This is a genomic window from Marinospirillum celere, assembly GCF_900112235.1.
Taxonomy (GTDB): domain Bacteria; phylum Pseudomonadota; class Gammaproteobacteria; order Pseudomonadales; family Halomonadaceae; genus Marinospirillum; species Marinospirillum celere.
This window is the reverse complement of record NZ_FOLH01000001.1, coordinates 173015-282933: the sequence shown is the minus strand read 5'-3', so window position 1 is coordinate 282933 and position 109919 is coordinate 173015. Positions and strand designations below refer to the sequence as shown.

Here is a 109919-nt window from a genome sequence, read left to right as displayed (position 1 = left end):
GTTGACATAGCGATGAATGGATTGAGCCATCCAGGCAATTTCGTCATCCCCCTCAACAGGCACATCTTGAGCTCTGGGCCGATCAAGGCTAAGTGCTCTTTGTAGATTGATAATGCGCTGTACCACTGAGCGGTTGATATAAAAAGCGGTTAGAAATACAACCAAGAGTGCCAGAATACCCGAGTAGAGCAGCCAGGTTTGCCTGAGTGTCATTCCCTGATTAATAGTTTCCACGCTGCTCAAAATAGAGGAGCGTATCAGGCTGACTTGGTGCCCCACAGTAACGGTTAAATCCTGCGACAGTTCACGATTAGCTCTGATCATCTCGCCGATTTCAGCATCTATCAGCTCCAGGCGTTCAAGGTCCTGTTGGCTGGTCCGATCACGAAAATAGACATCAGCCCGCAAGTTGATCCTTTCTTCTACCAGAGTATTCATTCTGGCAAGATTACCAACCAATTCATCTTTGGTTTGATGAATGGCTTGAAAGTCGATCTGATCACCTGGATAGGTAGATAAATCGGTGACCAGACGTCCTATCCACTCCTGACGGTCTTCTACTTCAAAAACAGCTTGACGGCGGCTGAAATGGTTTTCTGCCAAAAGCAGCATGGCACTGGCGTTTACTAGGCTTTCTGCTTGTTGAACAAGACGGGTCGCGGTCATTAATGCTTGAAGCTCCCGGTCTGCCACTTCATTGAGTGTCGTGCGGTACTGCTTGAAAGAAAAGAGTGCCAAGGCTATTGCAGCCATAAGCACCAGAGCGACGGCTAACGTCAGCAGAGCAATTTTTGTTGTTAATCCATATTTAAGAACCGACATAGCCAACACTCTGCATGAAAAAGCTAGATACCACATCCATCTTATATGCTTATTACTAATAAACCCAGCCTAAAGAGCCTGCTTTAAGTAACTATTGATTGCGTTTTATTTCAGTACAGTAAGCCAAAAAACAAACATTAAATAGCGCAAAAAAAACCCCGGATCTCGAAAGATCCGGGGTTCTTAGCTAAATCTATTAAAACTTTAGCTCGCTTGTTTTTCTTCATCTCGAAGCTGGCGGCGCAAAACCTTACCAACATTGGTTTTAGGTAGCTCATCCCTAAATTCAATGATTTTTGGGAGCTTATAGCCAGTCAGGCGTTCCTTGCACCAGTCTCTAATTTCTTTTGCTGACAAATCAGGGTTACGTGAAACAATAAAGACCTTAACAGCCTCACCGCTTTTTTCATCACCAACACCCACGGCTGCCACTTCCAGAACATCTGGGTGAGAAGCAATTTCATCCTCAACTTCATTGGGATAAACGTTAAAGCCAGAAACATTGATCATATCCTTCTTACGATCCACAATCCTGGCATAACCATCTTCCTGAATCACAGCGACATCACCAGTACGGAACCAGCCATCGACATCAATCACCTTTGCCGTTTCATCAGGACGCTGCCAATAGCCTTTCATGACCTGAGGACCACGAATACAAAGCTCACCGGCTTCACCTAGGGGTAAGTCTTGGCCCTCTTCATCAATTACTTTGATTTCCGTGCTGGGAACTGGCTTACCAATACTACCCAGCTGAATTTCTTTAGGTGAGTTGAAAGTCGCCACAGGCGAGGTTTCAGTTAAACCATAGCCTTCTGCAATATCACAACCGGTTACTTCCTTCCAGCGTTCAGCAGCCGCTTTGGTTAAGGCCATACCACCGGAAATAGTCAATTTCAGATTACTGAAATCCAGCGCCTTGAAGTCATCACGGTTGCACAAAGCAGTAAACAAGGTATTCAAGCCAACAAAGCCAGTAAACTTATGCTTTTGAAGCTCCTTAACAAAGTTAGGCAGATCACGTGGATTGGTAATCAGCAAAGAGTGATTACCCAACTCCATCATTACCATGCAGTTCACGGTAAAGGTATAGATGTGATACATGGGCAAAGGAGCGACAACACTTTCACTTCCTTCATCCAGAACCTGTTTGATGACTTCCCGCGCCTGAAGCATGTTAGCGACCAGATTGCGATGGGTCAGCATCGCGCCCTTGGCAACACCGGTAGTGCCCCCCGTGTATTGAAGTACAGCAATATCATCAAGGGTAGGTTCAACAGGCACCCAGTGACCCTTGCGCCCCTGGTGCAAAGCTTTACGGAAAGGAATGGCGTGAGGCAGGTTAAAGGCCGGAACCATTTTTTTGACATACCTCACAACTGAATTGATCAGCACCCGTTTGAAGCCTGAGTGCATATCACCCAGCTCAGTCACAAAAACATGCTTCAGATGCGTGTGCGGCAAGACTCTTTCTACGCTATGAGCCATATTTGCTAGCACAACCAAAGCCCGAGCACCTGAGTCATTAAACTGGTGCTCCATTTCCCGCTCAGAATACAAGGGATTAGTATTAACAACGATCAAACCCGCACGCAAAGCTCCAAAAACAGCAATTGGAAACATCAGGGTATTGGGGAGCTGAATCGCGATGCGATCACCAGCTTTAAGATCGGTATTATTTTGCAGATAGGCAGCAAAATGACGACTTTTTTCTTCCAGCTCACCGTAGGTGATCATTTTACCCATACAGGTAAATGCCGGTTTGTCTCCAAAACGCTCACAGGATTCATCAAAAACCTGCAAAATCGATTGAAACCGCCCTAAATCTATATCAGTCATATCAGCCCTCGCCAATTGTTGTTATTGGTAGCAAGCGTGTCCTTGCAGAGTATAGTTACTTTCTTAACACGAACACCAATTCAAACGTTTGTATTACTATAAACTTTTGCACAAAAAAAAACCAGCCTTTCCCAGGCTGGCTTAGTAACGGCAAGTGTTCAAGTAGTCCTAGAGACTCTTGACCTGATCACGTAACACAAACTTCTGAATCTTGCCCGTAGACGTCTTGGGCAACTCCCCAAAGACCACAGTTTTAGGGACTTTGAATCTTGCCATGTTGTTTCGGCAAAAGTCGATAATCTCTTCTTCAGTCACCTCAGCACCTGCCTTCAGGTTCACAAAAGCACAGGGAGTCTCACCCCATTTTTCATCAGGGCGTGCCACAACGGCAGCTTCAGAAACGGCTGGATGACGATAGAGAATATCTTCAACCTCAATGGAAGAGATGTTCTCACCGCCTGAAATGATGACATCTTTTGAGCGATCTTTAATTTCTACATAGCCATCCGGATGCCAAACTGCCAGGTCACCAGAATGGAACCAGCCTCCGGCAAAAGACTCTTCCGTTGCCTTGGGGTTTTTCAAATACCCCTTCATAACCAGGTTGCCGCGCATGAAGATTTCACCCAGGGTTTTTCCGTCCTGAGGAACGGGTTCCAGAGTTTCTGGATCAGCAATCATTAAACCTTCCTGCATGGGTGACTTAACGCCCTGGCGAGCTTTTAAGCGAGCCCGCTCGGAAATATCCTTGTCATCCCACTCGTCATGCCAAGCACAAACGACACAGGGGCCATAGGTTTCAGTCAAACCATAAACATGGGTGACGCTAAAGCCCATGTTTTCCATACCTTCAATAACTGCAGCAGGCGGCGCGGCACCGGCTGTCATCACTTTAACCTGATGTTCTATACCTGCCTTCAAACTGGCTTCAGCATTGTTCAGCATATTCAGGACAATAGGCGCACCACAGAAGTGATTAACCTGATGCTCTTTAATCGCACCATAGATGGCATCAGCACGCACATGGCGCAGGCTGACACTGGTCCCCACGGTGGCAGCAAGCGTCCAGGGGAAACACCAGCCGTTACAGTGGAACATAGGCAGCGTCCACAAATACACAGGGTGCTCCCCCATGTTCCAGGACAGGGCATTGGATACTGCATTCAAATAGGCACCACGATGATGATAAACCACGCCTTTCGGGTTACCTGTTGTACCCGAGGTATAGTTCAAAGCAATGGCATTCCACTCATCAGCTGGCAGGGAGTAGGCAAAGTCTTCATCACCAGTTGCCAGAAAAGCCTCATAGTCCATTTCACCGATCAGTTCTCCCCCTTCAAAATAGGGATCATCAATATCGATCAATCGGGGGCGCTCGGAACCCAGCATCTTAACGGCACGTGAAGCCACTTCAGAGAATTCACGATCAACAAAAAGAACCTTAGTTTCGGCATGCTGCAAAATAAAAGAAATGGTTTCCGCATCCAAACGAGTGTTGATGGCATTCAATACCGCACCAGACATGGGTACACCAAAATGGGCTTCAAACAGCGCATAGATATTGGGTGAGATGAAAGAAACAGTATCACCTTCGCCTATCCCAGCCTTGTTCAAAGCTGAAGCCAGACGCACACAACGCCGGTAGGTTTCGGACCAGGTTTTTGTTTTATCATGGTGAATCTGAGCAATACGGTTCGGATAGACGCTGGCTGCTCTTTGCAGATAGGAAATGGGCGTCAGGGCTGCAAAATTGGCAGTATTTGGGTCCAAACCCAGATTATAAATGTTGGTGTGCTGCATAGAAGTGGCCTCTTTAGTGTCCGGGTAAATTAACTGAGTTGTAATTAGTTTAAGTACTGCTCATTTAGCCTTATGCTGCAGTGCAAAAAAAATACGACCCTTGTCGTATTGCCAGCTAACCTAGCAAGCGCTCGACTGGCTTTCAATCATGCCAAGAGTTACCATCCTCTGCCAAGAGGTTTACATCAAAAAACAGAAGGAAAAGACGATGAGCAAATTGGTCAACCGGCCCTATGACACCCTTAAGGAAGGTGATACAGCAACTTTCGAGAAAACTCTAACCGAAAAAGAACTAGTGCTTTTTGCTGCTGTTTCCGGTGATGTTAATCCCGTTCACCTGAATGCAGAATTTGCCAAAACCAGCATGTTTGGTGAGCGCATTGCTCATGGCATGTGGTCCGGCTCTCTGATTTCTGCCGCCCTGGCCACAACCCTGCCCGGCCCTGGCACCATCTATCTTGGTCAGGAACTGAGCTTCCGCCGCCCAGTAAAACTGAACGACACTCTGACGGTGCAGTTGACCGTTAAAGAAAAGCAGGATGCCAAAAAAATTGTGATTCTGGATTGCCTGGTGACCAATCAAAAAGGCGAAAAGGTAGTAACAGGCACCGCTAAGGTAATCGCACCAACTGATAAGGCTGAGTTAGACGCCCCCGAGCTGCCTGAAATTAAGATAGGCTAAAGAGTCACTGAGAACCCACAACCCCTGGTCCTGTTTCAGGGGTTTTTGTTTTTTTCTGGCGCAAGATTGTATGATCTCCTCAACTGGCTCTGGCTACCTGACTCTTATTCGCCAACATTTTGGCTTTCTAGCTTTGGCTTTCCTAGCGGTTTTCACCGGCAACCTCGGTCAGAGTTTCTTTATTGGCTTGTTCCAAGCACCCCTGAGCGAGCAGCTTAATCTGTCCGCAGGGCAGTTTGGCAGTATTTATGCTGCGGTCACTCTGGTCAGCGGCTTTTTAGTACTACGCCTAGGCCCAAGTATCGACTGGGTCGCTCCTAGACGCTATGCCCTACTAGTGTTATTAGGGCTGACTCTAGGGGTGCTCTTGCTGACCTCAGCTCCCTGGTGGTGGGCTGCTCTAATTGGGCTGGGTCTGGTTCGTCTTTGCGGTCAAGGTCTGATGACTCATCTAGGCAGCACCCTGACAGGTCGTGAGTTCACCTACAACCGTGGTCGCGCTCTGGGGCTGGTAAGTCTGGGAATGCCGCTGGGTGAAATCCTACTACCTCCGGCTGTTGCCCTGCTCCTGATATGGCTGGGCTGGCAACAGCTCTGGTGGCTGCTACTCGCGATTTTTCTAATCTTTTGGTGCTGGGCCTGGTTTCAGGCTCCCTGGCCGCAGGCACCCCAGCAAGCGCCCATCAAAGGAGAAAAGCCGCGCGGCCCCAACCCACTGAAAGAACTACGCTTCTGGTTGCTGTTGCCTTTGTTACTTGCCTTGCCGATTATCATGACGGGGATTTTTATTTATCAGGCTCAACTAACCCATGACTTGAATGCCTCTCTAACCACCTATGCCCTGGCCCTGACGGGTATGGGGGTCGCGCGCTTGCCAGGCGCTCTCTTGGGTGGTCGCTGGGTTGATCAGTGGGGCGTGGAACACCTGGCGCGTGTTTACCTGATCCCTTTTATTCTCGGGCTACTAGCTGCCTCTATGCTACAAGGCAACTGGGGGATTTGGCTGTTAATGCTGGGCGCAGGTTTTGCTATGGGCATGCAAGGCCCAATTCTTGACAGCTTGCTGGTAAGCCTTTGGGGAAGTGAACATCTGGGTAGAGTACGTTCGGTGAAATCAGCCTGCATGGTCTTTTCCACTGCCATAGCACCAGCCTTGCTGGGTTTTTTACTGGACTGGCAAGTGAGCTTTGTCACTCTATTAATGGGGATGCTAGCTTTTGTGGTTTTTGCCATTCTGTTGGCTCTGCAACCAATCAGGGAAGCAGCAAATCACGCGCCTCAATAAGTGTCAGATAGCCACCTAGCTGAGAGGCACAAATTCCTGTTTCCAGGTAGTGCACATTACCCAAGGTTAGGGGTTGCTCAACCAAGGAATGCCCACAAAAAACCTGGTCTATATTACTCACTGGGTTTTGTAACCCGACCCGCAGGCGTGTGCGTCGGCAGGTCGTAAACTCCAAGAGGCTGGCATCAGGTGGCCCTTGCCAGGATCTTAAGATATTCCAATCATCTTCGGGTACTTCTGCATGCACGATGCCCAAACGCTGGGCCTTGAAACCCAACTCAAACGCCAAAGGCATTTTATCTTCTATCAACTCAGCGGCTTCCAGCAACCTAGCTTCCGAGTAGTGCTTGCTCCAGCGCCCGCCATTAAGCAGCCAGATTAATTGAGCATCCGTGTCACCGGCCATACTGGCAACTAAAAAGCGCTCATGATTACCCTGAACGGAAAAAAACCAGGGCTCCTTGAGCAATTCCAAACAACCCAAAGAATCGGGTCCACGATCAATCAAGTCGCCCACAGCAAGCAAACGATCGCACGAAGGGTCAAATCCACTGATGTTAAGTTTCTCTAGCAGTTCATCAAGGTAGCCATGAAGGTCGCCTACCAGGAAGTCTTTGCCCTGAGGGTTTTCTGGCAAGATATCAAGAACCCGAGTCACTTAACCAGCTCACGCATGGCAGCATCCAGCCCTTCCAAAGTTAGTGGATACATACGGTCGCCCATCAGCTGGCGCAACATACCGATGGATTGTGTATATTCCCAATATTTACGAGGTACAGGGTTCAGCCAGACAACCTTATCCCAAGTATCCGTGACCCGTTTGATCCAAGCCTGTCCCGGCTCTTCATTAAAATGCTCAACGCTGCCACCTGGCATAGCCACTTCATAGGGTGACATGGAGGCATCACCCACAAAGATAACTTTGTAATCCGGCCCATACTTGTGCAGTAAATCCACGGTGGGTGTGCGCTCATTGAAACGGCGGTTATTATCCTTCCATACGGATTCATAAAGGCAATTATGAAAATAGTAATGTTCCAGGTGCTTAAACTCTGTTCGGCAGGCAGTGAACAGCTCTTCCAGCATTTCAATATGATCATCCATAGAGCCACCAACATCCAGCAAAAGAAGTACTTTCACTGAATTATGCTTTTCACGCACCATTTTAAGGTCCAGGTGGCCTGCATTACGTGCCGTTGCCTTGATGGTTCCGTCCAAATCCAGTTCTTCATTGGCACCGGTTCGCGCAAACTGGCGCAGGCGCTTGAGGGCGACTTGGATATTGCGATTTCCCAGGCTTTGCGAATCGTCCAGATTACGAAACTCGCGTTTTTCCCATACCTTCACTGCCCGGCGGTTTTTCGACTCACCACCAACGCGTATACCTTCAGGATGGTAGCCACTGTGGCCAAAGGGTGAAGTGCCACCTGTGCCCACCCATTTATTACCGCCAGCATGGCGCTTTTCCTGCTCTTCAAGGCGCTTTTTAAACTCATCCATCAGTTTTTCCAAGCTACCCAGACTTTTGATTTTTTCTTTTTCTTCGTCGCTTAAATACTTCTCGAAAGTTTTACGTAGCCAGTCATCCGGGATCACTTTTTCCAGAAGCTCATCAAGGCTGCCTATGCCTTGAAAATAGCTGGAGAAAGCCAGATCAAAACGATCATAATACTTTTCATCCTTGACCAGGCAGGTACGCGCCAACAAGTAAAAGTCTTCTTCATCAGCAAAAACCAAGTCTGCTTCAAGCGCACGCACTAGATCCAGCAATTCACGAGGCGTTGCTGGAACCCCTGCTGCTCGGACTTCCTGGAAAAAATCAATCAACATAATAGCAAACCAAATAGGGAGTTATTGCTGGCACTTACTTTGGCAAGGCAGCCTGTTTTATCGGTCAGTCAGGCCATCCAAGCCTGAATTCCCGCGCTGCGCCTTCATGGCTTTGCTTGCACAGGCAACCTTGCCGTAAGCGCCTAAAGTGTACGGCCGAGAAACCTCAAAGCAGAATCAGCGATTTTGACGCCGCATCATAAATGCCAACCGCTCCAACAGGCTGGCATCCTGTTCATTCTTTACCAGGGCACCGCACAAAGGAGGCACAGCGCTGGCTGAGTCCTTCTCAAGCAGGACTTCACGAGCCAGGTCATCAGCCATTAACAATTTAATCCAATCCACCAATTCAGAGGTACTGGGTTTTTTCTTGATACCAGGCACATCACGCAGGTCATAAAAAACTTCCAACGCCTTTTGTACCAGTTTTTGCTGAACCTGAGGAAAATGAACTTCCACGATCTGCTTCATGGTTTCTTTATCTGGGAAGCGAATGTAGTGGAAGAAGCAACGCCGTAAAAAAGCATCTGGAAGTTCTTTTTCGTTGTTGGAAGTAATGATAACCAAGGGACGCTGATGCGCTTTCACCGTCTGCTGGGTTTCATAAACATAGAATTCCATACGATCCAGTTCCAGCAAAAGATCGTTGGGAAATTCAATATCGGCTTTGTCAATCTCATCGATCAGAAGCACTGCTGGCTTTTCGCTGGTAAAAGCTTCCCACAGCTTGCCAGGTACAATGTAGTTACTGATGTCATGTACCTTATCAGTACCTAATTGGGAATCTCTCAGGCGAGAGACTGCATCATACTCGTAGAGGCCTTGCTGCGCCTTGGTGGTCGACTTGATATGCCAGGTGATCAGTGGCATATCAAGAGCCGCAGCCACTTCTTCAGCCAGCAGGGTTTTACCCGTTCCTGGCTCACCTTTGATCAGCAGAGGGCGCTGCAGGGTTTTGGCTGCATTAACAGCCACTTGAAGCTCTTCTGTCGCTACGTAGTTATCAGTACCGGTAAATTGCATAATTTCGTCTAAGTCCTAGAGTAAACGGATGGAAATTCGTGGAGAGTCTACCCCGCTGCAAGGGGAGCACTCAAACTCTGATTGAAGGCGAAGAATGACTAAAGCGTTCTGTTATCACTTCGCCATCTTTGAATACAACCATTTCTCCTGGCTGCATGATATGCCAGGTTTCATTGGTGGTTAGCGGCTCAGTAGCCAGAACACTGACAACATCTCTAGGCGTGGTGCAAGCAGAAAAATCCACTTCCAACTCAGTATCCTTGAGCAGCGCCGGCCCAAAGGGAGCCCGCCGGGTAATATGGGCCAGTTTGGTTGAGCAGTAGGCATAGAGGTGTTGGCTGTCTGAAAACAGCAGGTTGAAAACACCCAGACTCCTTAACTTTTCACAAGACTGGTGAATCAATTCCTGAAGCGCCGAAGGGTCTTCAGGGGGCTCTGGGTACTGGCGACGAATTTCACCCAGCAACCAGCAAAAAGCCCATTCACTGTCAGTCGTTCCTACCGGCAGATAAAAGCTTAATGGCAATTCCTGACGAAACCCAGTGAGCTGACCATTATGAGCATAACACCAGTTACGCCCCCAAAGCTCACGTGAAAAAGGATGGGTGTTACTCAGGTTCACTTCGCCGACATTGGCTTGGCGGATATGGCTGATGACAATCCTGCTTTTAATCGGATAATCCAGCATTAACCGGGCCACAGGTGACTCTATAGATGGATGAGGATCACGGAATTCCCGATAGCCTTCATTTTCATAGAAGGCAACGCCCCAGCCATCACGGTGAGGGCCTGTTGCCCCCCCGCGACGTAAAAAGCCAGCCATGCTAAAGGTAATGTCCGTCGGCACATTTGCACTCATTCCCAGGAGTTCACACATTCAGCGGCAGCCTCCTGAAAGCTTAGCGTTGCAGATCGGTTTCCAGCTCATCATCAAGATCAAATTCAAGATCGTCTATCTCCGGCCCCTCTTCATCATCATGTTCACGAGCATCATGACGACGCTGGCGGCGTTTTACAAAACCTCGATACATGATGAACGCAAAAGCAAACAAGAGGATATTGGCAATCCCCAGGGCCACATAAACCCAAAGCATCCGTGGATCATCCCAGCTACGTATGGGTGAGAAATCCAACTCAAACAAGCTGCGTTCGCTTGCCTCCGCTTCTGGCTGAGGTTCAGGTTCAGCCTGGGGTTCTGGTTCAGGCATCGGCTCTAAAGGCTCAGGCGTTGGTGCTTCAGTAGGCCGGACTTCAGTCACTGGCTGTTCTGGAAGCGGTAGAACCGGTGGCAGCAAACGGGGTTCTATCGGCTGGACAAAGGCTGGCAACTCTTCTGTCAGCTCTTCAACCTGACGGTCAAGAGTACGAAGGCTTCCTGCTTCCAGGAACAAGGGTGGCAGTTCAACACTCAGTCTTTCGCCTCTGAGCTCACCTTCTACCTCTACCTCGATTTCGTAGTCCTGATCAGGTTCCAGGTTTCTCAAGTCCACAACCCATTCACCATCACCGCGATAGCGAACCGGCTGGGCGGCAGCATTAGCCGAGACTGTGAAGCCAACTTCAGCCGGATCTAGCTCTGGATGCTGAGCACGCAAAATAACCCGAGGAATGCCACCATCTTCCGGAAGTTGCAGATAAGCAGCTACGACATCCTGAACGTTAAAACTATGCCTGACCTGGCGCTGGAAGGTATTGCCATCCACAAGGATGGTAACCTGCTGCTCACCTAGCTCGGTGAATTCAGTCAAGCTGCCACGGAAATCATAGCTGCCTTCATTAAAGCTCATGCTTTGCTCAGTCAACAAAAGGTCGCCCTGATGGTGCCGAATTTCCGCATTCAAGAGGCGTAAAAATTCTCTCCGATCGACCCTTTGACCCTCTTCAGTAAACCAGGCCTGTAGGTTTTGTTGCTTGTCAGGGAAGCCGCGATAAACCGTTGCTGGAAAGCCATTGGTACGCAGTTTCAAATCTGAAACCACCGTCACCCTGTTATCCGGATGAGCCGGGGTTTCTATTTGCCAAGTACCCGCTGCAGGTTCGTCAACCGTAATTTGCGTATAGCGTGAATTACTATGCCAGCGAACCTGGTCAGAGGAGGAGGATGCAGTATAGGCTTCTCCATCTGGACTTCTTAGTACTACCTCGGCGTCTTCCTGGTGAAAAACGAGTACGGTAAACTCACTGATCAAGGAATCGATACTGAAACGATCCCCATCTAAAGGAACCTGATCTCGATCCACCATACGGTTCAAGATCTGCAACAGTAACGGCATCAAATCTTCAGCTTCATAGGCAATCGCGTGCAAACCACCACTGCGTTGTGCCAGGGTAGCCATCAGGTCGTGATCAGCTTCATCAGATAGCGCCAGGGTATGCAAGGTATACCCAGCCTCAACCAGACGAGGTAGACGCTCACGCAAGAGGTAATCACGGGATTCCTGGTTTTCTCGGCTGCGCTCCCGCTCAGTTTCCGCTTGAGAAATATCGACCAACCCATCTGAGAGCAGAATAATGTGTCGTTCACGGTCGACATCCCAGCCGGCATCCCAGGTTACCGTTTCGATAGCTCTATCAATATGGGTATAGAGACCAACTGAGTTGATTTTTTCAGCTTCAATCCTGGCCCCTTCACGCCAAGCCTCATCCACCTGCGCGTGGGTGACCAGCATGTTAACCTGGCGGGCAAAAGTCCAGATGCCTGCTTGAGTTCCTTCCGAAAGCAGGTCTATCAACATGTGAGTTGCGGGAATGCGAAGGTTGTTCGGGTCCGTCCAGTTCATGCTGCCTGATATGTCGACCACCAAACGCACGTCGGTTTGTTCAGCTGCCTGCAGCTTGCCAACAATCAGCAGGTTGAGACAGATCAGCAGCAAGAAGATTTTTTTCATTATTTTCCATCCAGGCATCGCTTTCCCCCAGAGTGAAGCAGATACTTCACTTTAGTCTTATACGCTGGCTTCTGCCAGGCGACGTCCACGTTCACTCAGGTGCCAGCGCAGGCCCCATTCAGAATTGACCTTACCTGCCAAGCCTTTACCAGCAAGAATCTGCAAGGATTTCATGACATCCTGTTCAGGCATATCCAATTCATTGAGTAGGCTTTCCTGAGTACGGAAAATATAACGGCCAGTACCCAGGGCTTTCAGCACCTGAGTTGCTGCCACGTCAAGGCTATCCATAATCTCGGATTCCTCTTCACGTGTGGTTTCCATTTCCGTTTCAGTTTCTATCAATGGCTGTAGGCTGTTCTGAAGTTGGCGCAGCTGTACTTGCAGATTTTCAACATCTGCCTTGGCTGCTTCAGCGGCCATACGAACACGATCCTGGCTATTGGTCACAACAACGCGCGAAGCGATGGCTGCGATCAAGCAAAGGCCCGTATAGATAAGTAGTTGGCCTGGATCAGACTGACTTTGGCTAATAATACTGCTGCCAATCAAATCCAAAACAACGGGAACCAGAAAGGCAGCACCGACACCCACTACAACGCACCGCAGCATCCCGGTGGTGTCTTTGTTATTCTGATTCAAAAGATAGAAGTTAATCAGGCCGCCAAAGACGCCGGCAATCAACATGACCAGGGTTAAGATAATTACAAATCCGACCATTACTCAGTTCCTGTGTTTACTGGTTATATTCATTCAGTTGGTTTGGGAAGCATCTTCTTCATCAGCTTCAGATTTTTGTTCTACTTGGCTCGTTTCACGTTTCGCTTTTATCCAACCCCAGGCAAGCCCCAAAGGCCAGGCGGCAACCAATGCCAAAATCAAGGGTAACGCTTTTTCAACCCAAATACTGGCAGGGACACCTGAAAGCAGATCCAAGACAACAACAATAAACGCTGGAGCTAAAGCCTCGTTAACAACAGGCGCAGGGATAACCAGGATCGCGACCTGTGACAAAAATATACTGCTTTTCACGCCAAAGGGAAGCCAGTAAAGCAACTTCCAACTGGCAAGCAGCAGCAGGAGGCCACAGAGTAAGTAGGCAAGCCAGCTAAGGAGTACAAGACTTTCCATGAGTTAATTTTTTCGCATTTAGATCAAGTAAGTGTAAGTTGTTCATACTAGAGACATCAGCCGAATAATAAAAGAAACAGGCTGTAATCTTTTTTACTAGGCATTTCAAGCTACAACCCAGTGAATAATCCTTTCTTCAAGATCAGCATCTGCATCCAGGCTCGTTTCACAAACCACGCGCTGCTGAACGCTGATTCCAGCCAAACGCATAGCTTGGTCATTTTTGCTAACCAACGGATGCCAAAAAGGCAGGGGCTCTCCTTCATATCGGAGACGATACGCACAACTTGATGGTAAAAACTGAAAAACTTCCTCACCTTCATCGCGTATCGACATGCAGTCCGGCACCTGCTTCAACCTTAAAGCATAATTACTGCATTGGCAGCTGGCTGGATCAAAAAGCCTGCAGGCAACATCCGTATAATAAACCCGATCATCCTCTTCGTCCTGCAACTTGTGCAAGCAGCAGCGTCCACAGCCATCACAAAGAGCTTCCCATTCTGCTGATGTCAGCTCTTGCAAAGGCAGCGTCCAGAACTTCTCGCGCATCAGTAACGGGCTTCCGTTGGTGCGCGGTACAGATCCAGCAAATACTCTTCTTTTGCGGGAGGCATTTGCAGATAATAGCCCTTGCTGACAAGCGCCTTGCATACTTCCTTAGCTTCGACGCGGGCCAGCTTACGCTCTGGAGTCAATAACAAAGTCATCACCGCTTCAGGCTTGCCAAAATGTTCCATCAGGGTTTCGGGCAAATCCTTTAGGCCCCGCTTTTTATCGACATAAAGATACATTTCGTCCTGGCGGGGACTACGGAATATTTCTGTCAGCACTCTCATGATTCATCAACCTTAAGGGAGTTTAAAGCTTCCTGAAGCACACCCTGCTTCCAGGCTGGATAACCAGCCGGCAACTCAGGTTTGCGCTCTTTCAAAAGCTCGTGCAACCAAGCATCTTGTTGCTTGCGTCTGGCTAACAATTCCTGGGGCACATCGAGTTTTTCGGCTTGCTCAGCAAGCGCTTGACGCAGCTGTTTTCGAGTCTGTTTATATTCCCTGCTAAGCGGTGAAATGCGGGTTTCCGGCCAAGCAGCCTCTTCGATCTTACCCGCTTCAGCAATAATGGGCAGCACTTCTTGTGCATAGCGCTTGATCCAGCCAGGTGAAGCTTCGGGCAAGCCAGTCATGGCTGCCGGATGACTGGGTTCCTTGCTGGCCAAGGCTTGTAGAAGCACATCACTGGCAACCCTGTTGCGTGGGCGGTCACGGGTACGCGCAGTTTCTTCGCGCCAGTCGGCAAGAGCTTGCAGAATAGCCAGTTGACGCGCATCCAGTTGCCAGGCTTGTTTAAGGCGCAACCAGGATTGGCCACTTTCCTGAGTAGCCACTTCACTAACCTGCCATTGGCTTTCTTCCAAAACTGCATCCAGCCAGCCCTGATCTTGCAGGCGTTTTTTCAATTCCTGCCAGAGGGGTAAAAGATACTCAACATCCTGAGCAGCATATTTTTCCTGAGCGGGAGTTAAAGGCCTTTGCAACCAGTCGGAACGTGTTTCACCCTTCTCCAGATGAATACCTAACAAGTCCTCAACCAGTCGCTGGTAGCCTTTACCGGCATCTTTAAGTGCAAAACCTGCTGCCAGCTGGGTATCCACCATCGGTTGAGGCAAAACACCCAGCCAATGATTCAGCATTTCCAGGTCTTCGGAACAACTGTGAAAAACCTTTAAAGGCCCAACTGACAAGAGCTTTTTAAGGGGCTCCAGGTTAGTGAGTGCCAGCACATCTAAAAGATAGCAGGCGGCACCATCCCCAATTTGAAAAAGAGCTGGGCGCGGGAAGAAGGTATCAGTACGTATGAACTCCGTGTCCATCGCCAGCTCATCCGCTGTCTGCCAGTGCTCACAGAGTTCTGCCAACTGCGTGTCCTGATCAACCCAGATATGGGGCAGGCCGGGTGTTGAGGTCATGAAGAAGCCTCCTGATCAAAGCCCCGACGTCCCGCAAAAGCACGCGACAGGGTTCCACCATCCAGGTATTCCAGCTCACCACCCAGAGGAATGCCCTGGGCCAAGTGAGTCACTTTGACATCCAAAGGAGCCAGCAACTCAACCAGATACTGAGCCGTCGTCTCCCCTTCCAGGGTCGGGTTGGTTGCGAGAATCACTTCTTCCACAGGTTCGTCCTTGAGTTTTTGCAGGAGTTCATCAAATCCCAAATCATCCGGGCCTATGCCTTCCAAAGGTGAGAGGTGTCCAAGCAGGACGAAATAGCGGCCATCATAGGCACCGGTTTGCTCAAGAGCCAGCATATCGGCTGGTGTTTCCACCACACAAACAACTGAATGATTGCGCTTACCACTGGCACAAACACGGCAGAGTTTTTCTTCAGTGAGAGTACGGCAACTTTCACAGTGCCCCACTTCAGCCATGGCACGACTCAGGGTATTGGCAAGCGTTTCCCCACCCTTGCGATCTCTTTCCAAGAGGTACATGGCCATGCGTTGAGCACTTTTTGGCCCTACGCCGGGAAGGCAGCGTAGAGCCTGGATCATTTCTTCTATCAGGGGGCTGAATTGCATGAGTCAGTCTTAAAACGGCATTTTGAAGCCAGGCGGCAAGGGAATACCTGCCGTCAGCTCTTTCATTTTTTCCTGGCTGGCTTGCTCGACTTTGCGCACAGCATCATTGACCGCAGCAGCAAGCAGATCTTCCAACATTTCCTTGTCTTCTTCCATCAAGGAAGGGTCCAACTCCACTTTACGAACATCATGGCGCCCAGTCATAGTGACCTTGACCATACCTGCTCCGGATTCGCCGGTTGCCGTAGCATTGGCTGCTTCTTCTTGCAGCTTTTGCATTTTTTCCTGCATTTCCTGGGCTTGCTTCATCATATTGCCCATATCACCCATACCTTTAAACATTTTCTGTCTCCTGTATCTGTTAAATTCAATGTTGTCTATTTTCCTGCAAAGCTGCTGCTGAGACAACGCTGCCCGGATCAAGTTGGGCGCCAAAATGACGTTTCAGTTCTTGCACCTGGGGATGCTGATCCAATTGCTGGAAAACCGCTTGCTGTTCTTCATAGCGTAGTCGTTCACGGCGCTGACCGATGTTATCCAAAGCAAGATTTTCTCTGGCCTCAAAAACCAACTGGGGCTCAAAGCCGAGCAACTGCATCAAGCGCTCTTGCAGCAACTGCTTAAAACCAGCATCCACCAGAGACATGGCCTGGGGACTGGCAACAAAGACCAAACGTTCACCCTCCCGCTTTTCCAAGCAAAGATTGCGGGCCTGAGAGCCGGAATAGCCACTTAGCTCCAAGGCTGGGAAAAGCGCTAGCCAATCCTCATTATTGCGCAAAGCTTCCGGTGAGGCCGAAGGCTCTGAAGCCTCGGTCAGCACTGGGGCTTCTGGATGCTCTTCCACCACTGGGTTGTCTTCCCAGGGAGCAGGTTCTTGTTCCTGCTGCTGAGTGGCTAGGACTGCTTCCTCCCCCTGAACACTGGGCTCAGCGGCCACAGCAGTTTCAGGGGGTGGCGACTTTGGGGGCGGTGCACTCAGGTCCTGTTCCGGTAACTCAGGAACACCCAAGGGTCTGAAAGCCAGCATCCGCAGCAAGGTCATCTCCAAACCTGTGCGTGGATCAGGTGCCAGGGAAAGATCTCGCCTGCCTTCAATCGCCACCTGGTAGAAGAGCTGGATTTCTTCCGCTGATGCTTGATTGGCCAGAGTCAGCAGCTGTTCACGCTGCAGAGTATCTGCAGGCAGGGCTTCAGGCACGACCTGAGCCAAAGTCAAACGATGCAATTGACTGGACAGCTCCTGAAGCACCGCCGCGAAATCTGGTGCCTGTTCAGCTAAGCCGGCAACCACCTGCATTAATCGCTGGGCATCCTGCGCAATCAGTGCTTCCAGTAAATCAAAGATATGCCGGTGATCCAGAACACCCAGCATTTCCGCAACCTGAGCGGCTTGCAATTGACCTTGGCCATAGGCTACTGCCTGGTCGGTCAAACTTAAAGCATCACGCATAGAACCATCCGCAGCCCGCCCCAGCAACCAGAGAGCAGCCTCTTCAAAGCTTACGCCTTCCTGCTGAAGAATATTCTGCAAGTGTTCAACCACTCGCTCAGGTGGCATATTTTTAAGCTGGAACTGCAAGCAACGCGATAAAACGGTAACCGGAAGTTTTTGCGGATCAGTCGTTGCCAGCAGAAACTTCACATGGGGCGGTGGCTCTTCCAAGGTTTTCAGTAGTGCATTGAAACTATGCGTAGACAGCATGTGCACTTCGTCAATCAGATAGACCTTAAAGCGGCCCCGACTGGGGGAGTATTGAACATTGTCCAAAAGCTCCCGGGTGTCTTCCACTTTGGTTCGGCTGGCTGCGTCCACTTCGATCAAATCAACAAAGCGACCTGCATCTATTTCCAGGCAGGAAGAGCAAACCCCACAAGGCTGACTGGTAATGCCTTCATCACAATTCAGACACTTGGCAAGAATCCGTGCCAGGGTTGTTTTACCCACACCCCGCGTGCCGGTAAACAAGTAGGCATGATGCAGGCGATCGGTATCCAGAGCATTAATCAGCGCTTTACTAACGTGATCCTGGCCGATTAATTCATGGAAATTCTTGGGACGCCATTTACGCGCCAGCACCTGATAGCTCATGGATAGGTTCCGGGACCGCTCAAAAAAGATGAATTAAAGGGCCTAGGATAACACGAAGCTAACCCAGAACTGAAAAACGAAATGCCTGATATTCACGCAAGGCTGCCCCTCGACCCTGAGCCTGGAAACGCACCTTTTGCCCTGGAAGGCATTGGGCCAAGCGCGAAGCAGCCAAAGGCGTCAGATTTCCCAAACGCGGATAGCCACCAATGGTTTGGCGATCATTGAGCAGAACCAGCGGCTGACCATCAGGAGGTACTTGCACAGTTCCCAAAGAAATTCCCTCAGAAACCATCGCGCCCAACCGGCAAGTCAGGCGAGGTCCCAGTAACCGGACTCCCATACGATCAGCCCTTTGATCCAGCGTCCACTCTTGGTTAAAAGCATCAAACAGGCTGCGACCATGAAACTCAGCAATTTGCGCTCCGGGCAATACTTGCAGTCGTTGTAATCCAGAATAATCAGGACGCTGACTGGCATCTACTTGGCGTTGCTCAAAGGGCTGTTTGGCTGATTGAATGGGCAAGCAGTCACCTGTTTCCAGGCGTTTACCCTGACCATCAAAACCACCCAAACCCTCTCTGACCACGGTCGCCACACTGCCCAAAACAGGCTTGGCAGCCCAGCCACCAGCAACGGCCAAGTAGGCACGCAAGCCTTGAACAGGCTGCTTGAAATGTAATTTTTGACCGGCTTCAAGCCTTAGCGTTTGCCAAAGAGGTAGAGGCTGATCATCCAGAGTAGCCGCTAAATCAGCCCCAGCAACAGCCACTGTCATCTGCGTCTCTGCTTGCAGGGATAAACCACCCAATGTTATTTCCAGGGCAGCCGTTCCCCAGGGATTGCCAACCAGCCAATTAGCCCAAGCCCAGGCATGCAGATCAGCCGGGCCACCCTGAGTCACTCCTTGTCGCCTGACACCAAAGCGCCCTGCATCCTGCAAGAGCGCCAAAGGGCCTGCCTGCAGAACCTTGAAGCCTTTTGAAATCATAAGGACTCCACCTCGGCAGGTGCAGGGTCGCCGCCTTCAGAAACAAAGGTCTGACGGTCTACGGCCAAAAAACGCACTCTATCGCCAACCTGTAGAAGGCTGAACTCTTCTCGCTGCGGATCGAATAAAGAAGCCGAGGTACGCCCAATCAAATTCCAACCTCCCGGAGTTACCGCCGGATAGGCCGCTGTCTGACGTCCGGTCAAGGCCACACTCCCAGCAGGCACCCGCTGCCTGGGTGTATCCAAACGCGGGCATTCAAGATCAGGAGCAACCAAGCCCATAAAAGCAAACCCTGGTGCAAAACCCAGGGCAAAAACCTGATATTCAGTGCCCGTATGGAGCGCAACCACTTCTTCCAGAGTTTTCCCGGTTTTATCAGCAACGCGCTTCAAATCAGGGCCTACGGATTCGTCATACCAGGTAGGTAATTCATGCAAGCGCCCCTGGATGGCAGCTGAATCTGGTTGCAAGTTTTCCAGGAGCTGATGAAGTTGCTGGTAGGCCTGATCAGGATCCATTTGCAAAGGATCAAAAACCACGAGCAAGGTGGTGTAGGAAGGCACCAGATCAACCAGAGCAGAGCCCAATTGCTGCTCACATTGGCGAGTCAGGGCCGTTAACCAGGCTAGATTGCTTTCATCAATTTGATCAAACAGACGCAGCATCCAGGCATCCAGACCTGAGGCCTCTATCCTTGGCAAAAACCCCTGGCTCATGCTTGCTCTTCCAAATCATCCAAAAGTTGGCGTATCGCTTTGACTGCTGCAATGGATTCATCATTGTCACCATGCACACAGAGGGTATCAGCGGCCAAAGTCAAGGAACTTCCATCCAAAGTGGTCAGGGGTTCACCCAAGGTCAGGCAGCGTGCTTGTGCAAGAATCTTATCGGCATCCTGGTGAACGGCTCCGGGCTCCCTGCGGGAAACCAAAAAGCCCTCAGCATCATAGGCCCGATCTGCAAAGGCCTCAAACCAAAGAGTCACCCCGGCCTCCTCTGCCAGGGCACTGGCTTGGGAAGTATCCCGAGTCGCCAAGGTCATTAATGGCAAATCCTGATCCCAGGCACGAACGGCCTTCAAAACGGCCATAAAAATCTGAGGATCACGAACCATGTCGTTATAAAGCGCGCCATGGGGTTTGATATAAGCCAAGGAAACACCCTCTGCCTGACAAAAAGCGTGAAGAGCACCCACCTGATAAAGCACCAGGTTTTCAATTTCTTCTGGACTACAAGCCAGGGAGCGACGCCCGAAACCCACCAAATCCGGATAGGAAGGATGAGCACCGACCTGCACCCCGTGTTGCTTGGCCAGGCGCACGGTTTTACGCATCACCTGAGGGTCAGAGGCATGGAAACCACAGGCGATATTAGCCAAGTCCACAAAGGGCATCACCTTGTCATCCTGCCCCATCACCCAGGCACCAAAGCTTTCCCCCATATCCGCATTGAGCTTTAAAAAAGCCATGCCTTCCTCCAAAACCCGATCATAAAAAAACAGCGGCACTCCTCGTGGAATGCCGCTGTCATTTAGCTTAACGACTTAGTGATTACCTGAATCAGGCCAGATCAAAACGATCCGCATTCATTACCTTGTTCCAAGCATCGACAAAGTCTTTAACGAACTTCCACTGAGCATCATCCTGAGCATAGGCCTCAGCCAGAGCACGCAATTGAGAATTGGAACCAAACACCAGGTCAACCCGCGTGCCTGTCCACTTCACCTTGCCAGTGCCACGTTCACAGCCTTCAAAGACATCTTCGTCTTGAGCAGAAGGCTGCCACTCAATACCCATATCGGTAAGGTTAACAAAGAAATCGTTACTCAGGGTACCGGGCTTATCAGTAAACACCCCATGCTTGGAGCCGCCCTGATTGGCACCCAGAGCACGCATACCCCCCACTAGAACGGTCATTTCGGGAGCACTTAAGCCCAGCAGCTGTGCCTTATCAACCAGCATTTCTTCATCGGAAACCGTAAACTTAGTACGACGATAGTTACGGAAGCCATCCGCTTCAGGCTTGAGTGGATCAAAGGACTCAGCGTCTGTCTGCTCATCTGTAGCATCGGTACGGCCTGGTTCGAAAGGCACTTCAACCGGGAAGCCGGCATCGGCTGCCGCTTTCTCGATGGCTGCAGCACCACCCAACACAATCAAATCAGCCAGAGAGACCTTCTTGTTACCGTACTGGGCAGCATTAAAGTCGCTCTGAATGCCTTCCAGAACCTTCAACACCTTGGTGAGCTGTCCAGGTTCATTGGCCTCCCAATCCTTCTGAGGCGCCAGGCGAATGCGGGCACCATTGGCACCACCACGCTTGTCTGAACCACGGAAAGTAGACGCTGAGCACCAAGCCGTGGCAACCAGCTCCTGAACGGAGAGCCCAGATGCAAGAACCTTCTGCTTGAGCGCTTTTTCATCCTGTTTATCAATCAGCACGTGATCAACTGCAGGAACAGGGTCTTGCCAAATCAGGTCTTCCTGGGGCACTTCTGGACCCAGATAAAGCGGTTTTGGCCCCATATCCCGGTGAGTCAGCTTAAACCAAGCGCGAGCAAAGGCCTCAGCAAACTCTTCTGGATTTTTGTGGAAGTGTTCAGAGATCTTGCGATATTCAGGATCTTCACGCATTGCCATATCAGCTGTGGTCATCATAATGCCCACCTTCTGCTTGGCATCCTCAGCGTCAGGTGCATGATCCTTATCCGCCAGGTTTTTAGGCACCCACTGATTGGCACCTGCAGGGCTCTTGGATAGTTCCCAGTCATAACCCAGAAGAACATCGAAGTAGCTCATGTCCCAGGTTGTGGGGGTTGGTGTCCAAGCCCCCTCAATACCACTGGTAATGGTGTCGCGTCCTTTACCGCTACCATGCTTGCTCTTCCAGCCAAAACCCATTTCTTCAATGGGAGCAGCTTCAGGCTCAGGACCAACCAGATCCGCATCACCAGCACCATGTGCTTTACCGAAAGTGTGACCACCCGCAGTCAAGGCGACGGTTTCATAGTCATTCATTGCCATGCGCGCGAAGGTTTCACGAATATCCTTGGCAGATGCCAGAGGATCAGGGTGCCCATCCGGGCCCTCAGGATTCACATAGATCAAACCCATCTGTACTGCAGCCAGTGGGTTTTCCAGTTCACGGTCACCTGAATAACGGCTATTGGGCTTATCACTGGTTGCCAGCCATTCTTTTTCAGCACCCCAGTAAACATCTTCCTCAGGTGCCCAAATATCTTTACGGCCACCACCGAAACCAAAGGTTTTAAAGCCCATGGATTCCAGAGCAACATTACCCGCCAGGATGTAAAGATCCGCCCAGGAAAGCTTGTTGCCATACTTTTTCTTCACCGGCCAAAGCAGGCGACGGGCTTTATCCAGGTTGCCGTTATCTGGCCAGGAGTTAATAGGTGCAAAACGCTGGTTACCGGTCGCCGCACCACCGCGGCCATCCGCTGTACGATAAGTACCCGCAGCGTGCCAAGCCATACGGATCATAAAGGGACCATAGTGACCATAGTCAGCCGGCCACCAGTCTTTGGAGTCCGTCATAGCCTCGGTCAGATCTTTCTTAACCGCTTTCAGGTCCAGTTTTTTGAATTCTTCAGAATAGTCAAAATCCCCACCCATGGGGTCAGATACGGGAGTGTGTTGATGCAGGATGCTGAGGTTCAACTGTTCCGGCCACCAATCCTGGGCACCACCACCACCGCCCGAACGCTTGGTACGGCTGCCATGCATAACGGGACACTTGCCTGCAGCTTGATTATTATTGCTCATGCTCTACTCCTTACGCCTCTAGTGTTGTCAAAGCAACGAAAAAAATTTCCAACTTCTTTCAAGTACTAGTCATAGTTATAGAAGACTTTGAGGAAACTACACAATTGAACTCTTGCATCGAAGCGATTGGGATTTTGCATTTGCTGATAGAAATCAATTTATAAACAAACTGACAGGCTGGAAAACAACAGGAAGTATTAAAGACAAGCGGGAAAATCGAAGGCCAGAAATGGAGATGGCCCCTGCCAGCCACATCCCGGCACACACATCCATCACTACCGTTGCTCCCTTCCGGGCCTGGCGGGGTTCATGATTTCGTGTTGCGGGAGGACCAACAGGGGCCACCACAAAACAGCAAGTAGAATCCTTAACTGCGGGACGCATACTACCAGCCACTTGGCTTCCAGGCAAGAGAAGCAGACAATTTTAAAGCCAATACAAGGGCTTGCTGGGGTATACTGCAAAATAACATGACATAAGTAGCCTCTGATCAACGTTATGAGCGCAGGTCAGGCAAGGCAAGATTGATCGAAAAAGCGGAGTTTACAAGGGGTAAATGAGCATTTTGAGAGCAATATTAACGCAGCATCACCAAGCGCAATAGTTAATCAGAGGTTACTTTATTTATGCAGCGCCTTGATCTCCTCCTGGTCACCCAACAACTGGCCTCCACTCGCACTCAAGCTCAGCAGATGCTGGAAAAGGGCCGGGTTCGTCTATTCAAAAACGGTGATTGGCAGTCGGTGAGCAAGCCAGGTTTAAAATTACCGGAAGACAGCCGCTTGGAGGTAACGCCTAGTGATGAAGATCGTTATGTTGCCCGGGGTGCTTTGAAATTGGAGGCCTTACTGCTAAAAACGGGTTTGGATATCAGCGGCTGGCAGGTATTAGATATTGGCCAGTCTACGGGTGGGTTTACCGACTGTGTGCTTCAGGCTGGAGCAAGCCAGGTTGTTGGCCTGGATGTCGGCCAACAGCAGCTGCACCCAAGCCTTAAGGATGACCAGCGTATTACTTGCCTGGAAAAAGTAAACGCCCGCTATCTGGAGCCAACCCATTTAAGTGACCAAGGGTTTCCTGCCCTTTATGACTTACTGGTGATGGATGTTTCTTTTATATCCCAAACCCTGATCCTCCCCCAGCTGCCCGTCTTACTCAAAGAAGGAGGCTGGCTGATGAGTTTGGTTAAACCTCAGTTTGAGGTAGGTAAAGAAAAGGTAGGCAAAAAAGGAATCGTGCGTGACCCTTCACTCTATAAAGAAGTCGAGCAAAAAATCTGTAGCCAGCTAGAAGAGTTGGGCCTGGAAGTAAAAACCTGGATTACCAGCCCTATCAAGGGTGGTGATGGCAACCAGGAATTTCTGGTGGCTGCCCAGAAAAGAAGCTAACACCCATTACAGCTTCTTTTCCCAGAAGAGCGCCTGGCCCATTTCAGGGTCCAACTGATAGCCCGCAAAGCCCAGGGCCTGATAGGCTTTTTTGGCTTGCTGGTTACCCTCCAAAACTTCCAGGGTCAGCTTACAGCAACCCCGCTCACGGGCAAGCTCTTCAACCTTGGCAAACAGCTGGCGGGTCAGCCCCTGTCCCCGATAAGCTGCGGTGATAATCACATCATGAATATTCACTAGTGGCTTACAGGCAAAAGTCGAGAAGCCTTCAAAACAATTCACCAGGCCAACGGGCCGCTGGCCATCAAAAGCCAAGACGTGAAAGCTATCTGTCCTAGCCTGCAAAGCCTGGGGTAGCTGCTGCTTGATTGCTGCATCCAGGGGCTTGCCCTGCCCCATGGGGTGACGCGCATATTCATCCATCAGGTCAACCAGGGCTTGCGCCTGATGAGCCTGGCTTAAGTCTGCTTGGAAGATATCAAACATCAGTGTTCCTTTAATTAAAACAGTTAACGAGCTGTGTCTTTGAGATGTTCATCCTGTACCTGAACATCAAGCTGTCTCGTTGATAAGTGGGTCGCATGCTGATGGGCATTAAACCAGTTTTCCAATAAACGAAAGAAACCGATAAAGACAGCAGCAATTAACAGATAAAGCACGCCTGCCAGTAGGAAAAACTCCAGGTTCATATAGGTGCGAGCAATGACATTACGAGTGGCCCCCATTAGATCCAATAGAGTAATCGTTGATGCCAGAGCGCTGCCTTTCAGCATCAGAATCACTTCATTGCCATAAGCTGGCAGAATCATGCCAAAGGCGCGGGGCAGAATCACTTTTTTATATTGCTGTCGGCGTGACAGCCCCAAAGCCATTGCCGCTTCGATCTCGCCTTTGGGAACTGATTGAATGGCTCCTCTAAAAAGCTCAGCAATATAGGCAGCGGTATGCAGGCTAAAGGTGATAATCGCGCACCAATAGGCCTGAGAAAGCACGCTATCCCAAATCCAGCCCATTTCGCGCAGGGCCTCGAATTGCGAAAGACCATAGTAGACCAGGAAGATCTGCACCAGCAGCGGCGTGCCGCGAAAAAAGAAGATATAGCAGTAGGGCAGCACCCAGATCCAAGGATTTTTGGAGACCCGCATAAGCGCCAAGGGAACCGCCAAAAGAATGCCAACCACACCAGAGAGCACCACCAATTGGAGGGTAACCCAAACACCCTGCAAGAGCTGAGGTAAATAACGGGCATAGGAGTTCCAGGGTTCAGCGCCTGCCGTCATTCCCTGCAACCAGGTGGATAAATCGTAAATCCAATCCATCAGCGGCCTCCCTCAAGGTAACCCCGGTTAGCACGCTGTTCCATCAAGCGCAGAAGCTGCATAAAGATAATGGTTAACACCAGGTAAATACCTGCAGCAGCCATGTAAAAGGTAAAGGGCAGTTTGGTGAAGCCTGCAGCCACATAAGCTTGGCGCATCAAATCATTAAGGCCAATCACTGAGACCAGGGCGGTATCTTTTAGCAGCACCAGGAACAAATTGCCCAGGCCGGGCAAGGCCAAACGCCAAAGCTGTGGCAACATCACCAACCAGAAGATCTTAAAAGGCTTCATTCCCAAAGCCTGAGCTGCTTCTATTTGGCCCTTGGGCAATTCTTGAAGCGCACCACGAAAGACTTCAGTTGCATAGGCCCCAAAGGCAATCGAGAGTGCAGCAACACCTGCTGCAAAGGCACTCACCTCAACGTAAATATCAAACAGGTGTAGCAAAAGCTCAGTGGTACCAAAATAGATGATCAGTACCAACAACAACTCTGGCAAACCCCGCATCAAGGTTGTATAAGTGGTTGCCAGCCAGCGTAGAGGAGCCAGAGAGGAGCGCTTGGCAAGCGCTCCTAACAGCCCCAGGACCAACCCAAAAAACAAGCTGACAAAAGCCAGTTTAAGGGTGACCCAGGTTCCCGCTAGCAGCAGGTGCCCAAAACCATGTAAATCCATAATCAGCTTCAGGCCAGACTAGTAGATGGAAAAAGGAAAGTACTTCTCGTTGATTTCGGCATAAACACCTGAATCAACAATGGCCTGGATAGCCTGATTGAAACGTTCTTTAAGTTCTTGGTCATTACGACGAACAGCAATAGCGATTTTGTCGTCAATATCGATATCTTCACCCTTGAACTCAAAGTTAGCGCCGGCATCAGTTTGCAGCCAGTCATAGGCAGGAAACTTGTCAGAAACCATGCCATCCAGACGGCCGGAAGCCAAGTCCAGGTAGGCATTGTCCTGAGTGTCATAAAGACGCACATTAACATGACGACCCAGTTCATCTTCCAAATATTGGCCAGCAATAGTGGCTCGCTGAGCACCCAGGGTTTTGCCCTTCAGGCTCTCGGCATCTGTTGCCATTTCCTGGCCTTTAGGACCAATGAAAGCCAGAACGTTTGAGTAGTAGGGTTCAGTAAAAGCAACCACTCGCGCGCGCTCAGGAGTGATCGACATAGAAGCAATAATGGCATCATAGCGACGCGCACGCAGGCCAGGAATAATGCCATCCCAATCCTGGGAAACCAGTTCACATTCGACGCCCATTTCTGCACAAAGCGCCTTGGCAATATCAACATCAAAGCCTTGTAAATTGCCACTGCTATCCACAAAGTTAAAAGGGGCATAGGCGCCTTCAGTAGCAATGCGCAGCTTCTCTGCCAACAAACTGCCGGAAACCAAGCTAGCAAACAAAGCCAGGGTTAGCCCAGCCAAGAAACGTTGAGGGGTTTTCATCGGATTTTTCCTCTTGGGGTTATTTTGCTTGAGAAACTGCCTGTCTTTTCAGCCGGCAAGGTGGCTGGATAAAAACTCACGGCAGCGGGTTGAACGCGGGTTGGTAAAAAATTCTTCTGGCGAGGCCATCTCTTCAATACGCCCTTGATGCAAAAACATGACCTGGGAAGAAACATCACGGGCAAAACGCATTTCATGGGTCACTATCAGCATAGTGCGCCCTTCTTTAGCCAGACCACGCATTACACCCAGAACTTCGTTAACCAATTCCGGGTCCAGAGCTGAGGTGGGCTCGTCAAACAAAAGTAGCTTGGGCTCCATAGCCAGCGTACGGGCAATAGCCACCCTTTGTTGTTGTCCACCTGACAGCTGCAAAGGATAGGTATCTTTCTTGCCGCCCAAGCCCACTTTTTCAAGTAGGGCAGCAGCCTCTTCACGCGCCTGCTTTTTGCTTTTACCTAAAACCTGGGCGGGTGCCAAGGCAACATTGTCCAAAAGACTTAAATGCGGCCAGAGATTAAAATTTTGGAAGACAAACCCCATGCGGGCCCTGAAGGCTTCTAACTGTTGGCGTTTAACGGCCTCCAAGTCACCTGAGCGCCCCGTTTTCAATTCCAGCTTTTCACCGGCCAGATGCAGCTGGCCTCGGCTGGGTTTTTCAAGCAGATTCAAGCAGCGCAGCAGGGTGGATTTTCCCGATCCACTGGAACCTAAAATTGAAATTACATCGCCTTGATGTGCAGTGAAACTAATACCCTTGAGGACCTCTTGGTCGCCAAAGTATTTGTGCAGATCTTCAACCTCAAGGGCCGGCGTTTTGTCAGAAGTGTCAGTTGTAGTGGATTCAGGTGCGGGGATCATCTCGCGGTCTTGGTTATGGCTGCCTTATGGGCAGAAGTTTGATGTTTGTATGACATCTTAGTTTAACTGACTGTATTTTCGCTGAACAGGGTTAATTTATGCTGAGAACCTTCAGAGTTTGCTAGAATCCCCTGCTCAGTTAAATGGAGTCTTCTTATGCAGCCACCGGGAACTCTTAGTTCTTTTAAACTTTCCCTACCCGTTTTTTTTGGTTATGTCCCCCTGGGCATGGCCTTTGGTGTCGTCTTCAGCACCCAGCTTGATTACGCCTGGTGGCTTGCTCCCCTGATGAGCCTTCTGGTCTATGCCGGAGCAGCACAGCTACTGGCAGTCAGCCTGCTATTAAGCCAAACCGGTTTGATCGAAGTCTTTATCGCCATGCTGGTTTTGAATGCCCGGCATGTTTTCTATGGACTTTCGCTGCTGGAAGCTTTTAAAGGAGCAGGCTGGCGCAAACCCTATTTGATTTTCGGCCTGACTGATGAAACCTATTCACTCCTGACCAGCCGTTCTCGCACACAGGACCGCCAGCATGAGCAACGAGTGGATTTCCAAATCACCCTGATGAATCAAAGCTACTGGATACTGGGCAGTGCTCTGGGTGCCTGGTTGGGGCAAGCCGTTGTTTTTGATGCCACAGGAATTGAGTTTGCTCTGGTCGCTCTCTTTATCGTGCTGTGCATTGAACAGTACAAAGCCTTGCAGTCTCCTTTTCCAATTTGGGCCGGTATCCTGTCAGCCTTGGTTGCGGTGTTTATTTTCCCCCAAAGCCAGCAGCTGCTGATTGCCATCTTCCTGGTCTGTCTTGCTCTTTTCTGGCAGTACCCGGCTCGCAAACACCTTTATATCAACAGCAGTCAGGATCTCTAGCATGGCCAGCGAAGACTTCTATTTAATCAGCTTTATTTTGGTGGCTGCAGCAGCAACTCTAACGACGCGGCTTTTACCCTTTGCTTTTCTGGGCAAACAGAGTCATCACCCTCTGGTCCAGCATCTGGGACGCTATCTTCCCGCTGGCATCATGGCGCTGCTAGTGGTGATTTTTCTTTTGCAATCAGGGCACTGGCAGCAGCCTATTCTAGGCCTGGATGCATTGATTCCGGCAGGCCTGGTTGTTGCCCTTCATCTGTGGAAACGCAACGCTCTCTTGTCAATGCTGGCCGGCACTGCTTGCTATATGTTGATCCAACAGAGCTTTCTCTGATCAGGGCTTCACAAACAAATATTCCTTGTTTATAATGCGCAGCCATTGAGATTGGGGTGTCGCCAAGCGGTAAGGCAGCTGGTTTTGGTCCAGCCATGCGGGGGTTCGAATCCTCCCACCCCAGCCATTCTCAAACCGCTTTTCCTCAGGGCAGTCACTTGACTGCCCTTTTCTTCACGAAACCTCTGCATTAGGGTGAATCCGTGTCTAACTTGATGGTCTTTTCGGGCAATGCCAACCCGGAACTGGCGCGTAAGGTTGTTGAATGTCTTGATATTCGAATGGGCGATGCAACAATCGGCCAATTCAGCGACGGCGAAATTGCTATAGAAATCAATGAAAACGTTCGCGGTAAAGATGTTTTTGTTATCCAGTCAACCTGTGCTCCAACCAATGACCACCTGATGGAACTGGTGCTCATGGTTGATGCTCTGCGTCGTGCTTCAGCCCATCGTATTACAGCCGTTATTCCTTATTTTGGTTATGCACGTCAAGACCGTCGCGTACGCTCTTCACGGGTTCCCATCTCGGCCAAACTGGTCGCTGATATGATGGTCGCTGCTGGCGTAAACCGAGTGATGACCATGGATCTGCATGCTGATCAGATTCAGGGCTTCTTCGATGTCCCGGTTGACAACATCTATGGCTCCCCTGTTCTTCTGGATGATATTGAACGCCAGAATTACGATGACATGGTCGTGGTATCACCTGATGTCGGCGGCGTAGTTCGTGCCCGCGCTATTGCCAAAGAGCTAAATGACACTGACCTGGCGATTATTGATAAACGTCGTCCTCAAGCCAACCAGTCACAGGTCATGCATATTATTGGTGACATCGAAAACCGTACCTGTATCCTGGTTGACGATATGGTTGATACTGCAGGCACCCTTTGCAAGGCCGCCGAAGCGCTTAAAAAGCGTGGTGCCAAACGGGTTGTTGCCTATTCAACTCACGCCGTTCTTTCTGGCGCTGCTTTGAATAATCTGGCCAACTCCATGCTAGATGAACTGGTTGTCACCGACACCATTCCTCTGACAGCAACAGCAATAGATTCAGGAAAAATTCGTCAGCTGACAGTTTCCGGCCTACTGGCTGAAGCAGTTCGCCGTGTAAGCAATGAAGAATCCATCAGCTCTATGTTTAGAAGCTGAGCAAAAGAATCCCTGCGGGGAATAACCTGAACACCAGACTGCCTGGTCGCGGGCACCTGGTGTTTGTATTTAAATGAACGTCCATGAGGACAAATAAAATGACACAATTTGATTTTAAAGCTACTGCACGCAACGAACTGGGTACGAGTGCGAGCCGCCGCCTTCGTCGCGCCAAGCAGTATATTCCTGCGATCGTTTACGGTGGTGAAGAAGCACCCCTGCCCATCGCCGTTGAGCAGCGTGAGTTCTACCGCGTTCTGGAAACTGAAGAAGCCATCTACACTTCTATCCTGAACCTGGAAATCGACGGCAAGAAGCAGCAGGTCATCATGAAGGACATGCAGCGTCACCCCTTCAAACCTCTGGTTCAGCACATCGACTTCCAGCGCGTTGACTCTGAGCACGAAGTCAGCGTTCTGGTCCCTCTGCACTTCCTAAACGAAGAAGTTTGCGTTGGCGTCAAGCAGCAGGGCGGCAAAATTCAGCACCTGCTGAATGAAGTTGAAGTTAGCGCTCTGCCTCAGAACCTGCCTCAGTCCATTGATATCGACCTGAGCAAGGTTGAACTGGGTCAAACCATTCACCTGTCCGACCTGGAACTGCCCGAAGGTGTTAAAATCACTGCCCTGGCCCATGGTGGCGACACAGGCGTGGTTAGCGTTCAAGCGAAGAAAGGCGCTAAAGACGACGCCGAAGAAGAGGAAGGTGGCGAAGAAGCTGCTGAGTAATTTCAGGGCTTTTGCTCCTTCAGCCCAGGGAGCCCTTCGGGGCTTCCTGGGTTTTTCGCATCTGATCCGCGACTTTTACCGACCGGAACACCTTAATGTCAGCTATTCAACTCATTGTCGGACTGGGTAACCCTGGCCCGGAGTATGCTGCAACCCGGCACAATGCAGGTGCCTGGCTGGTCGCTGCTCTGGCCGAGCGCTATCAGGCCCCGCTTAAAGCCAGCAAATTTTATGGCCTGCATGCCCAGGCTTTAATTAATGGCCACAAGGTTCACCTGTTGATTCCAACCACCTTTATGAACCGTAGCGGCCAGTCCATTTCCGCTTTAGCCAATTTTTATAAGCTGGACCCCGAACAAATTCTTGTTGCCCATGACGAACTGGATTTGCCTCCCGGAGTAGTACGCCTGAAAAAAGGCGGTGGCCACGGCGGCCATAATGGCTTACGTGATACCATCAGCGCCCTTGGCAATAGCAAAGATTTTTACCGCCTGAGAATTGGCATAGGCCATCCTGGCCAAGCCAGCAAGGTGACCGGTTATGTACTGGGTAAAGCCAGCTCTGACGAGCAGCTGCAAATCAATGCGGCCGTGGAAGAAACTGAGCGCCAACTAGGCCTAATCATCAGTGGCGAGCACACTCAGGCGATGAACCAACTTCACAGCTTTAAAGCAGAATAACTTTCGAAGGATACTATTATGGGTTTTAATTGCGGAATCGTCGGCCTACCCAATGTCGGCAAATCCACCCTTTTCAACGCTCTGACTCAATCAGGCATTGATGCAGAAAACTTCCCCTTCTGCACCATTGAACCCAATACTGGCATCGTGCCCATGCCCGATCCCCGCCTGGATGTATTGGCAGAAATTGTGAAGCCTGAAAAAGTACTGCCGACCACCATGGAGTTTGTGGACATTGCCGGACTGGTTGCTGGTGCCTCCAAGGGCGAAGGGCTGGGCAATAAATTCCTGGCCAATATTCGTGAAACCCAGGCCATTGCCCATGTTGTACGCTGCTTTGAAGATGACAATGTGATTCACGTAGCCAACCAGGTTGACCCGGCCAGTGATATTGAGATTATCAATATGGAGCTGGCCCTGGCTGACCTGGACTCGGTTGAAAAAGGCATTCAGAAGCTGGTTCGCCTAGCCAAGGGTGGCGACAAAGAAGCCATTGCCCAGAAGGCTATCCTGGAAAAGGTTCAGCCCCACCTGGAAGAAGGCAAACCCCTGCGCAGCTTTGGCCTGTCTGATGAAGAAAAACATCTGGTGAAAAGCTATGGCTTTTTGACCCTCAAGCCCACCATGTACATTGCCAATGTCAATGAAGAGGGTTTTGAAAATAACCCCCACCTGGATGTGGTGCGTAAAATTGCTGAAGAAGAAAATGCCCTGGTGGTTCCCGTCTGCAACAAAATAGAAGCTGAAATTGCAGAACTGGATGACCCGGAAGAAAAAGCCATGTTCCTGGAGAGCATGGGGCTGGATGAACCCGGTTTGAATCGGGTGATTCGTGCTGGCTATGAGCTTCTGGGCCTGCAAACCTACTTCACTGCAGGCGTTAAGGAAGTACGTGCCTGGACTGTAAAAAAAGGCGCTACCGCACCTGAAGGTGCCGGTGTCATTCACACCGATTTCCAAAAAGGTTTTATTCGCGCTGAAGTGGTTGCTTATGATGACTTTGTTGCCTGCAAGGGTGAACAGGGTGCCAAAGAAGCTGGCAAATGGCGTTTGGAAGGCAAGGAATACATCATCAAAGATGGTGATGTCATGCATTACCGTTTTAACGTTTAAACAGGCCCAGTAGCCATTCGGGGCTGAAATCTTGACAGCTTCCAGCCCCGGTCTTACTATTGCGCCGCTTAGTGGCTATGTAGCTCAGCTGGTTAGAGCACATCACTCATAATGATGGGGTCCCCTGTTCGAATCAGGGCATAGCCACCAGCCTTCCCTCCCAGGCTTAGCTAACCAGTAGCTTATTCAAAGTTCGATCAATGACTGGGGAACACCCGTCAATTTCACTGGTCACAAGTGCCTGACTTTTCTGAACTTGGATGCAGGTATGACATTTCGCGCTACAGCCTTACGGACGTTTTTGTTTCTGCTCAGCCTGACGCTTCTGAGCTTGTTATTAATTTCTTCCAGCCAGGCAGGCAGTCTTTTTGAAAAAGGCACGAGCCGTTTCAATTCCTGGTTCAGTGACTCCTCCCAACAATCTGAATTTTTGCGCCCCGAACAGGCTTTCAAACCCGAAGCCTGGATTGAAGGCAGCCAGCTCTTTGTACGCTGGGATATAGAACCTGGTTACTATCTTTATCATAAGCAGCTGGAAATCCTTCTCGATAACGAACAGGGACTCCAACTAACTGACCTGCTGTTTTCACCCACCATCACCAACGAAGATGAATTCTTCGGTATCACTGAAGTTTATTATGACCAGGCCCTAATTGCCGGAACCCTGAGCGGTGAAGCCGCAGGCGAAACTCTAAACCTCACTCTTCGTTACCAGGGCTGCGCTGATGCAGGCCTTTGCTATCCCCCAGAACGCGCTCAAGTCCAAGTCAAGCTAAGCGATCTCGACACTTCGGCTCCCGCTCAGGCTCTGGAAGCACCCAGTAGTGGAAGTAGCCAGGCCGCGCCACCCACAACCAGCAGCGGCCAACTCACCCAGGTACTGAGTTCCGGCCAGACCTGGCTGATTCTCGGCCTTTTCTTCGTTGCCGGGTTAGGGCTCACTTTTACGCCCTGTGTTCTGCCCATGCTGCCCATCTTAAGTGCCATTATTCTTGGCAAGGGCGACAACCCCCAGGTTGGCAGTCGCATGCGTGGCTTTTTATTATCCTCTGCCTACGTACTGGGCATGGCCGTCACCTATGCCCTACTTGGGGCCCTCATGGGTCTCTTTGGTGCTGGATTGAACCTGCAGGCAGCCTTGCAATCGCCCTGGCTGCTGATTCCTTTTGCCATTTTATTTGTAGGCCTGGCCTTGGCCATGTTTGGAGTCTGGGAGTTCCGGATGCCACTATGGCTTGAAAATCGCCTGCAAGCCTTGCAGCAACCCAAAGGTGGCACCCTGGTTGGTGTCGCTGGCATGGGTGCTCTTTCAACCCTGGTCGTTTCGCCCTGTATGACAGCCCCTCTTGCTGGAGCCCTTGTCTTTATTGCCGCCACTGAAGATGCACTAACCGGTGCCTGGGCACTCTTTGCTATGGCTTTGGGAATGGGTTTGCCATTAATGATTGCTGCTACCTTTGGTGCCAAATGGCTTCCCAGGGCTGGGGTTTGGATGAACCAGGTCAAAGCCTTCTTTGGACTCCTACTCCTGGTTGTAGCGGTTTGGCTGATAGAAAGACTGCTTCCAGCAGCGACAGTACTTGCGGTCTGGGGGCTGCTGGCACTGGGAACCGGGATTTTCATTGGTGGCTTAAATTTTCGGGTTGCCGGTAACTGGCAAAAATTACGCCTCACTTTGGGTTTGGCACTGATTATTTATGGTGGCAGCCTCTTGATCGGTGCTCTGGCAGGCAATACCAATCCCTTACAGCCTTTGGCCAATCTTGGCCAAACAGAAGCCTACCAGGAGCTAGAAGCGCCACCTAAGATTACCGAGCTTAAAGAACTGCAGGAGTTGATCGAAAATGCTGAACAACCGGTAATGGTTGATCTCTATGCTGACTGGTGTATTTCCTGCAAAGTAATGGAGAGTCGCATTTTCCCAAGAAGTGAAATTCAACAGGAGTTACAGGGCGTTACACGCATCAAGTTTGATTTGACGCGTATTTCCGACACCACACGCGAGTGGATGGATGCCAAGCAACTCTTTGGGCCACCCAGTTTTCTTTTCTACACTAATGGCCAGGAATGGCGTGACTGGCGCATTCAGGGTGAAGTCAACGCCAGAGAGCTGCAGGCTCATTTACAGGCTTTTAATCAAGCCCGTCGTTAACTTGTCTTTAAGCTCTAAGTGACGAGAAAATCTTCAAACGTGCGTTTAACTACAAAAAAAACAAAGTTAAACAGCGCAAAGCTGGACAAGAAGTTCGACTTTAGGCAAACTTCACCCCCATTGCAGGCTTATCAGCTAAAAAGCTCACTTTTATAGAGCTGAAGATAGATTTTCGCTGCAATTGATTGCATTTTCATTACACGTCTACTTTTTATACAAGGCGGTTATTTTTTAACCATGGCTAGAGTCTTATTACTCCAAGGTCCCAACCTGAATCTGCTCGGCAAACGTGAACCACAGATTTATGGCACCACGACCCTCGATGAGATTCATGCCCAACTGATTAAGCAAGCTGAAGAGCTTGGCCATCAGTTGGACTGCTTTCAGAGTAATGCTGAACATCTGTTGATAGAACGCATTCACCAAACTCTTGATGATGGCACTCGCTTCATTCTGATCAACCCGGCTGCCTACACGCATACCAGTGTTGCCTTACGCGATGCCCTGGCCGGGGTTGCTCTACCCTTTATTGAAATTCATCTATCCAATGTTCATGCCCGTGAAGCGTTTCGCGGACATTCGTTTTTTTCAGATTTGGCTCAGGGCGTTATTTGCGGCCTGGGCACTCAGGGCTATCAGCTGGCCCTGCTGGCTGCTCACCAACACCTGGAAGCAGCCGGTTCAGCTGGCTAAAAAAATCAACTCCTTACCACCTGACACAGAGAATTGACTATGGATATCCGTAAAGTAAAAAAATTGATTGAGCTGCTGGAAGAATCCAACATCAGCGAAATTGAAATTCAGGAAGGCGAAGAAGCCGTCCGTATTAGCCGCCATCCTTCAGGTGGTGGTTACGCTCAGCCTGTTTACCAGCAGCCTTACCCGGCCGCCGCACCTGCCCCAGCGCCTGCACCTGCTGCAACAACAGAGCCCGCTGCAGAGGCAAAACCTGTAAGCTCGGGCCACCAGGTCAAATCACCCATGGTCGGCACCTTCTACCGCTCACCAGCTCCAGGCGCCAAGCCGTTTATTGAAGTGGGTACAGCGGTTAAAAAAGGCGACACCATCTGCATTGTTGAAGCCATGAAAATGATGAACCAAATTGAAGCAGATAAAGATGGCGTTGTTGAAGCCATTCTGCTTGAAGACGGCCAGCCTGTAGAATTTGACCAGCCGTTGGTCGTTCTTGTCTAACCCCTCCTGGGTCATCCATTTAACGCTGCGGTGCCTGGGCACCGCCATGAGGGATAGCAATGCTTGAGAAAGTTGTCATCGCCAACCGGGGTGAAATAGCCCTGCGTATCTTACGGGCTTGCCGGGAGCTGGGCATCAAGACAGTCGCCGTTCATTCCAAGGCTGACCGTGATTTGATGCATGTGCGCCTGGCTGATGAAGCCGTTTGCATAGGTCCTGCACCTTCTGCACAGTCGTATCTGAACATTCCTGCACTTATCGCAGCTTGTGAAGTCACTGATGCCACAGCCATCCACCCAGGCTATGGGTTCCTGGCAGAAAATGCCGACTTCGCTGAACAGGTCGAGCGTTCAGGTTTTGTCTTTATCGGCCCCAAGGCTGAAACCATTCGCCTGATGGGCGATAAAGTATCCGCCATAGCAGCCATGAAAAAGGCTGGCGTACCGACTGTTCCAGGTTCAGACGGCCCCTTGCCTGAAGACCCTGATAAGGTATTGGCCATCGCTCGCCGCATCGGTCTGCCGGTCATCATTAAAGCTGCAGCAGGTGGTGGCGGTCGCGGTATGCGTGTGGTTCACTCTGAAGGTGCCTTGTTGAATGCTGTCCATGTGACCAAAACAGAAGCTGGCTCCGCTTTCGGCGACAGCACTGTCTACATGGAAAAGTTCCTTGAAAACCCACGTCACGTTGAAGTTCAGGTACTGGCCGATGGTCAGGGCAACGCTGTACACCTCTATGACCGTGACTGCTCTTTGCAACGTCGCCACCAAAAAGTCATTGAAGAAGCCCCTGCTCCTCACCTGGACGAAGAAGCCCGTCGTCTGGTACTCAAGGCCTGTGTCGATGCCTGTAACACCATCAACTATCGGGGAGCAGGTACTTTTGAGTTCTTGTATGAGGACGGCAACTTCTACTTCATCGAAATGAACACCCGTGTTCAGGTTGAGCACCCGGTTACCGAGCAGGTCACTGGTGTTGATATCGTCAAAGAACAGTTGATGATCGCTTCAGGCGAACCCTTGCGTCTGCGTCAGGAAAACATTCAGGTGATGGGCCACTCCTTTGAGTGCCGTATCAATGCTGAAGATCCTCGCACCTTCATGCCTTCGCCCGGTAAAATCACCATGTTCCACGCTCCCGGCGGCCTGGGTGTACGCATGGACTCACATATCTACAGTGGCTACTCGGTTCCTCCTCACTATGACTCGCTGATCGGCAAGCTGATTACCTGGGGTATTGACCGGGAAGCTGCTTTAACCCGTATGCGTGGTGCCCTGGACGAACTTTTGGTTGAAGGAATCAAAACCAATACCGACCTGCACAAGGATCTGGTTAGAGACACCCACTTTCAGAAAGGTGGTGTCAATATCCACTATCTGGAAAAGAAGCTTAGTCAATAAGTCTTCAGGTACTGGCCAGGGAAGGCCTTCCACTCATTTTCTGCTTATCAGGTAGCGCTGCTCATGTCCTGGCTACAAATCAAAACTCTGGTCAATCCTGAACAGTCCGCAATCCTGGAAGACTGGCTGCTCGAAGCCGGTGCCTGTGCAATCACCCTGACCGACGCCGAAGACAACCCTGTTTTTGAACCCATTCGGGGCACCACACCACTCTGGCAGGCGACCTGGATTACTGGGCTTTATGATGGCCAAAAGGATGCCCAAGCCATGAAAAAGGACATTCAGCAGCGCTGGCAAGCCACCTATCCTGACCAACCTGCGCCTGAACTTCATCTGGAAATCCTGGAAGATAAAGACTGGATTCGTGAGTGGATGGATAGTTTTTCACCCATCCAAATGGGCCAGCGATTGTGGGTGGTTCCCAGCTGGCACCAACCCCCTGAGCCCAAAGCCGTCAATCTCATGCTGGACCCGGGCTTGGCTTTCGGCACAGGAACCCACCCAACCACTGCGCTCTGCCTGGCTTGGTTAGATGCTCAGGACCTTGAAGGCAAAAATCTGCTGGACTTTGGTTGCGGCTCCGGCATTTTGGGCATTGCTGGCTTACTGCTAGGTGCAAGCCAAGCCTGGGGAGTAGATATCGACCCCCAAGCCCTGGAAGCCAGTCGACAGAATTCATCCAGAAATGGTCTGGCGAAAGATGCCTTTCCCGTTTATTATCCTGAACGGTGCCCAGAGCTACAAGTTGATGTCCTGATTGCCAATATCCTGGCTGGCCCACTGATTGATTTGGCGCCCACTCTGGCTGCCAAAGTCAAACCCAAGGGTCTCCTTGCTCTTTCAGGTATTCTGGCACACCAGGCTCATGAAGTTATTCAGGCCTATCAACCCTGGTTTGATCTTGACCCCATCCAAAGCAAGGATGAATGGGTAAGAATTACCGGTCAGCGCAAAAACGGCAACTCGACCCAATAAGGGATTGTCAGGAATGCACAACAAACACGGTGAACAACTGACTCGCTGCCCTCACTGCGATTCTGTCTATGAAGTCAGTGAAGAAGAGTTGGAACTGGCTTATGGTGCTGTGCGTTGTGGCGAGTGCATGAAAATTTTTAATGCTCGCTTTCATAAGGTCAATGCTCCCGAACGAACCGATCAGCCAGCGGAAGAACACAGCCAGACTCCTTTTGATCCCATCCCTACCTTACATGATCACTATCATGCCCAAGACACCGACAGCCTTGCCCAGCCTGCAGAAGAAGCGGATTCAACCTTAGAGGAAGACTTTGCGGCTGAAGAGCCTATGCCTGAAGATGAGCAGGATACTGAGCTGGACCTGGATCAACTGGCCTTTGCAGAAGATGCTGAACCCAGTGAACGAGAGATGGATGCAGAACTGCGTGCTTTTGAAGCTGAGCTGGAGACAGCCCTCTATGATCCCGACCTTGCCGCTGATGAAGAGTCTGCATCCGGCGATGAAGCTGTCGCAGAGACTGGCTTGGTAGCAACCCTGCCAGATGAAGATGAAAGTGAAGAGCTGGTAGATGAAAGTGAAGAGCTGGTAACCGACCAACGAGAAGTCCCGGCCAACAAGAAAAAAGGCCCCGCTTTGGCTTTCAAAGACAATCCTTTGTTTGCAAAAAAATACCTTGCCGCCCTGGCGGCTGTGCTCTTGGCCAGTATCGCCAGCCTGACCGCCTGGTTGGTCTTTACGCCTGAGGCCTCAGCCATTTTTATTGCTGAGGAAGTCAGAATTTCCCCATCGACCAGCCCTCAGAAAATGGATATTCATTTTCAACTAAAGAACACCAGTAGCACTTCCCAGCAGCTTCCCGACCTGCAAGTCGATCTACTTAACCTCAGCCGTCAAGTGATTGCCACGCAAGAAGTTTCTGCACAGCAAATACAAACAGACACCAGCGAGGTTCCTGCAGCCTCGCGCATTTCAGCAAAAGTAGAGGTTGATCGTCCTTCAACCTATGTGCAAAATGCGCGGATTCATCCTTTGACACCCTAGGTAACCCAGTTTTGCTGCAGATTGGTCCTTACAAAATAGCCACGCCCTTAGTCCTAGCTCCCATGGCGGGTATCACCGATGCTCCCTTTCGTGCGCTCTGCCGAAAAATGGGAGCAGGCTTGGCTGTTGCTGAAATGGTCACTGCCGACCAGTCTCTCTGGCATACCCAAAAGTCACGGTTGCGATTGCCTCATCAGGATGAACAAGAACCACGGATGATCCAAATTGCTGGCGGCGATCCTCAGATGCTGGCTGATGCCGCCCGGGCCAATGTTGAGCTGGGCGCACAAATCATTGATATCAATATGGGCTGCCCTGCAAAAAAAGTCTGTAAAAAAGCAGCTGGCTCTGCTTTGCTTAAAGATGAAAAGCTAGTCGCTGAAATTCTGGAAGCCGTCGTCCAGGCTGTAGAAGTGCCGGTTACATTAAAAATCCGCACAGGGTGGTCAGCAAAATACAAAAATGCTGTTACAATTGGCAAACTTGCTGAAGCATCTGGAATTCAGGCACTCACGCTTCACGGTCGAACTCGCGAAGACCGCTTCAAGGGCGAAGCTGAATATGAGACCTTGGCCGAAGTCAGTCAGGCTTTGAGTATTCCTGTCATTGCCAATGGTGATATCGATTCGCCACAAAAGGCCGAATGGATTTTCAACAACACCCAGGCAGCCGCAGTAATGATTGGACGAGCAGCTCAGGGTCGACCCTGGATTTTCAGCCAAATCAAAAGCTGGCTTGAAGAAGGTGTACGCCTTCCAGATCCTGACCCGATCAGCGTTCAGCAACTGATCGGCGAACACCTGCAGGGCCTTTATGCCACCTATGGTGACTTTATGGGAGTACGTATTGCCAGAAAGCATTTTGGCTGGTACTTACAGCAGGCCGGCCTTGCCCAATGGCGAAAGACTTTCAATTTGCTGGAAACGTCTGAAGAACAATTGGAGCTTTTGGCTGATATTTTTCAGCCAACAACAACATCTCTTGCCATTACGGCTTAAACACTCAATCAGAATTGAAACCAAGTGACTGATAAAACTAAAACCACCTTACCCGCTTTTGAGCAGGAGCGCCCTTTACGAGAAAGCGTGAACCGAGCACTGGACAACTATTTTGCCCAGCTCGACGGTCAGCCAGTCAATAACCTTTATGAACTGGTTTTGACAGAAGTCGAGGCACCCCTTCTCGAAGCCGTCATGCGCTATACCGACAACAACCAGACCCAGGCCTCCAGTCTGCTGGGTCTAAACCGTGGCACCCTGCGTAAAAAACTCAAGCAATACGATCTTATTTAAGCTGTCTTTAGGAGCTAAAACTGGCTTATGGCTAACCCACTTCCCATCCGCCGCGCTCTGCTGAGCGTTTCTGATAAATCCGGTATTGTTGAACTAGCTAAAGGCTTGGTTGAACGCGGTGTTGAACTCCTTTCCACCGGTGGCACCTACAAGCTACTCAAGGACCAGCAGCTACCCGTCAAAGAGGTATCTGAGCATACTGGCTTCCCTGAAATGATGGATGGCCGTGTTAAAACCCTACACCCAAAAATTCATGGTGGCATTCTAGGTCGTCGCGGCCAGGATGATGCAGTCATGGCTGAACAGGGTATAGAGCCCATCGATTTGGTTGTGGTCAACCTTTATCCTTTCCAGCAAACCATTGCCAAGGATGACTGCACACTGGAAATGGCCATTGAAAATATTGATATTGGTGGCCCTGCCATGGTTCGTTCTTGCGCCAAGAACCATGCCTTCACCAGCATCCTGGTCAATACCAGTGATTACTCTCAGCTCCTGGCTGAAATGGATACTCACCAAGGGGGTGTCAGCCAAGAAACCCGCTTTAATCTGGCTGTTAAAGCCTATGAGCATACTGCAGCCTATGACAGTGCCATTGCCAACTACCTGGGCCGCATGGTTGAGGGAGGTAATGAAGACTTTCCTCGCACCTTCAACAGCCAGTTCATTAAGCGCCAGGATATGCGCTATGGCGAGAATCCTCATCAAAAAGCAGCCTTCTATGTGGAAGCTAACCCTAGCGAGTCCAGCGTTGCTACCGCCCAGATACTGCAGGGCAAAGAGCTCTCCTATAACAATGTTGCTGATACAGACGCTGCCTTTGAGTGTGTCAAAGCCTTTAACGAGCCAGCCTGTGTCATCGTCAAGCATGCCAACCCCTGTGGTGTTGCTGTTGCCAAAGACTTGAAGAGTGCCTATGACCTGGCCTTCAAGACCGATCCGACCAGTGCTTTTGGTGGCATTCTGGCTTTCAACCGTTCTCTGGATGCACTAACTGCCCGAACCATCGTCGATCGTCAGTTTGCTGAAGTCATTATTGCTCCTGGAATTGATAAAGCAGCTCAGGAAATTCTAGCGACCAAGAAAAACCTTCGAGTCTTGGATGCCAGCGAACACTGGCCAGGTGAACACCAGCTGGCAATGGACTTTAAACGAGTCACTGGTGGCCTGCTGATTCAAGACAAGGATTTGGGCGTGGTTGGCCGTGATGATCTCAAGGTGGTTACTGAGCGCGCACCCACTGAGCAGGAACTGCAAGATCTTGCTTTCGCCTGGAAGGTTGCCAAATTTGTGAAATCCAATGCTATTGTTTATGCCAAAGAGGGCATGACGATAGGTGTCGGTGCAGGCCAAATGAGTCGGGTTTATTCCGCCAAAATTGCCGGTATCAAAGCGGCTGATGAAAACCTGGAAGTCAAAGGCTCAGTAATGGCTTCAGATGCCTTCTTCCCTTTCCGCGATGGTATAGATGCGGCCGCTGCAGCGGGCATTACTGCTGTTATTCAACCTGGTGGCTCAGTTAGAGACGAAGAGGTGATTCAGGCAGCCAATGAAGCTGGCATTGCCATGGTCTTTACTGGCATGCGGCACTTCCGCCACTAAGCTTTTCTGGATACAAAAAAAACCGCCTCTCTTAAGAGGCGGTTTTTTTATGGGACGAACACAGGAGTTAACCCAAGCCTGTTAGAAACCAGCGCGGATATAAGCCCCAAAGTGAGGTCCTTTGAAAGTCAGATCACCGTAGGTATCATCCAGATCATCCAACTCAAGACTGAAAGTCCGGTAGCCAGCGGTTACACCTGGAGTCACCAAAGGCAGTCCCCGATACTCATAGTTAACAAAAGCATCGACATCGCTCAGGCTATTACCACTGTAGCCAATGTAGTTCATACGCGCGCCAGCAGAAACACCCATTGGCAGACTAACAATACCGCCGACATAACCCATGGGTACAGGTGCACTTAGGCTAACCGATTCAGTTTCAGACTCAGTACTACCAGCGCCATCATCTACCTCACCGGTAACTTCAAAGCCACCGTCAAAGACTCGTACAGTCAAACCTGCTTCCAGTCGTAGCGAGACCAGAGGAACTAAGGAGGTCAAACCATCCAGAAAGCGGTAGTAGGCCGTAAAATCAGTATGGGATAGATCTATTTCACTGCTCGTATTGCCAGTAAATTCTTGATCACGGAAAGTAAAACTTTCATCCCTGGAACCAGAGAACTCCATATTGGTTTGAGTAATACGAAGATTGGGAACGACAGGAATAAAATGATCAAACTGAATGGACAGATTGCCAACACCTTCACTGGACAAGCCCAGTTCATCTTTGACATCGACCGGATCATCACCTGACACCCCTTGAATTTCGCCAGAAGGGCTGGCATTCCAATAATCAGCGGTTGCCGTCACATTCAAAGACAAGGCATAGGCCTGACTAGCCATTAAGGGCGTTAAGGCCAAACCTGTTGCGGCGAGTAGTTTACGCATTTTTATATTTCTCCTATTAACTAGACTTGCTACCTAGTTTATCTTAATTAGCCAGACTCAACGAGATAGAACCCGTAAAAAGTCTTTATCTTTTGTAGGTCTAGCTTGTGATATAAAGTAACAAGTGTAAGCCGCCGACAACCAAGCTCAGTAACCAGGCAGCCAGGACAAACAAAATGCCGCTATAGCGTTCAGGTTCACGCTTGATACCCTTATAGGCAAAGCCCCCAGCAATAACAGCAGGCACCAGAAGCCATGCAAAAGGAGAACCTGCCAGGAAGGCTCCCAAAAGCGCCAAGGTAATGGCCACTATCGATAAATTATGATTTTTACGAGTTATGGTTTCTTTAGGTTGCTCACTTTCACTATTCATTAAGCGGATTCACTCTCACGTTTGGCACTCAGAGTTATTGAAACTGAATCTGAGAATCTTAACGCATGAGGTTTGTCCACTTCCACTTCCGCAGCCAACACCTGATCGTATTCCATGATAATTTCCAGCAACTCTTTGGTTAAACGCTCCAGGAGTGCAAAGCGCCCTTCTTCGATATGGGCAATCAAACGTTTGGTGATTGTCCGATAGTTCAAGGCTTCTTCTATCTTGTTGAACTGCACTGCTCTGTTGGCTGAATAACGAATCACTGCATTAATAACCACATCTTGACGATTTTGAATTTCATCGTCTTTGATACCGATATAGGTTCTCAGGCGCAGATTTTTTATGCGAATGGTTGCCAGTGAATAAGGGTCATTGTGGGGCATCAGATTTTTTTCCTTATTCAGTCAAGCAGCTTGAGGAATTCTTGACGGGTATTCTGGGAAGCACGCAACTGCCCCAGCATCACCGAAGTACGCATTGAAGAGTTTTGCTTTTCAACGCCACGCATTTGCATACACAGGTGTCGGGCTTCGATAATAACCCCCACTCCTGCTGCACCGGTTACTTCCTGGACGGCTTCAGCAATTTGCTTGGTTAGCTGCTCCTGAATTTGCAGACGACGCGAGAACATATCCACGATGCGCGCAAATTTTGACAGGCCCAAGACCTTACCCTGCGGCAGATAGCCTATATGGCACTTTCCAATAAATGGCAGCAGATGATGCTCACAAAGAGAGTAGAGCTCAATATCTTTAACAATCACCAGCTCATCTGTCTCGGATGAAAAAACAGCACCATTGACCAGCTCTTCCAGGGTTTGGCGATAGCCCTTAGTTAAAAACTCCATGGCTTTGGCCGCTCGCTTGGGGGTATCGACCAAGCCTTCCCGGTCAGGGTCTTCTCCTAGGTCACTGAGGATTTCCCGATAAAGGGGGGTCAGCTTTTGATGGATCATGTCAGAGTCAGGGTTTTGATTCATTGTATTCGGTTGGGTTAGAGCGTTCATCGGGTTACCTCAGGTCTTGGTAAGGTATAAAGCCACTTTGTACAAGAACAGTATACCTTTTTGTCAAGAAAATCACTTTTTTTCCGACCTTTTTGCTAGGTTTTATTATCAAAGATGCTTATAGATTTCACAAGTGCAGACAAGAAACTATAATGCGACTTCTTGACTCCAATAACCCAGACACGGGTCTGATATACTTGGAAGCATCTACCGTCGAACTGGATTGTAAGTATTATGAAGAAACTGATTTTAGGTGTTGCTCTTACAGGCCTCTCTATGCCACTGATTGCTGATGATGCAATCAATCTTGCTTCCGGCAGCCAGCTGGATGTCCAAAGCGTAAGCCAAGTGCGTCTTCAGGACGGTGAAACTCAAGATAATGTCTGGTTCTCTCTCGATCCGACTCAGTTTAGCGATGCAGCTGATAAGCAGCTCAGTAACTGCGTTTTGACCGCACAGGTTGCTCTTGATAGTGGTGAGCTGTTTTTTACCAGTCGCAGCCTTCGCTGCCCTAGCAGAACTGGAGACGTTTACACTGCCGAAAATGTCAGTGCCAAACTGATCACTTCTACCAATCAGTTATGCACCGCATCAGGAAGCTACTGCACTGAAGTTACTCTGGACACCAGTGCAGCTTATCGTGTTGAGCTCGAGGCAGCGGCTAAAATGGAAGCGGCCTATAATGCGTCTCGTGAAGTCAACCGAATAAGAATTGACCAGCAGCGGGCTGATTAATTCAAACCACCAGGCTGACTCTTCATTTACTGGGCCGAGGCCAGGGCGCGATAGCGATCCAAAGCCTCGGTCACTTTTTTAATGTAGCCTCTGGCTTCTGAGCGTGGATGCTGGCGGTGCAGGCGATCATAAACCTGCTGCGGAGAAAGCTGGTTAATCACCGCTACTGCCTGACTTCTATCCCTGTGAAACGTCCTTAAAACATTCCCCGCCCCGCCATTGTAAGCTGAAATGATGGCCAACTCTTTGGACTTGGGATGACGAATATCCTTTAAATAGATATCTCTTAAAATGGTGATGTAGGCAGTGCCTATGTCAATATTTTCGGCTGGGTTGAACAGGGTGCTTTGGTTGGGTTGATCATTGCGCTGGCGTATGCGCTGGTAAACATCTCGCCCTGCGGTTGAGGGAACCACCTGCATCAGGCCATAAGCAGGAATATGGCTCATTGCATAGGGGTTAAAGTGACTTTCTGTTTCCATAATGGCGTAGATCAGGGCTTCGTCAACATCATAACGGCGACTGGCATCTCTGATCAGATTTTCATATTGGTGGCCACGAATCTCATTGTGATTTGCCACTAGAGGAATTTCGACACGATAAATGGTTTTTCCCCCACGCCTGATTTCCTGAATTTCATTTTCAATCAGATAGTCAGCATAGCGGTTAGCGCGCCATTCCCAGCGTACAGGCACTCCCTCATGATCACGAACCTGCCCTGCCAACAAGGCAGGACCTGAGTAGTCTATTTGCTTGTCTGTATAGAGCTCGGGGTTATCAGCATCATAGGGAGTTAACAAGGTGGTTACTATGGCTTCCTTGAGATGCTGGCGTGGATTGGACTGATCAACTGTCTCAACAACAATGGTGCCTTCCTCAAAATCCATGGCACCACGACTTTGATAAGCATCCGTGTATTTAACAAACTGGTGAGCCGTTGCAGCCAGGGTAGCTTCTTCACCCCAATGACGCTGAACCTGTTCACGCAAGCGACCCAACTGTTCACGATACTGACGGACTTCAGTTTCTAACCGTTCAATCACTTCCTGATAATTTTGCAGGTCTTGAGCCAGATTCGGATAGCGTTCCAACCAGGTTATTTCACTAATCGGGCCGGGCAAGGGCTCCTCAGCAGGCTCTTCTTTAACTTCGGCTTCAGGCTCATTCGGTCTTCTCTGGGTACTTCCCAAAGGTGCGGGCTGCAAAGAGTCAATTTCTACCTCGGTGTCATCGCCCAGAGGCACGCCCTGTTCCGGGTTGGCAGGTAAGATTTCAACACGTGTACGGCCTGGTTGGGCAGGTGGTGGAGCGGGCTCCTGCTGACGAACCTGCCGACTAGGAGTTTCTAAAGGCTGAGGCCGAGCTTGTGGGCGCTCTCGGCCATCAGGTCCAACCACACTACCAACGGATACATGGCTTGAAGTTTGGCCACTAGACTGACAACCAGCTATAAGGATAAGAGCTGCCAGTAAGGCTGGAAGGCGAAGATAATTAAAATCTACTGAAAAAGTCATCTTTATCCCTGAAAAACACCGGATAGTGGCCGATATCTCAGATTATACGCTAAAGCGCTCAGGGTAAAAGAGATCTTGGCTTAACTCACTAGGTTGAGTGAGAAAATAAGTCTATAATCTTAACAAAGCGCGTTTAAATTGACAGTCAGCAAGCAAGTAGACTGACCTTCATAAAGGTTTTGATATGGTTATTCCTTCCATAGATTCGGGCTCCTCAACTTCTTTGGCCAAAAACAGAGGCACAGCGCAAGCAAGTGGCCTCAAAAATGCTGCTGCCAACAGGGCACCTAAGCTCAATCAGGAAGTTTCCGAAACCAAAAACCATCTTCATATTGAAGAGAAGCCAACGAGCGACCAACAACCTAGTGGCTTACAGCTGCTTGATGACACTGCCTTTGAAGCTTCATCAACTGATGATCCTCAAGATCTTGCCGATGCTCGCAAAGAGGCTAACGCCCAGCCTGATTTCACCCTTGAACTATCCGGTCAGAATTCTGAACTCGCAGCGGCTACGCAAATTGATCAAACGGCCAAAGACTCCAGAGCCGATCAACAAGGCCAACAAAGGGCCAAGCTACCCTACACCTTCAACTTTGGTATTCGCCGTCCTATGGCTATCGCCGTTGCCATGAGTAAGCCCCAGCTTGGCAACCAGAATCCTGCGAGTGCCAATGAAGCCATCCAACAAACCTTGGATTTAGCAGCCACCAACCGTCTACCCTATGAAAGAGGCAGCCAAATTAGTCTGGTTGCCTAAGACGAGCCCAATAAAAAAATTCCATCGCGTTTCTTGACACCCATCAAACTATGGCTTAAGTTTCAAACATACGTTTGAACAACAAGTTCGCACACCAACAAAAAGCGGTACGGAGTAGAAGACTATGCCCACCTATAAAGCCCCCTTACGCGATATCCGTTTTGTCATGAACGAGCTGCTTGGCTATGAAGAGCACTACAAGGCTCTGCCCGGCGGTGAAGAAGCTGTTGAAGTGGTTGATGCCATTCTTGAGGAAGGCGCCAAGTTTGCAGAAAATGTACTGACTCCTCTGAATCAGCCTGGCGACCAGCAAGGCTGCAAGCTGGAAGATGGCAAGGTCACCGTACCCGAAGGCTTTACTGAAGCCTACCAGCAGTACGTAGAAGGCGGCTGGCCTTCAATGGCTCAAAACCCCGAATTTGGCGGCCAAGGCCTGCCCCACTCTTTGGGCATGGTACTGAATGAAATGATCTGCTCCTCCAACCTGGCTTGGGGCATGTATCCCGGTCTGTCCCATGGTGCTATGAGCGCTCTGGAGCACCACGGTACTGACGAACTCAAACAAACCTACCTGACCAAGCTGATTGAAGGCACCTGGACAGGCACCATGTGTTTGACTGAGCCTCATTGCGGCACTGATTTGGGCTTGATCAAAACCAAAGCGCTTCCAGAAGCTGATGGCAGCTTTAAAGTCAGCGGCACCAAAATCTTTATTTCCGCTGGTGAGCATGAAATGTCTGACAACATTGTTCACCTGGTGCTGGCCAAGCTACCTGATGCACCTGCTGGCAGCAAAGGCATTTCCCTATTTGTCGTACCCAAGTTCCTGCCCGATGCACAGGGTGAAGCCGGTGAGCGCAATGGCGTTAGCTGCGGCTCTTTGGAGCACAAAATGGGTATTCATGGTAACTCAACCTGCGTCATGAACTTTGACAGTGCAACAGGTTGGATGGTTGGTCAGCCCAACAAGGGCCTGGCAGCCATGTTTACCATGATGAACGCCGCCCGTATTGGCGTGGGTATTCAAGGCCAGGGCTTGATCGAAGCGTCTTACCAAAACTCTTTGGCTTATGCTCGTGATCGTCTGCAAATGCGTGCCCTTTCCGGCCCTAAAGCCCCTGAAAAAGCCGCTGACCCGATTATCGTCCACCCAGACGTACGCCGCATGCTGCTGACCCAAAAAGCCTTCAGTGAAGGTGGACGGGCACTGATTCTTTACACTGCCCAGCTGGTTGACAAGGTTGAGCATGGCAGCGATGAAGCCAGTAAAGAAGCTGATGAAATTCTTGGTCTGCTAACACCTGTGGTTAAAGCCTTCTTGACTGAAGTTGGCTTTGAAGCAACCAACGAAGGCCTGCAAATCTTTGGTGGTCATGGCTTTATTCAGGAATGGGGCATGGAGCAGTTTGTCCGTGATGCCCGTATTACTCGCCTCTATGAAGGCACCACAGGTATCCAGGCACTGGATCTGCTGGGACGTAAGGTGTTGATGAATCAAGGTGAGACCTTGAAGAAGTTCACCAAGCAGATTCACAAATACTGCCAGACAACCAGTCAGCAAGAAAACATGCATGAATTTGCCAAGCCTCTTTCTGAACTCAATAAAGAGTGGGGCGAGCTGACCATGAAAATTGGCATGAATGCTATGCAGAATCGTGATGAGGTTGGTGCTGCTGCCGTTGATTACACCATGTATTCCGGCTATGTGATTCTGGCCTACTTCTGGGCGCAAATGGCAGAAATTGCTCAGAAGAAACTGGCCGAAGGTACTGATGAGCAAGCTTACTATCAAGCCAAGCTGGACACAGCGCGTTTCTACTATGCACGTCTGCTGCCACGTACTCGCGCCCACGCAGCAGCCATGACTGCCGGTGCGGATAGCCTGCTGGCCATGGATGAAAGTGCATTTGGCTTGTGCTTTGAGGTGTAAAAGTTCTCTTTAGGGTAAGAGGAGTATTTGGGCGGCCTAGTGTCGCCCTTTTTTATAGTATTTTCACAAAAACCACATTTTCTTAACGTGATTGTGTTTAACTGCTAATCTGAGACCTGCAGGTCACAAAGATTCCTTGTGCTGTGCAACAAAGCAGGTAAGCTTTGCTGTATCAACGACTTAACTTGAACCCGGATAGAGGTAACCCCATGGCAAAATATAAGGCTCCCCTGCGTGATATGCAGTTTGTATTGAACGAGGTTTTTGAAGCCGACAAGCTTTGGGCTTCTATGGAAGCCACTCAGGAAGTGACTCCCGATTTGGCCGAGGCCATTCTTGAGGAAGGCGCCAAGCTCACCGAACATGAACTCTTCCCACTGAATCTGTCAGGTGATGCTGAAGGTTGTCGTTTCGAGAAAGGCCAGGTATTCACGCCCAAAGGCTTCAAAGAAGCCTACCAAGCCCTTTCTGAAGGCGGGTGGATGGGCCTGGGCGGCAATCCTGAATATGGCGGCCAGGGCATGCCCAAGATGCTGACCGTGCTGTTTGAAGAAATGCTCTATGCCTCCAATGCCGCCTTTACTCTTTATCCAGCACTTAATAATGGCGCCACCCTGTTACTGGATTCCCACGCCAGTGATGAGATTAAAGAAAAATACCTGCCACCCATGTATGAAGGCCGCTGGATCGGCACCATGTGTTTGACTGAGCCTCACTCAGGGACTGACCTGGGCTTGATTCGTACCAAAGCTGAACCCAAGGGTGATGGCACCTATACGATCAGTGGTAACAAAATCTGGATTACTGGTGGCGAGCACGACCTGGCGGAAAATATTATTCATCTGGTACTTGCCAAATTACCTGACGCACCTCCCGGCACCAAGGGTATTTCCCTCTTCTTGGTTCCCAAGCTTAAAATCAATGAAGACAACAGCCCAGGTGAAGCCAACCAGGTGAATTGCGGCGCTATTGAGCACAAAATGGGCATTAAGGGCTCGGCAACCTGCGTCATTAACTTTGATGGTGCTGAAGGCATCATGATTGGCGAACCCCATCGTGGCCTGGCTGCCATGTTCACCATGATGAACTATGAGCGCCTATCCATCGGCATTCAAGGCTTGGGCTTGGGTGAAGTGGCTTATCAAAGTGCCATGGATTTTGCCAAAGAGCGTCTGCAATCCCGCGCACCGACTGGCCCCAAAAACCCTGAAAAGCCAGCTGACCCCATTCTTGTCCACCCTGATGTGCGTCGCATGGCCTTGAATGTTCGTGCTTTCAATGAAGGCAGCCGCGCCTTTGCATCCTATGTAGGCATGCAACTGGATATCAGTAAATATCATGAAGATGACACCACCCGTAAGCATGCCGCCGATCTGGTTGCTCTGCTGACACCTGTGGCCAAAGCCTTCATCACTGATCGCGGTTTTGATGCCACCGTCGAGGCCCAGCAGATTTATGGCGGTAGCGGCTACTGCACCGAGTGGGGTGCCGAACAATATGTTCGTGATGCCCGTATTGCACAGATTTATGAAGGCACCAATGGTATTCAGGCGATGGACCTAATGGGCCGTAAGGTTTTCGCCAACAAAGGTGAGTTCCTGAATATCTTTACCAAAGATGTTCGTGAATTCTTGGCTGAATGCACCAGTGCCAATATGGCACCCTGGGCAGAAACTCTGGAAGCTGAACTCAAGCGTCTGGAAAATGTAACTGAGGCGGTGATAAAAGCGGGCTCAGAAAACCCTGAAGAAATCGGTGCAGCGGCAGTCGACTACCTCAACCTCTTTGGTTTGGTCGCCTATGCCTACATGTGGGCGCGGATGGTCAAGCTGGCACAGGAAAAGGCTGATGCCGACTCTTCGGGCTTCTATGCAGCAAAAATTCAGGTAGGTAACCACTATTTGAAGCGTATCCTGCCCCGTACGCTGGCCCTGGAGCAACAAATCCTGGCTGGCTCAGAAGTACTCATGACTTTGGAAGAAGAAGCCTTTTACGTTGAGTAAACCTTCCTGAGCTGTAAAACGAAAGCCCCTGAAATATCAGGGGCTTTTTTATTCAGAATTTCAGCTTTTCTCGAATACGCTCACAAGTTGCCAGCACCTTATCTCTGGGAAGCGGCGGGCTGAAATAATAACCCTGAACCAAATGACAGCCTGTCTCTTTGAGAAACATCAACTGTTCACGTTCTTCCACACCCTCAGCGACCACCTCCAGGTTCAGCTTGGCTGCCATGGCACTAACAGCTGATATTATTGCCATGTCATCCCGATCACCCGGTATATCCCGAACAAAAGAACGATCTATCTTTAATGAATGGACAGGCAATTGCTTCAAATAGCTGAGTGACGAATAGCCGGTGCCAAAGTCATCAATCGACAAACTAATGCCCAGTTGCTCAATAGCGTGCAAGATCGGCAAGGACAAATCCATCTGATCCATTAGGGTGCTTTCAGTAATCTCCAGCTCCAAATACTGGGGTGGTAAGTCATAGCGACTCAAGAGGTTATCCAAATAAGCGGGTAAATCAGGATCTTTAAGCTGCCGGGGCGAAAGGTTAACGGCAACATAGCAACGATAATCCAACCGCTGATTCAGCCAAACCAAGTCCTGGCAAGCCTGCTCCAGCACCTGACGGCCCAATTCAACAATCAACCCGGTTTCTTCAGCTATAGGAATAAATTCCGCTGGTGAAATCATGCCTCTTTCTGGATGTTTCCAGCGAACCAGGGCTTCAAAACCCACCACCTTAGCAATCGGTAAATTGACCTGGGGCTGGTAGTAGACTTCAAAGCTTTTCTCGACCAAGGCTGTTCTTAATTCTGTTTCAACTTCCAGCAAACGCGTTGCCTGCGCATTCATTTCCTGACTAAAAAATTGATAAGTATTGCGGCCCTGACTCTTGGCGCGATACATCGCTAAATCCGCATTTTTCATTAATTCTGTCGGGCTGGTGCTATCCGTTGGTGCCAAAGCAATACCAACGGAGGTAGTGACTATGACGCTTTTATTACCCAAATGCAGGGGCTGGCTGAGTTGTTGAATCACTTTGCGTGCCACCGCCGCTGCAGCATCAGGGTTTTGAAGATCATGGACCAGTAGCGTGAATTCATCGCCACCCAAGCGGGCAATACTATCTGACTCTCTAACACAAGTGCGCAAGCGCTCTGCGACTGTAATCAAAAGCTGATCACCAGAATCATGGCCCAGGGTGTCATTGATACGTTTAAAGTGATCCAAATCCAGATAAAGCAGGGCAGTCACAGTCGTTTGACGCTTGGACAGCTTGATTGCCTTATGCAGTCGCTGTTTGAAAAGACGACGGTTTTCAAGGCCGGTAAGAGTGTCGTAGAGTGCCAGCTGCTCCATTTTTTGGTGCGTCTGCTTAAGCGCCGTTATATCTTCAGCAACCAGCACATAAAACACTTCTGACTGATTTTTAAGTTCCAGAGGCGATAGCGAAACCATCATCCAATAGTGCCGCTGGGCACTGATTTTAAATTGCAGCTCACCCCGCCATTGATCCGTCTCACGTATCCCTTTGATGAGTTGATGGCGCTGATGACGACTGACACTACCCTTCAGCAATACATCCAGATCCATGTTGATGAGCTCTTGCTGTTGGCGTCCCAGCAGCTGACACAAGCGGGTATTGGAATAGCGGATCAGGCCTTGTGCATCACAAACCAGGATCGCACTACCACTATGCTCCAAGGCACTGGATAGCAACTGGAGCTGCTGTTGCTGCTCCCTTTGCGTACTGACATCCTGAGAAATACTCAAAATGACCGGCTTGCCGTCAAGGTCAGTAAATTGCAACTTACTGGTTTCCCAAATCCTGGGCGCTTCCTGCCCCATTCCAGGAATCAGCTCCTCTTTCATATAGATGCTTTCACCCGAGGATAAAAGCGCTCTTTCCTGACGCAACTGCTGTTCAAAAGCTTGATTATCACCGGTTAGTTCAGCCAGATTGCTTCCCTGCATATGTTGTGGTTTGGTATTAAAAAAGTCTGCTGCCGCTTTGTTAGTCAGTACAAAGCGGCCTTCCCGATCTCGGGCATAAATCATTTGTGGTGCCAGATCGATAACCTGGCGAAGACGTCGTTCACTGCGTTCGCGCCCACGAACAAGTTTGGAGAGTTGGTAGGTAGCAAAAAATCCCAGATTCAATATCAACAGCAGGATCAGCATTGCTGGAAAAAGACTTGAACTTACCAGCTGTTGCCCTGGACGAGGTAAGGGGTAGCGCAAATAACCCAAAGGTTGCCCTTCGGTTCCTTCCAGAACAAAGAGGTCATGACCACTGACAGTGATTCCCCGGAAGCTTAGATTAATTGCCGGTAGCTGATGACTCTCTTGCCAGTTTTCTAGCAGTTGCCGCGATAAAGGTTCCAGCAAAACCAGTTGCTCGCCAGCAGCTTCCATAAGTTGAAAAAAGTATAAGCGTTGCTCGGCCCGCACCAGCCCCTGTTCCACTGACTGCTGCAGTAGCTGCTCATAAAGAGCTGCAGGCAGGATCTGCTCTTCACCACAGAAGATTTCAGCCATTGAATTTGCCGGATCAAACAACAGGCACTTGTGTCCCAAGTGTTCTGACAAAAGTTCAACAAAGGCGCTCCTATTAAGGTGCCTGGCCAAGAGCGCCAGCTGTCCAGCATCTTTTTCAAGACGCCGCTGCTGGTCATTCAAAGCATATTGAAAATGCTGTTGCAGGCTCTCACGAGCCCGTTGATCACTAGTGTGCCCTACCAAGATCAAGCCAAAGACCAGTGCTAAAACTGATGCAATTGCTAAAAAAAGAAAAGGGGCAAAAACCCGTAAAGAGAACATGCACTTAGGCCACAGGCTGAAAATAGCAGACGCAAAAGAATACAGAAGACATCATTTGCACACAAGATTACTTACGTAACAGGATAGTTGATTTTCCTAGGTAAACTCTATGAAAATGCCAGTGACTGGCGAGCCACTGAAAACAATCTTCGCTGTAGAAGGTGATATGGGTTGGGTCCATCAAATAGTGCCAGCGACTAAACGCTTCCAAATTTCTTGGGCGCTGGGTCATGATACCCAGATAACCACCGGGGTTGAGGCAGGCGTTCAATTGCTCCATAACTTCTGCCGGTCGGGCCAGATGCTCAAAGACCTCGGTACTCACAATAAAGTCATATTGCTGCGCCAGGCGCTCAGGATACTTGGCAAAATAAGGGTCATAATTCAGGCAGGTAAAACCTGCTTCTTCCAGCATTAATGCCAAAGTCGGTCCAGGTCCCGAGCCAAAATCCAACCCGGTCAGGGAAGATCCACGTTCTTTTTCAAGTGCTTGAAGAAAGGGAAGAAGAGGCGTCAACAACTGATTCAGGAAGCCACGATAACCTGAGTCTTCGGGATTATTTTCATGCTGAAGATAAATTGCTTGCTCAGCAACAGGCGGCAGATGAAAAGCGGCGGGCACATAAACCAGATCACAGTGGCTACAAAGCCAATACTCACGACCCACCAGGGGATTGCGGGTTTCAGTGTGCCAAAGGCTGGATGAATCCTGCAGACAAAGAGGGCAGGAAGATGAATTCATGGGAATAATTGATAAAAAAGATGGTGCGGACGGAGAGACTCGAACTCTCACACCTTACGGCACCAGAACCTAAAACAGATGCACTGCAATAAAAAGACTTTACATTCAATGACTTGCGCCTCCTGCACTGTGATAATTGTCTATGCAAAGCCTTGATTTTACATTTTGTGCATCACCTAATATCACAATTCTAGCACACTACTACAGCTGCTATAGCTGACTAAAACCTTGCCATGCTCCCCAGCCCAAGAAAGCCAGAAATATTTAAGGTTATAATTTCTGGCCCTCCACCAAGAATACAGTAATCAAGCGCCCTGCGGGGCGCTTTTTTGTTTTACCCATCCACCAAGCCACCCAAAAAAGCGGTAGGTTTCTGAATTCCGGTTAAACACCAGAGCCCCAATCAGAAAAGCTGGCCAGTCACCAGGTCTTTATGCCTAGATCGTATTGCGTTTCGGTCGCGGTAATCAGGCTCAGAACGACTCCAGATTACCTCAACACTTTTATCAATTATGTGTACAGGCGTGGCTACAGGTATCCATCCATCATCTGTCTGCTGAACTGAAAAAGCCGACCACCTAGCATCACAGATTTCCATCAATTGTTCACTTGGCGGTGGCTCTGGATGAAACATGCTAGAGTACCAAAGATTTCGTGGTACAGACTCCCTGGCCCAATCGGGATTAGGAATGTTGCTGATTGACCCTTCTCTTTCGTAATAGTCGATCACAGGCGCGTTCACATAACTAATGTAACCACTGTAACTCAATGTAGGAAACACAAGAGTCATGATCCTATCTAGGGATAATCTGTAATATTGAGGACCAGACAAAGCCAGGGGAAATTGATTTATAAGTCTTGATGCAATTATTACTCCATATCCACTCAAATCGAATGTTTCGTTGTTAATTTGTATTAAATTTTTGGAAGCCGAAAAACTTGATGTAAATGATGGCTGCCAATCATAATCTAAGCTACTTCCACCTCTTGTCCCAATTAAAAATGGCGCCCTATTTGTGATTGCCATGTATCTTGTAATGCCTCTATCATAGTCATAATCAATCACACGACTTTCACTAACATCATACTCAGCTTGATATTGAAACTTTATAGTATTATTCTTATCTTCAATCTCTACTTCAAAATTTCTTGAAATAGTGCCGGAGCCACCCCAGCTTCCAATGAAAGAATGGTTTCTCGGGTCTGGATCCCATATGCGCTCAACCGTGTCGTGAGCACCAAAATTTATAGGACTGGATGCTATTTTGATGTGCTTTACAACCCCTCCTTGATCTGACAAAGCACCTGTTGCTGTTATAAAATCTGAGTTGATATTCCTAATTCCTGATCTGATTCCATTATTCATGACGTAAAAGCCAGCAGCCGCTGGCACGGCCATATCTTCATAAACCCTGCCCCTAGATATTGTGTAGCTAGTTGTTCGCTCCATGAATGGATAAGGGCTGTAATCTGCTTCATCTCTTCCACGTAAAGTATAAATAATGCGATCATACGAAGGCACTGATGCCGGGCTTGCCAAAGCGAATACTTCACACCACTTCGGTTTTTTCACGTCCCCTAAAACCCTGAACTTCGGAGTATAGCTGGCGGGGGGCAGATCACCACTAAAACAGCTTGTCGGCCTGTCAATATCCGGCTGAATCTGCATCATGTAAATTCCAGATAGCCCTGTTTCCTGTTGTGACGACCCGCCGCCAGTCGCCGCTGCGGCCTCCTGACCCCATGTCATCAGGCCAGTAGTGCCGTTTATTTTCTCAGGCGGATTATCCTTCAGCTTTTTCTTTTTGGTACGCTTGCCTGCAAGGCGCTGGATGCTTTTCTGAATCGTGGTCATGGCTTGCTCGGTTAACTGTAGGGGTTAGTCAAATAAATCCGGGTTTGATTGCCGTTTTGGTCTTCAGCTAGGATGCTTTGAATTGCAGACACCTCTACGCTGACAACCCCTTCCTCATCAAATATTTCAGTGGGTGGCCAGTAGGTGCGCTCGTTTATATCAACCTCAGTCAGCGGGCCTTCAAAAACCTCTGCCGGATCGCCAACAGCAGCGCCAGCGGTGGACCCTGATGCATTTTCCTGCGGCCAGGTCATTAATGCAGTGCTTCCACTGATCTGTTCTGGTTTCCGAGGTTCATCTAAGGTTTTTCCAGGGTTGCGGGCAAGCCGTTGGATGGATGTTCTTATTGTGGTCATCAGCTAACACTCATTCCGATTTCAATAGGATCTGTATCACTGTATTCCGGTGCAGGCATCGTAAAGCTGCTTTTGCTAACACTGGTAACCCTGGTGGCTAGTAGCCGCCATGCCTGTTGTGCGCTGTTCCATGAATAGGTAGACAAGGTGCCAACCGTCTTTATCAGCCCTGGTTGATTTTCGATAGTTCCAGCGCTTTCTTGATCAATAACACGAGTTGTCAGTAAGTGTGCAGGCCCTGGTGCTCGGTCCCTCTTTTCATCTAGCGTTACGCTCACACTGTCAAAATCTTCAGCGCCATAAGTGCTATAGGTCGTTTCAGTCACTGCGATTCCCGCGTCAGGGTCCAGCCTGTGAACCACTTTTATAACGCTACCATTCACGAAAGCTGAAGCTAAAGGTGATGTGACAGTGACTGAGTTTTGACGGTGGCTTTCTTGAATTTCTTTGTGTGCTGCTGCGGCATGTGCATTGATCCAGCTGTTTAGGTCGCCTACGAAATCAATCTCCGGAGGCTCGCCTAATTGGGTTTTCCATCCATCGGGTGCAGTACCGGGGTACTCTCTTGCTATTCGCACTCTTTTTATAGATCCTGAAGCATTGCCAACCGTCATCGTCCCTTTAATGATCAGCTGACTCTCAAAACGCTTGACCAGTGTTGCGTTAAAGCTAGTGGTGGGGTTGGTGTTGATCACAACAAAGTCATTACGGTTTTCATCATCTTGATCCCCGTAGTAAATGGCTTCTACGATATGATCTTGCATTCGCCACTGTGATATAGAATCACCATCAACAAATGCTGGTACCCAGCCGGTTGACCTTAATAACTGTTCAACTTCCCCCCTGGTCATCCTTGCCGAATCAAACTTGGCTTGATTTTGGGCGCGAATGAAATCAGTCATCTGCTCACCTTCAGCGACTGGCAGCTGATCGCTGTCGGTCCAAGAGTATTGAGCAGTCACTTGTTCGTAGGTTGGCACCCGGTATTCAATCTCGAAAATCACACCATCCAGTAATGTGGTATAGCTGGGGGTGTTGGTGCTGGTTTCGATTACTGGTGACCCACCACCGCCACCCGAACCCCAGCCAACCAGCTGCGGAACCCCTGAGCTGGCATTAACGCTGCCAAAGTAGGTTTTCATTCGATCCTGAAAATAGTCCCAACCCTGGGCTTCATCATCACTTAAATCAGGGTGCCAGGGTGCGCCAGAAAACATGCTGTCAATCTGATTGCGGGTTAGCCGATTAACGGCCCGCTGAAGACCAGAAGTGCATTCCAGGCGTACTAATCCCTGGTCAGTGTTCTCTGCACGGTCCACCAGGCCAGTGAATAGCGTTCCTGCACTGCTGCCAATACTGATACTATCGCCTGCATTCGCGCTTCCCTGAACTGTCAGCTCAGCAGTGGAGCTGCCATTTTCTTCATGCTCAACAATAACAGGTCCTACTACTTTTCCCACGCTACAAGACACACTCCAGTGGATTACACTCACTGCTCTTCTCCGCTAATACTCCAGGTTTGCTGAACCGAGTCCACATCAAAATCGGTCACGTAGATAGACACTCCTCCGAAGGCGGCAGTCGTCAAAGCACCAGGGCTGACTGGCGGGGTTCCAGTGCCACGCGCCTGCACTCGACGCTTGCCATAGGCCATCATTGGAATGGCTGATCCATCCGATGCACGAAGGATTGTCCAGCCGTTTTGTAGTAAGCCTATGCTGATGCTAGTGGTTTGATCTGGTATGGGGCTGTCGTCATCCCCATCAAATGCCGCTTGTTCGCTATTGATTGACCAGGTTACCTGCTGGCTTTCCAGGTCCGTGGAGATCTCAAAACGGAAGCGCCCGGTCACGGTAGCCAGATCGCCAGGAACAGGGCCGACTGGCTCAAGAGTCACTGGCTGCGACCAGTCCACATCACCAAAATCGGGCGGCACCCAGCCAGTACCTCGAATGCTCAGATTTATCCCCTGATCGCTGGTAGTGGCCTGTTGGCTCATCGTCAAGCGAGCCTCGGCAGGCAGGTCTGCTGGTTTGATAATCATGCCTGAAACTCCTGTTCGATCTGTGGTGCCCCTATAACCTGGCCAGTTAGTTGCTGCTTGTAGAACCCGGTTCGCTCCGGCAGCAGCTCCTGGCTTTGTGCTGGCAAGATAACGACATGAGCCGTGATATTGATTGCCTGAAGCTGACTGGTCGCCTGGTTTTCAAGCTGGGCGACCAGGCACAAGGGCCCACCGCCGACCAACGCCAGCTGCATAACCTGCTGGGTCAGGTCGCTGGTCCGCAAATCCAGTTGCCAGCCGGTCACCCGCCAGGCCCACTGCTCAGGTCTGCTGCCCAGGGTCAGACTGGCAACCGGGCGGGCCTCGACCTGGGCCTGCAGGGTCAGGGTGGCATTGACGGCTGAATGGCCGTCCAACGATACGCGCCCGACCCCTGACCAGCTGTGATCATCAACCAGGGTCAACAGGTCGTCAGGGGTGCAGGTTCCGCTCGGTACGTCGCTGACGGTGAAGTCACTGCCAATGGCAACCCGCCTGATCTCAGGCCCGGAGTTCAGAAGCAGCCGTTCCCCGCTCTCCGTTTCCAGCAGGCCGCCTTCCTCTTGCAGCCAGTAGTATTCATCTGCCATAGCGGCCTCAGCTGTTCAGGTAGGAAACCAGTTCGTCCAGCGTCAAAACCCGGCTGACATTGTTCTGGACGACCATGATTTTTTCAGACCCGGCCAACGGCTGGGCGGGGTCAAGCTGGCTGGTTTTTTTGCCCTGGGGCGGTTCTCGCAGCCACTGCAAAAAGTCCGACTCGCTCCCGGCATTCCCGGCGTCCAGCCAGATTTGGTAGGCTGATTTGCCGGGCTCTCCCGGCTCTCCCGGTTCGCCAGGCTGGCCCGGCTCCCCCGGAGCCCCTTCAATCGCCGCAAGAAAATCTGCCTCCGAACCGATGTTGCCCTGAGCAAGCCAGAGGTCGTAGGCTGATTTTCCATCCTTGCCGGGTTCCCCTGGTTCGCCTGGTTCCCCTGGTTCGCCATTTTGGCCAGGATCACCTTTCAGGCTGTCTATAAAATCCTGCTTGGTGCCGGTGTTGCCCAGTTCCAGCCAGATTTCGTAGGCGCTTTTTCCATCAGCCCCAGTTCCGTTTTCTTCTTCCGGGGGCTCAGAAACAGCAAGACCACCGTTGATGGTGGCCTCGTTTAATGCGCTGCCGTTAATCAGCATGGCTTACACCTCCATCACGTAGCCCCGGACAACCAGCTTGCCTTTGAGGGTGCCGGTAGCAGCAACGGCCACCGCAACACGTACACTGGTCACGCCGTTGGAGTGTGCAGGACTGAATGTCTGGCGGGCGTGTAAATCGGTGGCAGTGACTGGCGTAGCAGCCAGCAGGGTGTTGTCTTCGGTTTCGTCTGTGCCGATCTGGATTTCAGGCGCACCGTCTGGCGTGTCGCTGACCGTGGTGATCCAGTCCAGGGAGTCGATGAGCAGGATGGTGTTTTCTGGCAACTCCAGATCAGCAGTTGCTGTTTCGTTGGTCAGGTCGATTTCTGCAGTAGAAAAAACCGACTGCATGGCCGCTCCGCAAGCCAATTCGGGCAAGCTCTCAATTTCGCCTTGTGCGACTGGCTCAAAGTCTTTTCGGTATATTGGCCTTGAAACGTCAGAAGGCAGGTAGGAAATTGCCGTTGACCTCAAACCGCCGTTGATACTTGCTATTCCTTGGCCCAAGGATATAGCACCAGGGGCTTCAGTTTTTGCATTGTAGCCAAGGGCAATACTGTCTGGCGCATCCTTGCAAATCGCATACCCGCCAATAGAAACGCTTTTTGGCGAATCATCAATGTAGGCTTCAGCCCCTATAGCAGCAGATCCCATTCCAGTGCCGACCTGAGCCTTCCATCCAATAGCAACACCGTAATGCGCTGGGTGCCATACTGCAGATTCATCTCCTATAGCGACACTCTTGACTGACTGACATTGCGACCAATTGCCCACTGCGACACAATACGCTCTGTCGCCAAAACCTTCATAATACTCATCTTTATCAACTTCATCTGAAAGAAGCATGGCGTAGTGACCTATACAGATACCGCCCCATTCAGGTGACCGCTTAATTGCCTGCTCGCCAATAACTACTCCGCCGGTATAAAGTAGTTCATTCCAATTAAGCAGGTAGTTGATAACTCCTGAGGTTAGACGGCACTCGGCAACTGTATCTGCAGGCCATAAGCGGGGCTCAGTTCCTTCTCGACCACGCAAAACTGAAACTACCGTGTCATCATTAGGGTTAACTTTGTAAACATATACAATCTCGACATTCTGTCCATCAGTCAGGGTTAAAGGGTAGCCAAGATTCCAGTCTGGCTCTGTTGCCCATGATGGCCCCCAAGGTATTCCGGTATGTGGCGAGCTATCGCTTAATGTTACTTCTTCGCCTTCCTCGCTGAGTGTAGTTGCCAGCTTTGTTTTATAGTTGTTAATCGATTTACTCATATACGGTACGATATGCTCGATTAAGCGTTCTTCAGACATTTTTAACCTCTCTTTCTCAGTTCTTTGATGATTTCGCTTGCTACGCTGGCACCGATGCGCCTTGCAGCTTGCTGGATGGTTTGGGTGAGTTGGTTTAACTCGGATTGATCGACAACCAGCTTGACCGGCACTTCTGCGTTGAGCTGGTTAGCTAATTGGGCGATTTGTTGCTGAAGTTGCTGCGGGGTGGTTTCGATGTTGAGTGCTATATTGGTTTCAATGCGCTCTGGCAGTTGATTGATGTCGGTGGCTAAGCCCTGCACTTCCCGACGCTGTTCCTGCAGGCTGCGGGTTTCTCGGTCTACCGATTGCGCCGACTGGTTTTCAATCTCAGCCATGCGCTCCCTGGCTTGTCTGCGAAGATCCAGAGTTCTCACTTCCTCCATGCCGGTGCGCTGGCCGGTAGCAAATGCCCTGTTTTGCTCCCGCATGAGGTTTGTCACGGCCTGCTCGACGGCCTCCAGTTCTTCCCGCGTCTTGGCAGTCTGTATTGCTTCGCTGAGGTCGATGTTGGCTTGTTGGGCTTCGCTCAAAAACTGCCTTACCTGGCCGGATAAGCCGCTAACCTGTTCCGATGCTTTGCGGGCGCTTTCATCGGCGGCTTGTGCGGCTCTTTCTACTGCTTCAGCGCCGACCTCCCCCAGCTCTCTCAGGGCAGCGATTGAGGCCTCAGAGCGTAGACTTCTTGCGACTCTATCCCCCAGGGATTCCATCTGCTGCGCAGTCAGCTGGCCGGATTGCACAACCTTCTGGAAGTAGTCGAGGGTCTTCTGTTCGCTGGCAGTGATGCCGGTTTCCAGTTCGTCAAAGCTGGTGCCCAGTTCCGACAGCCAGACTTCGGCTTCTTCCTTTGCCCGGCGCTGGGATTCTGCGGCTTCATCAGTGGCATCAGCCAGATCGCGGGCAGCTTCGGCCTGGCCTCGGATGCCTTCGGTGATCTTCTGCTGTTCGCCTTCCAGCTGCCGGATACGTGCCAGCTGTTGATCTCGCAGGTCGTTTTCACGCTCCAGTTCGACACGCGCATTGGCTAACCGGCGCTGCTCCCTGATGCTGAGCTCTTCGCCTGCTTCCGCTGCGGCTGTTCTCTTGGCTTCCAGCCGGTCAATCTCTAGTTCCAGGTCAATAATAGAGTTAAAGGTTTCTTTTGCCGCCGCACTCATGTTAAGCAGGGCAGCATCTACTTCGGCATCGGATAGCTCGCTGACGCTTTTGTTTAGCAGCTCAGCGGCTTCAGCCAGGTCATTCAGTGATTCGCCCGCATCATTGGCACTGCCTTTGAATACGGCAAACCCAGCAGAGGCGGCGGCTATTGCAGTGGCGATTAAGCCAACTGGATTGGCTCGCACAACGGAATTGAAGGCGACCATTGTTCGGGTGGCAGCAGCGGTTGAGGCTGCTAGAGCGCCCTTGGCAGCGGTCAGGGCGGCGGCTCCGCGAGTTGCGGCTAGGTAGGCAGCAGTCATTACGCCCAGAGCGGTTGCGATACCCTGGATCGCTGCGATAGCGGTGTCGTATTCACCAGCACGTAGCGCATCGTTAAAAACAAAAACTTCCTCTGCGACACGGCTATAAAAGCCTTCCAGTCGCTCCCCCACCTGCAGATAATCTGCCGTGGCAATGCGGGCTTCCTGGATTGCCTGGGCCAGGGTGTCCTGGGCACCAGCCAGGCGTTCGGCTTGCGCTCTTGAAACACCACCTACCCTGTCTTCCAGCAGGCGTAGCATTTCTTCCTGTGCAGCGGCAACGCCGTTGGTCTCCTGCATGGCCCTGATCATTTCCCGCTGCTCAGCAGTGAAGACTCGGCTTAACGCGTCAATGCTGCCAGCTGGGTCATCAAAGGCTCTGGCAAGCTGTCGGGTGGCGCCCACAAGATTGGTCTGCATCACGGCGGCATAGTCGGCGGCTCGCTCTGTAATGCGGTCAAAAGTTTCGGTACCAATGTTCTGATAACCCAGCAGGATTTGCTGGGCTTCCATAACGCCTTCGGTGCTTTCCAGAGTTGCCAGGGCCAACTGTCGGGCCTGTTCATGCATCTGCTTTGCTGAAACTTCACCAGCACGGCCAGAAGCCTCTATCAGGGCCTGGGTGCGCAGCAGGTTACGTTGCAGAAGCTCCTGCTCATCAATGATTGAACCCATCTGTTGCTTGGCACCCAGGGCGGCAAGGGCACCAGCAGCCAGGCCAATGGCCTTTTGCATGTCGCTAAAACCGGCACCGGCTTGAGTGGCTTCCTGGCCGATTTCGCCTATCTCTGTTTTAGCTGCATTCAGCTCCCCCGCCATTTCTTCGGTGCGGCTGGCAAGCTGCTGCTGGGCATCCTGAAGGTTGCGGGTGTCTACCCCTGAACCGGTTAGCTCGGTACGCAGGCTATGCAGGGCTTGCTGCTTTTGCTCGTAAGCATCTTTGCTGTTGGCTGCTGACTTCTTGGCTCGCTCAAAGCTGCGTACCAGTGACCGGCTGGGTTCTTCCGTGGCGGCGATTTCCTGAGCCAGTTCGCGCACGTTGGCAGTGGCAGATTGCCAGGCCTGTTCAGCATCCACGGTTTCTGTCTTGAGTCGCCGGAAGTTATCGATGCTTTGTTGAATGCCCTGGGCGCTCGATAGCTCTTCATTTAGCCGGGAAACCGAATCGCGCAACTGGTCAAACTGCTCCCCTGCCGCACCCGCTTCTTCAAGCTGTCGAAACTCGCTATCAAGCTGCTGGGCTTCTTGTGCGAGCTGGTCAAGGCTGGAGGCGGCTTCTTCAGCCCCTTCGCTAACTTCATTTCGGGCACGCAGGACTAAATCAACGGCGCGTTGGTCGCTCATATTTGGATCTCGGAGTAGTGAATTTCAGGCATTAAAAAACCCGCTCGATGGCGGGTTCGGAGAACTCTTTACATAAACTCAGAAAAACTCAAAATCAATATTTGTATCCTGGCTGGGGCCAAAAACAAAATCACCTGAAGAGTCGCCAGCAGATAGGTTGCTTAACTTTTCTGCATCAAATGCTTGTTGAAAAGTAATTACTGAATTATTGGCTCGAAGTGTAATTTCGTCAGCAAAAATCTGGCCAGTAAACCTTGATCCTGCCGCACCAATATCCACCTCAGCATTGGCGGCATATATCATGCCGTACATATCATCTAAACGCCCCAGTGAGACCTTATCGCTAGTCGTTGTCATCAATGCAAAAGTCGGCAAACCAGTGTTGTTTACCGGGACTTGTGGCTCAGTACTGAAAAAATTACCGAAGTTAATTGCCCCTGATACGATTAAAACCAGACTGGAGTCATTAGCCATTCTAAATGTGGTTCTGTTACTTAGATCAAGATCACCATCAACAAACAAGAGCACATTACCTGTAGCAGTATTAGTACCACCTACATCGAGTTCGTTGAGTCGAACAGCATGGTACTCCTCACCTAAAAAGGTCTTGGTTTCAAACTGTCCTGAGCCAACCACTTCAACACCATTCTCATTTTTTAAGCTCCCCGGCTCCACATTAAAGCTATCTATACTGGGGTTTGAAAGCGGCAAGTCTTTCAAGTTCATATGATCAATAATAGCTTCCAGATTAAATGGATCTGATGCTCCGCCATAGGTGCCACTGCTACCCTGTACACCTACGCCAGGGCGACCACCTTCACTAAGTTGCCCGCCTAAAGCTACATCGCCAAAAATATTTGCATTCCCTGTAGTCGTAATGTCTCCAATCGCTCGGGCGGCATCTTCACCAAAGGTCTCATTTAACACTTCGCCAGCGGTTTTATTGCCATGCGGAGAATCATTGCCACCACCATTCTGGCCGTTCTCAGGTATTAAATCGAAGGTAATTGTTATTCCCATGCCTACTTGAGAAACCATGCTTTGCTGATCCTCTGATCCTTGCCAAGCTTGGACAGCCATGAAGATACTGTCACCTTGTTCAAGTTCACTGCATTCAATTTGAGTATCTGATTTAGTTTCATCAAGGTGCCACCAGATCTCCGGTTCATCCATAAAGTTCTGAGGGTCTGAATAATCCCCTTCAACCGCTTCAATAAAATACTCACAAGATGCTGAAAGATCAGCATTTGCATGCTCTGCATTACCCGCTTCGCTTCGTAATGTGAATATACCGGCCTCCGCAGCTGCCTGGATACTGGCTGCCATCACACGACTCTGGGCAATCCGGGTTTCCGTGCCTGTTCTATCAATACCTGAGATGATTGCAGTGCCAACAAATAGCATTAGCAGAAGAGCAAGTACAAGAATAAAGCCCTGCTGATTTTGAGGTTTCACTTGGGTAGGAATCCGTGTCTTCATCCGTAAATTCTCCATTTGGACTTATGAGTCTTATCGAACACTACCCCAAGAACAACCATTTGGCAAAGGCCTCAGTCAAAAACCAGACAACAAAAACAACAAAGCCCCGGCAGTTCAGCTGCTGGGGCTTTGTTTTTTTAAACGAATCAAATCAGTATCTAAAGAACCCCTGCCCTGTCAGGCTGGTGTTGCAGCGCTGTTGGATGCTGTAGAGGGCGTTGCGGGTGCTTTCCAGATGGTGCCTGAGTGCCAGAACTTCCAGTTGGCAGGCATGCAGGTCGTGGCCCTGATCGCTGAGTTCTTTCACCAGCGCCAGCGTGGGTGATTTTGCATCCATGCCGTAGACCATATCGGGTGTGACCTGAAAGCGGCCCTGGGGCATCAGGCTTTGCCGGTGACTGAACCAGGGGTTCATTTTGACCCAGCGTTTTACGGAGTAGTCCAGCTTCTGGCTGGGTTCCGGCAGTTGTTCCTTGGGTAGTAGCTCGCCTTCCAGCAGGGTTTGCACGTAGCTGAGGCCTTTTTGCACCTGTTCTTTGCTGGCGTCTTCAATGTGTTCAACGCCGAGATAGCCGTTCACGGTGCGCCAGACGCTGGCGTAATCCGCTGGCTTACCCTGGGCAGATCGCTGGTTGGCCAGGGAGCGCACGGCGATGTTCAGCGGGTGGCGGTCTTCAACGGTTGAGGGTTGTTGGTGGCCACGGCCATTGAGCAGGTCAGCCATGCGATTGAATTCGTTGATGTAGGCTTCTTTGATCTGCGCGGCTTTTTTGCCAGTGAAGCCCATGACCAGAAACATAAAACCGTCTTTGGTCATTTCGTAGACTTTGGAGAGGCGCTTAACTGGCCCTGCCTGAATCATTTCATCGTGAGCGTAAAAATGCGCTGACGCAAATTCGGCAGAGCAATCAAGGCTCTCGATCTTTCTGAGCACATCTTTGTGGAGCTTATTGAATGCTTCAGCCACCTTTAGTGAGGTGGTTTTGATCTGGTTATGATCTTGAAAGATAGCATTCTGAGGTAACGCGATTGCGTTGGTCATGGCTTCACCCTACGAGTAGTTATGTTTTTACTCCCCACTCTGTCAACAGTGGAGAGCGAACCGTGCGGGTTGACAGACCGGTCGTAGGCACCGGCAGGCGCAAGCGCCTCCCACACGGCCCGCCCATAACAGGCTTGCCATGCGGACACAAAAAAACCGCTCGGGTGGCGGTATCGTGTCCACCTACTGTAAAACGGGCTGTCAATCCCGACTGCTGAATTTGCAGCAGTGAGGGAAGACTAGACCGAGTCAGGAGGTGGTGTCAAGGGTTATTGATCTATTGTATCTGGTGGAAACTTAAAACAATTTCCGTACATGTCCTCATATTCTACAAAAACTCTGAGGCATCCATTTGAAAGCAGTGTTTTAGAAGAAAAGTCTTTAGCCGCTATTTTAAATATTTCTTCCTTAGAGCTTGCCTGCATCACATAACCTGCATTTAAAGAAACACAGTCCAAAATATTTACCTTGTAGTTTTTAAAAACAGTATCTAGCCATTCACGCAAATCAGAACCATTGTAAAAATCACGTTTACTGCCCAAAACCTGCAAGCTTGCACTCTTTATTAAAGCGGGACCAAGCCCCGTATTATGAATTCTGTAATAAAAAACATCACCATCCACACCCTCAGATGTGTTCAAAACTGGCCTTAAAGATGATTGAGTCAGTTTAATCTGCTCAGCCGTTTGCAGTGTCCGGTGAAAGCTACCCACCATCACTCCAAAGGGAATGCCCAGAGCCATCAGGCCAAGGGTCAGCTTGCTGTTGGTGACCCAGTGATTAAAACCATCAATAGAGAAGTCAAAGCCTGCACCCCAGAAAATCTTGACGTTGAGCAACAGGCCAATAGCCACTGGAGTCAAAGCGGCCAGCCAGAAGAGTTGGTGTTTATGGAGTGCCTGATTGGGGTGAAGCTGGAAATCTATCTTGAAGTTGGGGTCTTTTTCTCGGGTGCCCTGAGTCATCCAGCGGGTGATGGCATTGGCAAGGCCCCAGGCCAGAAGGCTGGCTGCGATACAAAACCCGATAAAAATTAGAAAATCCATTTGTGACCAAGCCCTTTAAATAATGACATAGAAAATTGACGCTATGCCAACAAATACAACAAGCTGACCCAAACAGCCTGAAAGCTGGTTAGTCCTTAGTTCTGCTTCTTGCTGTACTACCTCGTTAGCTTTTTTTTCAGCTTCTTGAACAGCCTGCTGAACTTCTTCTTTTGATTTCTTTGCCTCTTCCGCACTGGTGCAGACATACTCTTCGATAACCAAAGCAAGCTCACCAATATGCGAAAAGCTGCTGTATTTATAGTTACCATCTTCAAATGTCTGACGATCAGGCTTGAAGTTGATTACAGCGTTGCAGCCTGCCTCCTGTGCGCAGGCCTTGAAGTGGTCAAAGGCTTTATCTTTATCATCTTCAAAGCTGGTTTCAATTTTCTTCTTGAAGATGACCTTTCCATGCTTTGGCTCTCCTTTAGCCACAAAAAATGATACCAGCCGTTCACCAATATGAACCGGAAGCACTTCAACCTGGGTGGCACTAAGGCCCTTTGGGGTTGGTACAGGGTCAAAACTGACAGGAGTGCCTTTGATCAGCTGGCTTTCTTGCTTCTTGTCCTTCAGCTTGCTGACATGCAGGAAGTAGCTTTCACCATCTTCACCGTCAATAAAGCCAAACTTCTTCGACGCAACAAATGAAACTATCTTTCCTTTCACAGTGCCTCCATGTGTCTTCTTTTGCTGCAATGCTACGGCATGCCCTCGATCGCTGCAATAATCAGCTGGGCGGCCTTGTAACCGTAATGTGCGAAAACCATGAAGGTAATAGGTGCCATCAAGTCATCCCCGTACCGTGGTGACTACCTGCTTTTGTCAGGCTTCTCAAAGGCTTTTTTCAGCATCAGAAAGCAGGCTGAAAAACAGACAGCCACCACCCCAATGGCCACTGCATAAGCCAGAATTTCATGGAAAGGCATAGATACCTCCAGCAAAGTTGTTTTCAGCACAAAGTTTGAGCTATCATTGTTCATGAGTGTTCAATCTCCTTTCGTGATGGTTGGGAGTGTTGATCTGAACCCCAGCGAGGTGGCCGCCTTTCTGGGGTTTTTCTTTGCCTGATCTCAGGCATCACTTAACTGGCACCTCCACTATCTCTTCTTGGGCCCAGGCGGGTAAATCCTTTGCAGTTGTCGGAACCCTGGTTACAACTGAATGCAGGTCGTCTAACATTTTTTCCCGCATCAGTTTGGCTTCAGGGGTGCGTGCAAGCATGATCATCAGGTAAACCCCTTGTCGTGAGAAAACACGAGTCTGGCGGTTTTGGCTTGCTGAGTGTCCCTTGCATTCATCATCGTGAATTTTGGTCAGCTTCGTCATGTCTTCCGTAAATTCATCCTGATAACGCTTGTACAGGGCATTGATTTGCTTTCCAGGCTTGGTATAGCCCAGTGCCTCACCCAGTTGCACTGCACGCACCCAGGCATTCTCTTCCAATGAAATTGCTTCTAACATATTGTTATTTATACCAAGTTGGTTCATAACACCTCCACCTAAAGCACCTTGGTAACAAATTGTAACATAAAATTACTTTTATTTTGCAATTGACCTAAAAGACGACAGTTAATCCGCCATTTGCACTCGGAAGAAGCGGCTGGCTCCCTGGGCGTTGATGCTGGAATCCGAAAGCAGTCCGCCCTGAATGGTCATTTCGGCAAAGTCGTCTCCGATCCAGTTCAGGCCATCGGTGGGGCTGGGCTTGAAGCGGTGGGCTTTGACTTTGGCTGGTTTGCCGGACTGGGCTTCGTTGAGGCCATCAAACACCAGGCGGTATTCCTGCCCTGCTTCGGTCAGGGCTTCCAGGTTGTGCTGGGGCACCGGGGTGTAGTCGATCTTGATGGCTTTTTCTTCACTCAGCTGGCCGCCAAGAATACGCAGGCCTACCGGGGTGACTTCATACTCGGTGCCCTGCTGGTACACGGTTCCAGAAGCACTGAGGTAGCTGATCTTCAGGGTGTCGCTTTCGCTGATGTCACCACCGGGCAGAACCTGAATTTTGTTGTCCTGGGTGATTTCATAGTCCGTGCCTTCGGTGTAGGTGGTGTCACCGGCATTGTTCTTCACAACCAGACCACTGGTCAGTGGCTGAGCCGGTTCGATCAGGCCACCCACCGGCACAGTAACTTCTTCATCTTCCACTTCTGTGGTGCTGGAGTCTGTTGAGCGCACGACCAGAGTTTCTGGGTCGGGAATCCATTCCAGATCAACCAGCGCACTGGGGTAGGCCGTGTGAGCCTCCCCTACTACAGCAACAGGTTCTTGTAGCTTGGTGGTGCCTCGTGTGGCCATGGCCAGGTTGCGGGCGCTGAGGTCATGCGCGGTAATAGAAACATTGACGCTCTGAATCCGGCTGACTTCATTGCGGTTACCGCCCCCGGCATCCATGTGATTGGGTAGTTCTTTTTTGTCTTCGGTAATGCTGATGTTGAGTGCAGAGCAGTTGCCTACCGGTAGCAGTGGCCCTGAAGGGTAAAGCCCCATGTAGATGATGCCTTTACCGAGGTAGGAGCGGTCTTTGATTTGGGTATTTTCAGCCATGATTAAGCCTCGTAGTTTTCAATGATGGTCAGGGTGACGGGGATAAAAGACAGGGCGTAGCGGCTGTCTTCAGTTGTACTGGGGGCAGACCCCTGCTCTTCTACGCTGATTGCCTTGCCATTGAGGGCGCGGCTACCCAATGGCGTGAAGAGGCAGGTGCGAATATCGTGTTCCAGATTGGCAAGCTGGGTGTCCGATTCCTCGGATGGCCGAACAGCCAGGAAGATTTCTGGCATGTACTGAAGCTTGGCTTTGCTGGAGCCTCGCTGCCCTGGGTCTGTCGGGCCGTGGCTAACGATGACCAGGGGCGTTTTCGGGTTCACTGACAGTGTGTAGGCAGCAGGGCCACAGACCACGTTTTCATTCAGATCCGTGTAGTAGCCGTTGGCGGTGCTGATTTCCTTCAGTTTTTCCTGAATGGCTTTCAGGGCTTGTACGGCAGGTGCGTTCATGCGGCTTTTAACCTCATCAGTCGTTCGTATTCACCAATCACGCGAGCTGCTGCCAGGGTTTTCACATCAGGCATAACGGTGCTGAAGGCCTGGCTGGGTGACGGTGAGTAGAGGGTTTCCAGGCCTTTGCTGCGACCTTCGCCGTTTTTGGATTTCCCTGCTGCAGAGGCAACACGCACCATGATGCCGGTGCGGCCATTGGCAAAACGCATCAGGAAGGCGCCGGGCATCTTGACGCGCACACCCCGGATGTTGACGCTGACACCGCCGCTTTGTAGCTCTCGGTGCGGGTAGCGGGTCATGAGTACGCCACGCTTGCGGGTGGAGAGCACGGCCTCCAGGTCGTTGGAGTTGGCCTTTTTGGCAATCCGAAGTTGCTGGTTCAGGTAGCTGGATTTGAGCTTCAGGCCGTCTCGAATATCACGATTAGCTGCTGTGCGTGCCTGTTGAATGGCGCGGTTGAGTGCGCGGGATGCGGCCTGGTCGCTTCTTTTGTCCAAGACCCGCAGTTCACGGGCACTGTCTTTCAGTTGTTGGTTGGCATTAGTCATAAGGCAGGGCTACCCATCTGGATTCGTAACCGTCATTGCTGAGCAGTTGGTGAAGTCGCCAGTGCTTACCGTTCGAGATAATGCGCAGAACCAGGCCGCGCTTTGGCTCCAGCTCGACCGGCAGACCGATTTCGCAGCGGGTTTCCTTGATAAAGCCGTTGTCATCCCTGACGGCCATGTCTTCCGTGATTTCAACCCTGCAAGGCTGGGGGTCTGCGTCTTCAACGATAATTTCTGCTGTTTCGCCCAGGCGGTCAAAGACCTCCTGGTTCAGTTGGGCCTCAAACTGGCTGAAGTCCATTATTTACTACCTGCAGCGCCTGTTTTGCCGGGTTGTTTGCCAGTTGGTTTCTGGTCGTCCTGTTCAGGCGCGGCGGTTTTTGTAGTGGGTAGCTTGGCAGCGCCTTTGGCAATCAGGCTGTCAATTTCTTCCTGACTGGCTTCAAACTCTGCGCCAGCAGGGATTTTCTGTTCTGGTTTCTGGATGGCGGTAATGGCAATGGCTTTGGGCATGGTTGTGTTCCTCGGTGGAAGGTGGAGCAGGCAGCCGGATAGACCGGCTACCTGTGTGGCTCAGCGGATTAAAGCACCCGCGCTTTCAGCGAGCAGTTGGGGCGCATGGGCACCATTAGCGGGGCTGATTGGGTCATGATCCACAGGCCTGCGGGGTCTTCTTGTTCCCACATTTTCGGGAACATGCTGGCAGGCTGGTAACCGGCCTTGCGATCCATGATGGCACCGAAACAGCGCACCCCACGGATGCCAGGGCCAACCAGTACCACTTCTTCAGGGTGCAGGATTTCTTGCTGGCTGCCGTCCTGTTCTTCGTAGTAGCCGGAGTAGGACCAGACCGCTAAGCCGCCATCAAAACGGCCCAGGAATTCCACTTCTTCGCCTTCGCGCACACCGATGTTGAAGCTGTTGCCTTCGGTGCCGCGCACCTGGGTATCCAGCAGCTTGCGCACTTCCTTGTTGCGCAGGAAGTGTTCAGTTGCTTCTTTGCCCAATACCAGGTTGTTGGTGGGGCCGCCGAACTTGGCACGGCGGGTGGTGCCACGCCAGGAAGTGAGCTGACTTGGAATATTGGCATTTTCATCACTCCACTGTTCAGAGCCCAGCAAGGTGACGTTGTGGTTGGGGTCGCGCTGGAAGTCCACTAGGGTTTCTGGGTAGTCTTCGCCCTTCAGCTTGATTTTGCCATCGATGACAGCGCGGGCAGCCATGACTTCCCAGCTGCGCTCAATCGCGGAGCGATGGGTTGCGAGGATGTCTGCAACGATGGCGTCTTCACGCTGCTCTTGAGTGGCTGATCCACCAAGGGCTTCGCCGGGGCGACGCTTGATGGAGCGATCTGGCGTTACCATGTCCTTGGGCTTCATGTAGGCAGCACGGAAGCGGCTGGCTTCAGCGGCGCGCTTGTAGATGGGCACGCCTTCAGCCGTGGGAATGACCAGCGGTGCCAAGGTGCGGTTGCCCTGGATTTTTTCCAGATCAATCCATTCCGAGGGAAAACGCATTTCTTCAGCAAAGGCCATGTTCAGCCAGAAGCTGGGCATGGGGTCCAGGTGTTCCTGCACTTGCAGCAGGGTATGGGTATCGTAAAGTTCAGGCATGAGGGTCTCCTGGGCGTACTGCTGGCAGTACACCAATTCAATGGGGTTTTGAGGGAAATTCAGGGGTTAGCGCATAGCCTTGATGGCAATGTTGCTGGTGGAGGCTTCACCGAAGGCAGCCAATTTTTTGTCCAGATCGTCATAGCTTTCATGCCAGTAGAGGCGATTGGGGTTGAAGCAGCCGCCCCAGTAGCAGGGTGCGTCAGCGGTTTCGGCTTCACCGGTTTTGACGGCGACCATGGAGATAGCAACCGGGGTGCCCAGGGTGCCTTCACCGCCGTGCTCTGCCGGTACCAGGTTGCCGGAGGCATCACGCGCCAGCACGGTATGAGCAGGCAGATCCTGTTCGGCGGCGAAGGTGCCCTTGTCGGTGTGTTGCTGTCGCTCGCCGGTGAACAGGGGTTCGTCGGTAAAGCTGGTGGTGTTTTCGTAGGCGGCAATACCGGCCTGAGTGGTGTTGAGTTGTGGCATTAGCATGCCCTCCTGCTTCTTGGGTTTTCAGGTAATGCCTGTTCTCAGGCGGTTTGGGTTTTGGTGCCGGTAACCGAGCGGTAGTTAGCTAGAATACGGTTGGCATCACTGGCGTTCTGGGGGTCGTTGTCGGCACTGTGGGCAGTGACGATGCCGTTTTGGTCGCTGGCATTGGAGGCAAAGACCGAAAGCAGGTCAGCCGCCATTTGTTTGTCGGTGCCGTTGGCAATCAGTTTTTCGGCCATTTGCGGCTGGTTGTAGGTGGTGCAGGCCTTCATGATTTCGGTCACGCGGGTGCGCTCTGCTTCTACGGCTGCCTTGGCATCCGGCCCTTCTTTCTGGATGCTGGCTACCAGCTCAGGGTGCTGAGCTTTCAGGGTGTCCAGAGTCAGGGCGCCAACTTCCAGGGTGCCCTGGGGGTTCTGGGCCTTGATTTCATCGGTCAGGGCTTGAACCAGTTCGGGATGTTTGGCTTTGAGTTCTTCAAGAGTCATAGGATTTTCCTGCTTTGCTTGAGGTGGTTGGGGTTTTGCGGATTGCTTCTGGGCTTGTTGCTGTGCCCGCTGCATGGCGCGGAACAGGTCTTGCGGTGCGGTGCTGGCTGCGGCCTTGACTTCGTTTTGCAGGTTGTCAGCCAAGCCCAGTTCCAGCCATTCTTCTGCTGAAAGCAGAGTGCCTTCACCGCTGGGGCCTTCGATGATTTCTTCGAGGCGGGCTTTTTTGTCTTCACCACACTTGGCCAGGTAGCAGCCCATGATGCCGTCGCTGATGGTGTCCAGGTTGTCGGCCAGTTCACGGAATTGGTTGGCATTGCCCATGGCAAAGGTCCAGGGGTAGTGGATCAGGCCGAAGGTGCCCAGGCTCATGTTGACCTGATCAGCAGCGGAGGTGATGACGCTGGCAATGCTGGAGGCCTGCCCCAGTACATTGACGGTCACCTTGGCTGGATGGGCACGCAGGTAGTTGGCAATGGTCAGGCCATCGGTCACGCTGCCACCGGGGCTGTTCAGGTCGATTTCAATATCATCCAGCTGGCCCAGGGCTTTGAGGGCGTTCATGAATTCGGAGCTGGCAACAGCGGTGTCATCCCACCAGCTGCCTCCAATCTCGCCATCAATAGTGACCAGGGCCTTGCGGGGCTGCTTGGCCTTGGCCTGGACTTTGAGCCAGTGTTTAGGTTGAGGCATTTTCTTCTTCCTCTTCGTTGTTCAGGATGTCGATGGCTTTTTGCAAAGCCCCGTTTTTCTGGGTGATGCGCGGGTCTGAATCCAGTATCAGGCCGTGGTCGTCGGCGCTCTGGTTGCTCTTTTGGATTTCTTCATCCAGTTGCTCCAGGCTCCAGCCGCGCTGCCCTGCTGCTTCTGAGCGGGGGATAAACCCAGCGCGAACTTCCAGCAGGTCTGCGGTGACTTCTTTCAGCGGGTCGACCCAGGCCCATTTGGGAGCGATCCAGTCAATCGCTAGGTATTTTTTGCGGTTGGTCCAGTAGTCCGGCAGGTTGATGGAGCCGCTGACTACGGCAACATCCAGCCATTTGGCGGCAATCTTCCGGCACCACTGGTGTACGATCAGGTGGGCTTGCAGGGCTTCGGCACGGCGGCGGAATTCCAGCAGTCCGGCACGAATGGAGCTGTAGTTGACGCCTTTCAGGTCGTTGGTCAGTTGTTCGTAGGTGATGCCCGCCCCTCTGGCTACGGCCAGCAGTTCAGTGCGCAGCCAGTCGCTGTAGTGGCTGCCGATGTCAGGTGGATCGCTGAACTGTACTTCTTCGCCATCTTCCAGGTAGTGCAGAGCACCAGGTACAAATTCAGTCAGGCCTTCGTCGTCACTTTCGCCATAGGGGTCAGCAGGTAGGCCAAAGTGAGGCCCTTCGTCTTCAGGGTCATGGTCAGGCTTGCGCTTGATAAAGGCTGCGAAAAGCTGGGCCAGTTTCTGACGCGCCAGCAGGGCATCCTGCATTTCATCAATTTCATACAGGCGCACGATGACACTGGATAGCTCCGGCACACCACGTATCTGGCCAGGGCGGGTGCGGCGATACAGGTGGATCACATCATCAGCCGGTACTCGTTTGCGGCGGTTAGTCTGTTGAGCCAGGTATTCATGGGGATGGTGCTGCCAGAGCCAATACGCAGAGCGTTTTCCAATGGCGTTGAATTCAATGCCCATCTTGATCAGCTGCCGGTCAGTCACTGCTGAGTAGGTGGGGTCCAGGTGTTCGGATTCGATCAGTTGCAGCTGCAAGGGCACGGATAAACCATCGCTGGTGCGCCGGTAACGGAATCGACCCAGCACCTCCCCCGCTTCAAACTGGGCACCCGCTGCCAGGCCTTGCAGTCCGTAGAAGCAGTTCACGCCATCGGCATCGCACTCTTGCACCCAGGTTTCCCAAAGCTCCTGAATTTCCTTGTTCTGCCACTGGGGCCGAATACCGGTGCCCACCAGGTTGGAGACATAGGTTTCCTTGGCTCCGGTGGCGTAGGCATTGTTGCGCACGGCATTACGGCTGCGCTTTTGCAGTGCGCCCAGGCTTTGTGAGATACCGGTATTTGGGCCAGCAACCGACATACCCTTCCCACCCATGCGCTTGCGGTTAGAGCCGCCTTCGTAGGCTGAGGCGCGGATGTTTTTGGGCACGAGCTGGCCGCCCCTATGCTCCAGACGGATGCGGGGCTTGCTGATCTTCGGCATGGGTTAAAGACCTTTGGAGGTAAACACCTGACGGGTGCGAGTGCGTCTGCGCTTTGGAAAAAGACTCCGTTTAGCCTCTGCGATCATTCGTTCCAGAAGGTCGCGGTTGGCTGGATTGAACGTCAGGGTCTTTCCGTTGCTGTGTCGAACCTGGGTCACATTCTGGCCGGTGGCCAGATCGATCCGAGCCTGATTCAGTCGGTTTAGATCTTCTTGGGTGTATTTCATAAACCTCGCCCATAAAAAAGCCCACACTTGGCGGGCTGTTTGATTTACAAAAAAATACAAAATAGCTTTCCGAAACCCCGTTGACGTATCAGGGAACTGTGGCAAAAAAATAAAGGTTAGGGACGTCCTAACACCTAAATTTCAACCAACCTATAGGTGAAAAAATGAAACATGGAATCCTTTTTGGAGTTGTCGCTTTTGCACTTCTGATCCTTGCTTTTGTTGGCGATGTCAGCTTTTACGAAATGTTCCACAGCAACAAGGATTAATCAGTAGCAAAGAAGCACCCCGCTCTACTGTGGGGCGCTTCTCCCTAAACCCTTGCCTTTACAGTCTTTCGCTTTCTTTTTTGCCGTGTGGCTCTAACCGGCACCCCAGTGGGGTCGCTCTGCTTTTCCGGATCAAACACCAGCAGGTTTTTATCCCAGTCTTCAGCCCATGGCGGTGGTGCGTCCCAGTTGATGTTCTCGGCCTTGAGCAGGATAAAAAGCGCCAGGTTGTAGACGCAGAGGTCAAAAGCTTCATTGGGCTTTTTGCCGGGCCTTTCCCATTTTCCGGTGGCTGGGTCTCGGATTTCATAGGTCAGTTCTTCAAACCACCAGCGCCCCAGCCATGCCGGGGTGTGCATGTAGCCAGAGCCGGGGTTGTCCCGGTCGATCATGGCGGCAACTTGATCCTTGAGTAGGTTGGTACCCAGAATGTAGAGGGGCACATCACCTCGGGCGCTGCTCTTGCGGTTTTTGCGTTTGGTGTTGTCTGGCCAGGTTTTGCGCACTCGGTTGGCGGTTTTGCTGCTGCCACCCTTGAAGAGATAAACGCGGCCTTGCAGGCCTTCGGGTATCAGGCTGCGGTAGTAGTCGTAGGCCTGACTGGTGACGCTTTCTTCCCCGTCCCCTTCCCCGCCGGTATCTATGCCCAGGGCCAGCACCGGCATTCTGCGTCCGCTGCCATCGGCTAGCTTGTAGCTGCGTTTGAGGACATCGCGGGTCAGCAGTTGCCAGTCTTCCGGCTGGGTTGCCGGGCTGATGGGTCTGGGTGGCTGGTCGTTGTTCGGGCCTCGGTCTTCTTTGATGTTGAAGCGATCCACGACCCACATTTCTCGATTCCTGCCCCAGCCGTGAATCTGCACAACAAAGCGTCGATCCTTGCCGCCCTGCACGTCCACCGAAGCCGTCAGAAAGCGCACCCCTTCGGGAATAGTGCGGCGCTGGACTTGTTCAGCACGATCCATCAGGCGCTGGGGGCTACGGGTCTTTTCCGAGCGCTGGTAGGCGTAGGCCCTGCCCCAGTCGGTGTTGATGACCGTTTTCAGAGTTTCCTGGCTGCCGGTCTGCTGGTAGGTTTCTTCAGCTCGCTTGAGTTTATCGACCAGTGATTGCCAGGTTTGATAAGCCGCTGCAGGGCCTTCCATCCAGAAACTAGCAATGCGGGTGCTTCTGGCTGTTCCTTCCAGTTCGCCATGTTGCGTCAGGCGCTGGCCTTCGGCTACCCAGCGACCCTTGATGTTGAGATCACGCTTGGCCGTGGGGCTGATTTCGGTACCACAATGCGGGCAAAATACTCGCGCCGAATCCAGGTTGAAGTTTTCCTTGTTGGGCATGAACCATTCCCGACAGCCGGTTTCGGGGCATTGCCAGTACCAGCGGCGGCGATCACCTGCGTTATAGAGGTCAAGAATACCGGTAGTGGGTGGTGCCACATGCGGCTGGTCTTCGGGCCTTTCCCAGTCCAGGTCGGTGATTTCCCGACCCGGTGAGGATTCAGCCATGGTCATGCCGGTGCTGCCAAAGGTCTGCGTCCGTTTGCTGGCCAGAGTGAAGGGGTCACCTTCGCCATCGATGTTGTCCGGCAAGCGGTCAAAGTCGGTCAGCAGTACGAACTGAAAGTCCGAGCTGGCCAGCACGTTCTTGGAGGGCCATTTGATGCCCAGGTAGTTGCCGGCACGAAAGGTTTTGTCGTGGACGTTGTTGTCATGGCCCCGAGGGCTGAGCCGGTTCCGGAGCAGCGGGGATTTTTCCAGCATCCGGTCAATGCGCTTCTTGCTGAATTCCCGCGCTTTCTCTTCGGAGATCTGAACAATAAGGCCGTCTGCTGGGTGGTATTCAATCTTGTAGGCAACAAAGCCATCCACCAGCGCATTGGTTTTGCCTGTCCGAGCGGGGCCAACAAAGATCACCGCGTCATACAGCCGAGAGCCCATGCAGTCCAACGGCTCTACCATGTAGGGTGTGGCCTTGGCATCCCAGTCGCGAACAGACCCATCACCACCGACAACCTTCATTACTTCCGCTGCTGCCTGGCTGGCCTGAATGCGGCGCTTGGGCCGGATGATTTCAGCCACATCACGCTTGATCGCTGCTGCGCTGCCGTAACTACTCATCTTCAGGTTCGTCCGCAATAATCGCCTGGAACATCTGATCACGCAGCTGGTCGGTGATGCTCTCAACCTGTTGGATAGCTTCAGGCGGCAAGCCTGCGTCGCGCTCCAACAAATCAGGCAAGGTTTCCAGATAGTTGTCCAGCGCCTTGGCCAGACTGCTCATTTCCCGATGCACTTCCTCAATCGGGACCAGAAGCCGCATTTCCTTTTCCAGCTTTACCCGCTCATTCTCCGACTGGTACCAGGCTTTCCGGTCATTGGGTTCAAAGTCGTCTGGGTCGTTAACCGCTCCATCTGAAGCTGATTTAGAAACACCCCACAAAGCAAAGCCAGCATCCTTCAACCGGTAGACCGGGTGACCACGCTTTTCTCCAGAAGGAATAACACCGGCATCCATCAAGCGCTTTGTGACAGTGCGCCTATCCATCTCAAAAGCTCTGGCAATCTGGCTGACTGACCAGTTAAACGCATCCTCTAACCTGCTCACGTCTGCCATATTCTTTAAGCCCGAAATGTACAAGTCGCACAGGTCTCTATCCCGCGTCACTCCTAGAAATCTGCCCACCTGTGGTGGAGCATATGAAAACCCGAAAATTTCTGTTTATCCGCGAGTTCCACGCCCCCGTGGCAGGCCCGTGAGCTCCGGAAGGACCCGCGATTTTTTTTACAAATCCACACCGTGGCTTGCGATCAACAGCTCACCACGCCTGGCTGCCTTCGAGCTACCACCAACCGTGTAGGTTGCACTCAGCTGCATCATCGGAAACTCTCTAAAGACCTGGCGAATATCCGGGTGGTCATTAATGCTTAGCACCAGGTTGCCCTTTAACCCTCTCATCAAATCGGCCAGCTCTTCATACTGCTCAAAGCCGAAGTCCACACCGTAGCCTTCGGTCTGCCAGTACGGCGGGTCACAATAGAACAAGGTGTGGGGGCGATCGTATTTCTGAAGCACCTTTTGCCAGGGCAGATTCTCCACTGTTGCATTGGTCAACCTGAAGTGAGCTTCAGCCAGATCATTCTCCAGGCTGAACAGGTTAAACCGAGGCCGGGAAGTGGTATCCGTTCCGAAGCTCTGCCCATCTACCTTTCCACCAAAGGCCAGCTTTTGCAGATACAGGAAGCGGCTGGCTCTTTGTATGTCGGTCAAGGCTTCAGGCGGCATGCTCTGCAGCCACTCCCAGTTCTGGCGACTAACCAGCGTCCACTTGAACTGGCTGTAGAGCTCCTCAAGGTGGTGCTTCACAACCCGGTAGAGGTTTACTAACTCACCGTTAATGTCATTAAGGATCTCCGACTTCACCGGTTCCTTCATGAAGAAGAGTGCAGCCGCACCGCAGAAGGGCTCTACGTAACAGCTGTGCTCAGGAAGTCGTGGAAGAATATGCTTTGCCAAACGGCGCTTGCCCCCAATCCAGGGGACGATAGGTTTTGCGGTCATGGGTACTGTATATCCAATCAGTATGATAATATCCGCCTACTTCGTGCACGAGGTGGCGGGCCTTGCTTGAGAAGTGGCCCCATGAACCATTACCACTTCTTGAGGGCTGCTGGTGCGCCAACACCAGCAGTCGCCCGTCTTTTGCTTTTCTAATCTCGCTCCCTGCGTTCCAGCTGCTCTACCCTGTTATCCAGCCGCTGAATTTCTCGGTGGATATGGCTCAGCTCTGAATCCAGCTCCCTGCGGCTAATCTGGTTGCTAAGCTGCTCCTGCAGATGGATGATCTGAGAAGTCATGTAGCTGATACGCTCATCCACACGCGCCTGGTGTTCGATCAGGCTGTTCAAAGAAAAGCCCACCCAGCCCAGTACGCCGGTAATGATAAAGACCGCCACCGTCTGGATATGGCGCTCAGTTGCTGATTTGATCGTCATTTTTTCGGCCACAGGTCTTTAACTTCCGTGCGTTGTGAGTTGGCTGTTTCCACCAGCCGGTGGTATTCGGCAATTAGCTTCAGCAAGTCGCCCTGGGTCAGTGTTGTGGGTGGCAAGTCAGGATGATTCAAAGGTTCCAACAAGTGATCAGGCAATGCCGGTGGCAAAACCTCTTGGTTTTCAATCACTACCCGTGGCTGGGGTGATGAGGTTGCGCACCCAGTCATCAGCACTGACAGGAACAGGATCAGCAGACCAGTCATCCAGCTCCTGATCCTGCTTTTGAAGTTGCTTAAGATTTTCAAGTGTTTGGGCATGGACCACCTCAATAGCCTGGAACCTGGCCTCAGCTGCATTGCGAGCCTGAATCATTTGCGCCAGCTGCTTTTTAGATCTATCTAGCTGCTCTTGCTTACGAACAACCAGACTGCCCAGCTGGCTAACCGCCTCTTGTTCAACCGTCAGGTTCGCTTCAGTGCGGGCCAGTTGGGTTTCAAGCTGGGCCAGGCTGGCTTCATACCAGAGGTAGCCCATGCCCATAATGATGAGGACTGAACCAACCGCAGCCGCCTTGAGCTTCATAGGGCACCCAGTCGCTTCTTGATGTAATAACGCCAGACCGCTGGCACGTAATGCAGTGTCTCGGATGAGTGATGACCAGTGATCTGGGGTAGGCATGCAGCTATCTCCGGGTAAAGTACCGGCATGTCACATGCGCGTTGCGCTGAGAGCAGATTACCCAGGCCAGCGTTGTAGCTGGCCAGTGCCAGTTGCAGCCGGTCCTTCTCCGGGCGCGGGCTGTGCCAGTTATTGCGTAGTCGACCCAGATAAAACGCACCGGCTTCAATGCTGGGCCTTACCATTCTGGGGTTTGCATTGGCCATACCCAACTGGCGACTCACATCAGCCCAAGTGCCAGGCATAAACTGAGTTAACCCTTCAGCTCCCACCGGTGAAACTGCCTTTGGGTTGAAACTGGACTCCTGCCGAATCAGCCCCCAAAGCAACTGCCAATCGGTACCCGGCATCCAGCGCTTCATGGACTGTTCTATGTAAGGGTCGTACCGATCAAAGGGCGAGGCCGATAAGCAAGCAGGCACCCAGAAAACGCATGCCGTTATAAAGAGCAGCAGCTTTCGGATCTGCATAAATCACCTCTTTGATCTCAGAGAAGGGTGTACCGGTAATCCGGTCAAGAAAACGCAGAGTAGCCCACACCAGAAGCACGGCAAAGAGCGCCAGCGCCAGCGTGTGGGCTGTCGAAACAACAAGGATTTCAGTCATGGGAACACCTTCAGACGGGCATAAAAAAGCCCCGACACCGAAGGGTGGCAGGGCTTAGATAGAATTGGTCACAATACGCTTATGGTAGCGCGAAGAACTCAAAAACACAACATCTAGTGGTGTTTAAATTAACAGCCTGTGTTTTTGATCAGCAATTCATTGATGATCTGGGTCGCTGATCGCCCATCTTCCGCCTCCAGGCAAGCCAGTGCTGCGGCAGCTTCCGGCTTCAGTCGCAGCTTATGGATGATCCTGCCCCCTTGGGCCTTTAGGCTCTCATTATGCTTCTGTACTCGATCCGCTACACTGGCCATTTTTCTTTCAACTCCCTCAGGCATCTTGGCCCGAAATCCTGATGCTGATACCAATAGTCGTCCGGCTCTTGTCTCAGGCTGCCTGACAAAACATCGGAATCATGATAGCCGGCCCTAAGAAGGGCAGTTGCCAAGCGATTGCTGAAACCGGCTTCTCGCATCCATTTGGGTGGCGGCGGTGGGTTGCGGCTGGCCTCAGCATTTAGCAGCTGCGTCACCCATTCCTGTAGGGTTTTGCCCTCTCTGGCTGCGCAGGCAACCCAGCGGCCTTTATCCGCTGGGCTGACTTCGATAAACAGCTTACTCATGCTTTCTTATGAGCTTCTGTTTTCTTAAAGAAACCGGCAGTCTGGCCAATCGTCATAGCTGCGCCGCTTGGTGATACGATGTCACCTTCCTCATCAATGGACAAATAGCCCTCAGGCTTTTTTGCCCAACTGTTTATCATGCTATGAATTTTTGAGTTGTTGTTTTCGCAAAAGAACTCACGCATTTTTTCGCCCATGGCTTTTTCTATAGAGTCCATCCATTTCTGCTCATCAATACCCCAAGACTCACAATCTGACTGGTCGGCTTCGGCATCGAAATAAGCCTCCAGCAACTCATCGAGACTGTTTTGGTTGTAGCAAGCTTCGGCAAAAGTGTTGGCTTCAATCATGATGTTTCTCCTCTTATTCCAGGTTCCGCCTGGCCGGTAGGGGCTGCGTTGCCTCCATGTGTTTAATATTAGACCTGTTAGGCTCCTAACGCAAGACTTTTTTAAAACTTTTTTTATGCTGCCTCTTTTTCTTTGGCAGCGATCACTTGCGCCAGCTTTTGCTTGCCTCTTGCCACCCTGTTAGCTAGGGCCTTTTTGTCCATAGCCTCTATCAACCCCGGCTGCTGGTGGTGGATGCGGGTCAGGCTCAGCTCACTGGCCAGTTTTCGCCATACGTCCGGCTGGCATACTTTATCTCTGCTCAGGCGGTTCCGGCCCTGGTGTCCGCGTTGGCTGTAGCTGTCAATCAGTAGCGCTATTTGGGTTCGGGGTTTGAGTTGGCCTATGTAGTAAAGGGCGTCGCGCTCTGCTCGGGTGATTTCGCGGTACATTCTTGCGGCTACCATACTGGGATCTTCTTCACCTGATCCGCCTCCCCCTGGAAGTACACCGGCAAACATAAATGACACCGGAGCCCATCCAGGTGCGTGATAACCCAGCAGGTAATCCACATACAGGCGCACCAGCTCTTCGGCATATTCCTGCAAAGCCGCTTGCTGTCGCTCTTCAGGCCAGTCCGTGCGAAAGGCGTTGATCTTCAGGCGGGTGTACGACATCAGCTAGCCCTTTGTTTTTGCCCACGAATGTAATGCAGCGCCAGCATTGCGCCATCCCGATTGTCTGCGTTACTGCGTCCAGTCCAGCCAGTCAGCTTGTTGAACAGGGCAGCATCTTCCTTGGCCTTCTTAAACCAGCCAGTCAGCGGCCTTTGCATCACCACCTTCACGCCGTGGTACTCGGCCATTTCCTTTATCAGCCTCGCTGTTTGCTTTACCTGCCCCACGTTCTGGCTGATCTTCTGCATAGCGGCCTGATTCGTCTTGCCGCGCTTGAAGGTAGGCCTGATTGCTTCCACATCCTCCAGAACCACCACTGTTCCCTGGCGGCTTTCAAGGCTTTCCATCTGGAACAGCAGCTCAGCAAAGCTCCACATCTTCAGCTCCACCAGCTCCCCGTCTTTGAAAATCCCGATGCCTGACTTCACAGCATCAGGATCAATACCAATCACCCAGCTGCTCATGCCGCTTCCTGTTGTTTCTGTTCGATCAATGCTTTGGCCGCTGCCTTACCCAGATCAGTGCATTCCAGGGCGCCCACATGCTTGCCGGTAACCGGGCACTGGATGCTTTCACCTACGGTCAGCAGTCCGTTATCCAGCAGCGTTTTAGCGCGGCCACAAACCGAGGTCAGGCGAATGCCTGTGATTTCACTCACCTGGTTGCGGGTCAGCTTCCCGGCACCCTGCACACACAAGAGCACTTCCCGCTGCTGGCCCATCAGCTTGCCGCTGAACTCATGTTCGTCCAGGTTATGGCGTTTGATTTCATTGCTGGTCATGACTGGCATAACGTCCTCCGTTCTCATAATCCGCAGCAGCCTGGGCCACTGCCTGGTTGTAACGCTGGTTCAATTCGGCCCCGATCCGGCAGGGGTTGGGGTAAGCCTTGATCAGTTTCGTGTGGTGCAACTGGCATTCAGTGCACTGGCTGTAGTGCTGGTACCAGGCATCACCGGCTTCCTGCAAAGCCGTGGATTGACGAAACCAGGTGCTCAAGGTCTGCATGGCTCACCTACCCCGACGCCCTCTGGCGTTCCTGCTGGCGCTGCTGAACCAATCGATCTATCAGCGAATCCGTAGGCCGACCCTTGCTTTGTAATTTCCGGCTCTGGTCTTCCAGCAGCTGGCGCGGGGTAATGTCCTCACCCATCAGAGCCCGGTTAATCACCGCCTCATAGCTGGCCTGAAATGCCTTGTACTCCCGAGCAATGTCAACACGGCTGGTAGCGTTCCGAATTGCATGCCAACGGTTACCGACAGCTGCTCGAATCGCAGGGCAGCGGATCACCTGGTGCTGGTGGCTGTTGTTACAGACTGTCAGCCAGGCTGACTCAGGCGAAGCAAAACCCAGATCTTCCGGCTGGGGCTTCAAAACACGGGCAATGTCCGGCAGCGAAGGCGGGAAATCACCACCTCGCTCAGCAATGAACGCCTCCAGTCGCTGAAAACACGCGGGGCTGGGTGGGGCGCTCTTGGCCAGCAATTTGAACAGGGTGCGCTTGCTCTCGGTCACCTCCTGAGCCGACTTCCAGCCGGTGTCCCAGGTGCGGGGGTACAAGCGCTGGAGCAAGGCAAAAACCTGACCAATCGCCTGAGTGACCTGCTCAGCAACCGCCGGATCAGGCCGCTCAGTAGAGCCCGTCTGCCCAGCTGGTGTCCTGCCAGTTACCGACGGCTGCATGAACTTCATCCCGGTTGCTAGTGCGGCTGCCTGCTGCATGGTTAAATCCTCGTGCGGTTTGGTAATCGGTGATCGTCAAAGGCCTGCCCAGTCGCTGCCAATCGCGTTGCAACCAGGTGGCTAATCGGGTCGTCCAGCCGGTCGGGGAATATTCCCGCCCAGGGTTCGCCAGCTGGTGATTGCGAAAGGCGTTGACCAGCTCAGGGTCTTGCGCCAGCGCTTCAGCCACCGGAATCGGAATGGCCGAACGGGCCAGAGCAGGAACCAGGGTCGAAACCTGTGGCTCCCAGTCCGGAGTCATCGGCTGGGTTTCAAGATTCGCGGATCGGGGTGGCGGTGCCGGAGGTGGTTCCGGCTGTGGCGAAAAATCTTGTGTGGACGCTGTGAGAGAGTGAGTAGTAGGTTCACATGGTTGTTCAAGGGGTGACACAGCTTTGTCACCCTCCCCCAGACATTTTGTCACCCCTATGGGTGTCAAATTGTCACCCTCGCATGGGGCCGGATAAGGGGTGTCATTTTGTCGGGGTAGGGGCGAAGAATTGTCACCCTCCCCTGGTACCATCATTTCAGCCAGATTTGCATCCAGATTTAAACGGTATAAATTGCTTTGCTGGCGACCGGTCATAGAACGTCTTTCCAACTTTTCTATCAGGCCGAGACTCACAAGCTTGTCGATGTTTCGCTGAATGCTGCGTTCAGAACAACCGCACTCACTCGCCAGGGTCTTCACTGAAGGCCAGCTCACCCCCTCCTGATCCGCCGTATCCCCCAGCAGAACCAATAACAGGCGATGAACCGGCTTCACTTCCGATCCCAGCTTTTTCATGGCGCGTCTGGCCCAGGCTGTCGCTTCCCAGCTCATAGGCGACCCCCAAACTTGAAAAACCATTCAATACTGTACATAATTACAGCCCCTATAGCGTACTTGCATCTTTCAGCGCCCGGTCACTACCCAGGCGCTTTTTTTCGTCTTCAAAAACTCGCTGGTAAGCCTGCTTTGCACCCTCGCAAGGCATCCAACCCAACCCTTCCATCAGCAACAGGCCATCCCGCACCAAGTCAGTCAGCACAGCCTTTAGCCCCGGCCTAGCCCACTGGGTCGCATTGCACATTTCATAAGCCTGCGTGGGCGTGACCGGCTCCCCGGTTGCCATGTACTCAGCAGTCACCAGCGCCAGCACCGCGTGGCGATCTAAAATGGGCTGGGTAGCGGTTTTCTCGTGGCTCATAAATCACCTGTATAAATTGTCAGGGGCTGCTGGTGTCTGTCGGAAAAGCCCAACCAGGGCGATACTGAAAACATCAGGCGGCAGAGCTATCTGCTTCAGCACGAATAAACCGCTCGGGGTAAAGCACATGGATTTCGTTGAGATCACCTTCAAAAACAAAGCAAAGACTTTCAGCTAAAGAAGTTGAGGGCCGCTGAAGTCCACGCTCAATTCTTGAAAGGTTGCCGGTATCGATTGATTCACCAGCAGCCCGGAGACGCTGAACTACATCTGCCAGCTTCCAACCGCGGTTGACCCTGGCCTTTTTGAGTGGAGACATGCTTCTTCACCTTCTGGCTAATTTGTGCTGCCTACAATTCTGCGCATTACGCATATTTATTGCAAGCAGAATTTGCGCATCACGCTTTGCGCTATTTGCAGAAAAGGATGAAGATTCGGATATGAACTACGGAAACCTAATCAGAGCAGCAAGAAAGTCTCGCAAGTGGACGCTTCAGCAAATGGCTGATGAGCTGCACAATCTGGGTGTCGATATAGACACCGGCAACCTGTCGCGGATAGAAACCAACAAACAGGGTGCCAGCAATGAAGTGCTGGACGGCATTCTACGTGCCTTCGGTATCTCTATAGACGATCTGCTCAGCCAGGCAGCCAACCTGCCAAGCGAAGCCAATGTAACTCCCGGACCGGACATAAAAGGATATTGCCCCGTGATCTCTTGGGTACAAGCAGGCGAATGGTCAGAAATTGTCGATATATATTCACCAGGTGTCGCAGAAGAGTGGCTCCCCTGCCCCGGCCCTCACAGCCCCAACACCTTTGTGCTTCGCGTGGCGGGTGAATCCATGTACGACCCTTCCGGCCAGCGCTCTTTCAAGGAAGGCGACCTAATTTTTGTTGACCCAGAAAGGCACGCCAACAATGGCAGCCTGGTTGTCGTCAGACTGGAAGACCACACTGAAGCCACCTTCAAGCAACTGGTCATTGAAGGCGGGCAAAAATACCTGAAAGCCCTCAACCCCAGCTGGCCGAACAGGATCATACCAATCAACGGTAATGCCACTATTTGCGGGGTAGTAAGCTATAAAGTGGAAGTGGTTTAGCAATGAAAAAGTATAGCAGCAAACGAAACCTACTTTACAAGGCAACAAAGCTATCAGAGACTGCCGGATACATAGCAATTGCAACGACAAGTTCAATATATGCAATAAACTTATCTCAGCCGTTTTTATCAAACAGACCTATTGCAACCCATGTAATTGAAAAAGCTCAAGAATTTGGGATCATTGCATACGCATTAGGGCTCTTACTCATAACGCTAGGAGTCATAGGAAGATTACATGGCGACCCGTGGATATGGGGAAAAATAAAATTTATTCTTGATGAGTATCAAGACAGGGCATTCAACAATGACGAAAACGACTCACAAGATCATCACAGAGTAACTCTTTTCAAATTTAAAGAAAAATGTTGGTTTTGTAAAAGATGGAATTGCATATCTTTCTTCTCCAAAGAGTGGGCACATCATTTTAGATCTGATTTTTTAGTTCCGGTGCTACGCTCAGGGCATCAGTCACAAAAAACAAAAACTTCTTTCTTAGTTCCTGACAGCAGTGATGAATGTGAAGGCGTTGCCGGCAAAGCATGGGCAAATGTAAACTCAGTGATAGTACCAAATTTACCGCTTGTTAAAAAGCGAATGAAAAAAAATGATAAAGCAGATTATGCAAACAATACTTATAGCGATCAAAAAATGATTGATCATTACATCAATATTGATAGAAAAATGCCACGATCAATAGCTGCAATTCCAGTGATGGTAAAAAATGAGCCCTGGGGTGTCTTAGTGCTCGACAGTAGACGCCCAGATGGCGTAGATGAAAATTCAGTGCTAAACTTCACATTGACTGTTTCTCTAATCGGACACCTGCTGGAGAAATCATAATGAAAAAACAATGGCATAAGGTTCTTCAAGAGCAGATAAACAAACCAAAAAAGGAAAGCCATGATAAGAGGCATGCAAATGTCACCTTCATGATTTCTCCCTGGGATGTCCCTACCGCAGTCCGCAGCGAGCAAACAGAAGATAAAATAATAATCGAGTTCAAATATATAAGCCCAAAAGAAAAAACAAAAAACGAAAAAAATGGTGCAATAGAGTATACAATTGGAACAAAAAGCAAAAAGATATACAAAATTATTGCTGACAAAAAACTATTACATGAAAACCACGGCGGCAAGCTTAAAATCGTTATAGAAATAAAAGAAAAAGACTCAAAAGAGATAAATAAAGGAAATATTGAAGCAATAACTAATATATTCAAAAACAATGTCTACTCAGATCAAATTCTACACCCTTGCTAAGATACCATACTGACTGAGCAACAGTATTTTCGTAGCTACCTTTCATTAAAGACTAAGCTATATCTATTTTCAATTACCAGTAGCTTCAAGCCGCCTTCGGGCGGTTTTTTTGTGCCTGCACGACCACCCCCCAAAACTTTAGCCTATCCCCAGCCAAAAAATTCACTTTCTGCGCTTGACGCAACTTGATTTATTGCGTAAATTGCAAATCATGTTCTGCGCTATACGCAATTTATGCAGAGCTAACGCTCTTTACACAAAGCAAGATCCCTACCTGGCAGGGCAGTGCCAGGCGGCAGCAGGCCACATCGCCTGTTGACGGACGCAACACACCCCAGCGGGGCACCCATAACAGCAGATGACCTTGGCTGTAGAGAAGCGGCGGCGAACAGCCACCCGCGCCAGCTTCTCTGGGCAGACAGCGATGCCCTGTTGCGTTACGGGCCACCGGCCAAATACGAAAAAGCCCCTGGAGCTACCAGGGGCCATCGGGAAGTGTCTTTCACAAGGGCATTTCACCGATGCATTCACGGCATCATCACCCTCGCCTGGTTCACCAGGCTTGCCCCTGAGCTAAACGGCCAGGGGCTTTTTTAAGCCACCACAGGAGGCAATAACATGCTCCATGAAAATTCAGCACTTCAACGCATCCCCGAAGAATACAAGCAAGCAGAACTTAGAACTGTCACCCCAGCGGATAAAGGCAACATTGGCATTGCCTTCAACACTGAAGACAAAGTCACTCGACTGAAGATCAGTTTAAAAGATTCTGAAACCCTCGCTTACTTGATGCGCTCCCAGTCATTTGGGTCAGCTGGCAAACCCAAAGCTGAAGTATCAAGCAGCTCCCCTGTCGATTCATGAAGCGCTGAAAAGGTTACGTTGAGCGCCAAATCTTCAGCAGCCTGGTAGGCATTGATATAGCTACCCAAGCTCTGATTGTTGTAGATGGGATGAAAGCGGCCATCACTGGAACGCCCTAGATAAAACATGCCTGCTTTTGTTTCAAACTGAGCAATCAATCTCATCAGCAACTTCTCCTTAATAATCCAGTTAATCCAATGCAGGGCAACCCCATGAAACTTGAGCAATCCCTGGAGCTAAAGGGAATCAAAGCAACTCTTTCCTTTGAAATTCAGCCTGAAGCTTTCGTGCCCTTTCCTGAAGGCCAGCCAGATCAGCCATCAGCTTCAGATACTTCGGAGACAACCCAGCAGGCAGTCTTTCGTAGAATTCCCTTTCCGACGATAGCGCACGACTTGCTTCATCAAGCGCACGATCAGCTTTGTCAAAATCTGGTGACCTGCTCATTGGATTCCCTCATGCAAGACAAAAACTAATTTACAGCCATTGCTTCACTCTACCAGAACCCCTTCAACCACCCCAGCAGGAGGTAACAACCATGCACCCTATTGCAGCCTTATCCCTAAAACCTGACCTCACCCTGGAAGAAGCAGACAGCCTTCGCTCACAGGGTTTCAACGTCATCCTTGATGGCGACCGCCAAACCCCACTCATCACCCTGGAAACCCAAAAGGAGGCCAACGATGATGCGCCACCTCTTCCACCGGCAGCCTAACCCCTGGATCAACCACGCCATCCACCTAATCCTGGGCCAGCCCATCAAAACACCGCGCCAGCAACACCGCTGGCCAGAAAACAACACCGAGCGCCACCACCTCTGGCGAAAACGCCAACGCTTCATGCAACACCACCGGCTCGCCATACCCCCAACCTTCTACCGTGAATAACGGGAGGACACCATGCCCATCACCGCAGACGGACACCAACACGTCACCTACGGCCCCATCCAGGGCTTTGCCAAAAACGGTAAAGTCGGCCAGCTGCCCACACGGCAAGTCATCTGCCTGATGGGCGTAGCCCAGGGAAAAAACAGCAAGGAAATAGCTCAAGACCAGGGCATCCAGCCCAGCACAGTCAACCGAACACTGATACGCGCCTACCACAGCCTATCCGACTACTCCAAAGGCTTTGTCGTGCGCAACGCAGCCCAGGCTGTTTACGAAGCCATGAAACGCGGCATCATCGCACCGCTACTCATACTGCTGGCGCTGGCAGGGCCAATGATCACCGGCGACGAACTGAGAAGACCCAACCCGCCGCGCATGCCCAGGCCAGTGGCCAGAGTGCAGGCAAGGGGGAGAAGGCGAGAAATCTAGCTGTCAGAATCAGGCTATTTATAGAGCTTTCTTTCGCGCCAGCTTGATCTCTTCAACACTCAGTGGCTCAGGAACACGCGTGTGAGCGATGCGGTGGCAAGTAGGGCAAAGTGAAATCAGATCAGATAACCCCACCTTGACAACACCAGCCTGGTGCACTGGATTAAGATGGTGGCATTCAATCACCGCTTTACCGGAAAGCATCATGTGAAAGCCACAAGCCTGGCAAGTAAATTTATCAAGCTCCTTCCGTTGTTTGGCAATACCAGCATTTCGACTCTTGAAAGTATTGGAACGGTCCTGCTCATAGCCCTCAATGGCTTCGGGGTCGTCAATATCAAGCAGCTCAGGCTTACGACCGGTGACTGCTGGCTCCTTGCCATCACTATGAGGGCAGTCAGGATTTCGCTTTAGGTGCTCAAAGTGGGCCGGATTGTAGTTGCCTTTACCTTCCGCGTGCGGCTTCACTCTTTCCCCGCACACAGGACAATAGAAGCGCTTGTTTGCCCACTTTGATTTAGATGTGACACTCCTGATATGCAAAGCATCTTCAATTGATACTTCCCTGCCCTCATAAAGTGCCTTAAGAGCTGCTCGCATCACACCACCCCTATTTCAACTGTATAACCGGCCCCGTGCCGGTTTTTTTATGTCCGGAGCCACCCCATGCCCACCGAATACAAAGTAGACCGCGACCTGGCCCTTTCTGAATTCTGTCACTGGAAGGACTCAGGCCACAACCCTCTTCGCTTTGTCGAACTGATCAAAACCGAACCCAACGGCTATCAGATCGGCATAGCAGACCCACCCAGCGGCACCACCTGGCTGCTGGAATACGACCCCGCCCCCAACCAGGAACAGGCACTCGCCCGATTAGGCCGGGCGCTGGATGAAATTGAATCTGGCCAATGGGCGGAAAACCTCAAGCAAAAGCATCAGGAGATCACCCCATGACAGACACTCAAGCCATCTACACCCAGCTGCTGAAAAACCCCAAAGCATCACCCAAAGCTATGGCAAAAGAACTGGGCATCACCCACAAACGCCTTTACTACCTGATCGGCATGGAAGGCTTCACCCTGCCCCAGCTCAGAAGAAAAGCCAAAGCAGGAGCACCGCTGGACCATAGAAAGGCAGTAACTTACGAAATACCTGAAGAACTCACCCAGCCAATACGCAGCTATCGCCACCTGACGACCATCTACCCCAATGGAGTTTCGCCATGCTAATGGAAACCCCGAACCCCAGAAAACACCAAATCCGGCAACGCCTCAAGGCCGACATAGAACACTGGCTGGCCCAGGGCAACCAGATAAAACAACTGCCCAGCCACACCAGCAACCAACGACTGATGACCCGCCGTGAACACAACGAACACCTCTACCACCAGCGCCAACAGGAGCAAAACCAATGTTGAAAATTGCCACCGACGACGCAGAAGCCATGCCACAACACACCGCAAAACCAGACGACCCAGAAAGCAACCTGCTACGCATCATGATCGACCTTGAAACCTTCGACCTGGAGCCATCAGCCAAGGTCTGGGAAATCGGAGCCGTAGTGTTCGACCCGACCACTGCCCAGCTCGGAGACGAATTTCACTGGCTGATTGATCCCACTACCCAGCACAACCGCACCACCAGCCAGCACACCCTGGACTGGTGGGCCAAACAACCCCCTGAAGCCTACCTGCGAGTCAGGCAAGCCGAAGAAGAAGGCCTGGAACTGGAAGCCGTACTACTTGACCTGGAGCTCTGGATCAAGCGCCAGCTGGACGAAGCCGGTGAAGGTACAAAACTGGAAGTCTGGGCCAACTCCCCCAGCTTCGACCTAGCCATACTAAAACACGCCTACCAGCAACTTGGGCGCGGCACACCCTGGAAATTCTGGCAAGAACGCGACCACCGCACCCTCAAAAACCTGCGATCGGACATCAAAGTAGAGCGGCAAGGCATCCATCACTCAGCACAAGATGATGCTGCTTTTCAAGCAAAACAGGCAAATGCAATCATTAAATTCATGCGATTAATTTAAAAAATTAAAATCCTCTATATTTTTTTAGAGAAAAAATCTAAATTCTTATCCTTTAAAAACCTAATATCATTAGGATCTTTTTTAATATGCATTTTTCGATGACAGTTAGGGCAAAGAGCAACCGTATTTTCTAGAGTGTCATCACCATCATTAGCAACCCAATCTATGTGATGACACTCTAAATAAGGCTTGCCTTTTTCATCAGAAAATGGCGCCGGCTCATCACATAAGTGACAGACTCCTTTAGCTCTGCGTTTTGTATATTCTGCTACATAGCGGTTCCGCCCATATACATTCTGAAACACCACTCTGCGGCTAGCTTTCTTTCGTGCATTTTTAGCACGGCGTAGTAACTCATCATCATCAAGTGAAAAAGCATCATTTTCTTTTTTTTCTTGAGACTCTCGAAATTTCTTGTAGAAAATTGCTGGTATAGATTTATTTTTTTTCAACTGCAGTGGGAAGACACAAGCCTTCCTAAGGTTGTTTTTTTCATCTGGCTGCAACTCCATGAATGGTGAAGCTTGTAACTCTACTTCACCAATATATAGGTACTCTTTATTCTTATGCACCTCAAAAAGATGAACTCTAACGCCATTTGATCTAGAATGGTAGAGGGTCTTGTTTTGTGAATAATTAAAGTCTTGGTCTCCCTTAGTGCCCGTTCCCGTGTAATAAAAGATGTCTCCATCCCAGCGATCGTCATAAATTGACTTCACATAGTTAGATACAATAACAAGGGTATTGGAAGCAAGTGATCGACGCATTCCACCCTGATTTGAACACCCAAAGGTACTACACAATTCATCACCATCTAAAACATCATTCGGCTTAAGCTTGTCAATCTTTTTGTTATAAAGCACACTTAATATTGATTTATTTTCTGGAGCAAGCTTATATTTTTTTCCATTCAATTCAGAAATTCTAACCCACTCACAATACGGGTTCTCTTTTATTGATTTTTCCCCATCTATAACTTCAGCCTCTATACCAACGACTTCAATTAAATTACCGTTTTTTAGCTCATACGACGTTTCAGATAAAATATTGCCGCATTCAATAGATAAACCGAGCTTTTCTTTTACGTGCCTAGCCAAGCATTCATTAATAGACTCATAATCTTCCTTTTCACCACCGGGGAACCTCCAAAAATCATCTGCCTGATCACCCGAAATACACCGAGTGATCAAGAATAAGTCATCCTTAACAATTATTGCCGCTGATACTTTATTCATAAATTTTAACCCATAAAATTAAATTATCAGAATCAATACCTGAAACTATTAAACTAAAACACCACTTGAAAACTCTGTCTCATTATGCTGAAGCTCGATTTATCGCTATAATAACAGTCCGCCCAAAAGAATGGAATGCAACTGCAGTGAACACAATCCTAAAAGCTACCACACTTTTCTTAATTGCCATTTTCGGGCTTACCGCCTGCCTAGATGACAGCAGTGCTGGCTCTTCACCTAGCACTGATCAAGGGCTTGTAATTGCGAGCTGGAATATTGAGCGCCTGGGCCATGGTACAAATAAAAACTATGAAGCTCTGGGTCAGATTGGTGCCCAGTTTGATCTGATAGCAGTTCAAGAACTGATGAACAGAGAAGGTGCTGTCAGGCTTCATAGTGCTTTGGAAGATGTAACCGGAGAGTCCTGGTCAAAAATATACTCTGAACCACTGGGCAGAAGCACTTACACAGAAAAGTATGCCTTTTACTGGCGTGACAGCCGGGTAGACCTTCACGAATCAACAGGTCAGGCCATGACCTACTTAGACCCTGATGACCTGTTTGCTCGCGAACCCTATTCAGCCAGGTTTGTTGACCTAACGACCAACGATATTTTTGTGCTTGCCACAGTTCATATTGTTTTTGGCAGCAGCATAAGTGATAGAACACCTGAAATTAAAGAATTGTCCAACTATGTACAGCTCCTGGATGAAGTCTACGAAGGCGACCCCACTATTTTGCTAGGAGATTTCAATCTACCACCCACGCACCAGGCATGGAGTGATTTGAAAGAAATTGGATGGCAACCCCTGATCACAGAAGGCGCGACCACACTTTCTGGTACGCGGCAAGATTTTGCAAACCTGTATGACAACATCTGGGTCCATGAAAGCTTTCCAATTACGGTTAATGGTGCGGGCATCTTCAATGCGCCAGCTTTCTTAGGCTGGGATTTTCAAGAAACCAGAAGACACGTATCTGACCATACCCCTGTCATTATGATGACGCATGCTGCCCAGTTACGTGGCAGTAATGATGCCGTTCAGCTCTCCCCTGCACCGGGTGAAGAGCGCGACACCACCGGCATGATCAGAGGTAACAGGAATAGCCAGATCATGCACCGCCCTGACTGCCCAAGTTATGACCGGGTTGCGGAGCACAATAGAACCTACTTTGAATCAGTAGAAGAAGGTGAACGGGCTGGGTATCGATTGGCTGGCAACTGTCCCTGAAGAGTGTAAGGATACCCGTGAACTTACAAAGGATGTTCAAGGCATGTGGTGATGCTTGTATCAACAAACAGCTAACATGCCATAAAGAACCCGGCTGTGCTTGTAATGGCTAGATACCCTGCCTACTGCTGCTCTTGAAGCAAAGCGTTAAGCTGGCTTTGTAGCTCAGAAAGTTTCTCGTGCAGGCTGCGGTTTTCAGTAGCCAATCGATCCAATTTTTTCTGAGAGGAAACCTGCTCTACCAGGGCCTTAACTTTCGCATTAAGTTCATTCAATTCTTGAGCCATGGCTCTATCTTCAGGGTCACAGAAGGACAGAACCAAAATAACACTTATAGCAAAGACCGCATGACAAGCGACTATCACCCACGGCCAGTAGCTCTTCGACTTCTGTACCGTCTCCAACTTTCCTTCTTCAGTAGTCATAACCGCGTCCTTATCTGCGTGTATGTCGTTTTAGCGCTACCACTGTTTGCCACACCAGCACCGCAAAAATTAGGTAAAAAAGTAAGCTCAGTAACTCCATGCCTTGGGTAAGAAAGTCTTTGAAAGGGATCATGCCAGAAGCGAGGCAGTTCACCTTGTCGTACCAGTTACCAAACACATCGCAAGATGATTCGCTATGGAGTAGACCTAAGTGACGATGGAGAACGAAGGTATAGAAATAGGCCACCATAAAAAGTAGTAGCCAACCAACACTCAGCAGGTAGTTTTGTCCGAAGTCAGAAAAAATCTTATTGAGCCAGTAAATAGGAATTTTACTGTTCATGCCAGAAGCCCATCTTCCACAGCGGCCAGCGAATGTTGTGCCATTCTGACTATGCCTGAAAACATCGCTGAATCGCGTGCGCTCTTCATCTAGCTCTTCACGGTACTTATCCATCTCCTTGGCAAAGAACTTATTAGCCTCAAGATGATTACCGATATTGTCAAAGGAGTGCTTGATCAAGCGGTAGGTTTCGCGTGTTGTGTTGGCAATATCACCACCATCGACATCAACACCCAAGAAGTTGGCTTCGCCTGAGAAGTTAGCGCGATCCAAGTCAAGCCCACCAGAAAATATTGCTTCTCGAAAAATAGCATGAGAATTAAACATCACATTTCCAAAAACTGATTTTTTTCCCTTATCTGATACTAGATTTCTTTCAAAGCTAAAGAGTTGATTGAAATTCACGTGATGCATTTCTAAAAAACAAAATGAAGATCTGTCAAAACAAACATTCTTTTCAAACACCGCGTCATTTTTTGAAAAGTAATTAAATTTTGACCCAGAAACCTTAAAGCCTCCCTTAAATGATGCGCCTTTTAAATAAAATCTACCAATATTGTAAGAGTTTATGATAACGGCATCTTCGTCAGACGAAATGCCTTTGAAACTCATCATGTTACCTTTGAAGTCACATCCAGAAAAACCAATTGAAATACCCTCTTTCTCATTTTCGGAGGTAACATCAGAAGAAAAACAGCAATTTATAAAGGCTGGGAAAAAAAGCGATTTGCAATAGGCTGTCAAGCTCAATCCACTTTTAAAATCGCATTTCTGAAAGCCTACAAGCGCTTTTTTCAAGAAAGGCTTTTCGCAAGTAAAATTACAGTCTGCAAACTCCACACCATGAAACTTGCTTAGCGTAGAAACAAAACCGACACCCTGAATGAAACGGGGAAAAGAAATTCCTTTTAATATAATGCACTGATCCTTGATAATTTTATCTATATTACCTTCTCTATCTCCGCTGCAAATATAGTTGATCATGGCTTCTTCAAAGTTGTAAATATTTTTACGAACACCACTAATACCAGACCATTTTTTTAAAAGCGAGTCAGAACGCGAACGCAAATCATCATATATATATCTGTTAACCTGATTTTCAAAACCCTTGTGCGCATCAAAAAATTCATCTTTTTCGCAATGCAAAACACACTTTCCGTTTAAGAAAGCATCTCTTTCACAACACTGGTCAGCACCGGACGTAGGTTGATGTTCACACCGTCCCATTATAGGTATTCCCTTTCTGTTGAATTATTGGTTTCAGCTTATTAGATCAGCCATCACCAAGACCAGCAACCCGACTATGTTCTATTGACACCCCCACCCACCCCAGCCTATGCTTCTCCCACTGCTGCAAAATCAGCAGTCGGGTTTGGTCGCCCGGAATAGCAAAGGCGCACGACGCCTCCTTAAAGGCGTTTTTTTGTGCTCGCTTTATGGTGAGCCGTGCGTGGGACACCTTCGGGTGTGCCGGGTCCCTTTGCCCCGGTCGACCAACCCGCGCACGGTTCACCACCCTCTTGTTTGGTCGCAACGGTGGTGAACTCCAAATCAGCAAAGGAGTTTTATCATGCGTTCAGTAACAGCCGTTTCTCAAATAGCTACCGTACCTTTCCAAAACCAAGAGCTTGCCTTGCTATTCACAACTGACAGCCAGCCTATGGTTGCCATGAAACCTATATGTGAAAACATTGGAATTGACTGGCGTAGTCAGCGAAAGAGAATCATGCGTGATACGGTCTTGAATTCAGTTGTGGTTATGATGACCACAACTGCCTCAGACGGTAAAACCTACGAATTCACCTGCCTGCCACTCGACTACCTCAACGGCTGGCTGTTCGGCATCGATGACAAACGCATCAAAAAGCCTGAAGTCCGGCAGCGGGTTCTGGAATACAAACGCGAATGCTATCGGGTACTGGCAGACTACTGGCTCCACGGTCAGGCCACCAATCCGCGCCAGCAACTGCCTGACCTCAACTACCCCGCTGAAAGCTGGTATCAACTTAACCCGCAGCTTAACCACCGGATGGCATTCAAGCAGGCCCGCTTCCACATCACCGCAGACCTACTCTACGGGCCGGATGCCAACACACCCATCAGCCACCTGCTGACCCAGCTTAACCATCAGGGTTATGACATCAAAGCCTGCCGGATGGAGCTTATGGCCATGCGCCATCATCTGGAAACCACCCGCAACGCACTGAACAACATCACCCGAACCGCTGGCCTGGCCAACAGCGCCAGCCTGGCGTTCAGCATCTACTGACAAGAACCACCCACCCATCACCACAACCCAGCCACCGTGCTGGGTTTTTTATTGCCTGGAGGAAACCCATGCAGCAAGCCTGTCTGTTTGATCCGCCTGAAAATACGGCTGAACCCTTTGACGACCACGTACCCCTGCCGGATCTGGATGACGCCATCATCATGGCCTGCCCGGTTCGCTGGCAAGGTGTCTGGCTACCCGCACACGCCAAACTGATGCCCTGGTCAATGCCACTGGAGCGCCAGCTGCTAAACGCACTAACCGACACCCCAGCCACCACCTACACCCTGGCTAAAGCAATCGGCCTGGGCGATGGCATAAACCTGCAGGTCGAACACATGCGCAGGCAGGTTGAAAAAATGGCCCTGCTGGATCTCGTTGAAATCGTCAGCCTGCCCCAATCCTTCCGACCACCCATGACCGCATTCAAAAAAGGCAAAGCAACACCATGACCACTTACACCCACAACCAGAACGGCGGCAAGTTTGAATTGCTGGATCAAGGCCAGTTGGTCGATGGGCTGGATGCTCAGCTGGTCAGCTACCAGGCCGAAGATGCCGAAGCGCCAGCCATGATGACGCTCGAAAAGTGGCAAGCCGAATACCGGCCCCTGGCTGCCCTGGAGTGCCACCACTGCGGCGGCACCGGCAAAGACCCCAAGCGCAAATCAGCGCGGGAAGGCCAGGGGCTGGACTGCGGCTACTGCCACGGCTCCACCCTGCTCGACGCCAAAGGCGATGCAATCACACGCGACAACGAAACCAGCGACCAGCTACGCGACTACATCACCGGCCTGAAAAACCAAATCCATCACCTTCAACATGAATTGGATTACGTGAAATCAGTACCTGGCGTCAGCCAAACCATAGAAAGCTTCAAAGCCCAGGGCATCACCAATGCCATGGCAGAAGCCTACCGTAAAGAAGAAAACCAGATTGGCCCAGGCGGGGCCTGCTACAGGGGAGACTGAAAAATGCCAGAAAACTCCATCCTGATGACAGGCAAAGAGCTTGCAAAATTCATGGGCTGTAGCACTGCAAAAGCCTACGCAATGATAAAAACCGATGCGGTCCCGACTTGCTATTTGCCTGGTACCAAGCGTAAACGCTGCTACAGGCCAGCCCTAGAAAAGATGCTTTCTGAAGAAGCTCAAAGTAACATGGCAAATGCAGGAGGCGTTTTGCCCGACAATAGGAGGACAAAATGCCCTACAAGAGAAAAGGATCACCCTACTGGTGGATCAGCAGTATCGACTCTGCAAGCGGCAAGCAGATTAGACGCTCTTCTGGCACCAGCGACTACAACGCAGCCAAGGCACTAGAACAAAAGCAGCGGCTGCAGGCGTGGGAAAAGCAAGAATGGGGCAGGCAGGAAGATGTTGTTTTTGAAGAGGTCATGGTTCCTTACCTGGAATATGCCAAGGCTGAGCTGAAAAGCTGGGAAGAACTAATCCATCAAACCAAAAAACTCAGGCAGCACTTTGGTGGCTTAGTGATGAACGGCTTGTCAGCTGTCAAAATCAACAGCTTCAAAGAGGCGCGGCGGAGAGATGGCGTAAGCAATGCCACTATCAACAGAGAGCTATCCTGCCTTTCGGCTGCCATAAATTTCTGCAACAGAGAAAAAGAATGGCAGCTGCCTAACCCCGTTAAAGGTCGCAAGCTGAAAGAGTCTCAGGGAAGGGTAAGGTGGATCACCAAAGCAGAAGCAGAGGCCTTGTGCCGATCAGCGCTTCAGGGTAGAGATGGATCGCTGCTGGAGGACTTCATTCGACTGGCACTGAATACCGGCTGCCGGATGAATGAGCTGCTGGGTCTGGAATGGAACAGGGTGGACTTCGCTAACCGTCTTGTGATTCTTGAGGGGGAGCACACAAAAGCCGGAAAGAGAAGGTCCATACCCCTGAACAATGGTGCCTTGGCTGCGCTTAAAAACCGAATGGCTGCTAGAGCTGAATACTGCCCTGCATCGCCCTGGGTTTTTACACGCAAGAACGGTCAAAAGGTAACCTGTCTGAGGGTTGGATTCAAGAATGCCTGCAAAAGGGCTGGCATTCACAATTTTAGAATCCATGATCTTAGGCATACTTGTGCAGCCTGGCTGGTCACAGCTGGAGTACCACTTTCAGAGGTCCGTGATTTGCTGGGGCACAGCACAATCATGATGACTGAAAGGTATGCTCACTTAGCGCCAGCAAGAGTTGCACAGGCGGTTGGCCTGCTTGATGGGATTGACTCGGACGATTCCGTATCACATTCCTATCACACTGGTCATAAAGTAATCAAAATGAGGGAGGGCTAATATTTCTGAAAGGCGCTTGAATACTGATGGTGCGGACGGAGAGACTCGAACTCTCACACCTTACGGCACCAGAACCTAAATCTGGCGTGTCTACCAATTCCACCACGTCCGCTGATGAGATGCAGGGCATTTTATAGAAAACTTCAGTTAAGTCAAGCCGATCCGGGTAAATTCAGATACTGACTTGCGACCTCGGCAGAAGCCTCTTCCAGTCTAGGTACACGTCCCAGGCAAGGAGCGGGCAATAGCTGCTGTAAGGTTTGAAAGTTGTCCTCTTCTCTATCCATGGGCTCGCCTGAGTTATTGGCAACCCAACCAGCCAGCAGCAGACCATCACGCTGTATGGCTTCTGCCGTCAAGAGTGCATGATTTAAGCAGCCCAATTGCATACGAACGACAAGAATAACGGGCAGGTTCAATAGCTTGGGCAGTTCTGCGAGCGTCTGCCGTCCCTGCAGAGGGACGCGCCAGCCACCCGCACCTTCAACCAGGGTCAAATCCGCTTTTTTAAATAACTGCCCGCGCACCAACCCCGCCAGGCGGTCCAGGTTTAGACGTCGCCCTTCCTCAGCTGCCGCCAGATGAGGCGCTATGGCCGCTTTAAAAACCAGCGGATTCACTTCAGCATAGCTGGGTTCCAGGCTGCTTTCGGCCTGGAGGGCCAGAGCATCACTATTCTGCAGCCCCTCACCTAAATCTTCTGCACCTGCAGCTACAGGTTTAAGACCTAGAGTGGACAGGCCCTTTTGCCGTGCCAAGTTCAACAAGCCACAAGAAATCAGGGTTTTACCTGCATCAGTATCGGTTGCGGTCACAAAAAACTTCACTTGATTAACTCCATCACCAGCAATTGGTAGGTTAACGGCAAGCCTTGGGAAGTGCGGCGGCTGTCCAGCAATTGATGAATACGGCGGTACTGGGTTTTCGTCAGCTGCCCGGCTCCTCCCGAAGCGCCTATGCCGCTCACTGACTGCAAGAGGTCACGGCTGGTGGGATAATAAAAGACCTGACGGGAAGCTTCCAACTGAATACTTCTGAAACCGGCAGTCACTGCCGCCTGCTGATAGTTTGCTTGGGATTGAAAAGCCAGCACCCGGCTGGATGCCCCTGCCTGTTCCCAAGCCTGATGAATTTCATCCAGGCTTCCCGGCAGCAGGGTTGTGATCAGGGCTCTGCCTTCAGTCTTTAGAATCCGGTAAATTCCAGCCAATAAAGCTTTTGTTTGCGGGCACCATTGAATAGCCAAGTTGGAAAAAATCAGATCCAAGGAAGCAGATGCCAAGGGCAAGTTAGCTGCATCAGCTCTAATCCAGTTCAAAGCCGGGTAACGGGTTTTGGCTTGCCGGATCATCGCCGCACTTAAATCCAGCCCAGCAACCCTAGCTTCAGGGTAGTCTTTTGCCAAGCGAGCGGTCCAATGACCAGGGCCAGAACCCAGGTCCAGCAGGGCTTCAGCCGTTGGAGGGCGTTTATTCCAAAGCAATAAACCCATTTCCTGCTGTGCGAGTGCAAGTTGCTGATAGCGCCCGGCTCCCCGGTCAAAGCTGCGGCTAACCTGGCTAGCAACCCAGCTCATAAACCTTGACTCCAAAGTCGCAGCTGCTCAGCCAGTTGTTGGGGCTGGGTAAACTGAGGCGCATGCCCACATGCACTCAGGGTCAACCAACTCAACTGCTGTGAAGAATAGCTTTCTTGCAGGGGTGACCAGTCAGGACAAATTGGGTCTTCTTCACCTCTAACCAACAGCCAGGCCAAAGAAGGCTCGGCCATCAGCTCACCTGCATCCAATTGTTTTAACAACAAGAGTCCTACTTGCAAGGCTTCAGCAGACCAGGGTTGGTCAGCTTGTAAACGGGCTTTTACCTGATCGGCTTGGGGCTCACCCAGACTTTGCCAGGACAAAAAGTGCTCCCAGGCTTCTTGAGGGTGTTTCTTAAAACTGCGCACAAAAGCGCGCAATTCAGCTGGATTCAATCCCCAGTGACAAGGTTTGTCTTTTCCGGAAGCAAACCAGGGACCAGCGCCCAAGGAGACCAATCCAGTAACCCACTGCTTTAATTGCGGATGCTGTGCCATCTTTGCGGCTACCAAACCACCCAGGGACCAGCCCAACCAAATGGCTGGCTGGGGATGTTGTTCGGCTAGGCGCAGGAGCAATAAATCCAGCTTGCCTGCTGCAGCCTGCTGCCAGGCATCCGAGTCCTGCGGCCAGTCCAACAAAGTAATGGATTGCTCAGACAACTGCTCCCGCAGAGGCTCTAAGCTTTGCGCACTCATTCCCCAGCCGGGTAAAAAAACCCAGGAAATCGGGTCAGCCAAGGCTCACCCCCTGAGACTCACTGGCTTGTAAGGCCAACAAGGCTTCCAGTAATTGATCAATTTGTTGACGGCTATGACCAGCACTCAGAGTAATACGCAACCGGGCACTTCCTTTAGGAACCGTGGGAGGGCGTATGGCCATGACCAACAAACCCTGAGCTTTAAGAGCCTGAGACCAGTGCAAGGCCCGCTCATTGGTTTCTAATAACAGCGGCTGGATGGGTGTTGTTGAAGCCATCAGTGGTAGGCCTGCTGCCAGGGCCTGGTCACGAAAATAGGCAATATTATTAAAAACCTGCCTGCGTCTTTCTGGTTCTTCCTGCAGCACACGCAAGGCTCTGAGAGTGACACAGGCTTGGGCAGCTGGTTGGGCTGTGGTGTAAATATACTGGCGGGCAAATTGGCGCAAATAGTCGATCACCAGTTGATCGCCAGCAATAAAGGCACCCGCTGAACCCAGTGCCTTACCAAGAGTTCCGGTGAGTAAGGGCACCTGCTCACTGCTGAACTGCTGCCCAACCAAACCCCCGCCAGCCTCACCCAAAACCCCCAGGCCGTGCGCATCATCAATCAATAACCAAGCCTGGTGCTTTTCAGCCAAAGTCACCAATTGCTGAATATCCGCCTGATCACCATCCATGCTAAACACACCGTCAGAAACCAAAAGCCTGCGACCCTTTGTAGGTGCCTTGAGTAAGCCTTCCAGCTGTTGATAATCCCGGTGCTGAAAACGCCGTGAAGCAGCACCTGAAGCCAGTCCGGCATCTAACAGGGAAGCATGATTAAGACGGTCTTGAAAAACCTGATCACCGCGTCCTACAAAAGTCTGAACAGCGGCCAAATTCGCTAAATAGCCACTGGAAAAAGTCAAGGCAGCTTGGCGACCGGTCAGTTTTGCCAGCTCTTCTTCCAGTTGTTGATGGGGGCTTTGATGACCACAAACCTGATGGGAAGCCCCACTCCCCGTTCCCCAGCGCCTGGCACCTTGAATCAAGGCTTCTTCCAGGCGAGGATCGGCAGCCAGCCCCAGATAGTCATTGCTGCAGAAGTTAATGACTTCCTGGCCTTCCAACTGGATCAAAACGCCCTGAGCAGACTCCAACAAAGGGGCCTTTCGCCAAAGTTGTTCTTCACGGCGTAGATCCAGTGCTTGTTTCAGATCAGCCAGCGAGGGCATTTTTTATACCACCAGACCACAGGGCTTGGTAACTGGCTCACCGGCTTTTTTGGTTGCATCCTGATAAAGACTGGTGTTGGCTTCCAAGGCTTCCTGAAGCGCTGCCTGGTGGACCTCTTCACTCACCGGTGATGTCGTTTGCCGGGTATTGATTCCCAAACGTGCAAACAACTGCTGATCTTCACTGGCTTCCGGGTTACTGGTGGTCAACAGCTTGTCGCCATAAAAAATCGAATTGGCACCTGCAAAGAAAGCCATGGCTTGCTGGGAGGCATCCAGTTTTTCACGTCCGGCTGACAGGCGAATACGTGAAGCTGGCATGACAATACGAGCCACCGCCAACATGCGAATAAACTCCAAAGGCTCCAGGTCTTCCACTTCTTCCAAAGGAGTTCCGGGCACCTTAACCAGCATATTAATAGGAACACTTTCCGGATGAGGCTGAAGGCTGGCCAATTGCTGAAGTAAGCCGATACGATCCTTAGCTTCTTCGCCCATCCCTATAATGCCACCACAGCAAACTTTCATGCCCGCCTTGCGTACCTTATCCAGCGTATCCAGGCGATCGCCATAGGTACGGGTACTAATGATTTCCCCGTAAAACTCTTCTGAAGTATCCAGATTGTGGTTGTAGTAGTCCAAACCGGCTTCGGCCAACTCTTCGGCTTGTCCCTCCTTCAACATGCCCAAGGTCATACAGGTTTCCAAACCCAGAGTTTTGACCTGGCGAATCATTTCCGTTACTGCGGGCATGTCCTTAGCCGTTGGTGAGCGCCAGGCAGCCCCCATGCAAAAGCGTGATGCTCCTGCCTGCTTGGCTGCTTTGGCTTGATTAACCACCTTATTGATCTCCAGCAACTTCTCTTTTTCCAGGCCTGTGTTGTAATGGCCCGACTGAGGGCAATACTTACAGTCTTCAGGACAGGCACCCGTTTTGATCGACATCAAAGTCGAAACCTGTACTTCATTGGGATCAAAAAACTCTCTATGCAGGCTGTGAGCACGAAATAGCAGCTCATTGAAAGGCAGAGCAAAAAGATCAGCAATCTGCTGATGGGTCCAGTCGTGACGAAGGGCAGTCATAGCGGCGTCCTGTAAACTAAATTCGACATTAAAGTTAACAGGAATAATGCAGGAGGCTGGGAATGCTGTCAACTCAACAAAATCTTTCAGTTAACCAGCTGTTAGGCCCTTGGCACCGCTGGATACGTTCACTTCGAACCTGGTTACCCGGCGAATGTCTGGTCTGCACTCAACCCGTCAAAACTACTCAAGATCTGTGCACTCATTGCTTTAGCCAACTTGCCTACAATCGTTACTGCTGCACCCGGTGTGCAGAGCCCCTACTCAGTCAGAGAAAGGACTTACTTTGCCGTTCCTGCCAGGAAACACCCCCTGCTTTTGATCAGGTGCTGGCACCCTATCTCTATGCCCCGCCGCTGGATGCGTTATTGCTGAATTTTAAAAAAAACGCCAAGCGCACCGCCGGAAGTCTACTGCTCGACCTTTTAATGGCTGAATTAAAAACCCATCCAGCCCTTCAACAAGCTGAAGCCCTGGTCGCCATTCCTGGACAGAAGGATCGTCTGCGCCAACGCGGCATTGATCCACCCGCCTGGCTGGCCCAACGCCTGGCCTGGCAACTGAAACAGCCCTTTCTTACCCAGGGTTTAAAACGCTGCCGCAATATCACCAGTCAACAGGAGCTGTCACGCAAAAAGCGCTGGCTTAACCCTCAAGGTGCTTTTGTTGCCAGCCAGGAAGTGAAAGGCAAGAAATTGCTGCTGGTGGATGATGTCGTAACCACTGGGGCCACCTGCCACTGGGCAGCAAGAGAACTAAAAGAAAAAGGCGCTGCCAGCGTGACCGTCATCGCCGCCGCCAGAACGCCTTTTTAGAGATAATCAGGAGGAAAAGAGGTTGCGTGCAATGATGACCTTCTGGATTTCGCTGGTGCCTTCGTAGATGCTGGTGACACGGATATCCCGAGCAAAGCGCTCCAGCGGGTAGTCTTTCATATAGCCGTTGGCACCCAAGAGTTGTAGGGCGGCATAGCAAGCCAGATTGCCTTTTTCGGTGGCCATGAGTTTGGCCATTGAAGCCTGCTGAGCAAAGGGTTTCCCAGCTTCCTTTAAAAAAGCTGCCTGCATCGTCAGCAAGCGTGCGGCTTCCATTTCCGTGTAGTGATCAGCCAGCATCCACTGCAATCCCTGAAAATCTGCCAGCGGGCGACCAAACTGCTTGCGTTCTTTGATGTAGTCACGGGCATAATCCAGTGCAGCACCGGCCACACCCAGCGCCAGGGAAGCAATACCGATACGCCCACCAGCTAATTCGGTGACGGCAATTTTAAAGCCCTGATTTTCTGCACCCATCAAGGCATCCAGTGGAATGCGACAGTCTTCAAAAACTACCTCATGGGTGCCAGAGCCCTTTTGACCCATTTTTTGTTCCGGTTTACCCACCTTCAGACCCGGTGTTCCCGCAGGTACCAGAAAACAGGAAATCCCCTTGCCCTTGGGCGCATCCGGGTCGGTCACGGCCCAGACCACATAAACCCCGGCGATGGCTGCGGTGGAAATCCACACTTTGGTGCCATTCAACACCCAGGAGTCACCGTCTTTCACCGCACGGGTTTTCATGGCCGCCGGGTCAGAACCGGCTTCGGTTTCCGTCAGGCAAAAACTGCCGCCATAAAACTCACCGGAACAGAGTTTCGGCAGATACTGCTGCTTCTGCGCTTCAGTGCCTATGGCCTGAATGACCTCCGCAACCATATTGCTGACCGACACAGAAACCGCCGTGGATGCACAGGCGCGCGCCAGCTCAGTAATCGCCAGCGAGAAAGCCACGGTGCCGACCTCAGCCCCGCCGTAGGTTTCAGAAACATTCAGCCCCATAAAACCCAACTCAGCCAACTGACTCAGATGGCTTTTCAGAATTTCTGGCTCTGCAGTGGCATCCAGCTCAGCGGCTTTAGGTTCCAAAACACCCTCGGCAAACTGGCGGGCCGTATCTTGAATCAGTGTCTGTTCTTCAGTGAGTTCAAAATTCATGTTTGCAACCCTCAAGCCATGCGAATGGCACCATCCATACGGATGACTTCACCATTGAGATAGGTGTTTTCAATAATGTGTGCCGCCAGGGAAGCAAACTCTTCGGGCTTACCCAGACGCTTGGGGAAGGGCACACCCGCTTCCAACTGCTCGCGGGCCTCATCAGGAATGCCACTCATCATCGGTGTACCACAGACACCCGGTGCAATGGTCATCACGCGAATACCGTGACGTGAGAGCTCGCGTGCCAGAGGCAAAGCCAGACCCACCACCCCGGCCTTGGAGGAAGCATAACTGGCCTGCCCCACCTGACCATCAAAAGCAGCAATGGAGGCGGTATTAATAATCACACCCCGCTCACCATCTTCCAGAGCTTCGCTTTTCGCCATGGCGGCAGCCGCCAGACGCGCAACATTGAAACTGCCGACCAGGTTGATATTTACACCCCTGGCATAGGCATCCAAATCAGCAGGGTTCAGATCACGATCCAACAGCTTTTGCACCACAACGATACCGGCACAGTTAATCACCCCAGACAGGCGACCAAATTGCTTCACTGCCAGATCCACTGCGGCCTGCACTTCTTCGGCAGAAGTCACATCACAGCGACTAAACACGGCCACTTCGCCCAGCTCTGCAGCCAGTTTTTCACCGGCTTCGGCATTCAAATCAGCCAGCACCACCCGGCCACCGCGTTCGACCAGATAACGGGCCGTGGCTTCACCGAGGCCGGAAGCGCCACCGGTAATGAGAAAGGTTTGTTGATCGATTTTCATCAGGCTGTCTTCTCTTGGGTCAGTTGTAAATTTTAAGTTTCAAAATCAAGTTATGAGGCGCGCTTGCGGGGCAAGGTGCTGCCGAGTCAGGCTGTCTACAACAGGATGTTGTAGCCAGAGCTTACAGGGACGTATTTACGCGTCCTGACTGGCAGTGCCTTGCTCCTGACTCAATTGGCTCTCGTATGCACAGCCACTTTTGCAAGGCAACCGTCTCTTCGGCACGTTCGGCTATCCTGCGACCTGCATGGATGCATAAGTGCAGCGTGAGCAGGGAAGCGAAAGCTGCCCTCAAGCGCCGCGCTACGCTATCCTTGCTCAGCTGATCGCCGGTTACCTTGCCGTGGCCATTTTTGATTAACGTTATGAGCGCGCAATAGTTAATCAGTAGCTTCCTGCTCCGCTTGTTTACGCAAAATAAACCTCTGTATCTTGCCGCTGGGCGTCTTGGGCAAAGCCTCAACAAATTCTATTTCCCGCGGGAAGGCATGGGCCGAGAGGCGCTCACGCACCAGTGCCTGAATATCCTTGACCAAGCCATCGCTGGGTTCGTGACCTGCCTTAAGAACCACAAAGGATTTGATCACATAGCCACGCAATTCATCCGGTTTGCCCACGGCTGCAGATTCAGCCACGGCAGGGTGTTCCAGTACGGTGTTTTCAACATCGGTTGGGCCGACACGATAGCCAGCAGTAGTAATGATGTCGTCATCACGTCCGGCGAACCAGAAGGTGCCATCTTCATGTTTTTCCACGACATCACCGGTCAGGTAATACTTGTCATGGAAAGGTTTTTTCTCCTGCCAGGTATACCCCTGGAAGAAGAAGGCTGGGGAATTTTCCATATCCACTGCCAGCTGTCCTGTTTGTCCAGCCTCCAGTTCCTTGTATTCAGCATCCAAAATCGCCAAACGATAACCCGGCATGGGCATGCCCATGGAGCCAACTGGCGAGAGATGGGTCAAGGCATGGTGGCAACAGCAGGTCATCCCGGTTTCGGTCTGACCATAGTGGTCCATGACCCGGCAACCCAGGTTATCACCCACCCAGTTCACCACTTCAGTATTCAACGGCTCACCGGCAGAACTGGCCACCCGCAGGGACAGCTCATTTGACTTGCCATCCAGCACACCACTGGATTTCATCATCCGGTAGGCGGTGGGCGCAGAGGCTAGGTTGGTGATCTTGTGTTTTTTCAGGAAATCGAGAGTGTTCTCAGCGGTGAAACCGGCTTCATTAAAGTGAGTGGTAACACCCATCAGCAGAGGGCCGGTAATCGCATAATAAAGACCATAGGCCCAACCTGGATCGGCCATGTTCCAGAAGGTGTCCCCTTCCTGCAGATCAATGGCATAGCGCATATAGATGTAGAAAGCAGGCAG

126 protein-coding genes, 3 tRNA genes and 1 other RNA gene (2 of these 130 running past the window's edge) are annotated in these 109919 nt (G+C 50.8%); 40 read left to right on the top strand and 90 right to left on the bottom strand.

The features are described from left to right. From BM185_RS01415 to BM185_RS01405, 3 genes are all read right to left on the bottom strand, one after another. A protein-coding gene (locus BM185_RS01415; RefSeq protein ID WP_177203435.1) for a GGDEF domain-containing protein crosses the window boundary here: on the bottom strand, positions 1-822 show its 5' portion. The gene continues 558 nt to the left of window position 1, outside the view; 822 of the gene's 1380 nt are visible here — the first part of the coding sequence; the start codon lies at positions 820-822; its stop codon lies beyond the left edge, outside the window. Positions 823-1026: 204 nt separating this feature from the next. Next, entirely contained in the window at positions 1027-2661 is a 1635-nt protein-coding gene (locus BM185_RS01410) for an AMP-binding protein (RefSeq protein WP_091958177.1), read from the bottom strand. Positions 2662-2829: 168 nt separating this feature from the next. Beyond that, a complete protein-coding gene (locus BM185_RS01405) occupies positions 2830-4461 on the bottom strand; it encodes an acyl-CoA synthetase (RefSeq protein WP_091958174.1) in 1632 nt (543 codons plus the stop codon). Positions 4462-4669: 208 nt separating this feature from the next. Between BM185_RS01405 and BM185_RS01400 the strand changes: the two genes are divergently transcribed. Beyond that, entirely contained in the window at positions 4670-5143 is a 474-nt protein-coding gene (locus tag BM185_RS01400; protein WP_091958170.1) for a MaoC/PaaZ C-terminal domain-containing protein, read from the top strand. Positions 5144-5213: 70 nt separating this feature from the next. Next, positions 5214-6428, top strand: a complete 1215-nt coding sequence (locus BM185_RS01395) for an MFS transporter (RefSeq protein ID WP_091958166.1) — start codon at positions 5214-5216, stop codon at positions 6426-6428. On the opposite strand, the gene BM185_RS01390 is transcribed toward BM185_RS01395, so the two are convergent. The 18 genes from BM185_RS01390 to ffs form a co-directional block, all read right to left on the bottom strand. Beyond that, the gene (locus tag BM185_RS01390; RefSeq protein ID WP_091958164.1) at positions 6397-7086 is read right to left on the bottom strand and encodes a metallophosphoesterase; all 690 of its coding nucleotides are present in this window, start codon (positions 7084-7086) and stop codon (positions 6397-6399) included. The genes BM185_RS01395 and BM185_RS01390 overlap by 32 nt on opposite strands. Further along, a complete protein-coding gene (locus BM185_RS01385; protein WP_091958160.1) occupies positions 7083-8258 on the bottom strand; it encodes a vWA domain-containing protein in 1176 nt (391 codons plus the stop codon). The genes BM185_RS01390 and BM185_RS01385 overlap by 4 nt, the downstream gene beginning before the upstream one ends. A 177-nt stretch (positions 8259-8435) precedes the next feature. After that, positions 8436-9281, bottom strand: coding sequence for an AAA family ATPase (locus tag BM185_RS01380; RefSeq protein WP_091958156.1), 846 nt, complete (start codon positions 9279-9281; stop codon positions 8436-8438). A 70-nt stretch (positions 9282-9351) separates the two neighbouring features. Further along, positions 9352-10158, bottom strand: coding sequence for a class II glutamine amidotransferase (locus tag BM185_RS01375; protein WP_091958153.1), 807 nt, complete (start codon positions 10156-10158; stop codon positions 9352-9354). Positions 10159-10180: 22 nt separating this feature from the next. Continuing rightward, on the bottom strand, positions 10181-12169 hold the full coding sequence (locus tag BM185_RS01370) for a vWA domain-containing protein (RefSeq protein WP_091958151.1): 1989 nt from the start codon (positions 12167-12169) through the stop codon (positions 10181-10183). A 57-nt stretch (positions 12170-12226) separates the two neighbouring features. Beyond that, complete coding sequence (locus BM185_RS01365) at positions 12227-12889, bottom strand: YEATS-associated helix-containing protein (RefSeq protein WP_091958148.1); 663 nt, start codon at positions 12887-12889, stop codon at positions 12227-12229. 33 nt (positions 12890-12922) lie between these two features. After that, a complete protein-coding gene (locus tag BM185_RS01360) occupies positions 12923-13183 on the bottom strand; it encodes a hypothetical protein (RefSeq protein ID WP_143089461.1) in 261 nt (86 codons plus the stop codon). A 222-nt stretch (positions 13184-13405) separates the two neighbouring features. Continuing rightward, entirely contained in the window at positions 13406-13849 is a 444-nt protein-coding gene (locus BM185_RS01355; RefSeq protein WP_091958142.1) for a YcgN family cysteine cluster protein, read from the bottom strand. Continuing rightward, positions 13849-14136: a YcgL domain-containing protein gene (locus tag BM185_RS01350; RefSeq protein ID WP_091958140.1), complete on the bottom strand. Its 288-nt coding sequence runs from the start codon at positions 14134-14136 to the stop codon at positions 13849-13851. The genes BM185_RS01355 and BM185_RS01350 overlap by 1 nt, the downstream gene beginning before the upstream one ends. Further along, positions 14133-15266, bottom strand: coding sequence for a ribonuclease D (rnd, locus tag BM185_RS01345; RefSeq protein ID WP_091958137.1), 1134 nt, complete (start codon positions 15264-15266; stop codon positions 14133-14135). Before rnd ends, BM185_RS01350 begins: the two co-directional genes overlap by 4 nt. After that, positions 15263-15877 (bottom strand): recombination mediator RecR, encoded by a 615-nt coding sequence (gene recR, locus BM185_RS01340; protein WP_091958135.1) that lies wholly within the window; start codon positions 15875-15877, stop codon positions 15263-15265. Before recR ends, rnd begins: the two co-directional genes overlap by 4 nt. A gap of 9 nt (positions 15878-15886) precedes the next feature. Continuing rightward, complete coding sequence (locus tag BM185_RS01335) at positions 15887-16219, bottom strand: YbaB/EbfC family nucleoid-associated protein (protein ID WP_091958132.1); 333 nt, start codon at positions 16217-16219, stop codon at positions 15887-15889. A 25-nt stretch (positions 16220-16244) separates the two neighbouring features. Next, positions 16245-17969, bottom strand: coding sequence for a DNA polymerase III subunit gamma/tau (gene dnaX / locus BM185_RS01330; protein ID WP_091958130.1), 1725 nt, complete (start codon positions 17967-17969; stop codon positions 16245-16247). A 58-nt stretch (positions 17970-18027) separates the two neighbouring features. Then, positions 18028-18960, bottom strand: a complete 933-nt coding sequence (locus BM185_RS01325; RefSeq protein WP_091958127.1) for a 5-oxoprolinase subunit C family protein — start codon at positions 18958-18960, stop codon at positions 18028-18030. Beyond that, positions 18957-19679, bottom strand: coding sequence for a 5-oxoprolinase subunit PxpB (gene pxpB, locus BM185_RS01320; RefSeq protein WP_091958124.1), 723 nt, complete (start codon positions 19677-19679; stop codon positions 18957-18959). The genes BM185_RS01325 and pxpB overlap by 4 nt, the downstream gene beginning before the upstream one ends. Further along, positions 19676-20431, bottom strand: a complete 756-nt coding sequence (locus BM185_RS01315; RefSeq protein WP_091958122.1) for a 5-oxoprolinase subunit PxpA — start codon at positions 20429-20431, stop codon at positions 19676-19678. The genes pxpB and BM185_RS01315 overlap by 4 nt, the downstream gene beginning before the upstream one ends. A 91-nt stretch (positions 20432-20522) precedes the next feature. Then, entirely contained in the window at positions 20523-22745 is a 2223-nt protein-coding gene (katG, locus tag BM185_RS01310) for a catalase/peroxidase HPI (RefSeq protein WP_091958119.1), read from the bottom strand. Between the two features lie 240 nt (positions 22746-22985). Beyond that, positions 22986-23082: signal recognition particle sRNA small type (ffs, locus tag BM185_RS01305), an RNA gene on the bottom strand. A gap of 289 nt (positions 23083-23371) precedes the next feature. Between ffs and BM185_RS01300 the strand changes: the two genes are divergently transcribed. After that, positions 23372-24133 (top strand): TlyA family RNA methyltransferase, encoded by a 762-nt coding sequence (locus BM185_RS01300; RefSeq protein WP_091958116.1) that lies wholly within the window; start codon positions 23372-23374, stop codon positions 24131-24133. A gap of 6 nt (positions 24134-24139) precedes the next feature. Here BM185_RS01300 and BM185_RS01295 read toward each other — a convergent pair whose 3' ends face one another. From BM185_RS01295 to BM185_RS01275, 5 genes are read right to left on the bottom strand one after another with little or no spacing between them, the layout of a single operon-like run. Beyond that, complete coding sequence (locus tag BM185_RS01295; RefSeq protein ID WP_091958114.1) at positions 24140-24619, bottom strand: GNAT family N-acetyltransferase; 480 nt, start codon at positions 24617-24619, stop codon at positions 24140-24142. 23 nt (positions 24620-24642) lie between these two features. Then, positions 24643-25452, bottom strand: a complete 810-nt coding sequence (locus BM185_RS01290; protein ID WP_342713662.1) for an ABC transporter permease — start codon at positions 25450-25452, stop codon at positions 24643-24645. Then, positions 25452-26129 carry an ABC transporter permease gene (locus BM185_RS01285; protein ID WP_091958111.1) on the bottom strand — a complete coding sequence of 226 codons (678 nt, stop codon included), beginning with the start codon at positions 26127-26129 and terminating at the stop codon, positions 25452-25454. Before BM185_RS01285 ends, BM185_RS01290 begins: the two co-directional genes overlap by 1 nt. A gap of 18 nt (positions 26130-26147) precedes the next feature. Beyond that, positions 26148-26909, bottom strand: a complete 762-nt coding sequence (locus tag BM185_RS01280) for an ABC transporter substrate-binding protein (protein ID WP_091958108.1) — start codon at positions 26907-26909, stop codon at positions 26148-26150. A 48-nt stretch (positions 26910-26957) separates the two neighbouring features. Further along, positions 26958-27770, bottom strand: coding sequence for an ABC transporter ATP-binding protein (locus tag BM185_RS01275; protein ID WP_091958105.1), 813 nt, complete (start codon positions 27768-27770; stop codon positions 26958-26960). Positions 27771-27926: 156 nt separating this feature from the next. On the opposite strand from BM185_RS01275, the gene BM185_RS01270 reads away from it, so the two are divergent. From BM185_RS01270 to purH, 17 genes are all read left to right on the top strand, one after another. Further along, complete coding sequence (locus BM185_RS01270) at positions 27927-28640, top strand: AzlC family ABC transporter permease (protein ID WP_091958102.1); 714 nt, start codon at positions 27927-27929, stop codon at positions 28638-28640. A 1-nt stretch (position 28641) separates the two neighbouring features. Beyond that, positions 28642-28974: a branched-chain amino acid transporter permease gene (locus BM185_RS01265; protein ID WP_091958100.1), complete on the top strand. Its 333-nt coding sequence runs from the start codon at positions 28642-28644 to the stop codon at positions 28972-28974. Between the two features lie 52 nt (positions 28975-29026). Then, positions 29027-29101, top strand: a tRNA-Gln gene (locus tag BM185_RS01260). A 76-nt stretch (positions 29102-29177) separates the two neighbouring features. Beyond that, positions 29178-30125 (top strand): ribose-phosphate pyrophosphokinase, encoded by a 948-nt coding sequence (locus BM185_RS01255; protein ID WP_177203434.1) that lies wholly within the window; start codon positions 29178-29180, stop codon positions 30123-30125. Between the two features lie 98 nt (positions 30126-30223). Next, a complete protein-coding gene (locus tag BM185_RS01250) occupies positions 30224-30853 on the top strand; it encodes a 50S ribosomal protein L25/general stress protein Ctc (protein WP_091958097.1) in 630 nt (209 codons plus the stop codon). Between the two features lie 95 nt (positions 30854-30948). Then, complete coding sequence (gene pth, locus BM185_RS01245; RefSeq protein WP_091958093.1) at positions 30949-31533, top strand: aminoacyl-tRNA hydrolase; 585 nt, start codon at positions 30949-30951, stop codon at positions 31531-31533. Positions 31534-31551: 18 nt separating this feature from the next. Continuing rightward, positions 31552-32646 (top strand): redox-regulated ATPase YchF, encoded by a 1095-nt coding sequence (ychF, locus tag BM185_RS01240; protein WP_091958091.1) that lies wholly within the window; start codon positions 31552-31554, stop codon positions 32644-32646. A 73-nt stretch (positions 32647-32719) separates the two neighbouring features. Then, positions 32720-32796 (top strand) — tRNA-Met (locus tag BM185_RS01235). Between the two features lie 118 nt (positions 32797-32914). Then, positions 32915-34798 (top strand): protein-disulfide reductase DsbD, encoded by a 1884-nt coding sequence (gene dsbD, locus BM185_RS01230; protein ID WP_091958087.1) that lies wholly within the window; start codon positions 32915-32917, stop codon positions 34796-34798. 237 nt (positions 34799-35035) lie between these two features. Next, positions 35036-35491, top strand: a complete 456-nt coding sequence (gene aroQ / locus BM185_RS01225; protein WP_091958084.1) for a type II 3-dehydroquinate dehydratase — start codon at positions 35036-35038, stop codon at positions 35489-35491. A gap of 39 nt (positions 35492-35530) precedes the next feature. Further along, on the top strand, positions 35531-35992 hold the full coding sequence (gene accB, locus BM185_RS01220) for an acetyl-CoA carboxylase biotin carboxyl carrier protein (protein WP_091958080.1): 462 nt from the start codon (positions 35531-35533) through the stop codon (positions 35990-35992). A gap of 59 nt (positions 35993-36051) precedes the next feature. Further along, positions 36052-37392: an acetyl-CoA carboxylase biotin carboxylase subunit gene (gene accC / locus BM185_RS01215; protein ID WP_091958077.1), complete on the top strand. Its 1341-nt coding sequence runs from the start codon at positions 36052-36054 to the stop codon at positions 37390-37392. 63 nt (positions 37393-37455) lie between these two features. After that, positions 37456-38367, top strand: a complete 912-nt coding sequence (prmA, locus tag BM185_RS01210; protein WP_091958074.1) for a 50S ribosomal protein L11 methyltransferase — start codon at positions 37456-37458, stop codon at positions 38365-38367. Between the two features lie 13 nt (positions 38368-38380). Then, the gene (locus BM185_RS01205; RefSeq protein ID WP_091958072.1) at positions 38381-39409 is read left to right on the top strand and encodes a DUF3426 domain-containing protein; all 1029 of its coding nucleotides are present in this window, start codon (positions 38381-38383) and stop codon (positions 39407-39409) included. 11 nt (positions 39410-39420) lie between these two features. Further along, positions 39421-40407, top strand: coding sequence for a tRNA dihydrouridine synthase DusB (dusB, locus tag BM185_RS01200; RefSeq protein WP_091958069.1), 987 nt, complete (start codon positions 39421-39423; stop codon positions 40405-40407). 24 nt (positions 40408-40431) lie between these two features. Next, positions 40432-40701: a DNA-binding transcriptional regulator Fis gene (gene fis / locus BM185_RS01195; protein WP_091958067.1), complete on the top strand. Its 270-nt coding sequence runs from the start codon at positions 40432-40434 to the stop codon at positions 40699-40701. A gap of 27 nt (positions 40702-40728) precedes the next feature. Beyond that, on the top strand, positions 40729-42303 hold the full coding sequence (gene purH / locus BM185_RS01190; protein WP_091958064.1) for a bifunctional phosphoribosylaminoimidazolecarboxamide formyltransferase/IMP cyclohydrolase: 1575 nt from the start codon (positions 40729-40731) through the stop codon (positions 42301-42303). Between the two features lie 81 nt (positions 42304-42384). Here purH and BM185_RS01185 read toward each other — a convergent pair whose 3' ends face one another. From BM185_RS01185 to folE, 4 genes are all read right to left on the bottom strand, one after another. After that, positions 42385-43191, bottom strand: a complete 807-nt coding sequence (locus BM185_RS01185; protein ID WP_091958061.1) for a TIGR04219 family outer membrane beta-barrel protein — start codon at positions 43189-43191, stop codon at positions 42385-42387. A 100-nt stretch (positions 43192-43291) separates the two neighbouring features. Then, complete coding sequence (locus BM185_RS01180; RefSeq protein WP_091958059.1) at positions 43292-43564, bottom strand: hypothetical protein; 273 nt, start codon at positions 43562-43564, stop codon at positions 43292-43294. Beyond that, positions 43564-43953, bottom strand: coding sequence for a dihydroneopterin triphosphate 2'-epimerase (gene folX / locus BM185_RS01175; RefSeq protein WP_091958056.1), 390 nt, complete (start codon positions 43951-43953; stop codon positions 43564-43566). Before folX ends, BM185_RS01180 begins: the two co-directional genes overlap by 1 nt. Before the next feature lie 17 nt (positions 43954-43970). Continuing rightward, on the bottom strand, positions 43971-44525 hold the full coding sequence (gene folE, locus BM185_RS01170; RefSeq protein WP_245751683.1) for a GTP cyclohydrolase I FolE: 555 nt from the start codon (positions 44523-44525) through the stop codon (positions 43971-43973). Between the two features lie 285 nt (positions 44526-44810). On the opposite strand from folE, the gene BM185_RS01165 reads away from it, so the two are divergent. Continuing rightward, on the top strand, positions 44811-45311 hold the full coding sequence (locus BM185_RS01165; RefSeq protein WP_091958051.1) for a hypothetical protein: 501 nt from the start codon (positions 44811-44813) through the stop codon (positions 45309-45311). 26 nt (positions 45312-45337) lie between these two features. On the opposite strand, the gene mltC is transcribed toward BM185_RS01165, so the two are convergent. Further along, positions 45338-46825, bottom strand: coding sequence for a membrane-bound lytic murein transglycosylase MltC (gene mltC / locus BM185_RS01160; RefSeq protein WP_091958048.1), 1488 nt, complete (start codon positions 46823-46825; stop codon positions 45338-45340). 184 nt (positions 46826-47009) lie between these two features. Here mltC and BM185_RS01155 point away from each other — a divergent pair, with 184 nt between their 5' ends. From BM185_RS01155 to BM185_RS01145, 3 genes are all read left to right on the top strand, one after another. Then, entirely contained in the window at positions 47010-47582 is a 573-nt protein-coding gene (locus tag BM185_RS01155; RefSeq protein WP_091958046.1) for a hypothetical protein, read from the top strand. Positions 47583-47706: 124 nt separating this feature from the next. Further along, entirely contained in the window at positions 47707-49512 is a 1806-nt protein-coding gene (locus tag BM185_RS01150; protein ID WP_091958043.1) for an acyl-CoA dehydrogenase C-terminal domain-containing protein, read from the top strand. 209 nt (positions 49513-49721) lie between these two features. Then, positions 49722-51515: an acyl-CoA dehydrogenase C-terminal domain-containing protein gene (locus tag BM185_RS01145; protein ID WP_091958040.1), complete on the top strand. Its 1794-nt coding sequence runs from the start codon at positions 49722-49724 to the stop codon at positions 51513-51515. A 52-nt stretch (positions 51516-51567) separates the two neighbouring features. Here BM185_RS01145 and BM185_RS01140 read toward each other — a convergent pair whose 3' ends face one another. The 44 genes from BM185_RS01140 to BM185_RS00925 form a co-directional block, all read right to left on the bottom strand. Beyond that, a complete protein-coding gene (locus BM185_RS01140) occupies positions 51568-54261 on the bottom strand; it encodes a putative bifunctional diguanylate cyclase/phosphodiesterase (RefSeq protein WP_177203433.1) in 2694 nt (897 codons plus the stop codon). 145 nt (positions 54262-54406) lie between these two features. After that, a complete protein-coding gene (locus BM185_RS01135; RefSeq protein ID WP_091958035.1) occupies positions 54407-55081 on the bottom strand; it encodes a class I SAM-dependent methyltransferase in 675 nt (224 codons plus the stop codon). 403 nt (positions 55082-55484) lie between these two features. Beyond that, entirely contained in the window at positions 55485-56936 is a 1452-nt protein-coding gene (locus BM185_RS01130) for a hypothetical protein (RefSeq protein ID WP_091958032.1), read from the bottom strand. Positions 56937-56947: 11 nt separating this feature from the next. Next, complete coding sequence (locus BM185_RS01125) at positions 56948-57292, bottom strand: hypothetical protein (RefSeq protein ID WP_177203432.1); 345 nt, start codon at positions 57290-57292, stop codon at positions 56948-56950. Continuing rightward, complete coding sequence (locus BM185_RS01120; protein WP_091958026.1) at positions 57292-58752, bottom strand: hypothetical protein; 1461 nt, start codon at positions 58750-58752, stop codon at positions 57292-57294. Before BM185_RS01120 ends, BM185_RS01125 begins: the two co-directional genes overlap by 1 nt. Before the next feature lie 29 nt (positions 58753-58781). Continuing rightward, the gene (locus tag BM185_RS01115) at positions 58782-59336 is read right to left on the bottom strand and encodes a hypothetical protein (RefSeq protein WP_091958024.1); all 555 of its coding nucleotides are present in this window, start codon (positions 59334-59336) and stop codon (positions 58782-58784) included. Continuing rightward, entirely contained in the window at positions 59333-59926 is a 594-nt protein-coding gene (locus BM185_RS01110) for a hypothetical protein (RefSeq protein ID WP_091958021.1), read from the bottom strand. Before BM185_RS01110 ends, BM185_RS01115 begins: the two co-directional genes overlap by 4 nt. Before the next feature lie 7 nt (positions 59927-59933). Beyond that, positions 59934-60509 (bottom strand): hypothetical protein, encoded by a 576-nt coding sequence (locus tag BM185_RS01105; protein WP_091958019.1) that lies wholly within the window; start codon positions 60507-60509, stop codon positions 59934-59936. Positions 60510-60512: 3 nt separating this feature from the next. Then, positions 60513-61820 (bottom strand): hypothetical protein, encoded by a 1308-nt coding sequence (locus tag BM185_RS01100; protein ID WP_091958016.1) that lies wholly within the window; start codon positions 61818-61820, stop codon positions 60513-60515. A gap of 2 nt (positions 61821-61822) precedes the next feature. Continuing rightward, complete coding sequence (locus BM185_RS01095) at positions 61823-64627, bottom strand: coiled-coil domain-containing protein (RefSeq protein ID WP_091958014.1); 2805 nt, start codon at positions 64625-64627, stop codon at positions 61823-61825. 78 nt (positions 64628-64705) lie between these two features. Further along, the gene (locus BM185_RS01090; RefSeq protein WP_091958011.1) at positions 64706-66106 is read right to left on the bottom strand and encodes a DUF7305 domain-containing protein; all 1401 of its coding nucleotides are present in this window, start codon (positions 66104-66106) and stop codon (positions 64706-64708) included. Between the two features lie 151 nt (positions 66107-66257). Then, the gene (locus BM185_RS01085) at positions 66258-67148 is read right to left on the bottom strand and encodes a Rha family transcriptional regulator (RefSeq protein WP_091958008.1); all 891 of its coding nucleotides are present in this window, start codon (positions 67146-67148) and stop codon (positions 66258-66260) included. 269 nt (positions 67149-67417) lie between these two features. Then, entirely contained in the window at positions 67418-68113 is a 696-nt protein-coding gene (locus BM185_RS01080; protein WP_143089460.1) for a hypothetical protein, read from the bottom strand. A gap of 96 nt (positions 68114-68209) precedes the next feature. After that, positions 68210-68863: a cold-shock protein gene (locus tag BM185_RS01075; protein WP_177203431.1), complete on the bottom strand. Its 654-nt coding sequence runs from the start codon at positions 68861-68863 to the stop codon at positions 68210-68212. Positions 68864-69006: 143 nt separating this feature from the next. Next, complete coding sequence (locus BM185_RS14635; RefSeq protein ID WP_177203430.1) at positions 69007-69177, bottom strand: hypothetical protein; 171 nt, start codon at positions 69175-69177, stop codon at positions 69007-69009. Between the two features lie 97 nt (positions 69178-69274). Continuing rightward, a complete protein-coding gene (locus tag BM185_RS01070; protein ID WP_091958001.1) occupies positions 69275-69685 on the bottom strand; it encodes a BRO family protein in 411 nt (136 codons plus the stop codon). Positions 69686-69766: 81 nt separating this feature from the next. After that, on the bottom strand, positions 69767-70741 hold the full coding sequence (locus BM185_RS01065) for a phage tail tube protein (RefSeq protein WP_091957998.1): 975 nt from the start codon (positions 70739-70741) through the stop codon (positions 69767-69769). A gap of 2 nt (positions 70742-70743) precedes the next feature. Continuing rightward, positions 70744-71193 (bottom strand): hypothetical protein, encoded by a 450-nt coding sequence (locus BM185_RS01060; RefSeq protein ID WP_091957995.1) that lies wholly within the window; start codon positions 71191-71193, stop codon positions 70744-70746. Further along, a complete protein-coding gene (locus BM185_RS01055; protein ID WP_091957993.1) occupies positions 71190-71744 on the bottom strand; it encodes a phage tail protein in 555 nt (184 codons plus the stop codon). Before BM185_RS01055 ends, BM185_RS01060 begins: the two co-directional genes overlap by 4 nt. Then, positions 71737-72045, bottom strand: a complete 309-nt coding sequence (locus BM185_RS01050; protein ID WP_091957990.1) for a hypothetical protein — start codon at positions 72043-72045, stop codon at positions 71737-71739. Before BM185_RS01050 ends, BM185_RS01055 begins: the two co-directional genes overlap by 8 nt. After that, complete coding sequence (locus tag BM185_RS01045) at positions 72045-72257, bottom strand: hypothetical protein (RefSeq protein WP_091957988.1); 213 nt, start codon at positions 72255-72257, stop codon at positions 72045-72047. Before BM185_RS01045 ends, BM185_RS01050 begins: the two co-directional genes overlap by 1 nt. A 68-nt stretch (positions 72258-72325) precedes the next feature. Continuing rightward, a complete protein-coding gene (locus BM185_RS01040) occupies positions 72326-73357 on the bottom strand; it encodes a major capsid protein (RefSeq protein ID WP_091957985.1) in 1032 nt (343 codons plus the stop codon). 66 nt (positions 73358-73423) lie between these two features. Continuing rightward, positions 73424-73828, bottom strand: coding sequence for a head decoration protein (locus tag BM185_RS01035; RefSeq protein WP_177203429.1), 405 nt, complete (start codon positions 73826-73828; stop codon positions 73424-73426). Positions 73829-73872: 44 nt separating this feature from the next. Then, positions 73873-75015: a head maturation protease, ClpP-related gene (locus tag BM185_RS01030; RefSeq protein ID WP_091957979.1), complete on the bottom strand. Its 1143-nt coding sequence runs from the start codon at positions 75013-75015 to the stop codon at positions 73873-73875. Then, positions 75002-76519: a phage portal protein gene (locus tag BM185_RS01025; RefSeq protein WP_091957976.1), complete on the bottom strand. Its 1518-nt coding sequence runs from the start codon at positions 76517-76519 to the stop codon at positions 75002-75004. The genes BM185_RS01030 and BM185_RS01025 overlap by 14 nt, the downstream gene beginning before the upstream one ends. Positions 76520-76522: 3 nt before the next feature. Further along, entirely contained in the window at positions 76523-76747 is a 225-nt protein-coding gene (gpW, locus tag BM185_RS01020; protein WP_091957973.1) for a gpW family head-tail joining protein, read from the bottom strand. A 313-nt stretch (positions 76748-77060) separates the two neighbouring features. Then, the gene (locus BM185_RS01015) at positions 77061-79127 is read right to left on the bottom strand and encodes a phage terminase large subunit family protein (protein WP_091957970.1); all 2067 of its coding nucleotides are present in this window, start codon (positions 79125-79127) and stop codon (positions 77061-77063) included. Continuing rightward, positions 79120-79623 carry a DUF1441 family protein gene (locus tag BM185_RS01010; protein ID WP_091957967.1) on the bottom strand — a complete coding sequence of 168 codons (504 nt, stop codon included), beginning with the start codon at positions 79621-79623 and terminating at the stop codon, positions 79120-79122. Before BM185_RS01010 ends, BM185_RS01015 begins: the two co-directional genes overlap by 8 nt. Before the next feature lie 168 nt (positions 79624-79791). Then, positions 79792-80568, bottom strand: a complete 777-nt coding sequence (locus BM185_RS01005; protein ID WP_091957963.1) for a DNA adenine methylase — start codon at positions 80566-80568, stop codon at positions 79792-79794. A 149-nt stretch (positions 80569-80717) separates the two neighbouring features. Beyond that, positions 80718-81002 carry a hypothetical protein gene (locus tag BM185_RS01000; protein WP_143089459.1) on the bottom strand — a complete coding sequence of 95 codons (285 nt, stop codon included), beginning with the start codon at positions 81000-81002 and terminating at the stop codon, positions 80718-80720. Continuing rightward, complete coding sequence (locus BM185_RS00995) at positions 80999-81190, bottom strand: hypothetical protein (protein ID WP_091957957.1); 192 nt, start codon at positions 81188-81190, stop codon at positions 80999-81001. Before BM185_RS00995 ends, BM185_RS01000 begins: the two co-directional genes overlap by 4 nt. Next, positions 81183-81584 (bottom strand): hypothetical protein, encoded by a 402-nt coding sequence (locus tag BM185_RS00990; RefSeq protein WP_091957954.1) that lies wholly within the window; start codon positions 81582-81584, stop codon positions 81183-81185. Before BM185_RS00990 ends, BM185_RS00995 begins: the two co-directional genes overlap by 8 nt. Continuing rightward, positions 81581-82042, bottom strand: coding sequence for a transglycosylase SLT domain-containing protein (locus BM185_RS00985; protein WP_245751644.1), 462 nt, complete (start codon positions 82040-82042; stop codon positions 81581-81583). Before BM185_RS00985 ends, BM185_RS00990 begins: the two co-directional genes overlap by 4 nt. 28 nt (positions 82043-82070) lie before the next feature. Further along, positions 82071-82286 carry a hypothetical protein gene (locus BM185_RS00980; protein ID WP_091957952.1) on the bottom strand — a complete coding sequence of 72 codons (216 nt, stop codon included), beginning with the start codon at positions 82284-82286 and terminating at the stop codon, positions 82071-82073. A gap of 301 nt (positions 82287-82587) precedes the next feature. Further along, complete coding sequence (locus BM185_RS00970; protein WP_091957947.1) at positions 82588-82908, bottom strand: hypothetical protein; 321 nt, start codon at positions 82906-82908, stop codon at positions 82588-82590. Beyond that, entirely contained in the window at positions 82905-83258 is a 354-nt protein-coding gene (locus BM185_RS00965; protein WP_091957945.1) for a hypothetical protein, read from the bottom strand. Before BM185_RS00965 ends, BM185_RS00970 begins: the two co-directional genes overlap by 4 nt. A gap of 113 nt (positions 83259-83371) precedes the next feature. Further along, a complete protein-coding gene (locus BM185_RS00960; protein WP_091957942.1) occupies positions 83372-83914 on the bottom strand; it encodes a hypothetical protein in 543 nt (180 codons plus the stop codon). Beyond that, positions 83914-84378, bottom strand: coding sequence for a hypothetical protein (locus BM185_RS00955; protein ID WP_091957940.1), 465 nt, complete (start codon positions 84376-84378; stop codon positions 83914-83916). Before BM185_RS00955 ends, BM185_RS00960 begins: the two co-directional genes overlap by 1 nt. Next, the gene (locus BM185_RS00950) at positions 84375-84704 is read right to left on the bottom strand and encodes a hypothetical protein (RefSeq protein ID WP_091957937.1); all 330 of its coding nucleotides are present in this window, start codon (positions 84702-84704) and stop codon (positions 84375-84377) included. Before BM185_RS00950 ends, BM185_RS00955 begins: the two co-directional genes overlap by 4 nt. Next, complete coding sequence (locus BM185_RS00945) at positions 84682-84921, bottom strand: hypothetical protein (RefSeq protein ID WP_091957935.1); 240 nt, start codon at positions 84919-84921, stop codon at positions 84682-84684. The genes BM185_RS00950 and BM185_RS00945 overlap by 23 nt, the downstream gene beginning before the upstream one ends. Positions 84922-84928: 7 nt before the next feature. After that, the gene (locus BM185_RS00940) at positions 84929-85597 is read right to left on the bottom strand and encodes a hypothetical protein (RefSeq protein WP_091957932.1); all 669 of its coding nucleotides are present in this window, start codon (positions 85595-85597) and stop codon (positions 84929-84931) included. After that, entirely contained in the window at positions 85545-86459 is a 915-nt protein-coding gene (locus BM185_RS00935; RefSeq protein ID WP_177203428.1) for a helix-turn-helix domain-containing protein, read from the bottom strand. Before BM185_RS00935 ends, BM185_RS00940 begins: the two co-directional genes overlap by 53 nt. Before the next feature lie 52 nt (positions 86460-86511). Then, positions 86512-86826 carry a hypothetical protein gene (locus BM185_RS00930; RefSeq protein WP_091957927.1) on the bottom strand — a complete coding sequence of 105 codons (315 nt, stop codon included), beginning with the start codon at positions 86824-86826 and terminating at the stop codon, positions 86512-86514. A 73-nt stretch (positions 86827-86899) separates the two neighbouring features. Further along, positions 86900-87145 carry a helix-turn-helix domain-containing protein gene (locus tag BM185_RS00925; protein WP_091957924.1) on the bottom strand — a complete coding sequence of 82 codons (246 nt, stop codon included), beginning with the start codon at positions 87143-87145 and terminating at the stop codon, positions 86900-86902. Positions 87146-87266: 121 nt separating this feature from the next. On the opposite strand from BM185_RS00925, the gene BM185_RS00920 reads away from it, so the two are divergent. From BM185_RS00920 to BM185_RS00910, 3 genes are read left to right on the top strand one after another with little or no spacing between them, the layout of a single operon-like run. Beyond that, entirely contained in the window at positions 87267-87929 is a 663-nt protein-coding gene (locus tag BM185_RS00920) for a helix-turn-helix domain-containing protein (protein ID WP_177203427.1), read from the top strand. 2 nt (positions 87930-87931) lie between these two features. Further along, positions 87932-88771: a GAF domain-containing protein gene (locus BM185_RS00915; RefSeq protein WP_091957920.1), complete on the top strand. Its 840-nt coding sequence runs from the start codon at positions 87932-87934 to the stop codon at positions 88769-88771. After that, positions 88771-89190, top strand: a complete 420-nt coding sequence (locus tag BM185_RS00910; protein WP_091957917.1) for a hypothetical protein — start codon at positions 88771-88773, stop codon at positions 89188-89190. Before BM185_RS00915 ends, BM185_RS00910 begins: the two co-directional genes overlap by 1 nt. 782 nt (positions 89191-89972) lie before the next feature. Here the strand turns inward: BM185_RS00910 and BM185_RS00905 are convergent. Both BM185_RS00905 and BM185_RS14580 read right to left on the bottom strand, forming a co-directional pair. Then, complete coding sequence (locus tag BM185_RS00905; RefSeq protein ID WP_091957913.1) at positions 89973-90218, bottom strand: hypothetical protein; 246 nt, start codon at positions 90216-90218, stop codon at positions 89973-89975. An 82-nt stretch (positions 90219-90300) separates the two neighbouring features. Beyond that, positions 90301-90501: a hypothetical protein gene (locus BM185_RS14580; protein WP_143089458.1), complete on the bottom strand. Its 201-nt coding sequence runs from the start codon at positions 90499-90501 to the stop codon at positions 90301-90303. A 91-nt stretch (positions 90502-90592) separates the two neighbouring features. Between BM185_RS14580 and BM185_RS14630 the strand changes: the two genes are divergently transcribed. Genes BM185_RS14630 through BM185_RS00890 form a run of 3 tightly spaced genes read left to right on the top strand, consistent with a single transcriptional unit; the run spans position 90593 to position 91370 of the window. After that, a complete protein-coding gene (locus BM185_RS14630; RefSeq protein WP_177203426.1) occupies positions 90593-90769 on the top strand; it encodes a hypothetical protein in 177 nt (58 codons plus the stop codon). Further along, complete coding sequence (locus tag BM185_RS00895) at positions 90738-90941, top strand: hypothetical protein (RefSeq protein ID WP_091957906.1); 204 nt, start codon at positions 90738-90740, stop codon at positions 90939-90941. The genes BM185_RS14630 and BM185_RS00895 overlap by 32 nt, the downstream gene beginning before the upstream one ends. Before the next feature lie 12 nt (positions 90942-90953). Further along, positions 90954-91370, top strand: a complete 417-nt coding sequence (locus BM185_RS00890) for a helix-turn-helix transcriptional regulator (RefSeq protein ID WP_091957904.1) — start codon at positions 90954-90956, stop codon at positions 91368-91370. A gap of 18 nt (positions 91371-91388) precedes the next feature. On the opposite strand, the gene BM185_RS00885 is transcribed toward BM185_RS00890, so the two are convergent. Continuing rightward, a complete protein-coding gene (locus BM185_RS00885) occupies positions 91389-91970 on the bottom strand; it encodes an HNH endonuclease (RefSeq protein WP_091957901.1) in 582 nt (193 codons plus the stop codon). Positions 91971-92036: 66 nt separating this feature from the next. Between BM185_RS00885 and BM185_RS00880 the strand changes: the two genes are divergently transcribed. From BM185_RS00880 to BM185_RS00865, 4 genes are read left to right on the top strand one after another with little or no spacing between them, the layout of a single operon-like run. Continuing rightward, positions 92037-92324, top strand: coding sequence for a hypothetical protein (locus BM185_RS00880; RefSeq protein WP_091957898.1), 288 nt, complete (start codon positions 92037-92039; stop codon positions 92322-92324). Beyond that, positions 92321-92599: a hypothetical protein gene (locus BM185_RS00875; RefSeq protein ID WP_091957896.1), complete on the top strand. Its 279-nt coding sequence runs from the start codon at positions 92321-92323 to the stop codon at positions 92597-92599. The genes BM185_RS00880 and BM185_RS00875 overlap by 4 nt, the downstream gene beginning before the upstream one ends. Continuing rightward, positions 92593-92787, top strand: coding sequence for a hypothetical protein (locus BM185_RS00870; RefSeq protein ID WP_091957893.1), 195 nt, complete (start codon positions 92593-92595; stop codon positions 92785-92787). Before BM185_RS00875 ends, BM185_RS00870 begins: the two co-directional genes overlap by 7 nt. Next, the gene (locus BM185_RS00865) at positions 92781-93404 is read left to right on the top strand and encodes a 3'-5' exonuclease (RefSeq protein ID WP_091957891.1); all 624 of its coding nucleotides are present in this window, start codon (positions 92781-92783) and stop codon (positions 93402-93404) included. Before BM185_RS00870 ends, BM185_RS00865 begins: the two co-directional genes overlap by 7 nt. A gap of 14 nt (positions 93405-93418) precedes the next feature. On the opposite strand, the gene BM185_RS00860 is transcribed toward BM185_RS00865, so the two are convergent. Next, positions 93419-94639 (bottom strand): SRA domain-containing endonuclease, encoded by a 1221-nt coding sequence (locus BM185_RS00860; protein WP_091957887.1) that lies wholly within the window; start codon positions 94637-94639, stop codon positions 93419-93421. 65 nt (positions 94640-94704) lie between these two features. On the opposite strand from BM185_RS00860, the gene BM185_RS00855 reads away from it, so the two are divergent. Then, the gene (locus tag BM185_RS00855; protein ID WP_177203425.1) at positions 94705-95871 is read left to right on the top strand and encodes an endonuclease/exonuclease/phosphatase family protein; all 1167 of its coding nucleotides are present in this window, start codon (positions 94705-94707) and stop codon (positions 95869-95871) included. A 122-nt stretch (positions 95872-95993) separates the two neighbouring features. Here BM185_RS00855 and BM185_RS00850 read toward each other — a convergent pair whose 3' ends face one another. Further along, the gene (locus BM185_RS00850; RefSeq protein ID WP_091957881.1) at positions 95994-96296 is read right to left on the bottom strand and encodes a hypothetical protein; all 303 of its coding nucleotides are present in this window, start codon (positions 96294-96296) and stop codon (positions 95994-95996) included. A 10-nt stretch (positions 96297-96306) separates the two neighbouring features. Further along, complete coding sequence (locus BM185_RS00845; RefSeq protein ID WP_143089457.1) at positions 96307-97866, bottom strand: hypothetical protein; 1560 nt, start codon at positions 97864-97866, stop codon at positions 96307-96309. Between the two features lie 343 nt (positions 97867-98209). Here BM185_RS00845 and BM185_RS00835 point away from each other — a divergent pair, with 343 nt between their 5' ends. From BM185_RS00835 to BM185_RS00820, 4 genes are all read left to right on the top strand, one after another. Then, the gene (locus BM185_RS00835) at positions 98210-98908 is read left to right on the top strand and encodes a phage antirepressor N-terminal domain-containing protein (protein ID WP_091957872.1); all 699 of its coding nucleotides are present in this window, start codon (positions 98210-98212) and stop codon (positions 98906-98908) included. A gap of 68 nt (positions 98909-98976) precedes the next feature. Further along, positions 98977-99360 carry a hypothetical protein gene (locus BM185_RS00830; protein WP_091957869.1) on the top strand — a complete coding sequence of 128 codons (384 nt, stop codon included), beginning with the start codon at positions 98977-98979 and terminating at the stop codon, positions 99358-99360. Next, positions 99357-99878, top strand: coding sequence for a hypothetical protein (locus BM185_RS00825; RefSeq protein WP_091957867.1), 522 nt, complete (start codon positions 99357-99359; stop codon positions 99876-99878). Before BM185_RS00830 ends, BM185_RS00825 begins: the two co-directional genes overlap by 4 nt. A 233-nt stretch (positions 99879-100111) precedes the next feature. Further along, a complete protein-coding gene (locus tag BM185_RS00820; protein ID WP_091957864.1) occupies positions 100112-101209 on the top strand; it encodes a tyrosine-type recombinase/integrase in 1098 nt (365 codons plus the stop codon). A gap of 27 nt (positions 101210-101236) precedes the next feature. Here the strand turns inward: BM185_RS00820 and BM185_RS00815 are convergent. From BM185_RS00815 to bioB, 6 genes are all read right to left on the bottom strand, one after another. Then, positions 101237-101321, bottom strand: a tRNA-Leu gene (locus BM185_RS00815). A 40-nt stretch (positions 101322-101361) separates the two neighbouring features. Further along, positions 101362-102036 carry a dethiobiotin synthase gene (bioD, locus tag BM185_RS00810; protein WP_091957861.1) on the bottom strand — a complete coding sequence of 225 codons (675 nt, stop codon included), beginning with the start codon at positions 102034-102036 and terminating at the stop codon, positions 101362-101364. Beyond that, positions 102033-102785 carry a methyltransferase domain-containing protein gene (locus BM185_RS00805; protein ID WP_091957859.1) on the bottom strand — a complete coding sequence of 251 codons (753 nt, stop codon included), beginning with the start codon at positions 102783-102785 and terminating at the stop codon, positions 102033-102035. The genes bioD and BM185_RS00805 overlap by 4 nt, the downstream gene beginning before the upstream one ends. After that, complete coding sequence (locus BM185_RS00800; protein ID WP_091957857.1) at positions 102782-103528, bottom strand: alpha/beta fold hydrolase; 747 nt, start codon at positions 103526-103528, stop codon at positions 102782-102784. Before BM185_RS00800 ends, BM185_RS00805 begins: the two co-directional genes overlap by 4 nt. Then, a complete protein-coding gene (bioF, locus tag BM185_RS00795) occupies positions 103521-104705 on the bottom strand; it encodes an 8-amino-7-oxononanoate synthase (RefSeq protein WP_091957855.1) in 1185 nt (394 codons plus the stop codon). The genes BM185_RS00800 and bioF overlap by 8 nt, the downstream gene beginning before the upstream one ends. A 3-nt stretch (positions 104706-104708) precedes the next feature. Next, entirely contained in the window at positions 104709-105788 is a 1080-nt protein-coding gene (bioB, locus tag BM185_RS00790) for a biotin synthase BioB (RefSeq protein ID WP_091957853.1), read from the bottom strand. A 62-nt stretch (positions 105789-105850) separates the two neighbouring features. On the opposite strand from bioB, the gene BM185_RS00785 reads away from it, so the two are divergent. Continuing rightward, on the top strand, positions 105851-106603 hold the full coding sequence (locus tag BM185_RS00785; protein WP_091957850.1) for a ComFC family protein: 753 nt from the start codon (positions 105851-105853) through the stop codon (positions 106601-106603). Between the two features lie 6 nt (positions 106604-106609). Here BM185_RS00785 and BM185_RS00780 read toward each other — a convergent pair whose 3' ends face one another. The 3 genes from BM185_RS00780 to BM185_RS00770 all read right to left on the bottom strand — a co-directional run. Continuing rightward, positions 106610-107761: an acyl-CoA dehydrogenase family protein gene (locus BM185_RS00780; protein WP_091957847.1), complete on the bottom strand. Its 1152-nt coding sequence runs from the start codon at positions 107759-107761 to the stop codon at positions 106610-106612. A gap of 11 nt (positions 107762-107772) precedes the next feature. Further along, positions 107773-108537, bottom strand: a complete 765-nt coding sequence (locus tag BM185_RS00775) for an SDR family NAD(P)-dependent oxidoreductase (protein WP_091957844.1) — start codon at positions 108535-108537, stop codon at positions 107773-107775. A 380-nt stretch (positions 108538-108917) separates the two neighbouring features. Continuing rightward, positions 108918-109919 carry the 3' portion of an AMP-binding protein gene (locus tag BM185_RS00770; protein ID WP_091957841.1) on the bottom strand. 663 nt of this gene lie beyond the right edge of the window, so 1002 of the gene's 1665 nt are visible here — the last part of the coding sequence; the start codon falls outside the window, past its right edge — the gene reads right to left on this strand; its stop codon occupies positions 108918-108920.

What these genes read in the sequence shown, in the direction of transcription:
- BM185_RS00945 (WP_091957935.1), bottom strand. Translation starts at nt 84,921, where the DNA reads ATGCAGACCTTGAGCACCTGGTTTCGTCAATCCACGGCTTTGCAGGAA.
- BM185_RS01100 (WP_091958016.1), bottom strand. Translation starts at nt 61,820, where the DNA reads ATGTCTGAAGAACGCTTAATCGAGCATATCGTACCGTATATGAGTAAA.
- BM185_RS01300 (WP_091958116.1), top strand. Translation starts at nt 23,372, where the DNA reads ATGCAGCGCCTTGATCTCCTCCTGGTCACCCAACAACTGGCCTCCACT.
- folX (WP_091958056.1), bottom strand. Translation starts at nt 43,953, where the DNA reads ATGCCCCACAATGACCCTTATTCACTGGCAACCATTCGCATAAAAAAT.
- BM185_RS00920 (WP_177203427.1), top strand. Translation starts at nt 87,267, where the DNA reads ATGAACTACGGAAACCTAATCAGAGCAGCAAGAAAGTCTCGCAAGTGG.
- pth (WP_091958093.1), top strand. Translation starts at nt 30,949, where the DNA reads ATGTCAGCTATTCAACTCATTGTCGGACTGGGTAACCCTGGCCCGGAG.
- BM185_RS00980 (WP_091957952.1), bottom strand. Translation starts at nt 82,286, where the DNA reads ATGACTGAAATCCTTGTTGTTTCGACAGCCCACACGCTGGCGCTGGCG.
- BM185_RS00885 (WP_091957901.1), bottom strand. Translation starts at nt 91,970, where the DNA reads ATGCGAGCAGCTCTTAAGGCACTTTATGAGGGCAGGGAAGTATCAATT.
- BM185_RS01030 (WP_091957979.1), bottom strand. Translation starts at nt 75,015, where the DNA reads ATGCCTCAACCTAAACACTGGCTCAAAGTCCAGGCCAAGGCCAAGCAG.
- BM185_RS01000 (WP_143089459.1), bottom strand. Translation starts at nt 81,002, where the DNA reads ATGACGATCAAATCAGCAACTGAGCGCCATATCCAGACGGTGGCGGTC.
- BM185_RS01135 (WP_091958035.1), bottom strand. Translation starts at nt 55,081, where the DNA reads ATGAATTCATCTTCCTGCCCTCTTTGTCTGCAGGATTCATCCAGCCTT.
- BM185_RS01060 (WP_091957995.1), bottom strand. Translation starts at nt 71,193, where the DNA reads ATGAACGCACCTGCCGTACAAGCCCTGAAAGCCATTCAGGAAAAACTG.
- BM185_RS00940 (WP_091957932.1), bottom strand. Translation starts at nt 85,597, where the DNA reads ATGCAGCCGTCGGTAACTGGCAGGACACCAGCTGGGCAGACGGGCTCT.
- BM185_RS00985 (WP_245751644.1), bottom strand. Translation starts at nt 82,042, where the DNA reads ATGAAGCGCTGGATGCCGGGTACCGATTGGCAGTTGCTTTGGGGGCTG.
- BM185_RS01045 (WP_091957988.1), bottom strand. Translation starts at nt 72,257, where the DNA reads ATGCCCAAAGCCATTGCCATTACCGCCATCCAGAAACCAGAACAGAAA.
- BM185_RS00775 (WP_091957844.1), bottom strand. Translation starts at nt 108,537, where the DNA reads ATGAAAATCGATCAACAAACCTTTCTCATTACCGGTGGCGCTTCCGGC.
- BM185_RS01050 (WP_091957990.1), bottom strand. Translation starts at nt 72,045, where the DNA reads ATGGACTTCAGCCAGTTTGAGGCCCAACTGAACCAGGAGGTCTTTGAC.
- BM185_RS01125 (WP_177203432.1), bottom strand. Translation starts at nt 57,292, where the DNA reads ATGACCACAATAAGAACATCCATCCAACGGCTTGCCCGCAACCCTGGA.
- BM185_RS01400 (WP_091958170.1), top strand. Translation starts at nt 4,670, where the DNA reads ATGAGCAAATTGGTCAACCGGCCCTATGACACCCTTAAGGAAGGTGAT.
- BM185_RS01355 (WP_091958142.1), bottom strand. Translation starts at nt 13,849, where the DNA reads ATGCGCGAGAAGTTCTGGACGCTGCCTTTGCAAGAGCTGACATCAGCA.
- folE (WP_245751683.1), bottom strand. Translation starts at nt 44,525, where the DNA reads ATGATCCATCAAAAGCTGACCCCCCTTTATCGGGAAATCCTCAGTGAC.
- purH (WP_091958064.1), top strand. Translation starts at nt 40,729, where the DNA reads ATGGCTAACCCACTTCCCATCCGCCGCGCTCTGCTGAGCGTTTCTGAT.
- BM185_RS00910 (WP_091957917.1), top strand. Translation starts at nt 88,771, where the DNA reads ATGAAAAAACAATGGCATAAGGTTCTTCAAGAGCAGATAAACAAACCA.
- BM185_RS01335 (WP_091958132.1), bottom strand. Translation starts at nt 16,219, where the DNA reads ATGTTTAAAGGTATGGGTGATATGGGCAATATGATGAAGCAAGCCCAG.
- BM185_RS00895 (WP_091957906.1), top strand. Translation starts at nt 90,738, where the DNA reads ATGATGCGCCACCTCTTCCACCGGCAGCCTAACCCCTGGATCAACCAC.
- aroQ (WP_091958084.1), top strand. Translation starts at nt 35,036, where the DNA reads ATGGCTAGAGTCTTATTACTCCAAGGTCCCAACCTGAATCTGCTCGGC.
- BM185_RS14580 (WP_143089458.1), bottom strand. Translation starts at nt 90,501, where the DNA reads ATGAGCAGGTCACCAGATTTTGACAAAGCTGATCGTGCGCTTGATGAA.
- BM185_RS00955 (WP_091957940.1), bottom strand. Translation starts at nt 84,378, where the DNA reads ATGAGCAGCTGGGTGATTGGTATTGATCCTGATGCTGTGAAGTCAGGC.
- BM185_RS01205 (WP_091958072.1), top strand. Translation starts at nt 38,381, where the DNA reads ATGCACAACAAACACGGTGAACAACTGACTCGCTGCCCTCACTGCGAT.
- BM185_RS01325 (WP_091958127.1), bottom strand. Translation starts at nt 18,960, where the DNA reads ATGATTTCAAAAGGCTTCAAGGTTCTGCAGGCAGGCCCTTTGGCGCTC.
- BM185_RS01375 (WP_091958153.1), bottom strand. Translation starts at nt 10,158, where the DNA reads ATGTGTGAACTCCTGGGAATGAGTGCAAATGTGCCGACGGACATTACC.
- dsbD (WP_091958087.1), top strand. Translation starts at nt 32,915, where the DNA reads ATGACATTTCGCGCTACAGCCTTACGGACGTTTTTGTTTCTGCTCAGC.
- BM185_RS01250 (WP_091958097.1), top strand. Translation starts at nt 30,224, where the DNA reads ATGACACAATTTGATTTTAAAGCTACTGCACGCAACGAACTGGGTACG.
- BM185_RS01010 (WP_091957967.1), bottom strand. Translation starts at nt 79,623, where the DNA reads ATGGCAGACGTGAGCAGGTTAGAGGATGCGTTTAACTGGTCAGTCAGC.
- BM185_RS00820 (WP_091957864.1), top strand. Translation starts at nt 100,112, where the DNA reads ATGCCCTACAAGAGAAAAGGATCACCCTACTGGTGGATCAGCAGTATC.
- BM185_RS01370 (WP_091958151.1), bottom strand. Translation starts at nt 12,169, where the DNA reads ATGAAAAAAATCTTCTTGCTGCTGATCTGTCTCAACCTGCTGATTGTT.
- BM185_RS01365 (WP_091958148.1), bottom strand. Translation starts at nt 12,889, where the DNA reads ATGGTCGGATTTGTAATTATCTTAACCCTGGTCATGTTGATTGCCGGC.
- BM185_RS00965 (WP_091957945.1), bottom strand. Translation starts at nt 83,258, where the DNA reads ATGATTGAAGCCAACACTTTTGCCGAAGCTTGCTACAACCAAAACAGT.
- bioF (WP_091957855.1), bottom strand. Translation starts at nt 104,705, where the DNA reads ATGCCCTCGCTGGCTGATCTGAAACAAGCACTGGATCTACGCCGTGAA.
- BM185_RS00950 (WP_091957937.1), bottom strand. Translation starts at nt 84,704, where the DNA reads ATGCCAGTCATGACCAGCAATGAAATCAAACGCCATAACCTGGACGAA.
- BM185_RS01315 (WP_091958122.1), bottom strand. Translation starts at nt 20,431, where the DNA reads ATGGCTTTTTTAAAGCTCAATGCGGATATGGGGGAAAGCTTTGGTGCC.
- BM185_RS01035 (WP_177203429.1), bottom strand. Translation starts at nt 73,828, where the DNA reads ATGCCACAACTCAACACCACTCAGGCCGGTATTGCCGCCTACGAAAAC.
- accB (WP_091958080.1), top strand. Translation starts at nt 35,531, where the DNA reads ATGGATATCCGTAAAGTAAAAAAATTGATTGAGCTGCTGGAAGAATCC.
- BM185_RS01130 (WP_091958032.1), bottom strand. Translation starts at nt 56,936, where the DNA reads ATGACCACGATTCAGAAAAGCATCCAGCGCCTTGCAGGCAAGCGTACC.
- recR (WP_091958135.1), bottom strand. Translation starts at nt 15,877, where the DNA reads ATGCAATTCAGCCCCCTGATAGAAGAAATGATCCAGGCTCTACGCTGC.
- BM185_RS01085 (WP_091958008.1), bottom strand. Translation starts at nt 67,148, where the DNA reads ATGACCAACGCAATCGCGTTACCTCAGAATGCTATCTTTCAAGATCAT.
- BM185_RS01380 (WP_091958156.1), bottom strand. Translation starts at nt 9,281, where the DNA reads ATGCAATTTACCGGTACTGATAACTACGTAGCGACAGAAGAGCTTCAA.
- BM185_RS00835 (WP_091957872.1), top strand. Translation starts at nt 98,210, where the DNA reads ATGCGTTCAGTAACAGCCGTTTCTCAAATAGCTACCGTACCTTTCCAA.
- pxpB (WP_091958124.1), bottom strand. Translation starts at nt 19,679, where the DNA reads ATGAGCCAGGGGTTTTTGCCAAGGATAGAGGCCTCAGGTCTGGATGCC.
- BM185_RS01110 (WP_091958021.1), bottom strand. Translation starts at nt 59,926, where the DNA reads ATGGCAGATGAATACTACTGGCTGCAAGAGGAAGGCGGCCTGCTGGAA.
- BM185_RS01350 (WP_091958140.1), bottom strand. Translation starts at nt 14,136, where the DNA reads ATGAGAGTGCTGACAGAAATATTCCGTAGTCCCCGCCAGGACGAAATG.
- rnd (WP_091958137.1), bottom strand. Translation starts at nt 15,266, where the DNA reads ATGACCTCAACACCCGGCCTGCCCCATATCTGGGTTGATCAGGACACG.
- BM185_RS01015 (WP_091957970.1), bottom strand. Translation starts at nt 79,127, where the DNA reads ATGAGTAGTTACGGCAGCGCAGCAGCGATCAAGCGTGATGTGGCTGAA.
- BM185_RS00880 (WP_091957898.1), top strand. Translation starts at nt 92,037, where the DNA reads ATGCCCACCGAATACAAAGTAGACCGCGACCTGGCCCTTTCTGAATTC.
- gpW (WP_091957973.1), bottom strand. Translation starts at nt 76,747, where the DNA reads ATGAAATACACCCAAGAAGATCTAAACCGACTGAATCAGGCTCGGATC.
- BM185_RS01385 (WP_091958160.1), bottom strand. Translation starts at nt 8,258, where the DNA reads ATGTTGATTGATTTTTTCCAGGAAGTCCGAGCAGCAGGGGTTCCAGCA.
- BM185_RS01180 (WP_091958059.1), bottom strand. Translation starts at nt 43,564, where the DNA reads ATGAATAGTGAAAGTGAGCAACCTAAAGAAACCATAACTCGTAAAAAT.
- BM185_RS01005 (WP_091957963.1), bottom strand. Translation starts at nt 80,568, where the DNA reads ATGACCGCAAAACCTATCGTCCCCTGGATTGGGGGCAAGCGCCGTTTG.
- BM185_RS00890 (WP_091957904.1), top strand. Translation starts at nt 90,954, where the DNA reads ATGCCCATCACCGCAGACGGACACCAACACGTCACCTACGGCCCCATC.
- BM185_RS01270 (WP_091958102.1), top strand. Translation starts at nt 27,927, where the DNA reads ATGCAGCCACCGGGAACTCTTAGTTCTTTTAAACTTTCCCTACCCGTT.
- BM185_RS01290 (WP_342713662.1), bottom strand. Translation starts at nt 25,452, where the DNA reads ATGGATTGGATTTACGATTTATCCACCTGGTTGCAGGGAATGACGGCA.
- BM185_RS01080 (WP_143089460.1), bottom strand. Translation starts at nt 68,113, where the DNA reads ATGACTCAGGGCACCCGAGAAAAAGACCCCAACTTCAAGATAGATTTC.
- BM185_RS00930 (WP_091957927.1), bottom strand. Translation starts at nt 86,826, where the DNA reads ATGAGCCACGAGAAAACCGCTACCCAGCCCATTTTAGATCGCCACGCG.
- katG (WP_091958119.1), bottom strand. Translation starts at nt 22,745, where the DNA reads ATGAGCAATAATAATCAAGCTGCAGGCAAGTGTCCCGTTATGCATGGC.
- BM185_RS00830 (WP_091957869.1), top strand. Translation starts at nt 98,977, where the DNA reads ATGCAGCAAGCCTGTCTGTTTGATCCGCCTGAAAATACGGCTGAACCC.
- BM185_RS01025 (WP_091957976.1), bottom strand. Translation starts at nt 76,519, where the DNA reads ATGCCGAAGATCAGCAAGCCCCGCATCCGTCTGGAGCATAGGGGCGGC.
- BM185_RS01070 (WP_091958001.1), bottom strand. Translation starts at nt 69,685, where the DNA reads ATGAACCAACTTGGTATAAATAACAATATGTTAGAAGCAATTTCATTG.
- BM185_RS00905 (WP_091957913.1), bottom strand. Translation starts at nt 90,218, where the DNA reads ATGAGATTGATTGCTCAGTTTGAAACAAAAGCAGGCATGTTTTATCTA.
- BM185_RS01265 (WP_091958100.1), top strand. Translation starts at nt 28,642, where the DNA reads ATGGCCAGCGAAGACTTCTATTTAATCAGCTTTATTTTGGTGGCTGCA.
- BM185_RS00925 (WP_091957924.1), bottom strand. Translation starts at nt 87,145, where the DNA reads ATGTCTCCACTCAAAAAGGCCAGGGTCAACCGCGGTTGGAAGCTGGCA.
- BM185_RS00935 (WP_177203428.1), bottom strand. Translation starts at nt 86,459, where the DNA reads ATGAGCTGGGAAGCGACAGCCTGGGCCAGACGCGCCATGAAAAAGCTG.
- BM185_RS00990 (WP_091957954.1), bottom strand. Translation starts at nt 81,584, where the DNA reads ATGAAGCTCAAGGCGGCTGCGGTTGGTTCAGTCCTCATCATTATGGGC.
- BM185_RS00960 (WP_091957942.1), bottom strand. Translation starts at nt 83,914, where the DNA reads ATGTCGTACACCCGCCTGAAGATCAACGCCTTTCGCACGGACTGGCCT.
- dnaX (WP_091958130.1), bottom strand. Translation starts at nt 17,969, where the DNA reads ATGAGCTATCAGGTGCTGGCGCGTAAATGGCGTCCCAAGAATTTCCAT.
- BM185_RS01410 (WP_091958177.1), bottom strand. Translation starts at nt 2,661, where the DNA reads ATGACTGATATAGATTTAGGGCGGTTTCAATCGATTTTGCAGGTTTTT.
- BM185_RS01285 (WP_091958111.1), bottom strand. Translation starts at nt 26,129, where the DNA reads ATGGATTTACATGGTTTTGGGCACCTGCTGCTAGCGGGAACCTGGGTC.
- BM185_RS01395 (WP_091958166.1), top strand. Translation starts at nt 5,214, where the DNA reads ATGATCTCCTCAACTGGCTCTGGCTACCTGACTCTTATTCGCCAACAT.
- BM185_RS01280 (WP_091958108.1), bottom strand. Translation starts at nt 26,909, where the DNA reads ATGAAAACCCCTCAACGTTTCTTGGCTGGGCTAACCCTGGCTTTGTTT.
- BM185_RS00845 (WP_143089457.1), bottom strand. Translation starts at nt 97,866, where the DNA reads ATGGGACGGTGTGAACATCAACCTACGTCCGGTGCTGACCAGTGTTGT.
- BM185_RS00870 (WP_091957893.1), top strand. Translation starts at nt 92,593, where the DNA reads ATGCTAATGGAAACCCCGAACCCCAGAAAACACCAAATCCGGCAACGC.
- BM185_RS01405 (WP_091958174.1), bottom strand. Translation starts at nt 4,461, where the DNA reads ATGCAGCACACCAACATTTATAATCTGGGTTTGGACCCAAATACTGCC.
- ychF (WP_091958091.1), top strand. Translation starts at nt 31,552, where the DNA reads ATGGGTTTTAATTGCGGAATCGTCGGCCTACCCAATGTCGGCAAATCC.
- BM185_RS00825 (WP_091957867.1), top strand. Translation starts at nt 99,357, where the DNA reads ATGACCACTTACACCCACAACCAGAACGGCGGCAAGTTTGAATTGCTG.
- mltC (WP_091958048.1), bottom strand. Translation starts at nt 46,825, where the DNA reads ATGACTTTTTCAGTAGATTTTAATTATCTTCGCCTTCCAGCCTTACTG.
- bioB (WP_091957853.1), bottom strand. Translation starts at nt 105,788, where the DNA reads ATGACTGCCCTTCGTCACGACTGGACCCATCAGCAGATTGCTGATCTT.
- BM185_RS00805 (WP_091957859.1), bottom strand. Translation starts at nt 102,785, where the DNA reads ATGAGCTGGGTTGCTAGCCAGGTTAGCCGCAGCTTTGACCGGGGAGCC.
- BM185_RS14635 (WP_177203430.1), bottom strand. Translation starts at nt 69,177, where the DNA reads ATGAACAATGATAGCTCAAACTTTGTGCTGAAAACAACTTTGCTGGAG.
- BM185_RS00850 (WP_091957881.1), bottom strand. Translation starts at nt 96,296, where the DNA reads ATGACTACTGAAGAAGGAAAGTTGGAGACGGTACAGAAGTCGAAGAGC.
- BM185_RS00780 (WP_091957847.1), bottom strand. Translation starts at nt 107,761, where the DNA reads ATGAATTTTGAACTCACTGAAGAACAGACACTGATTCAAGATACGGCC.
- BM185_RS14630 (WP_177203426.1), top strand. Translation starts at nt 90,593, where the DNA reads ATGCACCCTATTGCAGCCTTATCCCTAAAACCTGACCTCACCCTGGAA.
- BM185_RS01115 (WP_091958024.1), bottom strand. Translation starts at nt 59,336, where the DNA reads ATGATTATCAAACCAGCAGACCTGCCTGCCGAGGCTCGCTTGACGATG.
- BM185_RS00915 (WP_091957920.1), top strand. Translation starts at nt 87,932, where the DNA reads ATGAAAAAGTATAGCAGCAAACGAAACCTACTTTACAAGGCAACAAAG.
- BM185_RS01155 (WP_091958046.1), top strand. Translation starts at nt 47,010, where the DNA reads ATGGTTATTCCTTCCATAGATTCGGGCTCCTCAACTTCTTTGGCCAAA.
- BM185_RS00865 (WP_091957891.1), top strand. Translation starts at nt 92,781, where the DNA reads ATGTTGAAAATTGCCACCGACGACGCAGAAGCCATGCCACAACACACC.
- BM185_RS01275 (WP_091958105.1), bottom strand. Translation starts at nt 27,770, where the DNA reads ATGATCCCCGCACCTGAATCCACTACAACTGACACTTCTGACAAAACG.
- BM185_RS01095 (WP_091958014.1), bottom strand. Translation starts at nt 64,627, where the DNA reads ATGAGCGACCAACGCGCCGTTGATTTAGTCCTGCGTGCCCGAAATGAA.
- BM185_RS00860 (WP_091957887.1), bottom strand. Translation starts at nt 94,639, where the DNA reads ATGAATAAAGTATCAGCGGCAATAATTGTTAAGGATGACTTATTCTTG.
- BM185_RS01145 (WP_091958040.1), top strand. Translation starts at nt 49,722, where the DNA reads ATGGCAAAATATAAGGCTCCCCTGCGTGATATGCAGTTTGTATTGAAC.
- BM185_RS00875 (WP_091957896.1), top strand. Translation starts at nt 92,321, where the DNA reads ATGACAGACACTCAAGCCATCTACACCCAGCTGCTGAAAAACCCCAAA.
- BM185_RS01090 (WP_091958011.1), bottom strand. Translation starts at nt 66,106, where the DNA reads ATGAAGACACGGATTCCTACCCAAGTGAAACCTCAAAATCAGCAGGGC.
- accC (WP_091958077.1), top strand. Translation starts at nt 36,052, where the DNA reads ATGCTTGAGAAAGTTGTCATCGCCAACCGGGGTGAAATAGCCCTGCGT.
- BM185_RS01185 (WP_091958061.1), bottom strand. Translation starts at nt 43,191, where the DNA reads ATGCGTAAACTACTCGCCGCAACAGGTTTGGCCTTAACGCCCTTAATG.
- BM185_RS01150 (WP_091958043.1), top strand. Translation starts at nt 47,707, where the DNA reads ATGCCCACCTATAAAGCCCCCTTACGCGATATCCGTTTTGTCATGAAC.
- BM185_RS01055 (WP_091957993.1), bottom strand. Translation starts at nt 71,744, where the DNA reads ATGACTAATGCCAACCAACAACTGAAAGACAGTGCCCGTGAACTGCGG.
- BM185_RS00970 (WP_091957947.1), bottom strand. Translation starts at nt 82,908, where the DNA reads ATGAGTAAGCTGTTTATCGAAGTCAGCCCAGCGGATAAAGGCCGCTGG.
- prmA (WP_091958074.1), top strand. Translation starts at nt 37,456, where the DNA reads ATGTCCTGGCTACAAATCAAAACTCTGGTCAATCCTGAACAGTCCGCA.
- BM185_RS01165 (WP_091958051.1), top strand. Translation starts at nt 44,811, where the DNA reads ATGAAGAAACTGATTTTAGGTGTTGCTCTTACAGGCCTCTCTATGCCA.
- BM185_RS01065 (WP_091957998.1), bottom strand. Translation starts at nt 70,741, where the DNA reads ATGGCTGAAAATACCCAAATCAAAGACCGCTCCTACCTCGGTAAAGGC.
- BM185_RS01040 (WP_091957985.1), bottom strand. Translation starts at nt 73,357, where the DNA reads ATGCCTGAACTTTACGATACCCATACCCTGCTGCAAGTGCAGGAACAC.
- BM185_RS00785 (WP_091957850.1), top strand. Translation starts at nt 105,851, where the DNA reads ATGCTGTCAACTCAACAAAATCTTTCAGTTAACCAGCTGTTAGGCCCT.
- BM185_RS01295 (WP_091958114.1), bottom strand. Translation starts at nt 24,619, where the DNA reads ATGTTTGATATCTTCCAAGCAGACTTAAGCCAGGCTCATCAGGCGCAA.
- BM185_RS01105 (WP_091958019.1), bottom strand. Translation starts at nt 60,509, where the DNA reads ATGCTGATTAACGGCAGCGCATTAAACGAGGCCACCATCAACGGTGGT.